The following is a 110,119-nucleotide window of genomic DNA, read 5'->3' as shown; positions in this document are numbered from 1 at the left end:
TCGGCACCGTGGTGTTCGCGATGTTCGCGGGCTTCTACTTCTGGTGGCCCAAGTTCACCGGCACGATGCTCAACGAGCCGCTCGGCAAGGTGCAGTTCTGGCTGCTGTTCCTCGGCTTCCACGGCACGTTCCTGGTCCACCACTGGTTGGGGGCGGCGGGCTTCCCGCGCCGCTACGCCGACTACCTGCCGGGTGACGGCTTCACCGAACTGAACCGGATCTCCTCCGTCTTCACCCTCGTGCTGACGGTGTCCATCCTCATCTTCTTCTGGAACGTCTTCTACACGGCGAGGAGGGCGCCCAAGGTCGAGGGCGACGACCCGTGGGGCTACGGCTGCTCGTTGGAGTGGGCGACCTCCTGCCCGCCGCCGCGGCACAACTTCACGTCGCTGCCGCGGATCCGGTCCGAGCGTCCGGCGTTCGACCTCAACCACCCGCACGCCACGATGGGCGGCGCGGCCCGGCGGGACGGTGAGGAGGAGTCGTGAGCGATGGTCCCGAAGAACCGCGCACGCCGCTCGTGGAGGGGCGGCTCATCACGGTGTGCTCGGTCCTGGCGACCCTGGTCACCCTGCTGATGTTGTGGACGTGGACGGACGCGGTCCCGTTCGCCGTGATGGCGGTCTGTCTTCTGGCCGGTACGGGCGCCCTGGGATTCCTGCACCGACGATCGGGTTCGGCCGAGTTGGTCGGCGGTCCCTTCGACGGCGCCCGGGTCGGCCCGGCCCGGGTGGCGGAGTGCCGCCGTCGGGGGGAGCTCATCCTGCCCGCCCGGGAGGGGACCGTCCGCTACAGCCCGGACGGGTCGGGGCGTCTGGTGCACGATCCCGAACCCGGCGCCTGACCCCGGGGCGTGGGGGGACGAGGCCACCCTCCTCCCACGCCCCGGTCCGCACACGGCCGGGAACGCGCCGACCGGGGCCCGTGCCCTCCGGTCGACCCGCCGCCACCGGCGGCGCGGCCGTCCCCACGCACGACATCCGAGGCCGGTCCGAAGTGCCCGGTCGGTTCGTCCGCCGACCGGGCGAGCGCCCGGACCGTGAACACCCGGTCGCGGCCGGGCGAGCGTGTGCCCCGCACGGCGGGCGGGGCCCTCAGGGGACCAGCCCGTGCAGGGGCAGGGCGGTGTCCCGGACGTAGGACACGACCGAGCCCGGCCCGGCCAGGACCCGGTGGTCCTCCCTGTCCGTGTCGGAGTACCGCCCCAGGTCGATCCACCGCACGTCGTCCCCGGCGGGTGTTCCGCCCCAGGGCAGCAGGGCGACCGCCCGCGCGTCCTCGGGGAGGTCGTCGTGGAACAGCACCGGTGCCACCACGGTCTCCGCCAACGGGAGCGGCGACATGAGCTGATGGCGCAACAGCGTCCGGTCGCCCTCGAAGGTCCGGACGACCTCCCCCGTCGCGTCCGTGCGCAGCACCGGCGACGGTTCCTCCTCCCCCGGATCGCGCAGGACCACCGCCCCGGCGGTGTCGACCGCCCACAGCCGGTCGCCGCTCTCCAAGGGCTCTCCCGGGAGGTCGGGCAACAGGGGCAGAGGCTCCCCCGTCTCCAGGTCGAACACCGCCCCCAGGTCCGTGACCACCGGATCGGCGGCCTCGCGCGCCGGCTCCCCTCCGATCACGGGCGGGTGCCCGTCGTACCTACCTCGGAGTACCCCCTCGTGCCGCCACACCTGTTCACCGGTGGCGGCGTCCAACGCGGTGACGCTGCGGACCGCGCCCTCCGGCACCTCCTGAGGCGGGTACGGGCTCCCGTCCTCCTCGACGAGGTCCTCCTCGTCCATACAGTGCCGGGCGATGAGCACCCGGTCCCCGTACACGCGCATGCCGTCGTCCGGTTCCCGGTGGCACCACCGTCCCGGGACCACGTCCTCCACGGTGTGCTCCCACAGCGGTTCGGTGGAGTCCACCGGGTGGGCGACCACCGTGGACGCACCGTCCTCGTGAACGAGCCGGACCCTGACGTCCACCCCCAGGTGGGCCCGCCGGGTCTCCTCCTCGTCGGGTTCGGGCATGGGGGCGTCGTGCACGACCTCCCCGGTGGCGGTGTCCAGCACGACGAGGGTGCGGGTCTCGGCCGTCGGATCCTCCCGGTGCAGGAGGTGGGCGCGTTCGGGCGTACCGGGGAACACCCCGGTCTCCACCTTCCTCCCGTAGTGCAGCCGGTAGGTCCACAGCTCCTCGCCGCTCGAGCCGTCCAGCGCCGTGAACCCGTCGGCGTGGCGGACGATCGGTCCGCGCGGACCGGCGTCCACGCCCACCACCGGGAGTTCCGGTTCCCACGTCCACCCGATACGGGTGACCTCCGCGGGGATCGGCGCGCCCTCCCCCGCCGGGGCGACGGTGTGCTCCGAGGTCAGGGCGTGCCGGGCGGACGGCGTCCCCGCCCAGACCAGCGTCGCCCCCACGGCGCCCGCCAACACCCCGGCCGCGGCGACCGGCCACGGTCGCGTCCGCAACCGCCACTCGCCGAACACCGACAGGAACAGGCCGAGGGCGATGACGCACACCCCACCCCACAGCCCGAACAACGGCTCGGGGTACATGCGGTAGCCGTCGTTGAACACGGTGAGCGCCATGTGCCGGGTGGGCAGCGTCCACCACACCAGCAGCGCGCCGAGCCCGAAGGCGGCCGCCCGCGCCGCGAAGACCGCCCGCACCCCCCACGGCTCCGCCCCGTCCCCGTCCTCCTCAGGGATGAACGCCCGCACGATCACGGTGCCCGCGGCCGCGATCCCCAGGACGAGCGCCCCCATCAGGAGCGGCCGCAGATCCTCGGAGACACCCCGCGTGGCCTCGACGAACCGGTCATAGGACGGAAACAGGAGCACCACACCGGCCACCAGGACGGTGAGCCCCGCCCACCCGAACGCCGACCGCGTCTTCACGCCCACCGACGGCACGCCCCCTGCCCTGTTCCGATTCCTCCGGCAGGAAGGCAGGCTAGACCGCCCGTGGACGCGCGTTCACACCGGGTCGCGGTTCAGCGCAGGACGACCTCGCCCTTCGGGCCGTGCAGGACCGCCTCCAGCAACGGTTCCGGCCCCTCGACCAGGTCCAGCTCCACGCCCAGCGCCGACAGGGCCCGCCCGGCCTCCTCCGGGTCGGGGTGTTCGGCGCGCACCGACACGAGTTCCAGCGTGGGCAGGTCGCCCAGCCCCGGCTGCGGGGTGGCTCCCCAGTCGATGAGGAACGGCACCGGATCCGGGTACCGCCCGCTCTCCTTCTTCGCCAGTGACCAGCGCAGTCTTCCCCCGTCCGGGGTGGCCCGCGACCACGGCTCGGCGTCCCCCGGGTCGTGGCCCGCCGCGCGGGCCCGTTTCACCGCCCCCGGCAGGTCCGTCACGCCCACGGCGAAGGTGGCCAGGTGCGGTCGGTCCAGCGACGACAGCCCGAACACCCGTACCGGCCCGGGGTCGGCGCGCTCCGGGTCGGGCCCGATGACCTCCAGGTAGTGCGGCGCCCGCGCCCCGTCACGGGTGAGCGCCACCAGGGTGTTGGCGCTGCCCACCGGGTGCCGCCCGCCCGGGACCGGTCGCACCCCCGTCAACTCCTCGAACCCGGTCGTGCCCTCGGCCAGGTCGGGTACCGCGTACACCAGATGGTCGAGCGCCGCTGGGAATCCCATTCACTCCTCCTCGTCGGATCGCACGAAACTCCCCCCAAGGAGAGCATGATCCGGTCATCCGGTCTAAGGAACACGCACCGTCGATCATGTCGGCGCGCACCTTGCCGGAGATTTTGTCGAGGCGCGGCGCACCCTTCGCCACGCACCCCTCCCCAAAGGTCCGACCACCCGATGGGTCTTGCCACCCGCCGTCCCCCGGCCCTACGTTGTTCGACGATCGACGTACGGGCCGGGTGGGAGCGACATGAGAATCCTTGTGGTGGGGGCCGGAGCGGTCGGCGGGTACTTCGGGGCCCGCCTGGTCCGGGCCGGGCGGGAGGTCGACTTCCTCGTCCGGCCCGCCCGCGCCGAACTGCTGCGCCGGAACGGCCTGCGGGTGCGCGACGTGGACGGCGCCGTCGAGACGGTCCCCGTCACCGCCGTCACCGCCGACGCCCTGTCCCCCGGTTACGACCTGGTCGTCCTGGCCGTGAAGTCCTACGGGTTCGACTCCGCCCTCAAGGACATCACCCCGGCCGTGGGCGCGAACACCGTCGTCCTGCCCTTCCTCAACGGCATGCGGCACGTCGACGCCCTCACCGGCCGGTTCGGCGCCGACCGCGTCTACGGCGGCGTCGCCATGGTGATGACCCGGCTGGGCGAGGACGGCGAGATCGTCGAGGTCGGCACGATGGCCCGGCTCATCTACGGCCCCCTCACCGAGACCCCCGTCATCCCCCCGGCCGACGTGCACGCCGCCCTGGACACCGGGACCTTCTCGGCGACCGCCGTCGAGGACGCGATGCGGGAGCTGTGGGACAAGTGGGTGTTCCTGGCGACCATGGGCGCGTGCAACTGCCTGATGCGCGCTCCCATCGGCCGCGTCAACTCCGCCGAGGGCGGACGGGACTTCACCCGGGCGGTGTTCGAGGAGGCCGCCGCCGTCGCCGCGGCCTCGGGTCACCCGCTCCGCCCCGAGACGCGCGAGCGCGCCGACGCCATGGTCGGTGACACCACCGCGAGCACCACCACCTCCCTGTACTGGGACCTCACCCGGGGCAACCCGGTGGAGGCCGACCACATCGTGGGCGACCTGGTGGCACGCGGCCGCTCCCTCGGCGTCCCCACGCCCCTGTTCGCCCTGGCCGATCTGCACCTGCGGGTGTACGAGGCCGGACGCGCCTGAACCGATCCGGTCGGCTGCGCGGGGTCCGAGGACCGGGCCGGGTCCGTCCGACCTCCCGGACGGGGAGGACCCGGGGAGCGCGTCGCGCACACCCGTTCCCGGCAACACCGGGGCCGGTCCCCGGCCCGGGGGCCGGCGCTGGTTATGGTGCCCGTACCGACGTGCGGGGCGTACACGCGCGAAGGGGGCGCCCGCCGTCAACGGGGACGGCGCCGGGCCCCTCGGCGCGACCTCCGCCGTTCCCACCGACCAGAAGGACACCATGTTCCGCACCGTGCTCGTGGCCAACCGTGGCGAGATCGCCATCCGGGCCCTGCGCGCCGCCTACGAACTGGGCGCCCGCACCATCGCGGTCTTCCCGCACGAGGACCGCAACTCGCTGCACCGTCTCAAGGCGGACGAGGCCTATCAGATCGGTGAACCCGGACATCCCGTCCGTGCCTACCTGTCCGTCGACGAGATCGTCCGGGCCGCCCGGGAGTCCGGCGCCGACGCCGTCTACCCCGGCTACGGGTTCCTGTCGGAGAACCCCGAACTGGCCCGCGCCTGTGAGCGGGCCGGGATCACGTTCGTCGGCCCGCCCGCCGACGTCCTGGAACTGACCGGCAACAAGGCCACCGCCGTGGCCGCCGCACGCGAGGCGGGCGTGCCGGTGCTGTCCTCCTCCGCGCCCTCCTCCGACGTCGACGTCCTTCTCGCGTCCGCGGACGACATCGGCTTCCCCCTGTTCGTCAAGGCCGTCGCCGGGGGCGGTGGCCGCGGCATGCGCCGCGTCGACCACCCGGACCGGCTGCCCGAGTCGCTGGCCGCCGCCATGCGCGAGGCCGAGTCGGCCTTCGGCGACTCCACCGTCTTCCTGGAGAAGGCGGTCATCGACCCCCGCCACATCGAGGTGCAGATCCTCGCCGACGGCGAGGGGAACGTGGTGCACCTGTACGAACGCGACTGTTCGTTGCAGCGCCGCCACCAGAAGGTCATCGAGCTGGCCCCCGCGCCCAACCTGGACCCGGAGCTGCGCGCGCGGATCTGCGACGACGCGGTCCGCTTCGCCCGCCTCATCGGCTACCGCAACGCCGGGACCGTGGAGTTCCTGGTGGGCGCCGACGGCTCCCACGTGTTCATCGAGATGAACCCGCGCATCCAGGTCGAGCACACCGTGACCGAAGAGGTCACCGACATCGACCTGGTCCAGTCCCAGATGCGCATCGCCTCCGGTGAGACCCTCGCCGACCTGGGCATCGCCCAGGAGACCATCACCGTGCACGGCGCCGCCCTGCAATGCCGCATCACCACCGAGGATCCCGCCAACGGGTTCCGCCCCGACACCGGCATCATCAGCGCCTACCGGTCCCCGGGCGGTTCGGGCATCCGCCTGGACGGCGGCACGGCGGCGGCCGGCACCGAGATCAGCCCTCACTTCGACTCGCTGCTGGTCAAGCTGACCTGCCGGGGCCGGGACCTGACCACCGCCGTCAACCGGGCCCGTCGCGCGGTGGCGGAGTTCCGCATCCGCAGCGTCGCCACCAACATCCCGTTCCTCCAGGCGGTGCTGGAGGACCCCGACTTCCAGGCGGGTCGGGTCACGACCTCGTTCATCGAGCAGCGCCCCCACCTGTTGACGGCGCGCCCCTCCGCCGACCGGGGCACCCGCCTGCTCACCTACCTGGCCGACGTCACCGTCAACAAGCCGCACGGCGAACGCCCCCACCTGATCGAACCGGCCGTCAAACTGCCCGAGCCCCCGGCCGGGTCGCCCCCGCCGGGATCGCGTCAGCGGCTGGCCGACCTGGGCCCGGAGGGGTTCGCGCGGTGGCTGCGCGAATCCCCGAACCTGGGGGTCACCGACACCACCTTCCGTGACGCCCACCAGTCGCTGTTGGCCACCCGGGTGCGCACCAAGGACCTGTTGGCCGTCGCGCCCACGGTCGCGCGCACCCTGCCCGGCCTGCTGTCCCTGGAGGCCTGGGGCGGGGCCACCTACGACGTGGCGCTGAGGTTCCTGGCCGAGGACCCGTGGGAGCGGCTGGCCGCCCTGCGCGAGGCGGTCCCCAACATCTGCCTCCAGATGCTGCTGCGCGGTCGCAACACCGTCGGTTACACGCCCTATCCCACGGAGGTCACCTCGGCGTTCGTGGAGGAGGCCGCCGCGACGGGGATCGACATCTTCCGGATCTTCGACGCCCTCAACGACGTCGAGCAGATGCGCCCGGCCATCGAGGCGGTACGCGCCACCGGTACCTCCATCGCCGAGGTCGCCCTGTGCTACACCGGCGACCTGTCCGACCCGGCCGAGGATCTCTACACCCTCGACTACTACATGCGCCTGGCCCAGAAGATCGTGGAGGCCGGCGCGCACGTCATCGCCGTCAAGGACATGGCCGGTCTGCTGCGCGCCCCGGCCGCCGCCACCCTGGTGTCGGCGCTGCGCCGCGAGTTCGACCTGCCGGTGCACATCCACACCCACGACACCGCCGGTGGCCAGTTGGCCACCTACCTGGCGGCGGTCGGGGCCGGGGCCGACGCCGTGGACGGTGCGGTGGCGTCCATGGCCGGGACCACCTCCCAGCCGTCGCTGTCGGCGATCATCGCCGCCTTCGACCACACCGAGCGCACCACCGGCCTGGACCTGGGGGCCGCCAACGACCTGGAGCCGTACTGGGAGGCCGTGCGGCGCGTCTACGCCCCGTTCGAGGCGGGTCTGTCCTCGCCCACGGGACGGGTGTACCGGCACGAGATCCCCGGTGGTCAGCTGTCCAACCTGCGCACCCAGGCGATCGCGCTCGGGTTGGGCGACCACTTCGAGGACATCGAGGCGATGTACGCCGCCGCGGACCGGATGCTGGGCCGGCTGGTGAAGGTGACCCCCTCCTCCAAGGTCGTGGGCGACCTGGCGTTGCACCTGGTCGGCGCGGGGGTCTCCCCGGCCGACTTCGAGGCCGACCCCGACCGGTTCGACATCCCCGACTCGGTGGTGGGCTTCCTGCACGGTGAGCTGGGGGTCCCGCCGGGCGGGTGGCCCGAGCCGTTCCGCACCCGCGCCCTGCGGGGGCGCCCGGCCGCCCGGCCGGTGGTGGAGCTGACCGAGGAGCAGCGCGAGGGGTTGGCCAAGGAGCGGCGGACCACGTTGAACCGTCTGCTGTTCCCCGGGCCCACGGAGGAGTTCCAGAAGCACCGGTCGGCCTACGGGGACACCAGCGTGGTCTCCAGCGCCGACTTCTTCTACGGTCTGCGCGCCGGCAGGGAGTGCACTGTGGACCTGGACCCGGGTGTGCGGCTGCTCATCGAGCTGGAGGCGGTGGGCGAGCCCGACGAGCGCGGCGTGCGCACCGTGCTGGCCCGGCTCAACGACCAGTTGCGGCCGTTGCAGATCCAGGACCGGTCGTCGGCGTCGACGGTGCGCGAGGCCGAGAAGGCCGACAAGAACGCGTCCGGGCACGTGGCGGCGCCGTTCGCCGGTGTGGTGACGCTGGTGGTGGGGGCCGGGGAGGCGGTCGAGGCCGGTGCCACGGTCGCCACGATCGAGGCGATGAAGATGGAGGCGGCGATCACCGCCCCCGTCGCGGGCACGGTGTCACGGGTGGCGGTCGACCGCGTCCAGCGCGTGGACGGCGGCGACCTGCTGGTCGTCTTGGAGTGACGTCCCGTTCGTGATGACGCCCCCGCCGTTGCCCGGCGGGGGCGTTCGCGTTCCAGCGGCCCGTGGGAGGTGTCGGCGCGCGGGTGTGATCAGGATGCGGAGGTACCGCCCGGCCCCGCCCGGGGAGGGTGCGCGAGCATCGATCCCCAACCCGACGGAACCCCCTCATCAGACAACTGAATCCGTTGTCTTTATGCAAGAGTACAACCGTCTCGGCGGATGGCGGCAAAATCTCATCAGATTTCAGTTGCCCAAACCTTGACTCGCAACGGTATCAGCGCCTTCAATTGGGCACCATGCGTGAGACACATCACCCCCATCCCTCCGGCTCCGGCGTCGGCGCCAAAGGGCTGGCCCGCGACCGTGTGGGCGTTCTTTCCGGTGCCCTGATCGGCGTCTCGACCGTGGCGCCCGCCTATACGCTCACCGCCACCATCGGCCTCATCGCGGCCTCCGTCGGCCTGAAGATGCCCGCCATCTTCATCGCCGGGTGCGTACCGATGTTCCTCACCGCCTACGCCTACCGGGAACTCAACAACGCCGTGCCCGACTGCGGGGCGTCGTTCACCTGGTCGGCCCGCGCCTTCGGCCCCTACGTCGGCTGGATGTGCGGCTGGGGCATGGTGGCGGCCACCATCATCGTGCTCTCCAGTCTGGCGTCGGTGGCCGTGGAGTTCGGCTACCTGTTCCTGGGACGACTGTTCGGGGACCCGGCCATCACGGCCCTGGCCGACGACAGGTTCGTCAACGTCCTCTCCACCGTCGCGCTCATCGCCCTGGCCACCGCCGTCGGATACCGGGGCGTCACCGTCACCCAGCGCCTCCAGGCGGTGCTGGTGATCTTCCAGCTCACCGTGCTCGCCCTGTTCGTCGTGGCCGCGTTCGTCCAGATCTCCACCGGCCGCGCCGCCGACGCGGTCCCCTTCGACCCCGACTGGTTCAACCCGTTCACCGGGCTCACCACGGTGGCGTTCGTCGCCGGTGTCACCGGATCGATCTTCGCGTTCTGGGGCTGGGACACCTGCCTGACCCTCAACGAGGAGAGCCGCGACCCCGAACGCACCCCGGGCCGGGCCGGCCTGCTGTGCGTGGCCGCGATCCTGCTCACCTACCTGCTGGTCACCGTCGCCGCGATGATGTACGCCGGGGTCGGCGAGAGCGGGCTGGGCCTGAGCAACCCCGACACCGCGGACAACGTGTTCGCGGCCCTGGCCGGACCGGTCCTGGGCGGTCCGGGCGGCATGCTGCTGTTCCTGGCGGTGGTGGCCTCCAGCGTCGCCAGCCTCCAGACCACGCTCCTGCCGGCGGCGCGCACCATGTTGTCGATGGGCTCCCACGGGGCGTTCCCCCGCTCCCTGGCCGACACCCACCCGCGCTACCACGTGCCGTCCCGGGCGGTGGTCGTCGCGGGGGCGACCACCGCCGCCTTCTACACGGTGACGATGTACCTGAGCGAGCGGGTGCTCTACGACATGGTGGCCTCGCTGGGCATCCTGATCTGCTTCTACTACGGGATCACCGCGTTCGCCTGCGCGTGGTTCTTCCGCCGCTCGTGGCGCGGCGCCCGCGACGTCGTGTTCCGGCTGCTCTTCCCCGTCCTCGGCGGCCTGATGCTGCTGGGCGTGTTCGGGGTGTCGGTGTACGACAGCATGGACCCGGCCTACGGCAGCGGCAGCTCCGTGGGCGGGGTGGGCCTGGTGTTCGTCATGGCCTGCGGCATCCTCGCGCTGGGCGCGGTGCTGATGGTCGTCATGCGGGTGCGGAACCCGGCGTTCTTCCGTGACGGCGTCACGCCCACCGACCCGGCCCCGGAGCCGGAGCGCACCTCCGAGCCCGTCTGACCCCGTCCCGCCCCGGCGGGCGCCCGGAGACGGCGCCCGTCGGGACGGGCCTCGGATCACGCGCCCCCGCCGTCGTCGACGGCGGGGGCGCACGACCGTTCCGGCCCCCGCCCGTGGCACCGGGCGGGGGCGGGGTGCCTCAGGTGGTGGTGGCGGTCCTGCGCCGGGCGCGGGCGGCGAGCAGCAGGTCCACCAGGACGAACGCCGCCAGCGACACCGCGAAGACCGGAAGCAGCCGACCGACGGCGACCGCGATGGCGACCACCAGGACCTTGCCCCACCACGGCAGCGCCGACCAGGCGCCCCGGGCGACGGGTCGGCCCACCGCCCACGCCCCGGCCCGGGTGGGCCTGCGCAGCCACCACATCCGGTAGCCCCACGCCACCAGGGCGAGCACCCCGAGCGCGACCACGGTCAGCAGCACCTGGTTGGCGACCCCGAACAGCAGCCCCATGTGGAAGGCGATCCCCCACGTGGTCAGCTTGGCCGGGAACGGGTGATCGGCGAACCGCAACTCCTCCACCACCTCGCCGGTGGCGGAGTCCACCGCCACCGCGTCCTTGCGGGTGGGCCACCGGTCGCCGGTCTCGCGCACCGTGTACGCGGCGCCCTCCTCCACCGGAAGGGTCACCTCCACCGACCCGGACAGCCCGGCGTCCCGGGCGGAGGCCAGCACCGCGTCCACGTCCACCGCCGAAGCGCCGTGATCACCGTGCCCCGTGTGCTCCCCGTGACCGGTGTGGCCCCCGTGGTCGGAGGGCGCGGGCGCCGACAGGGACGGGGTGCTCCAGCCCCAGGCCTGCCGCAGTTCCCCGATGTTCTCCCCCGCGAAGCGGGACCAGGTCAGCCCGGTCGCCGCCAGCACCAGTACGCCGACCAGAGCCCACACGCCGACGGCGCCGTGCCAGGACAGGGTGCGGGCCCGGCCGGTGGCCGAGGTGTCGGGCAGCAGGACCCGCCGTACCGCGCGACGGCGTCGCCCGATCCACAGGGCGGTCCCGCCCAGTGCGATGACCCAGATCCAGGTGGCGGCCAGTTCGCTGTAGATCCGGCCGGTCTCCCCCAGGTGCAGGTTCCGGTGGAACGTGGCGACCCAGGACCGCACCGGCAGGGAACCGCTGCTCCCGTAGCCGGTGGTCTCGCCCAGCACCTCGCCGGTGTGCGGATCGACGAACACCGCCAGCCGGTGGCTCTCGGGCAGGCCGTCGGCGTCGGCCAGCACCCGTGTGGCGTCACCGGGGTCGGCGGCGGGGCGCACGGCGAGCACGGTGGCGTCGGGCCGGGTCTCGGCGGCGGCCGTCACCTGGTCGGCCAGCGGCACCGTCCCCGCTCCGGCTTCGACGGTGAGGAGGTCGGCGTACACGACCTGTTCCAGTTGCGGGGTCCACACGTAGACGAGGCCGGTCAGGGCGGCCACCGCGATGAACGGGGCGACGAGCACCCCGGCGTAGAAGTGCAGGCGCAACAGCAACGGCCGGGTCGACGCCCACGCGCCGCGACGGGCGCCGTCGTCGGCCCCCGTCGGGGCGGGGTCCGGCGCGGGAACGGCGGGCGGGGGTGCGGGCACGGGTGTGGAGGCGTCGTCCTTGGACACGGTGGTGTTCCTTCTGATTTCGCGCGGCGAGGCCGCGAGCACGTCGAGGGTCCGGTGCGAGGGTCACCGGTTCGAGGCCGGGCGCACGGGCGCACGGCCATCGGAGTGGCGTGGGATCAGAGGGAACGCGGAGGGCCGCGCCGCACGTGGACGTGGCGCAGCGGGGAGGGCCGGGGAGGACGTTCGTCGACGGCCGCGAAGCGCGTCCCGTCCGTGGGGAGGGCGGGCGCCGGCAGGGGCCGCACCACCACCAGCACCCCGGACAGCAGGACGCCGACGAACCCGAGCAGGTCGAAGAACCCGCGTTCGCCCTGGCGCAGCCACCAGGCGCTCGCGCATCCGGCGGCGATGTGCGCCGCGATCATCGACGCGCTCAGCCCGCCGTCACCGAGGTCGGCGGCGCCGCCGTGCGTCGTGGCGTGTCCCGACTCCCGGGCGGTGAGGGTGAACAGCAGGTGCAGGGCGCCCTGCCCCCACAGCATCCACCCGGTCAACGGGCCCAACCGGCGTTCGGACCCGGCCCATGCCCGGGACGCGGCGAACAGCAGCAGGAACCCCGCCGCCAGCGCGACCGGTGGGATCGCGTGGCCGGAGCTCAGCGCGTGGCCGCACGCCGAGACCCCGGTGCACACGCCGGCGAACACGGCGGCGCGCGCCGAGCGGGGCGGTGACGGGGTCCGTGGCACGGGGTCGACCTTAACGCCACCTCACGCGGCGTCGCCATCCCCCCACCGACGAACGGGACCCGCACCCGATGGGGCGCGGGTCCCGTGCCGCCCGGTCCGCTCCCCGGATCAGTCCTCGACGTGGACGGCTCGGGCCGGGGCGGGGGCCCGCCCCCACTCCATGCGCGACCACGGGGGCACCAGGTCGCCGGGGTCGTCGATCGCCGACGGCGCCAACGCGCCCATGTCCGGCGCCTCGTCGTGCCGGGCGAACACCGACTCCACGTACCGGTGTCCGGTGTCGGCCGCCACGAACACCACCCGCCGTTCCGGTGCCCGCCGCGCCTCCCACCGGGCCACCAGGTGGGCGGCCCCGCCGGACAGCCCGGCGAAGACCGCGTGCCGTCGCAGCAGTTCCACGCTTCCGGCCAGGGCCGCGTCGAACCCGACCCAGTGGACGGCGTCGTACAGGGTGTGGTCCACGTTGCCGAACGGGATGGAGCTGCCGATCCCGGCGATGATGATCTCCTTGTCGCGCACCGCCTCCCCGCCGAAGGTGACGCTGCCGAACGGCTGCACCCCCACCAGCGCGGTGTCCGGCGCCCGCTCGCGCAGGAACGTCGCGAGCGCCCCCGTGGAGGCCCCCGACCCGACCCCGCCGACCACGGTCAGCGGGGCGGGGTCGCATTCCTTGGCGATCTGGTCGGCGACCGCCCGGTACCCCAGGTAGTGCACCGAGTCGTGGTACTGGCGCATCCAGTGGTAGTCGGGGTGTTCGGCGAGCAGCTCGCGCACCCGGGCGACCCGGCGGCTCTGGTCGAACCGCAGGTCGTCGGAGGGCGGCACCTGCTCCAACGTGGCGCCCAGGATCTCCAGCTGTACCCGGGTGGTCCGGTCGATGGTGGTGGATCCCACGATGTGGCAGCGCAGTCCGTACCGGTGGCAGGCCAGCGCCAACCCGTAGGCGTAGATGCCGCTGGAGCTGTCCATCAGGGTGTCGCCGGGACGCACGGTCCCGGTGTCGAGCAGGTGGCGCACCGCCGCGACGGCGGAGGCCACCTTCATGGACTCGAACCGCAGGCACGCCAGCCCGCCGCCGAGGTCGATCAGGTCCGGTCTGCCAAGGGTCTCGCACACGTGGTCGTCCACGTCGTCTCTCCATGGGTCGGATGGGGGGTGGAAAAGACCCGGGTGGGGGTGAGCCCTTCCCCGCGCAACCGCTCCAGGGCGGTATCGATCCGGGCCCCCAGATCGTCGACACGGGCGTCGAAGAGCACACCGGCGACGTTGCCGCTGTGCGCGACCTGGACGCCGACCGCCCCGCACAGGCGGGCGACGTCCTTGATCGTCCCCAGTTCGGGCTTGGGCAGAACCCGTTGGTTGAGGATCGCGCTCTCGGTACCGATCCGCCCCACCTCCGCGGCGTCCCCGACGGCGAGCGCGACGCGCAGGGCGGCGCGCAGGCGTTCGTGGACCGCGGCCTCGCGCCGGTCCACGCGGATCCGGAGCGCCAGTGTGTTCACCGGGGCCCCGCCGCCGGTGAGGCAGCCCACCACGACCATGGGCGGCAGCGGCGCCCCCAGGTCCTCCAGGACGCGCCCCTCGCGCTGGGCGAACAGCAGCGCCCGCCCGCCCTCCCACATGATGGGGTCGCTGGCCCCCTCGGCGGCCACGGCGATCCGGGCGACGGTCGCGGGTGAGGGGTCAACCCCGAAACCGGCGCACACGGCGCGGATGGCGGCGGTGACGTCGCTGGTGGAGGAGCCCAGGCCGAGCCCGGTGGGGACACCTCCGCGCAGCCGCAGCGTCCCCCCGCAGACCGCCGCCCGGCGGGTCGCGCATTCGGCGACGGCCAGCGCGGCGGCCCGGGCCGCCTTGGCCCGGCCCACCGGGTGGACGTCCACCCGGTGGGCCGGGGTGCCGGGAAGGGGGGTGAACACCGCCTCCGTGACGGGGGCGGCCATGGGCAGGGTGACCAGGCCCCGGCGGGGACGGCCCCGCCGGTCCAGGAACACGCCTTGGACGATCTCGCCGTGGTGACAGGCGGCGCGTCCGGTGCCGGTGATCACGAACCGGCCCCCACCCCGTCGGACCGGTACCGGTACAGGGCGGTGGGAACCGCGCTGAACTGGGAGAACGGGAAGGGTTCGGCCGACAGGGCGGTCACCCCCTCCCCCAGGAAAGCTCGGGCGACGGCCGCGCCGCTCTGGGCGTAGACCACCAGCGGGACGTCGCGTTCGCGGCACCGTTCCAGGATCGTGTCGAAGGTGCCGTTGCCCAGGGTCATGCCGGTGGCGACGATGGCGTCGGCCTCGTCCAGCACCTCCTCCATGGAGGAGCCCACCTCGTCGCCCCACTGGGTGCGGCGCAGGTTGAGGTCGCAGGGCAGGCACTCGCCGCCGCGTTCGCGGATGGCGGCGACCAGCGGGTTGACCACACCGATCAGCCCCACCCGGCGTCCGCGCGGGTCGGGCAGCAGGCCGGCGATGGCCGCGTCGCGGGCGACGGCGCGCCGTTCGGGCGTGCCCTCGGGCAGGGACACGGCCTCGGCGCGCGGGTCGCGGTGGTGAGGGAGCTCCGCGGCCAGGAGCGCGTCCAGGGCCGCCAGCCGCAGCGGCAGCGGCCGGTCCTCGGCGAGCAGCTCTCCCAGGGGCAGCCCGGAGGCCTCGGCGCACACCGACGGGTCGAGTTCGCCCTCTTCGAACGCGCAGGCGCCGAAGGCGGGGCCGACCCGCACCAGCACGTAGCGGTTGAGGTAGGTGACGTCGCCGCCGGCCAGGCGGGTGCCGTGGTGGGCCCAGAACACGCTGGTGGCCACGGGCAGCGGGGTCGGGGAGGCCTGGGCCGCCTCGAACAGTGCGTTCAGGCCCTTCACGCGGCGTCCTCTCGGGTCAGGCGGAACAGGTAGGTGAGCACGCCGTCCTCCCAGTCGTGGAGGTGGGCGATCTCGGCGTCGAAGCCGAGGTCGACGGCGCGACCGATGATGGTGCGCAGGTCGGCGGTGTTGGAGGCGATGAGGTGCGCCTCTCCGCCGGGGGCGAGCAGGCCGCGTTCGGCGATCTGGGTGAAGAAGAGGTCGGTGATGGGAGCGCCCTCGCACACGTTGCGCACGATGTCGGGGTCCGCGCTCACCCGTTGGCTGACGGCGGGCGGGTTGAAGGTGATGACGTCGAACCGGGTGCCGTCGGGCACGGCGGAGAACATGTCCGAGACCTTCGCGGTGAGGACGGTCTCGGTCGCGCCCTCGCCGACGATGGTCCGGTGGACGGCCTCGGTGGCCGCGACGCTGGCGGGGTGGACGTCCAGGGCGTGGACGGTGCGGGCGCCGCGCAGGGCGGCGACGGCGGCCTCCACGCCCAGGCCGCAGCCCATGGCGGCGTAGTGGCGGCCCCGCACGTCGATGACGTCGTCGAGGATGCGCTGGTGGATCATGCGGCTGGTCGCACCGGGTAGGAAGACACCGGGCGGGACGTCCAGGACCCAGCCGTTCCATGCGTAGCGGCGGTGGGTGGCCAGATCGACACGGGGACGGTTGAGGTCGATGATCTGTTCGGCCGGAAGCGGGGGCGGCAGGGTGGCGATGAGCGAACGGTCCACTCGGTTCCTTTCGGGAAGGGGGGCGTCCTGAGCGGCACTATAGGTGAAATGAAAATCGTTGTCATCGGATTCGGCGAACACGGAACGTGATCCATCCCGCACCCGAGGACACGGCGGATCGCGCCCCCGAACGGACATTCCCACTTCCACCGACGTGAATGCGGGCCCGCCATCACCATCGTCCCCGTCGAGGGGGGGCCGGGGTTCGCGGAAAAGTTCGCCACTGATAATCGTTTTCACTACAGTGGACGGGCAGCCATCACCACCTTCCGGAGAGTGAGAACCACCGCGTGTCCTCGACAACGGCGCCGAACACCGAACCCACCGCCCGCCGGGGCGGCCTGCTGCGCGATCCCGACTTCCTGCGGTTGTGGTGCGCCACCACCGCATCGGGCCTGGCCACCTGGGCTCTACCCTTCATCCTGGGCCTGGCCGTCCTGGACGGCACCCTCACCGCCATCGAGCTCGGTCTGGTCCTGGCCCTGCGCACCGCCGGCTTCCTCGTCGCCGTCCCCGCCGGCGGACTGCTCGCCGATCGCCACTCACGCCGGGCGGTCGTGCTGTGGTCGGGCCTGGCCGCCGCCCTGGCCACCCCACTCCTCGTCGTCGGCCTGGGAAGCTCCACCGTGCTGATGGCCGTGGCCGCGACGATCGTCGGCGCGGGCCAGGGCGCCTGCCGGCCCGCCTTCCAGGCGTTGACCGCCGAGGTCGTCGCCGAGCCGGACCGGCAGAAGGCGAACGCCGCCCTGACCTTCTCCACCCGCGTCAGCACCCTGCTCGCCCCCGGCCTGACCGCGCTGCTGGCCCTGGTCACCGGCACCTGGGTGCTGATCCTGGGCACCGCCGCCCTGTGGCTGATCGCCGCCCTGGCCCCCGCCCCCGGTTCGGCCGCCGTGGCGCCGCGCACCCGCGCGCCCTTCCACACCGAGTTCCTCGACGGTCTGGCCGAGGCGCGCCGCCACCCGTGGTTCCTGGCCGGCCTGGGCGCCCTCACCGTCGTCATCGCCACCGGTTACTCCGCCACCGGCGTACTGCTGCCGCTGGCGAGCCGCGACCACTACGGCACCGAGGCGGTCCTGGCCGGGGCGCTGACCGCCTACACCGCCGGCGCCCTGCTCGGCGCGGTCATCGTGTCCCGGTGGCGGCCGCGCGCCCAGGGGTGGGCGGCCCTGGCGGGGCTGGGACTGTACGCGCTGGCCCCGCTGAGCCTGATCGCCCCGGTGGGCCCGATCGTGGTCCTGGTCGCCTACGCGCTGGTGGGGGTGGGCATCGAACTGTTCAACGTGCCCTGGTTCACCTCCGTGCAGCGCGAGGTCGCCCCCGACAAGCTGGCCCGGGTGTCCTCCCTCGACTTCCTGCTCTCCTACGGTCTGGCGCCGGTGGGGCTGGCGCTCATCGCACCGGCCGCCGCCGCGTGGGGCACCGGACCGGTGCTCGTCGGCTGCGCCCTGGCCTGTGTCATCGCCCCGGCCCTGGCCGCCCTGGCCCCGGGCGGACGCACCTTCACCAGCGCCCGCGCCACCGTCGGGTGAACCCGTCAGCCCGTCGACGCCCACTGTCGGTCCAGTGCCCGCCCCAGGAACAGGGCCGACAGGGCGTACCCGGCGGCGCGGCCCGCGATCGCCCCGAACGCCGACCCCCACACGAACACCGCGCACCACGCCAGGGGCACCGTCACCGCGTAGGTGAGCAGCGAGGTCGCCGCCAGCACCCCGCCACGACGGTGCACGCTCAGGAACCGGGCCCGGAGCTGGTCGAAGAAGTACGCGGGCAGGCTCGCCATGTAGGCGAGGAACAGCCACCGGGCCGGCTCCGGGTCCACGCCCCCGCCGGAGAACGCGGCCACGAGCCAGGGCGCCGCCGCCACGGCCGCCACGCCGCTCACCGCGGTGACCGCGCCCGCGTACCGGGTGAGGGTCCGCACGGTCCGCCGGGCGTCCGGACCGCCCTGGGCGTAGCCGTAGAACACGAACGCCGCCTCGAAGCACGACTGCGGCAGGCGGCAGTACAGGGTGTACACGCGGGTGGCCACGGCGGTGGCGGCCACCGCCTCCGCGCCCAGGGTGCCGATGAACAGCACCGGCAGCACGGCGCCCATGTAGTCGTTGACGTGGCGGCCGCCGATGCCGCACGCGGTGGGGACCAGGGTGCGCAGTTCCCGCCCCACCTCGCGCGCACGCGGCCGCACGGGGCGCTGCCCGCGTCGGGCCAGGAGTCGGTACAGCGGAAGCGCGCCCACGGGGAGCATCACCGCCTGCGCGCCGACGGTCGCCCAGGCCACCGCCGCCTCGGGCGATGAGAACCACACCGCCAGGCCGGTGTACAGGAAGGCGTGGTCGAGAGCGAGGTTGGCGGCGAAGCCGACCGCGAGCACAGCCGTGGCCGTGCCCTTGGCCCCGCACACCCGCAACGCCACCCCCGTCACGGAGGCGGTCAGCGCGAGGGCGAGTCCGCCCAGCCGCACGCCCAGGTGGTCGGCCACGGCGGGCACGAGGACCGGGTCCTGGCCCGCGGCGGTGAGCGCCGGCGCCACGAGCGGGGCCGCGACCAGGCCCACGACCTGGAACACGGCCAGCAGCGCCGCCCCGGCCACGGCCAGGACCGGCAGGCGGCGGACCGTCTCACCGGCGCCCTCGGCGACGGCCAACCGACCGGACAGGGCGTGCACCAGGCCGGCGAAGAACGAGAACAGGGCCACGGCGATGAGATCGCCCAGGCCCAGCGCGGCGATGTGGACCATCCCCAGGGGGGCGATCATCAGCAGGTCCACCGCGCCCATGCCGACGACCATGAACTCGACCAGGAGCATCGTGGCGGCGAATCCGGCGAAGGAGCGCCCGGTGAGGCGCGTGTGGTCGGTGACCGGACGCACGTGGCGGACCTCTTTCGGCGGGGGCGAGGGCCCCCGTTCTCTCACGGAGCGCAGCGGTCCCGCCACCGGTTTTCCGGAGCGACCGAGACGTGGTCCACACCCCCCGGGGACCGGCCCGGGATCGATCTCGTGTATCTTTTGAGAACGGTTTTCATTTTCATCAGAGAGGAGGCGACCATGCGCGTGGCCGTGATCACCGGCCTGCACCGCGACGCACGCGAGCGCACCGTCCGGGCCGCCCTGACCGTTCCCCGCACCCTCGTCGTCCACCACGACCTGTCCGAGATCGACCGGGGCACCGTGTACCGGGTCGTCCGGGACCCCGGGGGCACCGTCGACCGCGCACGCGTCGACCTCGTCCACGCCTGCGCCTCGTGCACCCTGCGCGAGGACCTCGTCCCCTTCCTGCTCGACCTCGCCGCGCGCGGCGACCACGACCTGTGCGTCGTCGACGCCTGGGACGGCGTCGAGCCCCGTTCGGTGGCCGAGGCGATCGCCGCCCGCGACGAACTCGTCCTCACCGCCGTCGTCACGGCCGTGGACGCCGACCGGCTCCTGCCCGACCTGGCCGGCCACGACGAACTCGCCGACCGGGGCCTGGACATCGCCCAGGACGACGACCGCGCCGTCTCCGAGGTGCTCAGCCGCCAGATCGAGTACCCGACCGCGATCGCCCTGCACGGCCGGCGCCACCTCGCCGAGGCCCGCGCCCTGGTCGAACACCTCAACCCGGCCGCCGCCGTCATGGACCCCACCGACACCTCGGCGCTCACCGCGGGCCGGTTCGACACCGCCGCCGCCCACAACCGCACCGACCCGCTCTCCGCCCACCACGGCGAGCACTCCCACGGCCGGGTGCGCACCGTGGTGTGGTCGCGCCGCCGCCCCGTGCACCCCACCCGGCTGCACGACGCCATGGACGGGCTCGTGTCGATGAGTCTGCGCGGCCGGGGACGGCTGTGGCTGGGCAGCCGCCCGGACACCGTCCTGGTGTGGGACTCCCACCGCGACATGGCCACCGTGGCCGCCGCCGGCCCCTGGCTCGCGGCCCTGCCCGAGGCCGCGCTGGACCTGGTGCCCGAGGCCCGCCGCACCGCCGCCCTCCTGGACTGGGACCCGGCCGTGGGCGACCGGGGGCAGCACCTGGCGTTCACCGGCGTGGACCTGGACACGGACCGGCTCATCGCGCTGCTCGACTCCTGCCTGCTCACCGACGACGAGACGGCCTCGACCTTCGCCGACGACCCCTTCGCGGCCGTCGAGGGCTGAGCGGACCGCCGCGCCCGGACCCACCCGGGGGTCGGCGCCGCCACCGCACACGGGGCCCACGCCGCACCTCGGAGGGGCCCGCCGCCTCCCGTCACCGCCGGACCATCGGGGAAGCCGCCTCCGACGACCCGACGACCCCGCACCGGTGGCACACCCGTCGCCGCTCCGGGCCCCCGGACCGACTCACGCGAGACGCCGGACGTTTCCGCCCGGTGCGACCGGGTCCGTCCGACGCCCCCTCGACCGGGCGTCCCCGCCGTTCCCTCCCTTCCTCCTCCGGCGGGGGCGCCCCCATCCACACCTCGACACCCCGGATCCGGTTTTCCACCCCCACGGGGACCGAATCACCCCTACCATGACAACCGTTGTCATTTTCACGATGAGGGTCGACCCCGCCCTCACACTCGGACAAGGAGCACGAGTGCCCCCGACCTCCGCACCGTCGGTGACGGCGCCACCGCCCACACCCCCGCGCACGGCCCATCCCAGGTGGCTCACCACCCCCACCGGCACCGCCGTCGCCGCCCTCGCCCTGGCCCTGCTCCTGGCCGCCTCCACCCTGCCCGCCATCGGCCTGGGCACCGCCCTCATCCCGCCCGCCGAGACCGCCCGCTACCTCTGGGCCGCCCTCACCGGCGGCGCCATCGCCCCCGACGAGGTCACCCGCTACCAGATCATCTGGAACATCCGCACCCCCCGCGTCGTCCTGGCCGCCCTCGTCGGCGCCGGTCTGGGCGCGGTCGGCGTCGCCGTCCAGGCCCTGGTCCGCAACCCCCTCGCCGATCCCTACATCCTCGGTGTCTCCTCCGGGGCCTCCGTCGGCGCCGTCACGGTCGGCGTCCTGGGCGCGCTGGCCGCCCTGGGCCCGTACGCCGTCTCGGCCGGGGCCTTCCTCGGCGCGTTGACCGCGACCCTGCTCGTCCACCTCATCGCCCGTTCCCCGGCCGGCATCACCCCGCTGCGGCTGGTCCTCACCGGTGTCGCCCTCTCCTTCGGGTTCCAGGCGATCATGAGCGTCATCATCTACCTGGCCCCCGGCAACGAGGCCACCGCCACCGTCCTGTTCTGGACCATGGGCGGCTTCGGCGCCGCCACCTGGGGATCCCTGCCCGTCGTCGCCGTCATCGTCCTGGCCGGTCTCGTCGCGCTGCACACCATGTCCCGCCGCCTGGACGCCACCGCCCTGGGCGACGAGACCGCCACCAGCCTGGGCGTCGACGTCGACCGGACGCGCCGCGTCCTGTTCCTCATCACGGCGCTGATGACCGGCGCCATGGTCGCCGTCAGCGGCGCCATCGGGTTCGTGGGCCTGGTCGTCCCGCACGTCGTGCGCATCCTCGTCGGCGCCGCCCACCGCCGGGTCCTGACCATCGCGCCCCTGGCCGGGGCGGTCCTGATGATCTGGGTCGACCTGGTCTCGCGCACCATCGCCGCGCCCCGCGAACTCCCCCTGGGCGTGCTCACCGCCCTCATCGGCGTCCCGGTGTTCCTCACCCTCATGCGCCGTCGCGGCTACCTGTTCGGAGGACGCTGATGCACCTGAGCCTGGACGGCCTCACCGTCGCCCTCGACGGCACCACCCTCGTTCACTCCCTGGACCTGGACGTCGCGGACGGTTCCGTGGTCGGCCTCATCGGTCCCAACGGGTCGGGCAAGTCCACCGCGCTGCGCTGTGTCTACCGGGCCCTGCGCCCCAGCGGCGGCACCGTCCGCGTCGGGGGCGACGACCTCGCCGACCTGCGTCCCCGGGAGGGGGCCCGCCGCGTCGCCGCGCTCACCCAGGAGAACGGCAGCGACCTCGACTTCACCGTCGCCGAGATCGTCGCCCTGGGCCGGGTCCCCCACCAGCGCGGCAACGGGCCCCTCACCGCCCGCGAACGGGAACTGTGCGAGCGGGCCATGGACTCCATGGACGTCGCCCACCTCGCCCACCGCGGCGTGCTGACCCTGTCCGGCGGCGAACGCCAACGCGTCCTCATGGCCCGCGCCCTGGTCCAGGAACCCCGCGTGCTGGTCCTGGACGAGCCCACCAACCACCTCGACGTCCGGCACCAGATCCACCTGCTGTCGCTGCTGCGCGAGCTCGGCGTCACCACCCTGGTCGTCCTGCACGACCTCAACCTCGCCGCCGCCGCGTGCGACCGCATCGGCGTCCTGGAGGAGGGCCGCCTCGTCGCCACCGGACCGCCGGCCGAGGTCCTCACCCCCGAACTGATCCGCGACGTCTTCGGCGTCGAGGCCACCGTCGTCGCCCACCCCCTCACGGGCGACCCCCAGCTGCTCTACCGACTCACCCACGAGAAAGGCACTCCGTGAACCACCGTCCCCTCACCGCCGCCGCACTGGCCCTGACCGCCCTGGCCGCCACCGGCTGCGGCGCCCGGGTCGAAGAGGAACCGAACCGGGCGGGCGCCCCGGCCACCGTCACCGTTCCCCGCTGCGGCGAGGAGATCGAGTACACCACCCCCGAGCGCGCGGTCGTCTACGAGGGCGGCAGCGCCGACAAGATGTTCTCCCTGGGCCTGACCGACCACGTCCACGGCTACGTCATGCCACCGGCCAACCCGCCCGTCACCGAGTCCCCGTGGGCCGACGAGTACGCCCGGGTGGAGTTCCTCAGCGACGACCTCCTCAACCGCGAACTCGTCGTCGACGCCGAGGCCGACTTCGTCGTCGCGGGCTGGAACTCGGGCTTCAGCGACCAGCGCGGCATCACCCCGGAGATCCTCGACGGGCTCGGCATCCAGAGCTTCATGCACACCGAGTCGTGCTTCAACTACCCGGGCCATCCCGAGGAGGTGACCCCGTTCGAGGGGCTGTTCACCGACCTGGAGCGGCTGGGCGCCATCTTCGGGGTGGAGGACCGCGCCACCGAGCTCGTCGCCGACTACCGCGCCCGCGTCGAAACCGTCGAGGAGCAGGCCCCGGAGGGCGACCCCGTCCCCGTGTTCCTCTACGACTCGGGCACCGACCAGCCCTTCACCGCCGGATCCCAGGTACCGCCCAACGACATCATCCGGTTCGCCGGCGGCCGCAACATCTTCGCCGACCTCGACGAACGCTGGACCCAGGTCGGCTGGGAGGCCGTCGTGGAGGCCGAGCCCGAGGTCGTCATCATCCTCGACTACGGCGACCAGCCCGCCGAGGACAAGATCGAGTTCCTCACCGGCCTGCCCGCCCTGGCCGACGTCCCGGCCGTCGCCGAGGAGAACTTCTTCATCCTCGACTACAACGAGGGCATCTCCGGTCCCCGCAACATCGACGGCCTGGAGAAGTTCGCCGAGTACCTGGGCGAACACACCTCCTGACCCCCTCCGGCGCCCTCCCCGCACCCCCGCCGGGGAGGGCGCCGGCCCGGCGATAATGAACGACGTGGAACTACGCCAGGTCGAATACTTCGTCGCCGTCGCCGAGGAGCGCAGCTTCACCCGTGCGGCCGAACGCACCCATGTCTCCCAGTCGGGGCTGTCCGCGGCGATCCGCACCCTGGAGCGCGAACTCGGCTCCCCCCTGTTCCACCGCACCACCCGCAGCGTCGAACTCTCCCCCGCCGGGTTCGCGCTGCTGCCCAAGGCCCGCGGCATGCTCGACCTGGCCGCGGCGGGGCGCGACGCGGTCGCCGCGACCACCGCCCACCTCCAGGGGTCCCTGCGGCTGGGCAGCGAACAGTGTCTGGGCGTCATCGACATCACCGAGCTGCTCGCCCGTTTCCACCGCCGCCACCCGCACGTCGACATCGTGTTCGACCAGGCGGGCAGCACCACCCTCCTGGAGCGCATGCGCCAGGGCACCCTGGACGTCGCCTTCGTCGCCACCGGTGGCAACGGACGGCCCACCGACGGGCTGCGGTGGCTCCCCCTGGCCGCCGAACCCCTCGTCCTGCTCTGCGCCCCCGATCACCCCCTCGCCGACCGGGACACCGTGCACTGGTCCGACCTGGAGGGCCGGGGGTTCGTGGACCTGGAGCACAGCTGGGCGGCCCGTGAGATCAACGAGGGCGCCTTCGCCGCCCGGGGCGTCCACCGTCGTGTCCACTACACGGTCAACGACATCCACACCCTCCTCGACCTGGTCCGGCGCGACCTGGGCATCGCCCTGGTCCCGGCCCCCGTGGCCCGCAAGACCCACGCCCGGGGACTGCCCGTGCTGGCCCTCGCCGACACCGCCGACCGGCCCTGGCGGGTCTCGGCCGTGGCGGGCGGCATCGACCCGGTCACCTCCGCCTTCCTCCAGGACCTGCCCGCCGGTTGACACCGGTGTTTCCCCTGGGAGCGCACGGGTAGTGGCCCGCCCACGACGGACCGAGGACGCTTTCCGACACCGGGAGGGAACATGAGGGCGGTCGTGTGGAACGGCACGCGCGACGTGCGCACCGAGGAGGTCCCCGATCCCCGCGTCGAGGATCCCGGGGACGTGATCCTCAAGGTCGAGAGTTCGGGCCTGTGCGGATCGGACCTGCACCTGTACGAGGTCCTGGGCCCCTTCATGCGCCAGGGCGACATCCTGGGGCACGAACCCCTGGGCGTCATCGAGGAGGTCGGCCCCGACGTGACCTCCCTGGTCCCCGGCCAACGCGTCGTGGTCCCCTTCCAGATCTCCTGCGGCCACTGCGTCACGTGCCGGAGCGGCCTCCAGACCCAGTGCGAGAACACCCGCGACGACGAGCAGGGCACCGGCGCCCCCATCTACGGGTACAGCTCCCTGTACGGTTCCGTGCCCGGGGCCCAGGCCGAGTACCTGCGCGTGCCCCGTGCCGAGGCCAACGTCATCCCCGTCCCGTCCCACGGCCCCGCCGACCGGTACGTGTTCCTGTCCGACGTGCTGCCCACCGCCTGGCAGGCCGTCCGCTACGCCGACGTGCCCGAGGGCGGCTCGGTCGCCGTCCTGGGTCTGGGGCCCATCGGCGACATGTGCTGCCGGGTGGCCCACCACCTGGGCGCGGGTCGGGTCTTCGGGGTGGACCCCGTGCCGGAGCGCCGGCTCCGGGCCTCCGCCCGCGGCGTGGAGGTGTTCGATTCCTCCGACGGCATCGACGACCTCATCGAGCGGATCCGCGAACGGACCCGAGGCCAGGGGCCCGACGCCGTCATCGACGCGGTCGGGCTGGAGGCCGACGGTCACGGGCCGGCCCGGTTCGCCCAGCGGCTCACCTCGTTCCTGCCCAAGGGCGCGGCGGCCACGCTCATGGAGAACGTCGGCGTGGACCGGCTCTCGGCCCTGCGGACCGCCATCGAACTGGTCCGCCGGGGCGGCACCATCTCGATCATCGGCGTCTACGGCGGCACCGCCGACCCGCTGCCCATGCTCACCCTGTTCGACAAGCAGATCCAGCTCCGGATGGGCCAGGCCAACGTGCGCCGCTGGGCGCCCGACATCCTGCCGCTGCTCGACGACACCGACGTGCTGGGGGTGGACGACTTCGCCACCCACCACATGTCCCTGGACGAGGCGCCCGACGCCTACGCCATGTTCCAGAAGAAGCGGAACGGCGCCGTCAAGGTGCTCTTCCGCCCGTGAACCGGCCCGAGCCGGATCCGACACCCGACACCCGACACCCGACACCGAAGGAGGTGGGTCCCGTGCCCGGGACTCGGGAACTGCCCGACACCCTGCGCAGGTCGCCGAAGAAGGCACAGCGCACCTGGATCAAGGCCCACGACTCGGCCGTCGAGCGGTACGGCGAGGGCGAGCGCGCCCACCGGGTCGCCATGGCCGCCGTCAAGCACACCTTCGAGAAGGTCGGCGACCACTGGGAGCCCAAGGAGGACAAGGGTCCCTCGGACGCCCGGGCCGCCGACCCGAACGCGAGGAAGCGCGGGAGGAAGGACTCCGACACCGCCGGAGGCGTGAACGCCAACGCCACCAAGGAGCACCTCTACGAACAGGCCCGCCGCCTCGGTGTGAGGGGCCGCTCGAAGATGACCAAGTCCCAGCTCGTGGACGCCCTGCGCAAGGAGAGCGACGACCGTACCTCGCGGGCCCGGAGCTGACATCCGGGGACCACCGACGCCCGCCGGGGCCGCGCTCGCGCACGACCCCGGCGAGGGGGAGAGATGAGGCGGAGCGTCGCCGATGGGCCGCCCGGGGTGGAACGCGATCGGCTCGTGGACACCGTCAGGGCCCCGCCGTCGGGCGCCCCGACCGGCCCGGCGCCGTCGCCCCGATCCGGCCGCCCGGGCGCGGGGGTTCGTCTCCGGGACCGGTCGAGGCGGGGACGCACGGGGCGGGGCGGACACCGTCCGCCCCGCCCCCGCCCGCGGTCAGCCGGCCTGGATCTCGCCCCCGGTCGGCGCCAGGGTCTCCCCCGAGTAGTACGACGACAGCCGTCCACTGGCGAAGAACACGTACGAGGGCGCGATCTCGTCGGGATGGGCCGCCCTCTCCATGGGCGCCTGCTCCCCGAAACCCTCGGCCCCCTTCTCTCCGAGGGTGGCGGGGATGAGCGGTGTCCACACCGGTCCGGGCGCCACACAGTTCACCCGGATGCCGCGGTCCATGAGCGACTGGGACAACGACAACGACAGGTTCATGACGGCGGACTTGCTCGCCGCGTAGTCGATCAGCGTGTCGTTGCCGCGCAGACCGTTGATCGACCCGGTGATGATGATCGACCCGCCGTCGGGGATGTGCGGCACCGCTTCGCGCACGGTCCAGAACACCCCCATGACGTTGACGTCGAAGGTGCGGCGCAACTGTTCGGTGGTCAGCTCGGTGATGTCGTCCACCGGGGCCTGGGTGGCGGCGTGCTCGACCAGGATGTCGATCCCGCCGAGTTCGTCCACCGCCCTGCGCACCAGGTGCGCGCAGTGGGACTCGTCGGCGAGGTCGCCGCGCACCGCCACCGCCCGTCTCCCCTGTTCCTGGACGAGTCCGACGGTGTGCCGTGCCTCGGCGTCCTCGCTCAGGTAGCCGAACACCACGTCGGCGCCCTCCTTGGCGAAGGCCACCGCCGTGGCCCGGCCGATCCCCGAGTCTCCCCCGGTGATCAGCGCGCGTTTCCCCTCCAGCAGGCCGCTGCCCCGATAGTCGCGCATCTCGTCGCGCGGGCGGGGCTCCATGGGCTCGGTCAGCCCCGGATGGGGCTGGCTCTGTGCCGGTGGTCGTCGTTCGGTCATCACCGATCCCCTTTCTCTTCTCTCTCCCGCGTGCCACTGCCCCGCCGCCCCGGATCCACACCTGCGTGTTTCACTCCTCGCCGACCGGTCAGTGGCACCTCCGAACAGGGAGCATCGAGGAACCGCCTGGGGGAGTGACCCGATGAACGACGACACCCGTGACGCCAAGGACCGTCGGCTCGACGCCGACCGGACCGACTCCGAAGGCCCGCTGACCACCGATACCGGGGTGCGGGTGGAGGACACCGACAACTCGCTCACCGCCGGTGGGCGCGGACCCACGCTGTTGGAGGACTTCCACGCCCGTGAGAAGATCACCCACTTCGACCACGAGCGCATCCCGGAGCGCGTCGTGCACGCCCGGGGCGCCGGAGCCTACGGGCGCTTCCGCCCCTACGAGGGCCTGTCGGACCTGACCGCCGCCCACTTCCTGAGCGGGCCGGACGTGGTCACCCCGGTGTTCGTGCGCTTCTCCACCGTGGCGGGCTCGCGAGGGTCGGCCGACACGGTGCGCGACGTGCGCGGGTTCGCGGTGAAGTTCTACACCGAGCAGGGCAACTACGACCTGGTCGGCAACAACATGCCGGTGTTCTTCATCCAGGACGGCATCAAGTTCCCGGACTTCGTGCACGCGGTCAAGCCCGAACCGCACAACGAGATCCCGCAGGCGCAGTCGGCGCACGACACCCTGTGGGACTTCGTGGGACTGCAACCCGAGACCACGCACATGATGATGTGGCTGATGTCGGACCGGGCCATCCCGCGCAGCTACCGGACCATGCAGGGGTTCGGGGTGCACACCTTCCGGTTCGTCGACGCCGAGGGCCGGGGCACGTTCGTGAAGTTCCACTGGAAGCCGATGCTGGGCACCCACTCCCTGGTGTGGGACGAGGCCCAGCGCATCCAGGGCAAGGACCCCGACTTCAACCGGCGCGACCTGTGGGAGGCCATCGAGCGCGGGCAGTACCCCGAGTGGGAACTGGGCGTGCAGCTGGTCTCGGAGGAGGACGAGCACGCCTTCGACTTCGACCTGCTGGACGCCACGAAGATCATCCCCGAGGAGCAGGTCCCGGTCCGGCCGATCGGTCGGCTGACCCTGGACCGCAACCCGGACGACTTCTTCGCCGAGACCGAGCAGGTGGCGTTCCACACCGCGAACGTGGTGCCGGGGATCGACTTCACCAACGACCCCCTGCTCCAGGCCCGCAACTTCTCCTACCTGGACACGCAGCTGCTCCGGTTGGGCGGCTCCAACTTCCAGCAGATCCCGGTGAACCGGCCGGTGGCGCCGGTGAACAACAACCAGCGGGACGGGTTCGCCCAGCACCGGGTGCACCGGGGCAGGACCTCCTACTTCCCCAACTCCCTGGGCGGGGGCTGCCCGGCGATGGCCGACGAGGGGGTCTACCGCCACTACACGGAGAAGGTGGAGGGTCACAAGATCCGCGAGCGGGCGGAGAGCTTCAAGGACCACTACTCCCAGGCCACCCTGTTCTACAACAGCCTGGCCTCCTGGGAGCGCGAGCACCTCATCGCCGCGTTCCGCTTCGAACTGGGCAAGTGCGAGGAGCTCGCGGTGCGCCAACGGGTGGTGACCAACCTCGACAACGTCGATCACGGGCTGGCCTCGGCCGTGGCCGAAGGGGTCGGGGTGGAGGCGCCCGAGGAGGAGACGACGCCCAACCACGGCCGCTCCTCCCCCGCGCTCAGCCAGGCCGAGACGACCTTCGGTTCCGTGGTCGGCCGTCAGGTCGCCATCCTGGTCGCCGACGGCGTGGACGCGGCGAGCGTGGAGGGGCTGCGCGAACCGCTGATCGCGGAGGGCGCGATCGTGGAACTGCTCGCCGCCACCGACGGTGCCGTGCGCACCACCGACGGCGGCGCCCTGACCGTGGACCGGGCCCTGCCCACGATGTCCTCGGTGCTCTACGACGCGGTGGCCGTCCCCGACGGCGCCGACGCCGTCGCGGTCCTGTCCGGCGACGGCCTGGCCCGCCACTTCGTGTTGGAGGCCTACAAGCACCACAAGCCGCTGGTGCTGGTGGGGGCCGGCGCGGGGCTGGCGATCGCGCCGCCGCTGCCCGAGCACGTCGTCACCCCGGCTCAGCGGACCAGGGAGGAGCTGGGTGTGATCGTCGCACCGGAGTCCGACGACACCTGCGTCGCCGAGTTCACGCGCCTCATCGGCCTGCACCGGAACTGGGACCGCCCCACCGGCGCGATCCCGGCCTGACGCCGCCCGCACGTGATGGTGCCGTGCCGCCGGTCGGCGGCACGGCACCATCACGTGCGGATCACCGCCGGGCGCACACGAGGCCGGGGGCGCGGGAGGTGCCGGGGCCGGGGAGGCGCCGCCGAGGCGGAGCCGACCGCCGTCTCGCGGGGAGCCCCTCTCCTCGGGTGCCTCCGGGCGCGGCGTCCCGCCGGGCTCTCCACGCCCGCTCACGGGCACCGGCGGCGGGTATCCGCCGTCGGCCGTCACGACGTCCCACCCCGACGGCGGACGAGGAACGGGCCGATGGCCAGCACGTCCACGGGGGCGGAGCCGAGGTACTCCAGCGCGTCCCGGGGGGAGTCCACCATCGGGCGGCCGTCCGTGTTGAGGCCGGTGTTGACCAGGACCGGTAGACCCGTGAGGTGTTCGAACTCGGACAACAGGCGAGAGGTGAGCGGATCGTCCGCCGGTGAGACCGTCTGCACGCGGGCCGTGCCGTCCACGTGGACGACGGCGGGGATGCGCTCACGCCACTCCCGCGCCACCTCGTGCGAGAAGAGCATGTACGGGCTGGGCAACGGGCCGCCGGAGAAGATCTCCGAGGCCCGTTCCTCCACCACCATCGGGGCCACCGGGAGGAAGCGCTCCCTGCCCTTGACCCGGTTGAGGCGTTCGAGGTTGGCCGGGTAGGCCGGGTTGGCCAGCAGGGAGCGGTGCCCCAGCGCGCGGGGCCCGTACTCCGAGCGGCCCTGGAACCACGCCACCAGGGCGTTGTCGGACAGCGCCGAGGCGACCGCGGCGGGCAGGTCGGCGGGGCGTTCGACGGAGACCTCGGCGTCGCGCAGCAGGTCCGCGAGTTCGTCCTCGTCCCAGGATCGCCCCAGGTCGGCGCCGGGCATCGGCCACGGCTCGTCCCCGCTGTGCGCCGCCACGTACAGGGCGCCGCCCAGCGCGGTCCCGGAGTCCCCGGCCGCGGGCTGCACCCACACGTCCTCGAAGGGGCCCTCCCGGAAGACGCGGCTGTTGGCCCTGTGGTTGAGCGCGATCCCGCCCGCCATCGTCACCCGCCGCAGGCCGGTGTTCTCGTACGTCCACCCCAGCACCCCCAGGAGCGACTCCTCCATCGCCTCCTGGACGCTGGCGGCCAGGTCGGCGTGCTCCCGCCCCGGGTCGGCGCCGGGCGGAAGACGCCCCACCAGGGATTCCCACGGCATGTCACGGGCATGGACCCGCCCCTCGGACTCGTAGCACAGGTGCTCGCGCACCCGGTCGAGCATCGTGGGCTCCCCGTGGGAGGCCAGGGCCATCACCTTGTACTCGTCGCCGAAGCGACGGAACCCCAGATGTTCGGTCAGCTGCTGGTAGATCAGCCCCAGCGAGTCGGGCAGCGGTTGCCGGGTCAGTACCTCGAACTTTCCGCCGATGTAGGTGCCGACCAGGTGCGACGTGGCCTCACCCCGTGCGTCCGCGACGAACACCGCGGAGTCGCGGCTCCCCTGGAACGGGGGCGCGGCGAACACCGCGGAGGCGGCGTGGGCCACGTGATGGGCCACGTAGACGACCCGGGACGGATCCAGTCCCGGCAGCGTGGTGGCCAGGAAGTGGGGTACCCGTTCGACGTAGAACAGGCGCAACTGCTCCCAGTCGGTGTCCTGGCCCGGACCCTCGGGGTCGGCCAGGGCGGGGTGGTAGGAGTAGCTGACGGCGTCCAGGTCCCGCGGCGCGAGTCCGCCCTTCTCCAGGCACCAGCGCATCGCCTCCACCGGCAACTCCCAGGTGGAGAAGGGGAGCGGGTCCTTTCCGTGCTTGCGGCGGGAGAACCGTTCCTCCTCGGCCGCCGCCACCGTGTGGCCGTCGACGACCAGTGCCGCGGCCGGATCGTGGAAGACCGCGTTGACACCGAGGACACGCATGTGTTCAGCCTTCTTCCTGGGGGTGTGCGGAGCCGCCGGATGCCCGGCGCAACCATTCGACTACCTGCAGAAAGGCCAGGTAAACATGGCGGTCCCGCGCGACCGGGTCCACCGGGGCCGGTGTTTACGCCCCGCCCTACGGGCTAGTGGCCGAAGACGGGCTCCGAGAGTTCCGAACCGAGAAGAGGAAAGGTGCCGAAGATGGCGACGAACAGCATCTCCGACGTGATGACCGCCCCGGCGCGCACCGTCGCGCCCGACACGTCCCTGCGGGAGGTCGCCGAGATCATGCGCGACTCCGACCTGGGCGACGTCCTCGTCGCCGAGGAGGACCGGCTGGTGGGCATCGTCACCGACCGGGACGTGGTCGTGCGGTGCGTGGCCCAGGGAGGCGATCCCGCCGACCACACCGCCGGCGAGATCTGTAGCTCCGAGATGGTCACCGTGACCCCGCGGAGCGACATCCGCGAGGCCGTGAACACGATGCGCCAGGGCGCCGTACGCCGCCTGCCCGTCGTGGACGGCGGTCGGGTCGTGGGCGTCGTGACCATGGGGGACCTGGCGAGGGTCGTCGACGGGGGCTCCGCGCTGGCCGACGTGAGTTCCGCGAGCCCCAACCGCTGAGGAGGTGGGCCTCCACGGGGTCCGTCCATCCGGTCACGGGGGATCGGATGGACGGACCCCGAGCGGTGCGCGCCCCCTTCGTGAGTCGGTCCCCGGGTCCGGGGGCTTCGTCGCGTGGCGGGTCGCGGAACGTCGTCTCCCCGCCCGGTGTCGAGCACCGGAGGCGCCCACCCGGTACCGTCACCCGCCCCGAGCGGCCGGATCCCACCGAGGGTCCCCTCCCACGGCCGCCCCGATCAGCGTCCACGGACGCGCTCCGGACCCGCCGTCGACCTCCGGGGCATCGCCGCGCCGGTGCCCGTGGACCTGCGCGCCCCTCCGCCCCCGAGCGGCGCCGCCGTGGCCGGACGGTGTCCACGACGCCCACCCGTGGGACCGCCCGCTCCCCCGGCACCGTCCTCCCACCGCTCCGGACGGCCCGCGCCGTCCCGTGCCGGAACCGCCCGACGGGTCCGAGCCGCCGGGTGTGAACGCCTGGGCCTCGCCCGCCCGAGGGTGGACGACGTCTCCTTCGAGCACAGGACATCCCACCTTCCGGTCAAACTTCGCGAAAAGCGTGTATCACCGCTTTAATCGTCGATTCCACCGGGAAAGTAGAGGCCCGAGGTCACTCTCCGGAGCCGTTCCGACTCTCGACGGTGACCACGGCCATCGCGGCCCACCCGCCGGGCACACGGCGGGTGAGCGGCCGCCGAGCAGCACTTCGACAGGGACGCGGAGACCGCGTCGCGAACGCACTCCCGCTCAGGTGGAGGACGTCATGCCCGTGAACACGACCGGTGTACGCACCGGTTCCGGCACCGCCGTCGATGACGAGGACATCGACGAGCGGTCGGCCGAAGAACTCCTGGCGGGTCTCAAGGCCCTGCCCGAGGGCAATCCGAAGGCCGCTCTCCTCCAGGAACGGGTCCTGGAGCTGTACCGACCGCTCCTGTACCGGATCGCCCGGCACTACAGCGGGCGCGGCGAACCCTACGAGGACCTGCGCCAGACCGCGCACCTGGGCCTGGTCAAGGCCATCCACGGATACGACCCCCACCGGGGGAAGAAGTTCATCTCCTACCTGCTGCCCACCGTCACCGGTGAGATCAAGCGGCACTTCCGCGACCACACCTGGGCCGTGCGCGTACCGCGCCGACACCAGGAACAGCGCGGCCGTCTCCACCGCGCCGTCGTCGAGTTCCAGCAGCGCCACGCCCGCGAGCCCGGCACCGACGAACTCGCCGCCGAGATGGGTCTGCCCGAAGAGGAGATCCGAGAACTGCTCCAGGCGTCCCAGGCCTACAGCACCCTGTCCCTGGACCTGCCCGACCACAAGGGCGAGGAAGGGGAGGGTCCCACCCTGGAGGAGCGGATCGGCCGGGAGGACGACTCCTACGAGCTGGTGGTGGAGCGCGAATCCCTGCGCCCGGCGATGTCCTGTCTGAACTCGCGCGAGCGCACCATCCTCCACCTGCGTTTCTTCGCGGAGCGCACCCAGGCGCAGATCGCCGATGAGATCGGCTGTTCCCAGATGCACGTGTCCCGGCTCCTGGCCGCCACCCTGGACAAGCTCAGGAGGCGGGTCGACCGGGACGACACCGAGGATTGAGGAGCGCGTTGGACCGTGACACCGAGGATTCCGTGTCGCCCACGGCCGGGGTGCGCCGTCTGCTTCGCCGGGTCCCGGCCTTCGGCGGCCGGAGGCGGGAGACCGCCGTCCTGCTCCTGAAGGCGACCCTGGCCACGACCCTGGCCTGGATCCTGGCCCATCACGTGATCGGGGCGGCCTCACCGGCGTTCGCGCCGTTCGCGGCCCTGATGATGGTGGAGATCACCGTCTACCGCTCACTGCTGCGGTCGTTGCGGATGGTCGGGGCGGTGGTCCTGGGCATCGCCCTGACCACCGTCCTGGTGGCCTTCGTGGGCCTGGGACCGGTGGACTTCGCGCTCGCGGCGCTCCTGGCCCTGGCCATCGGCCGCTGGCGCCGTCTGGGCGACCAGGGAACCCAGGTCGGCACGGCGGCGTTCTTCGCCTTCGCCGTCTTCAGCGGCCTGAACGACGCCGGGGAACTGCTCGGCCAGGCGGTGGAGATCTTCGTGGTCGTCCTCGTGGGTTCGGCCACGGGGGTGACCGTCAACCTCCTCCTGCTGCCGCCGCTGCGGTTGCGCGGTGTGGCGCGGGCGGTCACCTCCCTGGCGGGAGGGCTGCGGCGGCTGTGCGAGGACATCGGGGAGACGCTGCGCGAGGGACACCCCGACCGGGACACCGCCGAGGAGTGGCGTTCGCGCACGGAGGAGCTGGCGCGGATCGCGCGTCAGGCCCGGGAGACGAGCGGAGTCGCCTGGGAGAGCACCTTTTACAATCCCCGGCGGCTGTTCCACCGCGACCGCCTGCACGTGCACGACCACGATCGGCTCATCGACTCGCTGGAACGGGCGATCCACCAGATCGCCTCGGTGGCACGGAGCCTGGCCCGAGGGCGCGAGGAGGCCCCCTCCCCCACCCCCGCCATGACGGCCAGGTGCGGGGACCTGATCCTGGCCGTGGCCGGGGCATGGCGGGTCCTGGAGGACTGGCGGGGCTCGGAGGGTCCGACCTGGGATCCCCCGGTGGAGCGGTTCCACGAGGCGGTCGAACGGGTCGACCGGTGCGAGCGCGAGCTGGAGGAGGCCTGCCGCGCCCCCGACGGCCCCCCGGTGGACGACCCCGGTCTCCCCTACGGCGCGCTCCTGTTGGAGGCGAGCCGGCTGAACGACGAACTGGACCACGTCGACGAGGTCCTGCGAGCGTCCGTCGAGCATTCCCGTTAGGCGCACCCGCGCGCCCGGAGAAGGGGGACCTTCGGCCCCGCGCTCACGTCCTCGGGCCTCGGACGTTCGCTCCGGGCCTCCCGAACCCCGTGGGCGCGGGAGAGCACGCGAGGAACAGACTCCAGGAGCACCGCGCGCCTCGTCACGGCGGGAGGCGCACGGCCTCGGGTCCCCCCGTCCCCGGACACCGTCGACCGGTGGATCCGCGCCGACGTGTCCGACCGACACGGGCACGCCCCGCCCGACATCGACGAGGCCCTCCTCCGGAAGCGGAACCCGACCGCGCGTGAGAACGTGTCCTCCGAGGGCCGCGCCCCTCGGAGGACAGCGATCACCGTTCGGAGAGGCGACCATGCCCACCCTGTTCACCCGCATCATCGACCGCGAACTGCCGGGACGCTTCGTCTGGGAGGACCCGGTCGCCGTGGCGTTCCTGTCCATCGCGCCCCTGAAACCCGGGCACACCCTGGTCGTGCCGCGCGCCGAGGTGGACGACTGGACCACCGCCGACCCGGAGCTGCTCGACCACTGCTTCCGGGTGGCGGGCGCCGTCGGCCGGGGGGTGAAGCACGCCTTCGACGCGCCACGCGCCGGACTCCTCATCGCCGGGCTCGAAGTCCCCCACCTGCACATCCACGTATCGCCGCTGTGGGAGACCGAGGACCTGGACGTCACCTCCGCCTCCGTCGAAGAGGACCAGGACGCCCTGGAGGACGCGGCCCAACGGTTGCGCCGCGCCCTCACCGGGCTGGGGTTCGCCGAAGCGGTCGCGCCGAACTGAGAAGCGGGACTTCTCAATCCGATCGCGAACACCTGTTGGACAACGCGACGCAGGTGGGAGCAGAGTGAAAGCCCCCCACCTCGACAACAGCCACACGAGAAAGCCGCACCAGATGACCTACGTCGCCGCACCCGAACGCTACGACGGAAGCATGATCTACCGTCGCACCGGACGCTCCGGCCTGGACCTGCCGGTGCTGTCCCTGGGGTACTGGCACAACTTCGGCGACGACCGTCCCTTCGAGGCCCAGCGGGCCATCGCCCGCCGGGCGTTCGACCTGGGCATCACCCACCACGACCTCGCCAACAACTACGGGCCGCCCTACGGGGCCGCCGAGATCAACTTCGGCCGACTCATGCGCGAGGACTTCGCGCCGTACCGCGACGAGATGATCGTCTCGACCAAGGCCGGCTGGGACATGTGGCCGGGCCCGTACGGGCAGGGCGGCGGGTCGCGCAAGTACGTGCTGGCCTCCCTGGACCAATCGTTGCGGCGCATGGGACTCGACTACGTCGACATCTTCTACTCGCACCGGTTGGACGCCACCACTCCCCTGGAGGAGACCATGGGGGCGCTGGACACGGCGGTGCGGCAGGGGAAGGCGCTGTACGTGGGGATCTCCTCGTACGACGCCGAGCGCACGCGGCGGGCGTACGAGATCCTCCGGGACCTGGGGACGCCGCTGCTGATCCACCAGCCCTCGTACTCGATGCTCAACCGGTGGATCGAGACCGAGGGCCTGCTCGACACCGTCGGTGAACTGGGCGTGGGGGTCATCGGTTTCACCGCGTTGGCGCAGGGGCTGCTCACCGACCGCTACCTCGACGGGGTGCCGGAGGGGTCGCGGGCGACGCAGGGCAAGTCGTTCGACACCTCGTGGCTGTCGGAGGAGACGCGGGGGCACCTGCGCGCGCTCGACGCCATCGCGACGTCGCGCGGGCAGTCCCTGGCCCAGTTGGCCCTGGCCTGGGCGCTGCGGGACCCGCGGGTGACGTCGCTGGTCACCGGGGCCTCCTCGGTCTCCCAGTTGGAGCAGAACGTCGCGGCGCTGGGGAACCTGGAGTTCACGGAGGAGGAACTGGCGGCCATCGACGAGCACGCGGTCGACGGCGGGCTGGACCTGTGGAAGGACGCCCGCACCGGCGCCATGTAGGCCACGGCCGCGCTGGTCACCATGACCCGGCCAGCGCGGCCGCGCCCAGCAGGGCGCCCACCCCGGCCGCCACGCTCACCAGCACGTTGACCACGGCGGCCCGGCGCTCACCGGCCTCCGCGAGCGTCAACGTCTCGTACGAGAAGGTCGAATACGTGGTCAGCGCCCCGCACAGACCGACACCGAGGGTCAGCCGCACCGCCTCGGGTACCCCGCCGTGGGCGGAGAGCCCGGTCAGGACGCCCAGGATCGCGCAGCCGAGGACGTTCACCGTCAGCGTTCCCCAGGGGAAGGGCGTGTCGGCGCGGGCCTTGACCGCGTGGTCGACGAGGTAGCGGGCGGCGGCCCCGGCCATGCCGCCGACGAAGACCCACAGCCAGCTCACGGGGCGGCCTGCCCGGGGAACGACCGCCGCGCGGCCGCGGCGCCGGCCCACACGGCGGTCATCGCGGCCACGACCGTGCCCGCCAGGTAGAGGGCGGCGATGATCGTGCGCCCCTGCTCCAGTAGATGATGGACGTCGAACGCGTAGGCCGAGAAGCTGGTGAAACCGCCGAGCACACCGATTCCCAGGAACGGGCGCACCAGGGGATGGGCGTCCCACCGTTCGGTGACGGCCACCATCAGCACGCCGATCCCGGCGCAGCCCACGGTGTTCACGGCCAGGATCACCCAGGGCAGGGCGTCGGGGTCGGGGGTGGAGAGGCCGACGGCGTACCGGGCGAGGGCGCCGAGGCCGCCCCCGAGGGCCACGACGGCGACGACGGAACCCCGTCGGGGGGTCGGGTGTGCGGACGGCAAGGGTCTCCTCCTCGGGTCGTGCCCGTTCTCGGAGACGATCCTCTCCGAGAGGAGACCGGCGGCGCACACCCCTGACGGGCACGGCGGGTCCCGCCGCCGTTCGGGACGAGGTCAGCGGGCCACGGCCACGGAGTTCAGGAGGGCCGCCCACTCCACACCGGAGAAGACCAGACGCCCGGCCTCACGATTCTTCGTGTCGCGCATCTGCGCCTCGCCGGTCCACCTGCACTCGACACAGTTGGGGGAGTCTCCCGAGTAGGACGATTTGAACCAGGAATCGCTCACTGTAGCCCCTTGAGTACTTCGACGGATTCTTTCGCGGGAAGAGCGGCGGCGAAAGCCGAGGAGACCATACCGAGCAAGGTCCCATGGTCCCCGCGTTCAGCCAACACCGTACCGCGCGCCCAGTCTCCCGAGATCGCCACTTCATCACCCGCGAACCGATACACCGTGGTCGCGCTACCGGGCGTGAGAAGTATGGAACCGCGTGGCACCAAGTGCACGGCGACCCTGCCGGTTTCGATCCACTTCAGCAGCACGGTCACCTGCTCGGCCCGGATCTCTTCCGGGAGCGCGTCCAACACGAACATGGGGAAGGCGGCCTTCACCCGCAGGTGCGGCAACTGATGGAGCCTGCCGCATCGAAGGGCGGTGAGCTCGGCTGTCTCTTCCTCCGACATCCAAGGGCGTGCGGTCGTGAACAGCAGCGAGGCCAGGGAAGGTGATTGCAGGTATCCGGGGACCATGTTCGGGATGACGGCTTCGGCCGCTCGCGCCTCGGCCTCGATGTGGGAGAGCGAGCGCGCCCAAGGCGGCAGGGTGAACCCGTCCTTCGCCTCTTGGTGCCGTGCCAGCAGGGATCCGCCGCATCCCAGGATGCGATCCAGCGTCTCGGCGTTCTCCCGCCGGGGAAGCGAACCGGGATTTTCCCACCGATTGAGCGACGAAAGAGACAAAGAGGCGGATTTCGCAAGCTGCGTCTGGCTCAATCCCGCGGCTTCCCGTGCGCAGGTCAGCGCTTCTGCGAATATCCCGGGGGTCATGCGATAAAGCTATCGACAACGCTACCGGTAGCGCCTGGGATTCCAGGAGATTCCTATGGGAAGAAAAAGGGATCCCCGACGCTGGAGGCATGAACGGAATCCACGGGACCGAAGACGCGGTCCTCGCACTGCGCTCCGCCTTGCGCCGCCGGGGGATCGCCGCCATGGACGGTGACCTGTCCGGAAGCGTGCGCGCCGAACACGCCGGGATCCGGGTGACCGTCCGCTACGCCGACCATCGGTGGTGGCGGCCGATGTCCGGTGCCGCCGAGGTCACCGTCCCCGTCGCCCGTGAGGGGGACGAGGACGCCCTCGCCCGGCGGCTCACCGACGAACTCCTGGGACGGCTATGAGCGGGCTCACCTGGGGCGATTTCGCACGGCTCACCCGTCCCCGTTCCCGCGCCCACCCCGCGGAGACCCCGCCCGGTCCATCGGGCCCGCTGCCCCGACGAACACGCGACGTGCGCACCCCACCCGACCCACGAGCGGACGGAGAAGCCGCCATGCCCCGGACCGAACCCGACGCCTCCCGCCGCGAACGACGTCCGAGCACCGCTCAGCGGCAACGGGCCGAAACTGTTCGACACCGTCTCCTCGGCGCTGCGCGACGTCGAGGAGCCCGGCTCGGATCCGGCGATCGCCCTGCGCCGCGCCGACCGGGCCTTCGAGACCCTCCACCGGCACCTCGAACGAGGCGGCGTCCTGCCCGGCCCGTGGAGCAGGGCGCGACACCCCTGAGCGGAGGGCGACCGGTCCGGCCGCGCACACACCCCGGGGTCCCGGCATCGAAGCGTCGTTCACGCCCGACCCGGATCCGTCGGCGGGGAAGGGGGAGGTCACCGATCGCCGGGTCTCCCGAACGGGCTCCGACGACCCCGCCCTCCACGACCCGGTCCCGGTTCACCCCTGATCGTCGAGAACGCGACGCAGCGTGCGGCGTCCGATGCGGCTCATGGGCGGGTTGGTGTCGCGGTAATACCGAACGAGGCCCAGCGCCTGCTCGAACGCCCAGGCCCGGCCGCGCTCCCACTCGGGGTCGTCCACGCCGAGGGCGTCCCGGAACACGCGCCGGGGTCGCTCCTCCAGGACGTCCCAGGCACAGAGGAGGTCCAGTGCGGGGTCGGCCGGGCCCAGGCCGCCCACGTCCACGACCCCGACGAGGCGACCGTCCCGGACGAGCAGGTTGCCGGGCATCAGGTCTCCGTGGTTCATGACGTCGGGGGCGTCGCCCCGGGGCAGGTCTCGGAATCGCTCCTCCCAGAGTCGCCGCAGGCGGGGAACGTCCAGCATCCCCTCCGAGCGTTCCAGGCAGGTGCGGACCCAGGCGTCGTGGTCGGCGACGCGACCGCCACGGCCCGTCCCGGCGAACACCCGGCCCCGGGTGTCGATCGAGCGCACGCCGCGCACGAACTCGGCCAGGTCCAGGGCGAAGTCGACGCCGTCCCCGGGGTCGATCCGGTCGGCGGATGTTCCGTGAAGCCGGGTCTGCACGCTCCACGGCATGGGGTACCCCTCCCCCGGTTCACCGAGGGCCACCGGTTCGGGCGTGGGGAAACGGGTCCGTCCGAGGAGTTCGCGTGCCGCCTCGTCCTCCTCCTTGAGTGCGGACAGCGCGGTCTCGGGGTCCGTCGGCAGCAGGGGGAACCGGGCGATGAGGTGATCGCCCAGGTGGAACACCGCGTTGACCGTGCCGCCGGGGAGGACGGGGGTGAGGGGCAGGTCGGCCCAGTGCGGGAACCGGTCGGCGATGAGTCGTGCGGCCGTCTTCGTGTCGACCGTGAGCTGGTCCGTGTGCATCCGCATCGGCCCAGTGTGCCGACCCGGTCGCCCCGGCGCATCCGATTTCCCGCCCAGGGCGACCCTCTCCACGATCGCGGCCCTCCCGGCCGGGGCCGATGTCGGACGTGCCCCTCCCGGCCCGCCCGGAAGCCCGCGCGCCGATCACGAACGTCGTGGGACCGCACCCACCGCCGACGCGGCCACGCCGCCGGAACGGGACGCTTCACCGGCCGCGCCGTGAGCGCGGACCGCCGGCCCCGAACGCGCGACGCCCCTCCCCCAGGGCCGCTCCGGCTACTCCAACCGCCGCGAGTCGTCACGCCGCAGCACGAAGAAGTACGGCCCGCGCGACCCGCGCATGTCCATCGCCCCGATCACCGTGTCGTCGGAGAGCCGACGGAACACGTCGTGGATCGGGAGCCGGTCGTAGACCATCGTCGCCGTGTCCACGCCCCGGTACCGCGTGGTGCGCAGCCGCGCCGAGGCGGAACGCGTCCTCAGGATCGGCCGCAGGACGGCGATCGGACCGACGAGGGGAAGGCCCTGCGGCATCGGCAGTGCGCGCACCGCCCCGAGGGCCCCGAAGGCCTTGACCGGGTCGAACGCCCACAGCGACGTCGGGCCCGGACCGGGGAACAGGAGCGGATGCACGGTCTCGGCGTCCTCGAAGCGCTTTCCCCACCAGCCGCTCGCCGCCAGGAGGCCGTCCATCGGGTGACCGGTGGGCAGTTCGGCGCCGCGCCACGTGCCGAGCATGGAGTCCGGGTCGACCGCCTCCGAGGCGTCGAACAGCTCCAGGGCCTCCTCGGTGGTCGTCGGCACCGTCGTGAGCAGGTTCTTCGACCACGTCGGCCGCGCACGGGTCGGGGTCATGGGCGTGCCCTCCTCGCTTCTCGTTCCGTGAACGTTCCTTCGCGGCGTCCGGTCTCGGTGCGACCGGTCGCACCGGCGGCACCGCGCCCGGACACCGTCGGCCCCCCGGGGGGCCTCATTCCTCGGCGAGGTCCTCCTCCCCTCTCAACCTGCCACATCCGCGGGCCGGCGGGGGGTCGGCGCGGCGGCCACGTCGTGGGGACTGCGCGGGTGCGCACGGCCCGCTCCCCCGCTCGCGACGTGGCTCCTGCCCACCGGCGCGAGGCGGATCGATCAGGATCGGAGAAGCATCGGCCGAGGGCCCGCGATTAACGTGATCACCACGGGCATCGGCCCTCACACGGGCCCGCCACCGCGATCCCTCCGACGACACACGGACCACGAACACGCCGAGGCGGTCACCCGCACCGCACCGACCGAAAGAATCGGACGCGCCGCCCGCGTCCGACCCGGACGGGCCGGGTACCGCCGACCACCTCCCGAGGACCGCGCACGCGGCCCCACTCGACGACGCACGGAGAACAACGATGAGCAAGGTCATCACGACGGATCAGCGGTCGTCCGCGGCGCACGTCGCCGACGGCCACGACATGATCCGGGTACGGGGCGCGCGCGAGAACAATCTCAAGGGCCTCGACATCGAGATCCCCAAGCGCCGGCTGACGGTGTTCACCGGTGTCTCCGGGTCGGGCAAGAGCTCGCTCGTGTTCGGTACGATCGCCGCCGAGTCCCAACGCCTGATCAACGAGACCTACAGCACCTTCGTGCAGGGCTTCATGCCGTCCCTCGCCCGCCCCGAGGTGGACGTGCTCGACGGTCTGACGACCGCGATCATCGTGGACCAGGAGCGGCTGGGCTCGGACCCCCGTTCCACGGTCGGCACCGTCACCGACGCCCACGCGATGCTGCGCATCCTCTTCAGCCGGTTGGGGGACCCCCATGTCGGTCCGCCCGGCGCGTTCTCCTTCAACGTCCCCTCGGTCCGGGCGAGCGGCGCGATCACGGTCGAACGCGGGAACAAGAAGGCGGTGAAGGCGACCTTCAACCGCGTCGGCGGTATGTGTCCGCGCTGTGAGGGCCGGGGCTCGGTCTCCGACATCGACCTCTCCCGGCTCTACGACGACTCCAAGTCGATCTCCGGGGGCGCGTTCACCATCCCGGGCTGGAAGTCGGACGGTTGGTGGACCGTGCGGCTCTACGCCGAGTCGGGGTTCCTCGACCCGAACAAGCCGATCCGCGAGTTCACCGAGGGGGAGATGCGGGACTTCCTCCACAAGGAGCCGACCAAGGTGAAGGTGGAGGGTGTGAACCTCACCTACGAGGGGCTGATCCCCAAGATCCGGAAGTCATTCCTGTCCAAGGACAGGGAGGCGATGCAGCCGCACATCCGGGCGTTCGTGGACGAGGCTGTCACCTTCACCACCTGCCCCGAGTGCCACGGCACGCGGCTCGGCCCCGAGGCCCGTTCCTCGAAGATCAGGGGGATCTCCATCGCCGAGGCGTCCGCGATGGAGATCAGGGACCTGGCCGAGTGGGTCCGCGGCCTCGACGAGCCCTCGATGGCCCCGCTCCTGGACGTGTTGCGGCAGACCTTCGACTCGTTCACCGAGATCGGCCTCGGTTACCTCTCGCTCGACCGGCCCTCGGGGACGCTCTCGGGGGGCGAGGCGCAGCGCGTCAAGATGATCCGTCACCTCGGCTCCTCCCTCACCGACGTCACCTACGTCTTCGACGAGCCGACCATCGGTCTGCACCCCCACGACATCCGGCGGATGAACGATCTGCTGCTGAAGTTGCGGGACAAGGGCAACACGGTGCTCGTCGTGGAGCACAAGCCGGAGACGATCGCGATCGCCGACCACGTCGTGGACCTCGGCCCGGGCGCGGGCTCGGCGGGCGGCTCCGTCTGCTTCGAGGGCACCGTCGAGGGGTTGCGGGCCGGCGACACCCTCACCGGACGTCACTTCGACGACCGGGCGACCCTCAAGGAGAAGGTGCGCGAGTCGACCGGGGTGGTGGAGATCCGCGGCGCCGACGCCCACAACCTCCGGGACGTCGATGTCGACGTCCCGCTCGGCGTGCTCTGCGTGGTGACGGGGGTCGCCGGTTCCGGCAAGAGTTCCCTGATCCACGGGTCGATCCCGGCGGGCGCGGGGGTGGTGTCGATCGACCAGACGGCGATCCGCGGCTCGCGGCGCAGCAACCCGGCGACGTACACCGGGCTGCTCGACCCGATCCGCAAGGCGTTCGCGAAGGCCAACGGGGTGAAGCCCGCGCTGTTCAGCGCCAACTCCGAGGGGGCCTGCCCCGACTGCAACGGCGCCGGTGTCATCTACACCGATCTGCCCATGGCGGCGGGGGTCACCACCCTCTGTGAGGGATGCGAGGGGAGGCGGTTCCAGGCCGCGGTGCTGGAGTACCGCCTCGGCGGCCGCGACATCGGCGAGGTGCTCGCGATGTCGGTGTCCGAGGCCGAGGGGTTCTTCGACACGGGTGAGGCGCGCACACCGGCGGCGCACAGGATCCTCCGGCGGCTGGACGACGTCGGGCTCGGCTACCTCACCCTGGGGCAGCCGCTGACGACGCTGTCCGGCGGCGAGCGACAGCGGCTCAAGCTGGCCACCCGCATGGGCGAGAAGGGCGGCTGCTACATCCTCGACGAGCCGACCACCGGCCTGCACCTCGCCGACGTCGAGCAGTTGCTCGGTCTGCTCGACCGGCTCGTCGACTCCGGTACGTCGGTGATCGTGATCGAGCACCACCAGGCGGTCATGGCGCACGCCGACTGGATCATCGACCTCGGTCCGGGCGCGGGTCACGACGGTGGTCGGGTCGTCTTCGAGGGCACGCCCGCCGACCTCGTCGCCGCGCGCTCCACCCTCACCGGCGAGCACCTCGCGGAGTACGTCGGCGCCTGACCGGACGCCCCGGGGCGGGGGCCACCCCCGGACGCGAACGGAGGAGCGCGGCGGGGTTCGTCCGTGGCGGTCCGACCTCGCGGAGCCTCCACCGGTCGTTCCCGGCCCCTTCGGTGTCGGCAGGGGACGACCGGTCGGGGACGGAACTCCGCTCCGCCCGGCGCCGCGCCGGTCCGCGCCTCGTCAGTCCTGCGTGACTCTCGCCGCCGCGCGGCGCAGGTGCCGTTGGGAGCCGGGGGTGGTCGGGCCCGGCACCGTTCCGGCCGGGAAGGGGAGCGGATCCGGCGGCCGGCGGACGTGCGGGAGGACCCCGATGCCGGGCACCCCTTCGCGTCGGCGATCCGCACCGCGGTGGGCCCGCGCGGGAGGCGAGGGGGAACCCGGCCAGGGACTCAGGCGGGACCGAAGCCCTCTTCCAGGGCCACCAGCGCCGAACGCAGCAGCGCCCCCATGGGAGGGCCGTCCGCGCCCCGCAGGGCCTGCTCCTCGGCGGCCGCGCGCAGGGCCGCGTTGAGCGCCGCCGCCCGGACCCGCACGGCGAAGTCGTCCGGTCCGACCCCCCGCCGGTCGGCGAGGATCTCCGCGAAGACCCCTTCCGCCGCCCGGTGCACGTCCAGCCACACCGCCATGAGCGCGGGCTCCTCACCGGTCATCCGGATCAGTGACGCCACCGGTTCCACCACCTGCCCGCCGTCCTGACCGAACAGGCCGCTGCGGTCGAGGTGGTCGACGAGCGACTCCCCCCTCGGCCAGCCGCGCAGCTCGGCCGCCATCTCCTCCAGTCCGCTGGTGAGCAGCGGGCGCACGCAGCCCTCCTTGTTCGGGAAGTAGCGCCACAGGGTCCGGGTGGAGATGCCGATGGCGTGGGCGATGTCGTCCCCCGTCGTCCCCGCGACGCCCTTCTCCGCGAACAACTCCACGGCCGCGCGGGCGATCTGGAGCCGAACGATCCGTTTGCGCCTCTCGGTCATGGGCGGGCGTCCCTTGGCGCCGGTGCCCGTGGTCCGCTCGGCCGTCGTCATCGCCCCCACCGTTCCCTCAGCCCTCGGAGACCTCCAGCCTAGGCCCACCAAGCCTCCATGGACAAAATGTCACTTAGCGACAAAAAGACATACGATGACAGGGTCGGCCGAGGACGGCCGTCAGCGAGCACACGAGAGGACGACGATGGAAACGGGTCTCAAGGGGAAGAAGGTCATCGTCACCGGGGGCGGCTCCGGGATCGGCCGCGCCGCCGTCCTGGCCTTCGCCGCCGAGGGCGCCTCGGTCCTGGTGGCCGACATCAACGGGACCAAGGCGCTCGCCGCGGCCGAGGAGGCCCGCGCGGCCGGGGTGACGGCCGGGGCGGTCGTCGGCGACCTGGGATCGCCCGAGGTCGTCGACGAGGTGATCCGCACCGCCCTGGACGTTCTGGGCGGTGTCGACGTCCTGGTCAACAACGCCGGGATCATGGACGACATGTCGGCGACGGCCGACGTCACCGACGAGACGTGGGAGCGGCTGATCCGGATCAACCTCACCGCGCCGTTCCTGCTCACCCGCGCCGCGCTCCCGCACATGAGGGCGCAGGGACACGGATCGATCGTGTTCACCGCGTCGGAGGCCTCCCTGCGCGGCGGCGCCTCGGGGACCGCCTACACCGTCTCCAAGCACGGCGTCATGGGCCTGGTGAAGTCGACCGCGGTCATGTACCGCGACCACGGCATCCGCGTGAACGCGATCGCGCCCGGCGGCACCGCCACCGACATCTCCATCGGCACGCCCACGAGCGTGGACGGCCCCACGGCGCTGGGGCGGTACGCGCAGAACATCGGACGCGTGGCCGACGCGAAGGAGCAGGCCGCCGCCATCGTGTTCCTGGCCTCGGACGCCGCGAGCAACGTCAACGGCGCGATCCTGCCCGTCGACAACGGCTGGGCCGCCGTCTGAGACCGCTCTCGGGTCCCGGCCCTCGGAGAGGGCCGGGACCTTCGCGCGCCCTCCGGAAGGCGGATCCCGCCGAGGCGGACACGTGCCTCGACGACCGGTCCCGCGCCCCCGATCGGCTCCTCCGGGTCTTCGCGCGCGGAACGCAAGCCGTGAGCCCCGTCCCTCCATGTTCGGAGAGAGGCCGCGCCTCGTGGGCCGGCGCATTCGCGCCGCCCCTTTCCACCCACCGGCGATCACCGTGAGCGACCGGGCCGGAAGGACCCCCAAGGTAAAACAAGATCACACTGTTTTTTTCTTTGATTTTACGATGCGAGACCGACAAAGGCTCGCAGAGGCTTGCGCTCGTCACCATATTTTTTCCCCATGAGACTAAAGTCCTGAACAATCACATACGCCGCAAAAAACCCAGGACCTCCACCTTGTAGCACCTCGAACCTCGTTGCTACATTCACCCTCATGACACAGCAGCTGGAAACCCCCGTCACAGAACTTCCGAAGCTTCTGGTGAGCGTGCGGAAAGCCGCAGAAATACTGGACATCTCAGAACGGGTCGTCTACGAACTCTGCTACACACACGAGCTCGAATCGGTGAAGGTCGGCCCCAAGAAGTGGATTCGTCGGATCACCTGCGAATCGTTGAACCGTTACGTGGAGAAAGCCCGACTGGAATCTTACGAAGTCGGCGAATCACCAAGGTGAACGGAATCCACGAAAGGAGAATCCGTATGAGCGCCCTTCGAATCGACACCCCCCGGTTCAGGAACCGGCCCCTCGCGCCACCCTCGGGTGAGCCCCCTCTCGTGAGCGGACCCCGCAAGATCATGGCCACGGCCCGGCACATCGCGGCGGTCCTCGAACGCGAACCGGGACTGTGGCCGGGGCTGACCACCTGCGTCACCGACACCGACGGCCGGATCATCGTCCATTACACGATCGTGACCGGACGCGACTCGGCCGGCGGCGAAGACGCGGCGGCCGCCCTCTCCGGCCCCGACGGTGTCGTGGCGCGATGGCGGTCCCTCCTGGCCCGGGAACGGGAGTCACGACGCGAACGCGGCAACGGGCGCGAGCGCATCACCACCGTCCGGGGGTTCTCCTCCGGTTTCCCCGTCACGGTGCTGTTCACCGTCCTGCACACCGGCCGAGGCGTGTACCCCCGCACGGGGCCCGACCACGAGAGGAGGACACCATGACCACGGCTCGGAGCGGCGGCGGGCTGGTCTATCCCGATGCCAACACCACCCCCTGGCCCCTCAATCACCACGCCTACGTACGGGCGTGCGCGGACCGGCTGCGCAAGGACCTCAGCGACGCGCCCCTTCTCCACTTCCCCGAGTGCCACATGCAGCGGCACGAGGTCCGCAGCGCCCGCGTCAGCGTGGGCCCGACCGGGGGGACCCGTCCCCTGACGCTCTTCTGGAACGAACTGCGGGGGTGGAGCCACCGGAGGGAGGATGCCCGCGTCCCCCTCGTCCTGGGCGCGGAGACGCTCCTGTCCCCGGAGACGTTCGCGGTGGCCGTGACGGCGTTGCTGTCACCCGATCCCCGCATGTTGTTGACGGTGGAGGATCGCTCCCGGTACGCCGCCCACCCGGTGGACCCGTTCTTCGAACGGCGGCTGGCCTCCTACCGCAGGGGCTGACGGGGGGACGGGGACACGCGGGGGCGGTCCCCGTCCCCCTCAGGAGCGCGGTTCGGGGAGGATCCCGAACCTGCGGACGACGAGCTTCTCGACCTCCGACAGGGGCGACACCGGAGCGCCCGGTGCCACCACCAGCGCACCGATCCCGCTGCGGGGCAGGGTGCCGGTCCTGTCGGAGCGGATCACCGAGGTGGCACCGAGGGTCTCCACGGCGGGCGGGCTCCGGATGAGGGCCCGGCGCGCCGCCATCCCGCGCACACCGATGGCCGGGGTGATGGTGATGACGGCGGGCAGCCCCTCGGAGATGATGGAGACCGCGAGCGCCACCACGGCGACGAGGGCCTCCACCAGGGCGACGTCGCGCACCGGGACGGCGAAGGCGAACAGGAGCGCGCCGCCGACGGCCGCGGCCGGGGTGACCGCCCTGCCGAACCCGTTGATCTGACGCGGTAGGGGGTGACGAGGGCGCGCACCCCGCCGACCAGACCACTGATCCCGCCGATGCGCGTGTCGGCGCCGGTGGCCCGGCCGGCGACCACCGGTGTCCCGGAGCGGGCCATGGAGGCGCGCTCGGTCAGGACCGTGGCGCAGAGCGGGAAGAAGACGAGGACGTTGTGGAACCGTGCCGGGAAACGGACGAAAGGACCGCGCCCCCGGGAGGGGGCGACCGGTTCGGGCCGCGACGGGCGGCGGCCTCGGCCGGAGAGGGGCCATCGGGACCGGAGTCCGGGTCCGCCCCGGCACTCCCCCGGGGTGAGGGAGTGCCGGGTGACGTCCGCGCCGCGTGCGCGGGTCCCGGGGTCGCGCGCGGAGCCCCCGTGGTGGGTCGTTCCGGCCATAAGGGCGTCACCGTCCGGGAGCGCGGACCCGCCGTCCGCAGGCCCCGCCCCCACCCTCGGTGATCGACCATCCCGGCCCCCGGGGTCGGAGGGCCGAATCCGGGCGGGTCGAAAGTCCCCGGTCCGACATCACCGAGCACCCGCTCCGACCTGCCGGGACATCACGGATCCCGGAACGGCCCGGAGTCGGAGGACCCTTGACACCGGGCTCTCCCCGGCATGGTCTGGGAGGCCGGGAACGCCGCGCGCCGAGGAGGCGATCGCCCGTGTCCGAGACCGACCCGGTGCTCTGGCCCGACCGTGTCGAAGCGGTGCCGTCCGACGTGGACGGGGTGGTCACCGACACCGCCCGGATGCACACCGCCCGACCGGGCCTGGCCGGCGAACCTGATCCCGCCCCGTTCCTGGAGTCGGCGCGCCGACCGGGGGTCGCCCCCCGGTCGGGCCGCCGTGGTGGAGGCCGTCTTCGCCGGTGTGGAGGCCGGAACGCGCGGGGGGTTCGGGTTCGTGGTCGGGGTCGATCCCGGGACCGGGTCGCGGAACACGCCGTGAGCCCCTTGCCGAAGACCGGGACGGGGACGAACACTGGAGGGTCCGGGGGAGGTTCGTACCGGCCGTGCGCACGGTCGGGGTTCGGAGGGGACATGGAGAGCGCACACGGTTCCGGGGCGCCCGGCGGGGATTTCTGCCGACGGGTGGTGCACCGGAGGACGGAACTGGGATTGAGCCAGGAGGACGTGGCCATGCGCGCCGGGATGGATCCGGGGTACGTGGCCTATCTGGAGGAGCATCCACCGGTGTTGACCCGCTCGGCGCTCTATCGGTTGGCGCTGGCCCTGCGCACCTCGCCGGACGATCTGCTGGGCTCGGCCTCGGGGCTTCCGCCGGGCGCGGTGGTCACCGCCTTTCCGCACCACGACCTGCGCGTGCTGTCGCGGAGTGAGTGCGAGGAGCTCATCTCCCCGGGCGGGATCGGTCGGATCGCCTTCGGCACCGGTGGGGTCACCGCGCCGACCGTGCTTCCGGTGACCTACGTCTGGGACGGCGACGGGGTCCTGTTCCGCACCGCGCGAGAGGGGGTCATCTCCTCCCACGTGGAGGGCCCGGTGTCCTTCCAGGTGGATCGGATCGACGAGACCCTGAGCGAGGGGTGGAGCGTGCTGATCGCCGGCAGGGGGCGGGTGGTGCGCGACCCCGACGAGGAGGCCGTGCTGCGCGCGGGGTTGCCGCTGGCGACGTGGGTGGACCGGGAGGACGGCGTCCACGTGCGGGTGACCGCCATCGAGATCACCGGGCGGCGGCTGTCCGGCCGCTCGCTGTGATCACCGCGGGGGGAACGTGTTCCCCGGGGACGGGGAGGGGGAATCCGCGCCGGTCCCGGTCCCGCGTCCGGTGCGTGTTCCCGGGGGGCCGGGGCGGGAGGGACGCGGGTCCTCGGATGCGGTAGAGATGGGGGTGCTCCCCCGCCGCCACCGGGAAGGACTCCGCCCGTGCTCCCGTTCGTCACCGATCCCGTCGATCGGCCCGCCCTGGTCTTCGGTGACCGCTCCCTGTCCTACCGGGGGCTGGCGTCGGCCGCCTCCCGACTGGCCGCCGACCTGCCTGCGGGCGGCCGGGTCGCCGTGTGGGCCGTACCGACCCCGGAGACCTGTGTGGCGGTCACCGCGGCGGTCCTGGCCGGGGCGGCGGCGGTGCCGCTGAACCCGCGTTCGGGTGAGCGCGAGTCGGCGCACGTCATCGGCGACAGCGCCCCCGATCTGCTGCTGGCCCCGCCCGGCGCGGAACCACCGGAGGTGGTGCGCGACCTGCCCAGGATCGACGTGGACGCCTCCCCCGCCCCGGCCGTGGCGCCCTTCGTCCGGGAGGTCGACGACGAGGCCACCGCGCTGATCGTCTACACCTCCGGGACGACCGGCGCCCCCAAGGGCGTGCCGCTGTCGCGTCGGGCGATCGTCTCGACCCTGGACGCGCTCGCCGAGGTCTGGTCGTGGACGGCCGACGACGTGCTGGTGCACGCCCTCCCCCTGTTCCACGTGCACGGTCTGGTGCTGGGGGTGCTCGGCCCGCTGCGCCGAGGCGGGACGCTGCGCCACCCGGGCCGGTTCGAGGTCGCGGCGATCACCGAGGCCCTGTCCGGGGGAGGGACGCTGCTGTTCGGTGTGCCCACCATGTACCACCGGTTGGCGCTGGCCGTCGACGAGGATCCGGCCCTGGTCGAGGCGTTGGCGGGGGCGCGGCTGCTGGTCTCGGGTTCGGCGGCGCTGCCGCGGCCCGACCACGATCGGTTGACGGCGGCCACCGGGCACCGGGTGATCGAGCGGTACGGGATGTCGGAGACGTTGATGAACACCTCCGTCCGGCCGGGCGACGGCTCCCGGCCGGGCGGGGTGGGCACCCCGCTGCCGGGGGTGGGGCTGCGGCTGGTCGAGGAGGACGGGACGCCGATGCCGCCGGGCGACCCCGAGGCGGTGGGCGAGATCCAGGTGCGCGGACCGAACCTGTTCGACGGTTACCTGAACCGGCCGGAGGCCACCGCCGAGGCGATGACCTCCGACGGCTGGTTCCGGACCGGGGACATGGCCGTCCGGGAGGCCGACGGGTCGGTGCGCATCGTGGGCCGCAGGAGCACGGACCTGATCAAGAGCGCCGGGTACAAGATCGGCGCCGGGGAGATCGAGAACGTGCTGTTGGCCCACCCCGCGGTGGCGGAGGCGGCGGTGACCGGGGAACCGGACCCGGATCTGGGCGAACGGGTCGTGGCCTGGGTGGTGCCGCGCGGTCAGGCCCCGTCGTTGGCGGAGCTGTCGGACCTGGTGGCCGCCGAGCTGGCGCCCCACAAGCGGCCCCGCCGGTTGCGCGTGGTCGACTCCCTGCCCCGCAACGACATGGGCAAGGTCCTCAAGCGGGCGCTGGGCTCCTGATCCCGGGGGACCATGACCGCCGCGGCCAGCGTCACCAGGGCCAGGAGGAACCACACGAGCGGGCCGCCGAGGTCCAGGAGCGCGCCGACGGGTACGCCGCCCAGCAGGACCACCAGGCCGGACACCGAGGACAGGACTCCGGTGAACAGGCCCAGCCGACGGTCCTCGACCAGGTCGGGGACCCAGGCCCGGACCGTGGGCACGATGAGGGCCTGGCCCAGGGTGAGCGCGGTGACGAACACCGCCGCGGGCAGCAGCCCCGGTGAGGCGTCGACCGCGATCGGCACGGCGACGGCGACGAACCCCAGCGCGATCAGCACCAGCCCGGACACCAGGGTCACCCGGCGGCTCAGGCGGACGGTGGCCCAGCGCAGCAGGGGGAACTGCGCGGCGACGTAGAGCGCCGACGACCAGGCGAGCAGCCAGCCCAGGGCCGTCTGGGAGCCGGTGACCCGCTCCACCTCTCCGGGCAGTGCCAGGTAGAGCTGGTTGTAGGCCAGGAGGTAGCCGCCGTAGACCAGGCACAGGCCCACGAAGCGGCGGTCGACCGCCGTCGGCGGGCGCGTGTCCCCGGGCTCGGTGGCGCGCGGCTCGGGCGCTCCAGGGGGCATCAGGAACAGGTGCCCGACCAGCACCAGGACGAAGACGGCCGCCCCGACCAGGCAGGCCGTCCGGAACCCGCCGGAGAGAAGGAGGATCCCCAGCAGCGGGCCGACGAGGGTTCCGGCCTGCCCCGCGACGGAGAACCATCCGAGCATCCGGGTCCGGGGGATGCCGGTGCGGCGTTCGTGCTCGACGGCCTGGCGGGCGATCTCCGTCTCGACCGCCGGGGAGAACAGCGCGGCGGCGAAACCGATGAGCAGCACCGAGGCGATGACCGCGCCCGTCGCCTCGGCGAAGCCGAGCAGGCAGAACCCGACCACGCGCAGCGCGCAGCCGACCAGCACGACCGGACGCGGCCCGAACCGGTCGGTGAGCGCGCCCCCGACGACGAACAGCCCCTGTTGGCTGAAGGTCCGCAGACCCAGGACCAGGCCGACCAGCCACCCCGCGAGGCCGAGCGCGCCGCCGAGGTGATCGGCCAGGTACGGGAGCACCGCGAAGAAGCCGATGTTGAACGCGCACTGGGACCCGATCAACAGCAGGGGCAGCGGGCCCGGAGCGCGCCGGGACGCCGGAGCGGGGGTCACGGCGTGGCCGGGAGCGACGACTCGGAGGCCGCTCCGTGGATCGACGGGACCGCCCGCACGAGTTCACGCGTGTACGGGTGTTCGGGGTCGGTCAGGACACGGCGCGCGGGTCCGGTCTCCACGATCCTCCCCTGGCGCATGACGGCGACGCGGTGGGCGATGTGCCGCGCGAGGGGGAGGTCGTGGCAGATGAACAGGTAGCCCAGGCCCAGCTCGTCCTGGAGTCCGGTGAGCAGGTTGAGGACGCCGGCGCGCACCGAGGGGTCCAGGGCGGAGACGGGTTCGTCCAGTACCAGCAGTCTCGGTTCGCAGGCCAGCGCGCGGGCGATGCCGACGCGCTGGCACTGTCCGCCGGACAGCTCGTGCGGGAACCGGTCGCCGTGGGCGGGGTCGAGTCCCACCTTCCCCAGGAGCGCGTCCACCCGGTCGGGGCCGGTCGCGCGCTCCCAGCGGCCGTGGATCCGCAGGGGTTCGGCGACGGCGTCGCGCACCCGCAGGCGCGGGCTGAGCGAACCGTAGGGGTCCTGGAGGACGGGCTGGAAGGCGGGCCGCAGGGCGCGCAGTCCGGCCTCGCCCAGGGTGGTGAGCTCGGCGCCCTCGAAGCGCACGGACCCGGCGTCGGGGCGGCGCAGGCCCAGGACGGCGGTGGCCGCGCTGGTCTTGCCGCATCCGGATTCGCCGACCAGGGCGAGCGTCTCTCCGGCGTGCACGTCGAAGGAGACGCCGTCGACGGCGGTCAGCGGCGCGGAACGCCGGGTGGGGCCGGGGTGGCGCACCACGAGGTCGCGCACCCGGAGCAGCGGCACCGGGGCGGGGTCGTTCGGGTCGTCCATGGTGGTCCTCATCGCGGGGTCGGCGCGAACGGGTGGGTCAGTGGGTCGGGCAGGTCCGCCAGACGGTGGCAGGAGACCAGCCGTCCGGGTTCGCCGACGGGGAGCGGTACGGGTTCCTCCGTCCGGCAGACCTCTCGGACGTGGGGGCAGCGGGGGGCGAAGGCGCAGCCGCCCGGCGGCGACTCCGGGGCGGGCGGTGTGCCCTCGATGGTGGGGAGCCGGCGGTCGGTCGCCTCCAGCGGCGGCAGGGACGCGACCAGGCCCGCGGTGTAGGGGGCGCGGGGAGCGGTGAGGACCGGCACCGCCGGGCCCGACTCGACGTGACGTCCGGCGTACACGACCACCGTCCGGTCGGCGTATCCGCCGACCACGCCCAGGTCGTGGGTGATGAGGACGATCGCGGTGCCGGTCCGCTCGCGCAGTTCGCGGAGCCGGTCGAGCACGTGGGCCTGCATGACGGGGTCGAGCGCGGTGGTGGGCTCGTCGGCGAACACGAGGTCGGGCTCGTTGACGGTGGCCATCGCGATGACCGCCCGCTGGCGCATGCCGCCGGAGAACTCGTGGGGGTGGGCCCGGGCGCGCCGGGCGGCGTCGGGGATCCCGGCCCGGTCCAGGGCCTCCACCGCCAGCCGCCACGCCCTGGCCCGGCCCATCCTCCGGTTCGAGCGCAGCGCGCGGACGAGCTGTCCGCCCACGGTGTGGACGGGGCTGAGCGCGCTGAGCGCGTTCTGGGGGATCAGGGCCATGCGGCCGCCGCGCAGGGACCGGAGGACGGCCGGTGAGGCGCCGACCAGTTCCCGGCCGTCCAGGTCGACGCTGCCGCCGACGGTCGCGCCGTGGGGCGCCATGCCCAGGACCGTGTGCGCGGTGATGGACTTCCCGGCACCGGACTCGCCCACCAGGCCGAGGACCTCGCCGGGCCGGACGTCGAAGGACAGGCCGCGCACGGCGTGGACCGGTGTCCCGCCCCGTCCGCGCAGGGTGACCCGCAGGTCGCGGACCGACAGCAGGGGTCGATCGGTCATCGGGCCGTCCCTTCCGGTGTCGTCGCCCCGGCCGGTGCGGGGGTCCGCCGCCCCGGGCCGGTCCGGGTGCGCGGCGGGAGCGTGGAGGCGGAGACCGCGAACGCGGCCAGGAGCAGGAGCATGGCGGTGGGGGCCAGGGCCGCCAGGGGGGCCCGTTCCACGTAGGGCAGGGACTCCGACAGGCTCGCCCCCCATTCGGCGGAGGGCGGCTGTGCGCCCAGTCCGAGGAAGCCCAGGGAGGCCAGGGCCAGGGCGGTGCCCGGCAGGCGCAGCACCGCGTTCCTGGCGACCGGTCCCAGCACCGAGGGCAGGACGTGCCGCAGCAGGATCCAGCGGGCGTCGGCGCCCAGGGCGCGCTGGGCGGTCAGGTGGGTCGCCGCGCGCGTCTCCTGGACCAGGGCGGCGGTGTGGGCGGCCAACGGGGGCCAGGTGACCAGGGCCACGGCCAGGGCGGCGCCCGACTGCCCGGGGCCGAGCACGGCGGCCACCAGGATGCCCGCGATCACCGGGGGCAGGGCGTTGGCCGTTTCGGCGAGGCCCGCCGACAGTCCCGGGAGGAATCCGATCGGCACCGCGATGAGCAGACCCGCCAGGCACACCAGGGCGGCGACGCCGACGGTGGTGAGGGCGCCGTGGCCCAGGCGGGCCAGGACGTCGCGGCCGACCCCGTCGGTGCCCAGCGGATGCGCCCAGGAGGGGGCCGCGAGCCGCTCGGCCACCTGGACGGTCATCGCGTCGCGGGTCAGGCCCCAGAGGATCACCGTCAGGAGCAGGGTCGCGCACGCCCAGGGGATCGCCCGGCGGACCGCGCCCGCCGCGTCGGTGCTCGGCGGCGGCGGGGCCAGGGCCGCCGCGCGCAGGCCCGGTCCCAGCATGCGCAGGCGGGCGCTCTGCGCGAGCAGACCGGCCGCCATGCCCAGGAGCACCAGGGCGAGCACCGACCCCTGGACCATCGGCAGGTCCTGGGCCCGCACGGCGCCCAGTGCGGTGCGGCCGATGCCGGGGACGGTGAAGATGGTCTCCACCGCCACCGCGCCCCCGAGCAGGCCGATGGCGACCATGCCGAGCTGGGGGACGAGCGCGGGGGTGGCCCGGCGCAGCACCGCCAGGGCGATCAGCCCCGGCGCGCACCCCGAGGCCCGCCACAGGGGCACCCAGCGTTCGGCGTACACGGCGGGCAGCGCGTCGTCGACGAGCCGGCCCAGCAGTCCGCCGGCGGGGACGCCCAGCGCCAGGGCCGGGAGCACCAGGTGCACCGGTTCCCGCCAGCCGTAGGGCGGGAGCAGCCCCGCCCACACCGACAGCACGAGCATGAGCAGGATGGCGATGAGGAACTCGGGCAGGGCCGTGAACATCGCCGCGGCGGCCCCGCCGCCCGAGGCCCCCGGGCGCAGGGTGCCGCGCGCCCCCCGGACCAGGGTGGGCGCGCACAGCGCCGTCGCGGTGAGGAGCGCGACGGCGAGCGCGGCCGCCATGACCGTGAGCGAGACGCCCATCGCCGAGACGACGGCGGGCAGGACGGGCGCGCCGGAGACCCAGGAGTGGCCGAGGTCGCCGAGCGCGGCCCCGTGGAGCCAGTGGGCGAGCATCACCCAGGGTCCGGCGTCCAGGCCCAGGTCCGCCCGGATCGCCGCCAGCGCCTCCTCGGTGGGTTCGCGTTCGGCGAAGCGGGCGCGCAGCACCGCCAGGGCGGGGTCGCGACCGGACAGCCAGGGCAGCAGTCCGATGACGACGGTGATGAGCGTCAGCGCGGCGAGGCGGGAGACGACGGGCGTCGCCCACCGGGCGGCTCGGGCGCCGGTGTGTGCGGCGGTCACGGGGTCAGGTGGGTGAGCGGGGTGACGAGCAGGCGTTCGCGGGGGTCCTTGGCGGAGTCCGCGACGTGGGTCGCGTCCCCCTGGATGACGCGTTCGTGCAGCATCGGGATGGCGGCGTCGGTGTCCAGGATCGCGGCCTCGGCGGCCAGGATCGCGGCGCGGCGCTCGTCGCCCACGGGCGCCTTCTCGGCCTCCGACAGGGCGGCGTCCACGTCCTCGTCGCACAGTCGGGCGATGTTGAAGGACCCCTCGCAGGAGAAGTCGCTGGTCATGTAGGCGGCGGGGTCCCCGGAGTCGAGCACGGTCGCCCGGGAGAGGACGAACGCGTCGAACTCTCCGGCGAGGGCGTCCTCCTCGATGTCGGCGTACTCGCGCACGACCTGTCGCACCTCGAAGCCGGCGTCCTCCAGCTGCTGTTCCAGCACGGTGGCGACCTCGGGCAGTTCGGCGCGGTCGGTGAAGGTGGCCAGGGTGATGGCCGTCCCGTCGGGGTCGCCGGTGGGGGTGGGCTCATCGCGTTCGGGGCGCTCGGCGGACCAGGGCAGGGCGGGGCCGAGGAGGCCTTCGGCGACGTCGGCGCGTCCCTCGTAGACGCCGTCCACCAGGGCCCGGGGGTCGATGGCCGCGCGGACGGCGGCGCGCAGCGCGGGGTCGGTGAAGGGACCCTCCTCGGTGTTGAGGTAGAGGGTGTTGGTGCGCGGCATCGGCACCTCGGTGAGGGTGTCCGGGTCCAGGAGCGAGGCCTGGGAGGTGGGCACGGACTCGACGATGTCGGCCTCGCCGGTGCGCAGGGCGGCGGCGCGGGCGGTGCCGTCGGGCACGAAGGTCACGTCGATGCCGGCGGCCAGGGCGGGTTCTCCCCAGTAACCGTCGTAGCGGTCCAGGCGGGCGGAGGTGGTGCCGTCGACCTCGACCAGCTCGAAGGGACCCGATCCGGTGCCGACGGGGCTGACCGTGTCGCCGGAGTAGGCGCTCTCGGCGAGGATCGACAGTTGCGGCGAGGAGAGCCGCTGGGGCAGCAGGGGGTCCTCCCGCTCGGCGGTGACGGTGAGCGTGTCGCCCTCCGCGTCGATCTCCAGTGCCAGGCCGTCGAGGATGCGCGGCGCGGGCGTGGCCCGGGCGGCGTACTCCAGGGAGTGGGCGGCCACGGCGGCGGTGAGCTCCGTGCCGTCGTGGAAGGTCACCCCGTCCCGGACGGTGAACGTCCAGGTCGTGTCGTCGGCCGAGGACCATTCGGTGGCCAGGCCCGGAAGCGGGTCGCCGTCCTCGTCGAGGGTGACGAGGGTCTCGGCGGTGCTCCAGCGGGAGAGCTTGAAGGCGTCGTCGCTCAGCGGGGAGAGGGACGACCGGGGAGGCTGCATCATCGCGATCGAGATGCGCCCGTCGTCGGCGGCGTCGGCGCCGCCGTCGGGCAGGCAGCCGGCCACCGCCAGGGCCGAGGCCACGGCGAGGCAGGCGGAGAGGGCGGATCTGTGAGGGTGCACGGAGGTTCTTCCGGTCGGGGCGTACGGGGGTCGGGGCATGGGGGATCACGGCGTGGACACGTCGTGCCTGATCAGGACATATTACGATAATCGTTTTCATTATCGCGACACGGAGCCCCGTGGGCCCGGTCACGTCCGCGCGCACGTCGGTCACATCCCGCCGGCCCCGCCCGGCCCGGACGGGTGGGGCCGGACGGGTGGGGCCGGACGGGTGGGGCCGGTGCGCGCGGTTCGCGGGCATGACGCGGCACACCGGTGTGCCCGGCCGTCGAGACCGCCCCGACGTGATCACACCCGCCGCCCGTGGGCGGGCCCCCTTCGTACGCGTTACGGGTGTCCCCTAACCCGGGTAACCGGTCCCTCGCTTCGGCGGGCCTTTGTCCCGTGTCCTCCGCACGTGGGCACCCGGCGTGCGGCGATCCGCGGAGGGAACCGCGCGGCGCCGGCGCGATCCCGCCCGCCGCGGAGACCATGGCGGTGTCGGCGTCGCGTACGCGGTTCTGCCCCCTGTCGGCACACAACGCCCTGGCAGACGGGGCACGGCGCCCGGCCTTGCACGCCGATCGGCCCGGCCGGGCGCCGCGCCCCCGGCACCACAGGAAGAGGCCCATGCCCTACTCCAAGGAATGCGTGTTCGGGGAGATCACCGCGATCTTCTCCACCGGTGAGACCGCCCGTCCCAACGAGAACTACTACGCACTGACCGGAAGCATCGACACCAAGGGGATCACCACCTGGATCAGGTCCACCGACCCCTCCAGCGGGGCGGTCCGACCGGCCCAGGACTGGCACAAGCTCGACTGGGGCCACCGGGTCGTCCCGCCCGCCGGCTACCACGCCTTCTCCGACGCGCCGGACCACCAGTTCTCCTGGCTCAAGCGCGTGCCCAAGGAACACCTGGCCTGCGTCAAGGAGACCATCGACGGCGTCGACTACGCGGTGCCCGGCGACAAGTACAGCGTCGCGGTGGACCACGGAATGATCTTCGAGCTGCTGCGCACCAAGCGGCCCCGGCAGACCCTGGAGAAGGACAGCGTCCTGATCGCCCCCGATCCGGGGTTCTGGTTCTGCGGACTGAACATGATGGGGCTCCCCATCGGGAAGGACCCGGGTCAGGTCTACGTGCTCAACCTGCCCCTCCCCGTCACCCGGGGTGGGAACCTGGCCCGCCCCAGGATCACGGACCCCGACGACATCCCCCAGGAGCAGAACGCGATCATCGACCGCGAGGTCCTCGTACCCTGCGTGGCGGTCGACGACCGCACCAAGTCCCGGGCCTGGATCGTCGAGAACTCGCCCACCTACACCCTGCGCCGCCGCCGCTCCTACACGCTGGTGGCCGCGCTGGACCTGCGCGGCAGCAGCAAGGACGGCCACATGGGGCAGACCGTCTCCTGGGGCGTCACCGACACCCAGACCCGTACCTACAGCAAGAGCGTCGGCATCACGGTGGGCTTCGAGGCCGGTGTGTCGGTGGAGGGCGTCGGCGTCAAGGTGAGCGGGTCGGTGACGACGACCCTGGGCTACTCGCGCTCCTTCGCGAACACCGAGATGCAGCAGCAGTCGGTGCAGGTGGACGGGAACGCCGCCGCCGGCCGCGTCACGGCCATGTACGCCGAGAAGCACGTGATCTACGTGGTGCGCGACGACCCCGACCACACCTTCTGCTCGGACGACGAGAAGAACGTGGTGACGTTCAAGGCGGGGCTGCGCTACGCCATCGTGGACGACAGCGGCACGTTCTCCGGGTCCCCCGCACTCGCGGACGGGTTCGACGCGTCCGCTCCGTCCCCGGACGGGCGGCGCGGCGTCGAGGGAGCCGACGGAGGGATCCGCGCGGTCGGCTACGGCATGGACGCCAACGAGGTGCCCGCGCCCGAACAGCTGACCGGCCCGAACGCGCCCGAAGGCGTACCGGCCCCCCGAAGCCCCGAACGGGTCGGACGGGAGACGGTCACGGGCACACCCGCCTCCTGATGATCGGGGCCGGGGGCCTCGGTGATCGTGGGCGGTCGGGGACCGCTCCACGGGTGCGCCGGTCTCCCGGTCGCGCCTGATCGCCGCGGCCCCGGCGAGAGGGCCTCGCCCGGTGCGGACGCGCACCTGTCGGTGCGCGTCCGCCGTGCCGCCCTTCCAGCGTGTCGACGGCGGCCTCGGACCGCTGACGGAACCGCGCCGGTCCGCCGTGGCGGACGGCTCGCGCGGGGCGATGCGGGGTCGGTTCGCGGCCATGGGCGTGCGTTCGGCGGACAGGTCCGCTCGCCGGAGGGCTCCGGGTCGTGCCGGCGGCAGCCGGTCCTGGGACGGGGTGCCGCCCGCCCGGACGCTGATCGCCGGGCGGCCCCCGCACCAGGACGCGCCGACGACCACTGCTCGTCCACCCCGCCGGCGGAGACGGAACGCACCGCGTCCACCCGGGGCGGCGCAGAGCGAGGGCTACGCGCGCGCCGTCATCGCCGCCTGCCCGGTGGAGCCGGTCGTGTCCCCTTCCCGAGTACGCCTCGTCCTTTCGGCCCACACGCGGTCCGCTCCCCCCGACGGAAGGCCGAAACGGTGCGCGGGGGTCGAACCCTCACCACGGCGCGATCGGGTGCGTGGACCGCGGGAACGTCCTCACGACCCCTCCTCGGCCTGGGCGTCGGCCGTACCGGGCCCGTGGCCGGGCATGGCCGAGCGGGCCTGCGCGTCCCGGTGCAGGCGCAGGAACTCCAGGTGCCGCTCGTACTCGTCGAGGATGTTCCCGATGAGCTGCTCCTTGGTGTAGCCCATCACGTCGTAGCCCTGGCTGCCCTCGGTGAGGTAGACCTCGAAGCGCACGTAGGTGTCGTGCTCGGCGAGCGAGCGCATGGCGAACGCCGGGGTGGGGACCACGATCGGCCACACCCGGTAGGTGAACTCCTCCTCGGAGCCCACCGGCACCCTCAGTTCCAGGTGCGGGATCCCGACCTCCTCGTCGGCCACCTCGGTCACCGACGCCTCCGCGCCCTGGTCGCGCAGCCCTTCGGCGACGTCCTCGAACGCGGGGCGGCACACCTCCCGGACGAACCTGGTGGCCGCACGCTTGCCGGGGAAGCTCACCGCCCTCGCGATCCGCTGGCGCCAGTTGCGCTCCGTGCCCCGGCGGTCGATCGCGGTCCGGTCCGACAGCGAGGACGACAGGGTCGTCCGGAACGCGTCCTGCCGGAACCTCTCGATCCGCAGCGCCTTGTACAGCCCCCAGATGATCAGGAGCATCACGAACGAGAACGGTAGCCCCATGATGATGGTCGCGCTGGTCAGCGTGTCCAACCCGCCGACCAGGAGCATGGCGAGGGTGAGCAGGCCGGTCGCCGACGCCCAGAAGACGCGCAGCCACGCCGGCGCGTCGGTGATCGGCGTCGGCAGGTGGGAGCTGAGGTTGCCCATCACCAGCGCGCCGGAGTCGGCCGAGGTGACGTAGAGGAGCAGGCCGACGACCGTCGCGAGTCCGGCGCTGAACAGCACGCCCGGGTACTGCGTGAGCAGTGTGTAGAACCCCCGTTCGGGTTCGTTCATGGCGAGCTCCCCGAACGCCAGGTCGCCCTGGCGCACGATGCTCAGGGCGCTGTTGCCGAAGACCGACAGGAACGTCAGCGTGTACAGCAGCGGGACCACCAGGGTCGCCGCCACGAACTGCCGGATGGTGCGGCCCCGCGAGATCCTGGCCAGGAAGAGCCCGACGAAGGGCGCCCACGCGACCCACCAGGCCCAGAAGAACAGCGTCCAGTCGTTGAGCCAGGCGATCGGCGGGTCGTAGGCGAAGGTGTTCAGCGTCATCGAGGGGAACCGGCTGACGTAGTCGCCGATGTTCAGCACGAGGGCGTTGAGCAGTTGGACGGGATTCTCGAAGACCAGCACGTAGAGCATCAGGACGATGGCGAGCACGACGTTGAGCTGGGACAGCCGCCGGATGCCCCGGTCGACGCCCGCAACGGCCGACACCGTGGCCACGAGCACGGCGATGAGGATCAGGCCGATCTGCGCCGCCGTCCCCTCGGGGATGCCGAAGAGGAAGTTCAGCCCGTAGTTGAGCTGGACGACGCCGATGCCCAGCGACACGGAGATGCCGAAGATCGTGCCGATGATGGCCGCCAGGTCGACCGCGTCACCGATGCGGCCGTGGATGCGCTTGCCGATCAGCGGATACAGGGCCGAGCGGATGGCCAGGGGGAGGTGGTAGCGGAACGAGAAGTAGCCGAGGGCCATGCCCATCAGCGCGTACATCGCCCACCCGGTGATGCCGTAGTGGAAGAGCGTCCACACCACGCCCTGCCGCGCCGCCTCGACGGTCTGCGCGTCGCCCTCGGGAGGGGCCAGGTAGTGGGTGACCGGACCGGCCACGGAGAAGAACATCAGATCGATGCCGATCCCCGCCGCGAACAGCATCGCGGACCACGCGAACACCCCGTAGTCCGGCCGGGAGTGCTGGGGGCCGAGCTTGATGGTGCCGTACCGGGAGACCGCGACGAACACCACGAACCCCAGGTACAGGGTGGCGGCGAGGAAGTAGTACCAGCCGAACACCTGGCTGATCCACCCCACGACGGTGCCGATGACGTACTCGGCGCCCGTCGGAGTGATGATCGCCCAGATCGAGAGTGCGAGGATCAGGATCGACGAGCCGAAGAACACGGTCGGTTTGAGCCGGCTCCGTCCGGGCTCGGTCCTCTCCGGGTCCGCCGGCGTCCGCGGGTTCGCCGCGCCCTCCTGACGATCCCGTCCTCCGTCATCGGTGGCCACCGATCTCACCTCTCGTTCCTGCGGTTGCCGGTGGTGGCTCCCCGCGGGCGGCGGTGACGGGGGCGTCGAGGAGGGGGTCGGGGACCTTCCGCGACCGCGGCCGGGCACCGCGCTCGGGAGCGCGCGGCGTCGGCGCGGACCGCGCGGCCCTGTCCGGCGCCCACCCAGGTGCCGTCTCGACGCCGCGAGGCCGGCGGGAAGCGAACCATGGGACTCGGGTAGTCCACGGCGCCATCTTCACCGATCGTCCGTCGAGGTGCCCGTAACCCGCGCGCGGCGGCGTGGCGCGTCACCCGCGCGGAGCCCTTACACGGCGGCCGGGTCCCCGTGCCCGTCATCGCGGAACCGGGTCCGGGCATCGGGAACTCAGGGGAACACCACTAGTCGACGGTGAGTTCGCCCATCCGGTCCCAGCCCTCGCCCTCGACCGCGCGGCTGACGATCAGCGGGGTCTCGGTGAGCAGCGGCCTCATCGCGGCCAGGCCGGCGCGGAAGTGGTCGCTGTTCACGTGCGCCTCGGCCGCACCGTCCTTGAACGCCTCGACCAGCACGAACTCGTTCTCGCGCTCGACGCTGCGGGACCACTCGAACCACAGGTTGCCGGGTTCGGCGCGGGTGGCCGCGGTGAAGTCGGCGACAGCGTCGAGGAACCCGTCCCCGACCTCGGGCTCGACCCGGAACTTGACGACGATGAGGATCATCGTGTGCCTTCCTCTCGTTCTCGTTGTGCGTCGGGCACCCGTGCCGTGCCCGCGGGTCACCACTCTCGCAGGGCAGGGGCCGGGTCGGGCCGCCGACGTGCCGCCGCCGGGCCACGGCCCGGTGTGGAGGGGGACCCCGCGCGCGGCGGTCGACCGGGCGCGCGTCAGCGCCGACCGGGTGTGGTGAGGGCCATGGGTCAGAAGGTGAGCAGGACGGAGACGACGGCCAGGGCGGGGGCCGTCCCCTGGATCATGGCGGCGCGCGTCTTGGTGGCGTCCCGGGTGACCAGGACGAGGGCGGCGGCGAGCATGGAGCCGGTGCCGGCCAGGATCAGGGCGGTGCCGGCGGCCGGGATCGGACCCCACAGGGCCAGGCCGACCACGGTGACGATCGCCAGGAACAGGTTGTAGAAGCCCTGGTTGTAGGCGAGTTCGCGCGTGGTCTCGGCGGACTCCGCCGAGGTCCCGAAGATCCGGCGGGTGGTCGGCGCGGTCCAGCGCAGCGACTCCAGGACGAAGATGTAGACGTGGAGGAGCGCGGCGATCGCGGCGAGGACGACGGTGACGATCTGCACGGGACCACCTCGGGTACGTCGGACGGAGCGGGACGGAACGGTACCAGCCTGGCCCGCGAGCGCCCGAAGGACCCCCCGACACTCCGAGGGATTCGGCCGCGCGCACGCGACGGCGCGGCGGTCCAGGACGGTGACCGCCGCGCCGTGCGCGCACCCGACCTCTCGGGTCGCTACCTTCAGGGCAGGTGGAAGACCTCGGTCAGCGGCACCATGCTCGCGTCCGGGGCCGCTTCGAGCCCTTCGAAGAAGGGCGCCATCTCGGCCTGCCAGCGGGCGTTGACCTCGGTGCGGGCCATGAGCTCACGGGCCCGTTCGAAGTCCTCGGTCTCCAGGTAGCCGATGATCGTGCCGTCCCCCGCGGAGAACAGGGAGTAGTTGCCCCATCCGGCCTCGGTGAGCGCCTCGCGCATCTCGGGCCAGACGGCGGCGTGCCGCTCCTCGTACTCCTTCAGCCGGTCCTCGCGGACCTTCAGGACGAAGCAGACGCGCTGCACGGTCGTCCCCCCTTCCTCGGTCGGGATCCGTCAGAAGTCGAAGTCGTCGACGTTGTCGGCGTCGAAGACCTGCGGCGGGCCCAGGACGATCTCACCGTCGGTCTCGAAGGTGTACTCGCCCAGACGCCCGGCCGTGAAGGTCTCCCCCGCCGCACCGGTGATCTGCCCGGCCTTGAGGGCGGCGCCGGTGTAGCCGGCGAGGTAGCCCAGGTCGAGCGGGTTCCACAGGGCGAAGCGGTCGACGGTGCCGTCGTGGACGAACTCGCTCATCTGGTTGGGGGTGCCCAGACCGGTGACGGCGAAGTCGCCCTTGTACTCGGAGTCGCTGATGTAGCGGGCGGCGGCGGCCACTCCGACGGTGGTCGGGGAGACCACGCCGTCCAGGTCGGGGTGGGCCTGGATGAGGCCCTGCATCTCCTGGAAGGACTGGAGGTCGTCGTCGTTGCCGTAGACCACGTCGACCAGTTCCAGGTCGGCGTACTCGTCCTCGGTCAGGACCTCCTCCATCGCCGCGATCCAGGCGTTCTGGTTGGTGGCGTTGGGGGTGGCGGACAGGACGGCGAACGTGCCCTCGCCGCCCAGGTCCTCGGAGATCATCTCCACCAGGGTGCGGCCGACCAGTTCGGTGGTCGACTGGTTGACGAACACGTCGGTGCAGTTGGCGTTGGAGTCGTAGCCGACGATGGCGGCGCCGTTGTCGCGGGCCTCGTTGAGGGCCGGGCAGACCGCGTCGGGGTCGTTGGCGGCGATGACGATGACGTCGCTGCCGGCCTGGCTGGCGGCGTTGATGTACTCGACCTGGGAGTCGGCCGTGGCCTCGGTGCCGCCGCGCTCGGTGGCCTCGCCGCCGAGCTCGTCGACGGCCTCGGTGCCGCCCGTGTTGACGATGTCGAAGAAGGGGTTGTTGAGCTGCTTGGGCAGGAAGTCGATCTTCAGGCCCTCGGGGATCTCCGCGTTGGGGTCGGCGGTGCCGGTGGGGCCGGTGCCGCCCGAGTCCTGGGCGTCGTCGATGGTGGTCCCACCGCAGGCGGCCGTCATCAGGACGGCGGCGAACGCGGAGGCCGCCAGGAAGAGGTGACGGGGACGGTGTGTCATGACTTTTCTCCGTTGAGTGGACGGTCACCGGGGACGGTTCCGGTGGGGACCTCGGACGTGCGGCGGGAACGCACCCGGGCCACGATGTTGGGGGTGACGACGGAGGCGATGAGGATGGAGCCGGTGACGATCTGCAACACGTCGCTGCCGATGCCGAACAGTTGGAGGGCGTTGCGGATGACGCCCAGGAGCAGCACGCCGGACATGACCCCGAGCACCGATCCGACGCCGCCGAAGATGGACACGCCACCGAGCAGGACCGCCGCGACGACCTGGAGCTCCAGGCCCATGGCGGTGTCGGCCCGGGACGTGCCGTACTGGAGGGTCCAGAAGACGCCGGCACCGGAGGCGACCACGCCGCTGAGGGTGAAGAGCCAGAACTTGGTCCACTTCACCGAGACGCCGGTGAACCGGGCGGCCTCGGCGTTGTGGCCGATGTCGTACAGGGACCGGCCGAACGCGGTGACGTGCAGCAGGACGGCGAAGAGCAGCGCCATCACCAGGACGGCCACGGCGATCCAGGGCAGCCCCTGGACACCGAGGAACGGCTGGCGCACCCCGCTCACCCAGTCCTGCGGGTAGCTGGCCACGGCGCGGTCGCCCAGGAGCACGTACGCCAGGCCCCGGTACAGGGCCATGGTCCCGATGGTGACGGCCAACGACGGCAGCCCGCACACGGTGACGAGGAACCCGTTGAAGGCGCCCAGGACCAGCCCCAGGAGCAGGGCGATGGGGATCGCGGTCTCCAGCGGCGTCCCCGACTCCCAGAGGAGGCCGAGGGTGGCGCTGGTCAGGGCCAGGGTGCTGGCCACCGACAGGTCGATCTCGCCGGTGATGACGATGAGCGTCATCGGCAGGGCGATCATAGCGATCGCGGCGATGCTGAGCACCAGGAAGTTGACGTTGCGCGGGGTGCCGAACATGTCCACGAACAGGACGGCGATCGCGGCGACCACGATGAGCGCGCCCAGCACCGGGACGCCCTGGGTGGACAGTACCGACCGGATCGGGGACTCCGGCGCGGTGGCGCGGATCCGCTCCCGGTCGGGAGCGGGGACGGTCTTGTCAGGCGCCACGGGCACCTCCTCCTCGAAGCCTGCGCGCCGTGCGGAGCGCGAGCAGCCGGTCCAGGCCGATGGCGGCGAGGATGAGCACGCCCACGACGGCCTGCTGCCAGAACGGGTTGATCTGCCAGATGGGCAGGGCGGCGGTGATGGTGGTCATCAGGACGCCGCCCAGGACGGCGCCGAAGATGGTGCCGACACCACCGGTGAGGGCGACGCCGCCGACCACGGCGGCGGCCACGACCTGGAGTTCCATGCCGGTGCCGACGGTGGAGTCGACGGTCCCGTAGCGGGCGGTGAACAGGACGCCGGCCAGTCCGGCCAGGGCCCCGTTGAGGGCGAAGGCGAGCACGACCCGTCGGCCGGCGGGGATGCCGGACAGGCGGGCGGCCTCGGCGTTGGAGCCGATGGCGTAGAGTTCACGGCCGCTGCGGTAGTGGGACAGGTACACGCCGACGGCGATGGCCACGATGACGGCGACCAGCGCGGGCAGCGGGACGCCCAGGAAGCCCACCCGGCCGAGCCGGAGGAACGCGGCGGGCATGTCGGCGGCGTTGATCTGCGATCCGCCGGCCCACCAGTGGTCCAGGCCCCGGAAGATGTACAGGGTGCCCAGGGTGACGACCAGGGCGGGCACCTTGACGGTGGTGACCAGCAGACCGTTGAACAGGCCGCACAGCAGGCCGATGGCCACACCGGCGATCATGCCGACGGGGACGGGCAGTCCGGGGAAGGCCGCGAAGAGCGCCGCCGTACCGAAGGCCGACAGGCCCAGGACCGATCCGACCGACAGGTCGACGTTCTTGGTGATGAGCACCAGGGACTGGCCGATGGCCAGGATGACCAGGACGGTGGCGCCCAGGAACAGGTCGCGCACGCCCTGGGTGGACAGGAAGCCCGGGTTGTGCAGCCAGGTGGCCGTGATGAGGATGACGACGGCCAGGAGCACGCCGATCTCACGGAACTGGCGCCGGGTCCGGACGGGGCGGCCGGTGTTCTCCGGCGGCTCCCCGGCCGTGGACTCGGGGACGGCGGTGGACGTGTGCGTCATGCGGCCTCACTCGGTCGCTGTCCGGTGGCCGCGTACATGACCGACTCCTCGTCGGCCTGGGCGCGGTCGAGTTCGGCGGTGATGCGGCCCTCGTGCATGACCAGGACCCGGTCGGCCATGCCCAGGACCTCGGGGAGTTCGCTGGAGACCATGACGATGGCCAGGCCCTGACCGGCCAGGCCGGACAGCAGGCGGTGGACCTCGGCCTTGGTGCCGACGTCGATGCCGCGGGTGGGCTCGTCGATGAACAGCACGCGGGGTTCGGTCGACAGCCACTTGGCCAGGACGACCTTCTGCTGGTTGCCGCCCGAGAGGGTGGCGACGGCGTCGTCGATGTGGCCGTACTTGAGGTTGAGGCGCTCGCCCCAGGCGCGGGCGGTGTCGCGTTCGTCGCGGGAGCGCAGCAGCCCGAAGCGGCTGAGCACGCGGCGTCGGGTCGAGGTGGCGTTGCGGCCGATGGAGGACTCCATGATCAGCCCCTGGTGGCGCCGGTCCTCGGGGACCAGGGCCATGCCCGCCTCGATGGCGGCCTTGGGCCGGCCGGCGGGCAGTGCCGCGCCCTCGACGCGGACACCGCCGGCGTCGTAGTGGTCGACGCCGAAGACGGCGCGGACGACCTCGCTGCGTCCGGCGCCGACCAGCCCGGCCAGGGCGACGATCTCACCGGTGCGCACGGAGAACGACACGTCGGCGAACACGCCGGCGCGGGTCAGGCCCTCCACTTCGAGGACGACGTCGCCGTGTTCGGCCGCCTCCTTGGGGTAGAGGCTGGTGACCTCGCGGCCGACCATGCGGCGCACCACGGTGTCGACGTCCAGTTCGGCGGTGGGGTCGCAGGAGACGAACGCGCCGTCGCGGACGACGGTGATGCGGTCGCACAGCGAGAACACCTCGTCGAAGCGGTGCGAGATGAACAGCAGCGCCGCCCCGGAGTCGCGCAGGGTGCGGGCGACGGTGAAGAGGCGCCGCGCCTCCACCCCGGACAGCGCGGCGGTGGGCTCGTCCATGATGAGCACGCGCGCCCGCCGGGTGATGGCCTTGGCGATCTCGACGAGCTGCTGGTCGGCGATGGACAGGCCGTTGGCCGGGCGGTCGGGGTCGATGTCGACGCCCAGCCGGGTGAACGCCTCGGCGGTCTCGCGTCGCATGCGCGCCTTGTCGATGGTGCCCAGGCGGGTGCGCGGCTGGCGGCCGATGAAGATGTTCTCGGCGACGCTCAGGTCGGGGAAGAGCGTGGGCTCCTGGTAGATGACGGCGACGCCGGCGCGCTGGGCGTCGGCGGGCGCGGTGAAGACCGTGGGGTCTCCGTCGACCAGGATCCGGCCCGTGTCGGGTCGGTGCACTCCCGCGATGGTCTTGACCAGGGTGGACTTACCCGCCCCGTTCTCCCCGACGAGCGCGTGGATCTCTCCCGCGCGCAGTTCCAGGGACAGCCCGCGCAGGGCGCGGACGCTGCCGAAGGACTTGGTGACGTCGACCAGCGCGAGGGGTGGGGGGACCTCCGATGGGTCCACGTGGCCCTCCTTCTCCGGTGCGGGGGTTCCGTTCGGGGGCACTCCCCTGAACCAGAACCTCAAAAACGTTTTAATATGCACTGGATGTTAAGTGGCACACATCCCCCCGTCAAGGGGAGACCTTGGAAAACACCAGACCGGGAGCGGGGAAGCACTCTTTGAGGGCATCTGGGAGGCCCTCACACTTCGACACACGAGGGGTCATCGAGGGCGTTTTCGTTGACACGTTTCAACCCAGGTGTGACCATGGGGGCGCAAGCGTGCGATCCGTGCGGTCCCGCCGGGGGACACGCCGATACCATGCGAGGGCCCTCGCCCCCGAAGACCGCCCGGGAGAACCCCTTGTCCAGCAGCGCCCGCCCCTCCCACCCCAAGGTGGGGATCACCGAGGTCGCCAGACACGCGGGCGTCTCCCCCGGCACCGTCTCCAACGTGCTCAACCGCCCCGAGCGGGTGGCCTCGGCCACCCGGCGCCGGGTCGAGGCGGCCATCGCCGAACTCGACTACGTGCGCAACTCCTCGGGCAGCAGCCTGCGCTCGGGCCGCAGCAGCTCGGTGGGCCTGCTGGTCCTGGACGTGACCAACCCCTTCTTCACCGAGGTCTCCCGCGGCGTGGAGGACGAGGCCGTCACCCAGGGGCTGGCCGTGGTCCTGCTCAACTCCGCCGAGGCCCGCGACCGCCAGCGCCGCAACATCCGCCTGCTGGCCGAACAGCGCGCCGCGGGCGCGGTGGTGATGCCCGTCGACGACGATCTGTCCGACCTGCTCTGGCTGCGCCGGCAGGGCACCGCCTGGGTGGCCCTGGACCGGGGCGACGTGGGCGAGGACGTGGGGTGCAGCGTCAGCGTCGACAACCTGGCCGGCGGCCTGATCGCCGGTCGGCACCTCATCGGGCTGGGCCACGAGCAGGTGACGTTCCTGGCCGGGCCCTTCTCCATCGAACAGGTACGGCAGCGCCACGAGGGACTGCGGACGGCCTTCGCGGAGGCGGGTATGGACCCCGGGGGGGCGGTGCGGGTCGTCGAACGCCCCCTGCTCAACCCCGAGCAGGGCGAACAGGCCGTGGACGCGGTGCTGGCGGGCGGCCCCCGCCAGCGGCCGAGCGCGGTGCTGTGCGCCAACGACCAGCTGGCCCTGGGCCTGATGAAGGGGCTGGGCAGACGCGGCCTGCGGGTCCCCGACGACCTCTCGGTGATGGGGTACGACGACGTCGACTTCGCCGATCTGATCCACCCCGGCCTGACCACGGTCGCCCAGCCCAAGTACAGGCTGGGCCGGGCGGCGATGCGCCTGCTCAACTCCGAACTCGACCATCCCGAGCACCACGTCCACGAGCGGATACTGTTCACCCCCGAACTGGTCGTGCGCGGCTCCACCGCCGTCCACCGCACCGGCTGACCCGGGGCGGAGCACCGCCGGGCGCTCCGCCGGGACGCACCGGGCGTTCGTGTCGGCCGCCCGGCCCTGGTCGCGGTGGTGTGCGCACCGTTCGTCCGCCGCCTCCCCCGGCCGCCGCTCACGTGCCGCCGGGCACCTTCACAGAAAATTGCCGTGCGTAGGCGGATGAACACGTTCCGTTGGGTATCCATCCCGCATGGATTCCTTGAACGCGTTGGCCCTCGTGTGCAGCCTCAAGCCCTCGCCGGCTCCTTCGAGCAGCGAACTGATGGCACGACAGGTCCTCGACGCCCTGGCCGAGCAGGGCGCCACCGGTGACTCGGTCCGCGTCGTCGACTTCGACGTCCGTCCCGGCGTGGAGACCGACATGGGCGGCGGTGACGCGTGGCCGGACATCCGCCGACGCATCCTCGACGCGGACATCCTGGTGGTGTCGACGCCCACCTGGGTCGGCCACATGTCCAGTGTCGCCCAGCGCGTCCTGGAGCGTCTGGACGCCGAACTGTCCGAGACCGACGGGCAGGGCAGGCCGAGCATGTTCGGCAAGGTCGCCGTGACGGCGGTGGTCGGCAACGAGGACGGTGCGCACAAGATCACCGCGGACCTGTTCCAGGCGCTCGGCGACATCGGTTTCACCATTCCGGCCCAGGGCGGCACCTACTGGAACAACGAGGCGATGAACCCGAAGGACTACATCGACCTGGAGCGGACACCGGAGGCGGTCGCCGCCGCGACGGCCACCCTGGCCCGCAACGCGGCCCATCTCGCCCGGCGGTTGCGCGAGCACCCCTACCCGGCGCCCTGACCCGGGGGCACGGCGGTCACCGGGCGCGGTGCGTCTCGGCGCGTCGGGTGGCGCCGTTCGCCCGGTCACCGCGGCGGCGGAAGAGAAAGAGCCCGTACCGCGCGTCGTCGTCCCGCCACCGGGCCCGCAGGTCGAACCCGTGCGCCTCGACCTCGCCGACCAGCCGCCGGTCGTCGAACTTGACCGAGTAACCGACGTTGAGGAACCGCCCGCGCGGTACGCGCAGCGTGATCCCGAGCCCCGGCACGGGCACCTCCTGGTCGGACCGGGCACGAAGAACGCCCTCCACCGTGGAGGTGGCCGCGTTGTAGTGGGCCTCCGGGACGAAGTCGTCGAGCACGAAGTCGGCGCCGTAGAGGTCGTTGAGCCGGGTGAGGTGGTTGAGCCGGAAGTCGGCGAACGCCGAGTGCCCGGCCGGGTCGTTGTAGCAGGTCTCCAGTTCCTCGCGGCTCTTGTCCAGGTCGGCGGAGACCAGGAAGCTCCCGCCCGGGCCCAGGGTGCGGGCGATCTCGCCGAGCAGCCCCTCGCGTTCCCCGCGCGTGGCGTTGCCGAAGCCGCTGCCGAGGAAGACGACCGCGAGCGGTCCCGGGGCGTGGGTGCGCAGCCAGTCGAGACCTGCCTCGTAGCGTCCCCACAGGCCCGTGACCTCCAGACCGTCCAGCTCCGCGCACAGGGCGGCGCCGCTGGACCGCAGCATGTCCCGGTCGACGTCGATCGGCAGGTAGCCGGTCCCCCGCAGGCGCAGGTGGCTTTCCAGCAGCAGCCGCGTCTTCTTCGCGCTCCCGCTGCCCAGTTCCGCGATCCGCTCGCAGTCGAGCAGCCCGGCGATCTCGGGGGCATGGCGCTCCAGCAGGGCGCGTTCCACACGGGTCAGGTGGTAGGTGGGCAGCTCGGTGATCTGCTCGAACAGCCGGGAGCCGACCGCGTCGTAGCCGAGCCAGGGCGGCAGCCGGGGCGGTGTGTCCTGGAGGTGGTCGCGCACGACCACGTCCCGGGGCACGGTGTCGCCCCGGTCGGCGACCGGGATGACACGGAGCCGGTCCTCCGGTCCATGGGACGTCATGGTCTCCCCGCTTCCACGCCGTCGCGCAGGCTCGACTCGCCGCGGTTCCAGTGGCGCAGCAGCCGTTCCTCCGACCGGGCGGCCAGGAACACGCTGCTGCGGATGCCGAACACGATGTCGGGCGCCAGCGCGGGTTCGGCGGTCAGCAACGGCGCGATGACCTCGCGCCGAAGGAGCTGCTCGTGCACCGCGTCGGCCTCGACGTGTTCGGCGTAGAACCGGATCGCGGCCGGACCGCAGCCCAGCCTGCGCATGGCCTTGACCATCCGGTCCGAGCCGGGCGAGGACGTGAGCTCGACGGTGGCGAACTGTCCGATCAGCATCGCGCGCAACCCGCGGTGCAGCCCGCACAGCGACATGAAGTTGACCTCGGCCAGTGTCTCGGCGGGGGCGGAGTCGAGATAGGCGCCGTAGGCCTCGGAGAGGCCGAGTTCGGTCATCATGTCGGCGAAGAGCCTGGCGTGCGCCCGCTCGGGGTCGCCCGCGCCGTACTCGTCGTGCTGCACCGTCACGAGGGCGGCTTTGCACGGCCCGTCCAGGCGCGGGATGACGAAGGTCTGCGGGTCGGCCTCCTTCAGGTGGTAGAGCGAGCGGTGCGCGACGTACTCGCGCAGCTGCCACGGTTCCCCGTCGCGGCTCAGGTACCGGGAGACGCCGGGCGCGTCGACGTGCTCGACGAGGAGTGCGTCGAGTTCGCCCTCGACGTCCGAGCCGGGCGGCACGTCCTCTCTGAGCGCGCCGAGGAAGACCCGTTCCAGCCCGGCCCGGATCGTCAGCAGCGCGGGATCCCATTCACGCTCGGTGTCGACCTCCCCGAACCCGCGGTAGTGCAGCTCGTAACAGCAGTAGAGGGCCAGTTGGAGGTCCTCGCCGTAGGGCGGGGACCCGCCCACGTCGGGAGGTCCGGTACGGTTCCCGCGCAACACGGACAGGACCGCCTCGGAGATCGGGCCGCGAGGAGAGGGCAGCGCCGGCGCTCTCCGCATCGTCGTGGTCATGGGTCGCGCCCTACCTTTCCTTGTCGCGTACGCGTCGGCGGTGGCTGGTGTCGCAGAACGGGCGGCGTCGGCTGCGGCCGCACGCGCACAGCGCGGTCACCGCCCGGTCGCTGCGCACGCGCGTTCCATCGGGCATCTCCACGTCGACCGGTCCGTAGACGAGGATCGGGCCCTCCCCGGTGACGATGACCCGGCGGCGGGCCTCAGCCATGACGTGCCTCGATGACCATGAGCTCCTCCTCCGTCTGGTCGGGGGCGAGCAGCCCGCGGGCGCGCAGTGCCGGGGCCCGCGCGCGCAGCACCGGTCCGAACGGGACGCGGCCCCTGGCGAGGACGGCGGGCACCAGGCCGGCCTTCTCCAGCCGTTCCAGGGTGGCCTGCTCGTCGGCGAGTTCGGACTGCACGAGCAGGAGCGCGCCGTCCTCGCTGAGCACCGAGGACGCCCCCGCGCAGATGCGGTCCAGCAGGAACCGCCCGTCCGGTCCCGCGTCCCAGCACCTCGCCATCCGGTGGCGGGGCGGCCGTGGTGCGGGGGCGGGCACGTAGGGCGGGTTGGCGAGCACGAGGTCGAAGCGCCGCGGGGCCACGGGGGCGAACAGGTCACCGCGCCGGACCGTCGCCGGGATGCCGTGCAGTCGGCTGTTGACCCAGCTCGTCAGGACCGAACGCCGTGACAGGTCGACCGAGGTGACGCTGGCCGCGCCGGCGCGGAAGGCCTCGATGCCCAGGGCACCGGTCCCCGATCCCACGTCCAGCACCGAGCGGCCGGCGACCCGGCCGTGGCGGCGCAGCACCGCACGGAGCAACGAGGTGTCGTGCTGTGTCCGGTAGACGCCCGGCAGCCTCATGAGCAGCATGGGACGACCACTACCCGGTCTCCACTCCGCCAATCGCCCCTGCGCGTCTTCTGGGTGATGGCCGGTGACCGTGGGTGATTCCCGGCGTTCTCCGGTCCACGCGAGCGATCCGCGCCGAACCCGATGCGGCACGATCGACTTTCCCGGGCGCGGGCCGAATCCTTTCGGCGCGCCCGCACCTCCCGTACATGTTCCGGGAGGTGAACCGGACGGCCAGATCGCCCCTCCGTGTGCGGCCACTGCGGTTTCGAGCGTCTGAGGAGTCACCTCCCGGTGCCCCCTTCGTCCCGTCCCGGACATCTCGGAGAGGAACTCCGCCGTCCTTATACGGCCATGGCCTTGACACACGGAGTGATCACACGGGATGGTCGTGCAACCGGATGCAACCAACGTGAGAGGAATGCATCCATGACGACATTGAAGTTCATCGGCAAGGACCCCGGGTCGGACACCAAGGGATCACCGACGGTCTTCGTGGAGCCGTCCACGGCCGATCCGGTCATCCAGGGATGGAAGGCCGATGAGGACACCCTGTCGGTCTGCCGGGAACCGGGCTACCTCCCCGACCACGAGGCGGTCGTGCGCCTCCCCGCCCGCATGATCGAGATTCCGAGGAAGGCCTGCGATGACGCGGAACGCGCCCACCTTTGACGAGCTGTTCGCCTCCCGCCGAGACTCCGCCGTCCACCTGGAGATGCGCGACGTCTACAACATCGACGGGGAGATCGAGGGCTTCGAGAAGTGGAGGCGTTCCGGGCACCGCGACGACTGGGACGACCGGGACGCCTGGTGGCCGCCCTTTCACCAGTCGGTCGCCGACTCCACCGCACGAGGGGTCCTGGTGCGCCGTGCGCGCATCGTCTCCATGCCGGTGACCGAGTACATCCGCTACGAACACGCGGGGACCCCGGGGAACATCCTCGCCGGGGAACACGTACGCTGGCTCCCACGCCGCCGGGCCACCGACCTCGCCCTGCCCGGCAACGACTTCTGGCTCTTCGACGGCCGGGTCACCCATGTCAACCACTTCACGGGCGACGGACGGTGGCTCGAAGAAGAGATCACCGAAGACCCGAAGCTGGCCGAGTCGTGCTCCTCCGCCTTCGAAGCCGTGTGGGAACGAGCCGTCCCCCACGAAGAATTCGCCCTCTGACCCCTTCGACCACCGGATTGCCCGCTCGTGCCCTCCTCGTCCAGATCCAGCGCCCAGGCGGCCCGTGAGGCCGTCGCATCCCGACTGAAGGAAATCCGCCTGGACGCCGGGCTGACAGGTGTCGAACTCGCCGCCCGGTGCGACTGGAACAAGTCGAAGTCCTCCCGTATCGAGAACGCGAAGACACCCCCTTCCGACGCCGACATCCGGGCGTGGTGCCGGGCCTGTGGTGCGGACGGGCAGGCGGAGGACCTCGTCGCGGCCTCCAGGAACGCCGAGTCGCTGTACGTGGAGTGGCGGCGCAAGCAGCGGGCCGGGCTGCGCCGCCTCCAGGAGTCCTACGTTCCGCTGTACGAACAGACCGGGCTCTTCCGGATCTACAGCCCGAACGTGGTTCCCGGGTTCCTTCGGACATCCGGTTACATCACCGCGCTCTTCAGCGCCATCACCGATCTCGACGGCGACGATGACCAGGACGTCGAGGCGGCGGTGGAGGCCCGTATGGACCGCTCGCGCATCCTCAGGCGCGGGGGGCACCGCTTCTCGATGGTGCTCGAAGAGTCCGTCCTGCGCTATCGCATGGGCGAAACGGAAGTGATGGCGGGGCAGCTCGGACACCTGCTGTCCGCCATGTCCCTGCCGAACGTCTCCGTCGGGATCATCCCCTTCGCGGCACGGCGTCTCGTGTGGCCGCTGGAGGCCTTCACCGTCTATGACGACCACCTCGTGCGCGTCGAACTCACCACCGCGGAACCGGCCATCCAGGCCCCCACCGAGGTGGAGACCTACATCAAGGCGTTCGGACGCCTCCAGAAGCACGCCGTGTACGGACCCGAGGCGCGGGCGCTGATCACCTCGGCCATCGAAGCGCTCGATTAGTTTATGCAACTTCATGCAACAAGCTCGACTCTCCTGAACCACACTCCGTAGTGTCCTGAACAGAGCCCCGGACACAGATCGGACGCCCCCGTGAAGGACACCCCCGAGCCCGATGCCGCACAGACCGACCCCACCCGAACGGCGCTCGCCGCCGTGCGCCGACACTACGGCGACCGGTACACCATCCACCACAACGGTGACCTGTGGGTGGCCTGCGACCGATCCCCGTGCGGCCTGACCGCGCCCACGATCATCGAGCCCACCCTGGAGTCGTTCGTGGCCGCACTGGAGGCGCCCGGACCGCGCTTCGGTCGCCCGTTCCCCCCGGATCCCGGGTACCCGGGCCCGTTCCTCTCCCGACTGTGAGGTCTCGATGGCCGAGAAATGCTCGATGTGCAGGGGTGACGGCACCGTCATCGCCGAACGCGACGGAAAGAAGAAGGATGACTGGGACAGCCAGGAGGTTCTCATGACCTGCCCCGGCTGCAACGGAACCGGGGAAGTGGAGTAGTGGAACTCGACGACATGCACGAACGGCTCGTCACCGCTCTGGAGGCCTCCGACACGATCCGCGCCGCTTTCGCGGACCGTCCCCGGCACCGGTTCATCCCTGACATGGTGTGGCCGAGCGCGACCGACCTGCCGCTGTTCCGTAACGCCGATCCGGAGCGGTGGGCCCGGATCGTCTACGCGCAGGACGCGGTGACCATCCAGGCCAACGACGGGGGTGCGGGGCCGCGCAACGAACCCGGTTCGTCGTCGTCCGCACCGCAGCTCATGGCGGACATGATCGCCGCCGCCCGTGTCGAGCCGGGCATGTCCGTCCTGGAGATCGGTACGGGAAGCGGCTGGAACGCCGCGATCCTGTCCTCCCTGGTGGGACCCACCGGCCGAGTCACGACCGTGGAGATCGACCCCGACGTGGCGGCACACGCGCGGACGCGGCTGGAGGGGACCGGGGTCCGAGTCGTCAACGACGTTCTGCCGCCGGAAGCCGACGCCCACGACGCGGTCATCGCCACCTGCGCCGTCAGCCGTGTTCCCCCGGAATGGCTCGCACGCATCGGGCCGGGCGCGGTGGTCGTCACCCCGTGGGCGGCCTCGTCGGACTGGCAGCGCACACCCGTGGCAGCGCTGGTCAAAACCGAGGAGGGACACGCCTCGGGGCCGTTCGTGTGCGACGCCATGTTCATGCATGACCGTACCCAGCGCGTCCCCGACGGGGACTTCCCCGGGGTGGGCCATCGGCCGGAGACGACCACGGTCGTGCCCTTCACCTCCGGTGAAGTGGTCGAACGCGATCTGCTGACCCGGCTCATGCTGATGCTCCCGGGTGTGCGCGTCGGTCTGGGGCTGCGTCCGTTCAACGGCGGTCACGGCCGGATCGTGTACCTGGGCGCGCCGGACGGGTCGTGGGCGTACCTGTGGCCGGACGGATCGGTCACCGGCGGTGGGAGCCTGCCGCTGGCGGAGCGGCTGGACGACGCTCACCAACGGCTGTCCCAGGCGAACGCGCCCGACCTGGAGGAGTTCTCACTGGAGGTCGGCCCGCCGGATGGGACATGCCGCGTGCGGGCCGGCTCACTCGGGGCGTGGAAGCACGCACCGGGCTCGTATTGAAGCGGGGGCCGGGCCGGTGCTCATCGCGAGCACCGGCCCCACCACGCGCTAGATGTACTGCCCTGAGAGGTCAGGTACGCGGGAGGCGGGAGGGCCGCTGATCGCGGTGTGGAACCGGTGGTGATCGTCCTCGTGCAACCATCCGGTGAACGCCTCCCGCTTCTCGGCCTCTGAGGTGTAGGGGCGGGCGTAGGCCCATTCATCGACCAGGGTGCGGTTGAACCGTTCGACCTTGCCGTTGGTCTGGGGCCGGTAGGGGCGGCATGGGCGTCAACTCGATGACGTCCCGGGCGACGGTCTTCTCGGTTACCGAGCGGGCCGGGCGAACTCGCCCCTGTACGCCCCGTCGAGGAAGCACTCCCACGCGTGCGGGGTGAAGAACAGCACGCCCACCTGCGGGTCCTTGGAAGCCCGCACCACAGTGCCCTCCTCCAGATGCGCCACCTCCACGCAGCCCTTGGAGCCTTCGCTCGCCTGGGCCTTGAACCAGCGCGCACTGGAAAGGTCGGGGGTAGGTCTTCTCATCTTTCGTGCTTCTCCGCGGCCTTCTCGATGAGAGCCGAGGACTCCTGCGGCGACAGCGGTTCCATCTGCGACCGGTCGAAGCGCTCACGGAATTCTGCCACCGTCCGCCGCTTCTGAATGAGGATGTTCCCGGCCGGGGACTCGACGTAGACGTGCTGCCGCACCTCGGAATCATCGAACTCCAGCAGGGTGAGGTGACCGTCCACCCCGGCATGAGCGCCGAGCGAGAAGAGCACGACCTGCACCGGGACATCCGGGGCCCCGGCCGCCTCCGCGAGGTGCCTCAGCCGGGCCGCCATCGTGGCCCCGCCGATCGGCCTGCGGATGGCCGACTCGTCGATGATCGAGCGCAAAAGTGGAGGGCGCCGCTCGCGCAGAACCTCCTGCCGCTGCATGCGCGATCGAACCCGGCTCTCCACCGATTCCTCGCCGGCACGGTGATCGCCGGCACGGATGACGGCCCGACAGCGGTCGGCCATCTGCAAGAGCCCGTGGATGAGCCGATCGGAGTAGGACCGCAGCGCCACGGCCTCGGCTTCCAAGCCGGCGTCACTGCCCAGGCCTGAGGGCAGAACGTCGTCGTAACGGTCCCACCAGGCATCCTCGGCGGCGACCTTGGCCATGTCCTGGAGCCGCTGTTGTTGAACGGGATCCCTCACCCCGTACAGATCCAGCAGTCCCCGCAGCTCCACCTGCTTGAGAACTCGCTGACCGTTCTCGACGCGGCCGAGCGTCGGCTCGGAAAGCCCGGAGTCCTCCGCGACACGCCGCATCGTGAGCTCGTTCTGCTCACGCGGCTTGCCCAACTCCATCCCGAGCAGCCTGCGGCCGATCGTTGGACTCGCCATCCGGACCTCCTCGGCGTACACGCCGTGCCGCCGGCATCGTCGACAGCGCACCCGACAACCGTGAGACTTCTGAGAGTCACCGTCCACATACGGGGAGAAGGTGTTGCGCGGTGCCGTGGTCCACGACTCGACACGTTGCGTTGGCGGCGCTGGCTCCGGTCGCGCTGGCCCCGCTCACCGGCTGCTCGCCCCCCGACGTCCCCACCGTCCCGACCGCCGCGCCGCCGTCGGCCGTCGAGCCCGCCCTGCCGTCCGATCCGCCCCCTCCCCTCCGGGCGGACGCCGAGTTCACCCGCCTGGAGGAGGAGTTCGACGCCCGGCTCGGCGTCTACGCGCTCGACACCGGCACGGAGCAGGCGCTGGAGTTCCGGGCCGACGAGCGGTTCGCCTACTGCTCCACCTTCAAGGTCCTGGCCTTCGGCGCGGTACTCGACCGGACGCCCATCGACGAACTCGACCGGGTCGTCACCTTCTCCGAGGCCGACCTGGTCTTCCACTCCCCCGTCACCCGGGAGCACGTGTCCACCGGCATGACGCTTCGCGAGATCGGCGACGCCGCGCTGCGCCACAGCGACAACACCGCCTCCAACCTGCTCTTCGAGGAACTGGGCGGACCGGAAGGGCTGGGCGAGGCCCTGCGCGGGATCGGCGACGACGTCACCAGCGTGGACCGGATCGCACCGGAGATGGCGGAGGCGGTCCCGGGCGACCCACGCGACACCAGCACCCCGCGCGCGATGGCCACCGGCCTGCGCGCGTTCACCCTGGGCGACGTCCTACCGGAGGACAAACGCGACATCCTCGTCACCATGATGCGCGCCAACACCACCGGCGACGACCTGATCCGAGCCGGGGCCCCCGAGGGGTGGGAGGTCGGGGACAAGTCCGGGGCGTGCGGCTACGGGACCCGACACGACATCGGTGTGCTGTGGCCGCCGGAGGGCGACCCCGTCGTCCTGGCGGTCATGTCCGGACGCGACGAGGCGGGCGCGGTCCACGACGACGCCCTCATCGCGAGGGCCGCCGAACTGGCGGTCGAAGCCCTGGGCTGACGGCCGGTCCGGTGCCCGTGAAGGGCACCGGACCGGTCGGCCTGTGTGCCGGGCCTCGGGCTTCGCCTACGCGGCCCACCGGGTGGATCCGCTCCCCGGTCTCCCGGCGGGGCGCTCACCCCGACCAGAGGTACCGCCGTTCGGGACGGCCGGCCGTCCCGTAGCGCAGCCGCACCCCCACGCGCCCGGAGTCGGCGAAGAACTCCAGGTAGCGGCGGGCGCTGACCCGGGAGATCCCGGTGAGGGCGGCGCACTCGGTCGCCGACAGGTCCTCGGCGCCCCCATCCCCGGATCCCGCGTCTCCGGACCGGGCCGCGCGCTCGCGCAGCGCCCGCTCCACCAGGTCGGCGGTCTGCCTGGTCAGCCCCTTGGGCATGGCCTCGGCCGTCCGGCCGGGTGCCCGGCCCGCCGGCCGGGCCGCGCCGAACGCCCGGTCGACGGCCTCCTGGTCGGCCGCGCCGCTGTTCTCCAGGTCGCGGCGCAGCCGGGCGTAGTCACGCAGCCGCTCGATCAGGACCGCGGGCTCGAACGGCTTGATGAGGTACTGCACCGCCCCGCCGCGCAGCGCGCGGCGGACGGTGGCGCTGTCCCTGGCCGCGGTGATGACCAGGACGTCCACCTCCGGCAGATCCACGCCGCCGGATCCGCGCAGGCCGCGCAGCACTTCGATGCCGTTCATGTCGGGCAGGTAGATGTCCAGCAGGACCAGGTCCGGGCGCAGCCGGGAGACCATCTCCAGCGCCTCGGCCCCCGTCATGGCCTCACCGACGACGGTGAAGCCGGGGACGCGCTCCACCAGACCGCGGTGGACCCGCGCGACCATGAAGTCGTCGTCGACGATGAGCGTTCTGACCTGCGGATCCGTGGTCCGGTCTGCCGTCGCCTCTGGCGCGTTCAACGTGTACCTCCGGTGTGGTGCCGTCCCGGGCGGTGGGGGATGGTCGGCATCAGGTCGTTCCTTCGGGCTCGGACGGGCTGTCGGTCGGGCTCTCGTTCAGGACGGCGACGAACTCCGAACCGGAGACGGTCGCCGACCCGCCCCGGCGCGCGCAGACCAGTCCGACGATGGCCAGTCCCAGGCCGCGTTTTCGCCCTGATCCGCCCTTGGTCGTGAATCCGTGCTGGAACACCTCACCGGCGAGTTCGCTGGGCACGCCCGGCCCGGAGTCGCGGACCGCGACGCGGACCGGATCTCCGCCACCGCCGACGACCTCGACCTCGACCCAGGGACGCTCGGCGCCCCTGCTGGTCGGGGCGACGGCGTCCAGGGCGTTGTCGATCAGGTTGGCCACGACGGTGACCAGGTCGTCGGACAGCTCCTCCGACACCGGGTCCAGGCCGGTCCGCGGGGAGACGCGCAGCCGTGTGCGCTGTTCGTCGGCCAGGCTGGTCTTGGCGATGAGCAGCGCGGCCAGCGAGGGATCGTTGACACGGCCGGTGACGTCGGCGCTGAGCTGGGCTCGGGCCCCGCCGACCTGGCTGACGTACTTGGCGGCCTCACCGTACTCGCGCAGCTCCAGCAGCCCGGAGATGACGTGCAGCCGGTTGCTGAACTCGTGCGCCTGGGCACGCAGGGTCTCGGTGGTGGTCTGGCTGGTGTCCAGTTCGTGCTGGAGTTCGACCAGGTCGGTGCGGTCGCGCATCGTCGTCACGGATCCGTCGGCGCGCCCCGCGGTCATCAGCGGCATGCGGTTGAGGGCGACCAGCCGGTCGCCCAGCGCCACGACGGTGTCGCGCCCCTGGACCCGGCCCAGGAGCACGTCCTCCAGCTCACCGCCCACGTCCAGGTCGGCCAGGGTGGCGCCGACGCAGTCGGGCGGCAGGCCGAGCAGACGGACCGCGGCGTCGTTGGCCAGCGTGACCCGGTGACCCGCGTCCAGCCCCAGGACACCCTCCTTGATGCCGTGCAGCATGGCCTCGCGGTGTTCGACCAGCCGTGCGATCTGGTCGGGCTCCAGGCCCAGGGTCTGACGTTTGACCCGGCGGGACAGCAGCAGGGACCCGGCCACCCCGGTCACGCTGGCGATGCCCAGGTAGACCAGGAGATTGGGGGTGGCCAGGGCCAGGAGCTCCCACGTTCCGGGGTAGTCCACGCCCGCGACCACGACGCCGAGGATGGTGCCGCCCTCGCCGATGACCGGGACCGCCGCGACCACGGCGCGGTCACCCTCGATCTCGGTCACGCCGGTCCAGGCGCGGCCGCGCAGGGCCGAGGCGAGGCCCGGGTCGTCCTGGGACTCCTCGCCCTCGGGGCCGGGGGCCAGGGTCAGGGCCCGGCCGTCCCTGTCGTGGACGACGAGGTGGTCGGCGCTGGAGAGCGCGCGGACGCTCTCGACATGGGGCGCCAGCACCTCCGGGTGGCCGGAGGTCTCCAGCCCCGCGCGGATGATGTCGCGTGCGGCGGTGCTCTCGGCGACCGAGAGCATGCGGCGGCTCTCGGTCTGGCGCAGGCGGGCGTCGGACTGGGCCATGGACACGGCGGCGACCATGACCAGCACGGTGACCACGATGACCAGCTGGAGTGCGAGGAACTGCCCGGCCAGCGTCGTGCGCGGCGCCCCGAACCTCATCAGTGCGCCGCCCTCTGCGCCCGCGTGAACACAACGACCACAACGTTCCTTAGGACCAATGCCCGCACAAAAGACACAACGCTTTTCACCCGTGTTTCCCTCTGCTTGCCTGTGTGTTGCATCACACACAACCGGAACATACCCGGCCACATCCCCTACGGAGAAATCATGTCTCGCCTGACGAAGACGCATGTCAGTCCCGGTGCCCCTGGTTCGGGCACGTTCCGCCGCACCCTCGGGCTCCGCGCGGTCGCGGTCACCGCGGCCCTGCCCCTGATGCTCACCGCCTGCGGCGGTACCGACGACGGCGTCGCCGAGGACGGGAGCTGGGCCCCGACCCAGGCGATCGAGATCACCGCGCCGGCCGCCACCGGCGGCGGCTGGGACACCCTCGCCCGCACCAGCGCCCGCCTGCTGGAGGAGGAGGGGCTGGTCGACCACTCACCCCAGGTGGTCAACAAGCCGGGTGCCGGCGGCGCCATCGGCTGGGGTTACATCGCCAACAACGCCGGCGACCCGCACAAGCTGTTCGTGACCAGCCCGCCCATCCTGCTGGTGCCGATGGCCGGCGACTCCGACCACGACCACAACGACTTCACACCGATCGCCCGCCTTGCGACCGACTACATGGTCTACCTCGTGGCGGCCGACTCCGACATCGAGACCTTCGCCGGCCTGGCCGAGCAGGTGGAGTCGGGCGACCTGAGCGTCGGCGGCGGCTCCGGCCCCGGCAGCATGGACCACGTCGCCCTGGCCGGCGCCCTCCAGGCCGCCGGAGCCGACGCCACCCAGGCCAACTACATCCCCTTCGACGGCGGGGGCGAGGCCCTGACCTCCCTGCTGGGCGGTCACGTGGACGCGGCCGTGGTGGGTGTCGGAGAGGCCCTGGGCATGCTGGAGTCGGGCGACCTGCGCGCGGTGGGCGTCTCCTCGGCCGAGCGCGTGGACGCCGTGGCGGAGGTGCCGACCCTGGTGGAGCAGGACGTCGACTTCACCTTCGACATCTGGCGCGGCGTGATGGGCCCGGCGGACCTGACCGAGGAGCAGGTCGCCTACCACGAGACCCTCTTCGCGGACCTCATGGAGACCGAGGCGTGGAAGGAGGAGTCCGCCCGTCTGGGCTGGACGGACGCCTACCAGGGCAGTGAGGAGTTCGGGGTGTTCCTGGACGACACCCGTGGCGAGTTCGCCGAGATCCTGACCGAGGTCGGCCTCCAGTGAGCGAGAAGAGCACGGAGCGCGGGAGCGCGCCGGCGGTGGGGGCGGCTTCGGGCCGCCCCCGGAAGCCCTGGGGACCGCGGGTCCCCGTCCTGCCGGAGCGGGCGTTCCGGTTCTCGCCGCGCACGCTGGGCGTCGCGATCGCGCTGTTCGCGATCGGTTACCTGGTACTGGCGTTCCAGATGCCCGACTACACGGCGGTGGACGTCCCGGTCCAGCCCTCGACCCTGCCGCGCTGGCTGGGCGTGGTGCTGCTGGTGCTGGCGGTACTGCTGTTCTTCCAGCGTCCCCAGGTGGACGGGGAGCCCGAGGCCGCCCCGACGGAGGGGGCCGCCGAGGGGGCGGCCGGGGGGACGGCGGACGCCGAGACCGTGGACACGGCCGCCGACGTGGCCGCGGACACGTCGAAGGGCGAGGCCCGGCTGGGCCGCTTCGAGGACACCCGGCTGGAGATCGGTCTGTTCGTCGCCGCTCTGGTGGCCTACGTCGCCCTGTTCGAATTCCTGGGGTTCATCCTGGCCACCGCCCTCTACCTGGGATCGATGACCTGGTATCTCGGCTACCGCCGCCACCTGGTCAACGCCGTGGTCGCCATCGCCCTGCCGTTCGCGCTCTACGCGGGCATGACGTGGGGCCTGAACGTGGCGCTGCCGAACGGCCTGCTCCCCTTCTGACCCGAAACCAAGGAATTCCCACTCATGGGCATGCTCGACCAACTCCTGTACGGGTTCAGTATCGCGCTGACCCCGGAGAACCTGCTCTACGTCTTCATCGGCGTCCTGGCCGGAACGATCATCGGCATCCTGCCGGGGCTGGGGCCGATGAGCGCGATCGCGCTGATGATCCCCATCGCCTACGGCATGGATCCCACCTCGGCGATCATCATGCTGGCCGGGGTGTACTACGGGGCGATCTTCGGCGGATCGACCTCGTCCATCCTGCTCAACGCACCGGGTGTGGCCGGAACGGTCGCCACCTCCTTCGACGGCTATCCGATGGCCCTCAAGGGCCAGGCGGGCAAGGCACTGGCGATCGCGGCGGTCTCGTCGTTCGTCGGCGGAACCATCGGCGTCGTGGGCCTGATGGCCATCGCCCCGAGCCTGGCGTCGTTCGCCGTCAGCTTCGGTCCCACCGAGTACTTCGCGCTGATGGTGCTGGGGTTGACCGCGGTGGTGTCCCTGGGCGGGCGCAACCTGACCAAGGGTCTGATCTCGGCGGTGGTCGGTGTGATCGTCGCCCTGGTGGGCATCGACTCCCAGACCGCCATCACCCGGTTCACCTTCGACCGACCGGAGCTGTACGAGGGCGTGGAGTTCCTCATCGTGGCGCTGGGCGTGTTCGCGCTGGCCGAGGTGCTGGTGATGCTCAACCGGCGCGGGAAGGGCGGCGTGCGCAAGGCCGTGACCTCGCTGCGGCTGTCCCGCGGTGAGCTGGCCAGGATCACCCCACCCACGCTGCGCTCCTCGGTGCTGGGGTTCTTCACCGGTGTCCTGCCCGGGGCCGGGGCCACGGTGGCCTCCTTCCTGGCGTACTCCATGGAGAAGAAGATCGCCCGTGACGGGAAGTCCTTCGGACAGGGCAACCTGAAGGGCGTGGCCGCGCCCGAGGCGGCCAACAACGCCGCGGCGGTGGGGTCGTTCGTGCCGCTGATGACCCTGGGTGTGCCGGGATCGGGCACGACGGCCATCCTGCTGGGCGCGCTGATGGTGCTCGGTGTGCAGCCGGGACCGACGATGCTGACCGACAACCCCGGCATGTTCTGGGGCGTGGTGGCGTCGATGTACCTGGGCACCGTGGTGCTGCTGGTCCTGAACCTGCCGCTGATCCCGGTGTTCGCCAAGGTCCTCAACACGCCCAGGACGATGCTCCTCCCGCTGGTCGTCGTATTCTGCGTGGTGGGCGTGTACGGGCTCAGCTTCAGCGTGTTCGACCTGGGGCTGCTGGCCGCGTTCGGCGCGATCGGCTTCCTGATGCGGCGCAACGACTTCCCGGCAGCCCCGCTGATCCTGGGTCTGATCCTGGGTGGTCTGATGGAGACGAACATGCGGCGGGCACTACAGATCTCCGGCGGTGAGTGGTCGGTGTTCGTCACCGAGCCGATCTCGGCCGGTCTGCTGGTCCTGGCCGTGCTGTCGCTGCTGCCGTCCCTGGTGCGCGTGGTGCGGCGGCGCCCGGCCGCGGGCACGCCCGCCGAGGTGTCGGCGCCCGTGGACGGGTCGGAGGAGCGGACCCCGACGCCACGGGGTTGACGGACGGTCGAGGAGCACGAGGAAGAAGCGGGCGGAGTGGACGAGTACGACCGGATGGCCGGGACGCACGCGATGAGTCGCCGTGCCGTCCTGGCCGCCGGCCTCGCCCTGGCCCTGGCGGGCTGCCGGGAGCCCGGACGGCAGGACACGATGCGGATCATGGTGCCGACCCCGCCGGGCGGCGGGTTCGACCACACCGCCCGGACCCTGGCGGCCGTGATCGAGGAGATCGGGGCGGTCTCCGACATGGCGGTCTTCAATCTGGCGGGGAGCACGGGAACCGCCGCGCTGGCCCGCCTGGTGTACGAGCGCGGCACGGCGGACCTGCTGTTGCAGATGGGGCTGGGCCTTGTGGCCAACACCCACGTCGACTCCGCCGCCGACTCGGTCACCGAGGCCACCGCGCTGGCCCGCCTGATCGAGGTGCCCGAGGTACTGCTGGTCCCGGCCGACTCGGAGTACGCGACCATCGACGACGTGGTGCGGGCCTGGCGGGCGTCCCCGGGCACGATGCGGGTCGGCGGCGGATCGACCCCGGCGGGGCCCGACCACCTGGTGATCATGCTGTTGGCGGAGGAACTGGGCATCGCCCCCGCCGACGTGGTGTACCGCTCCTACGACGGCGGCGGCCCGATGCAGGCCGCGCTGATGGGCCACGCGGTCGACTTCGCCGCCGCGGGGCCGAGCGAGCAGCGCGCCGCGATCGACTCCGGCCAGCTGCGGGTCCTGGCGCTGACGGGGCCGGAGCCGGACCCGGGAATCGACGCGCCGACGCTGACGCAGGCCGGGATCGACCTGGAGTTCATGAACTGGCGCGGGCTGTTGGCCCCGCCCGGCCTGGCCGACGACGACCTCGCGTGGCTGCTGGCGCTGGTGGAGCGGGTACACGCCTCACCGGAGTGGGAGGAGCGCCTGACGCGCAACCGGTGGACCGACGCCTACCTGGCGGGTGAGGAGTTCGCCGCGTTCCTCGCCGCGGAGGACGAGCGCACCGGGCGGACCCTGGAGCGCATCGGCCTGGCCTGAGCCCGGCTCCGCCGGGGCATCCTGCCCGGCTCGCGTCGAAGCGGGGCCGGGGCCCGTCGCGGACGCCGGCCCCGGCCGCCGGTCAGAGCCAGACGAGTTCGGCGCGCAGCCGCCGGGCGGCGCTCTCCGGACAGGCTCCCCTTGATGATCGAGCGGTCCAGGATGTTGTAGATGACGGTGCAGCCGTCGGGGAGCGCCATTTCCTGCGCTCCAGCACGTGGCGACGCTGAACTTTCAGCTCGACCAACCGGTCGATGTGCTGCTGCGAACCACCGGAGGCGGGGAGGGTCGCCCGCGTCACCGCCCGGGCGTAGTCCTCGGTGGCGAGCAGCGCGTGGATGACGCTCGGGTGGTGGCTCCGCAACCGGTCGGCCTCCGCCTCCAGCCCGACGTAGCTTCCCGGACCGGAGGGCAGGACGTCATCGTAGTCGTCCCGCCAGTTCTCCTCGGCGGTGTGCCTCGACATCGCGGCGAACCGTTCGCGCTGCTGGGCATCGGTCACCTCGGACAGGTCCATGAGGACGCGAAGCTCGCTCGGCTTGACGACCCGCTTGCCGTTCTCGATCCGGCTGAGCGTGGCTTCGGACAACCCGGACTCCCGGGCCACCTGCGCGTTGGTCATCTCTCGCTGTTCACGCAGCCTGCGGAGATCCATCCCCAGGCGTCGCCGCCCAACGGTCGCGTCACCCATGCGCCCCTCCTTCACGTAAGGGCATAGGCACGCAGCGTAGTTGTTTCAATAGTTTTCATGAAAGTTCTGAAAGCTAGACCCGATCAACCCTGACGACATCGTTTGCAGCCATGCAGACGCGCTCTTCCAGGAAGACCTGCGACCCCTCGAAGTCCTGGCGGCAGGCGGCGATGAAGGTGGCGACGGAGCAGGTTCGGACGAGAAGGTCGCTGGCCGCGGGGACCAGCGGGCCTCTCTGCCGCTTGCCGTCATTCACTCCCGAGGAATGTCGGCCGCCCGCCAGATGCGGACCGGGGCGACGGGAAGCCGTGGCCCCTACCAAAAGGTCCCATCCCCGTGTGCGCGGGGCTCACCCGCGCGGCAGCAGCACCAGGACCGGGAGCTGCGTCCCATCCCCGTGTGCGCGGGGCTCACGTGGTCCCGCCCCTTCCGGGCCCTGGTCACCACGTCCCATCCCCGTGTGCGCGGGGCTCACAGTTCACGACCTGAGCAAACGCGGGACGTTATCTCCACGTTATGTTCACTGCGGCGCGACTCAAGCCGATGCCTCCGGACACTGTGGCATGAGAACCGGCACTGGCTCAAGACAAGCCGTCAGGACCCAGCGGCCGGAGTCAGCACGCACGTGCACGCTCACGCTCCAAGGCGGGGCGAGGCAGATGTGTGCGGCCTTTATCCACATTGGCCTGGAACAGAGGGGATTCCTCCCCCAGCCCCCTGGGGCGAGAGAAAGCGATTCCTGCTTCGGGCGGATGGGCGACCTCATACGGCTGACGGGGTGGTGTCGGCGCGGGATGGAAGAATCCCAGGATGCACCTGAGAATCGACCCGGACCGCCAGGTCACCCCCTCCGCATGTGACCACTGCGGTTCCGAGCACCTGCGGATCTGCGGATTCCTCAACAATGAGCACGGCGCGTTCGCCATCTACTACGCCTCGCTCTACGACCACGGCGGGGTGCACGAGACCTACGTCGACGTGGTCATGGACGACGTATGGAACGGCAGCCCCCTGGAGCCCAGCCCCAAGCGGACGACCTTCGGCTGCCGTGTCGGGCCGGTGGAGGGCGCCCCCGTTCCCGCGTGCTCGCTCGTACAGGCGGCGCGATTCCATGAGGGCGACCCCTTCCACGGGGACCGCCTCGACCGGGACAGGGCCCTCCCCCACCCGTGGCCGCCCCTGTTCTGGGAGACCATGGACCACCTCCTCGAACACGAACCCGACGTTCACGCACACGTGTACTGCGTCAACGCCGCCCCTCAGGAGAACTGAAAAGCCCGTGGCACCCGGCCGAGCGGAAGCCACGGGCGATGGGAGGGTCAGATGCGGCGGGCGGCCTCTTCCCAGAGGGTCTGCGGGCCTTCGGGGCGGTAGGTGACGGTCTCGGCGGAGGCGGCGACGACGCGACGCAGGGCGGCCAGGTCTCCGTCGATGGCACCGACGGCGCGGGCCTGGACCAGCAGGTTGCCGATGGCGGTCCCCTCGGCGGGACCCGCGATGACGGGGAGGCCCACGGCGTCGGCGGTGAGCCGGCAGAGCAGCGCGTTGTTCGCTCCGCCGCCGACGATGTGGACCACCTCCACGTCCTTGCCGCTGAGTTCGGCGGCCTGGTGGACCGCCTTCCGATAGGCCAGCGCGAGGGAGTCCAGGATGCAGCGGGCGACCTCGGCATCGCCCTCCGGCGGACGCTGGCCGGTCTCGGCGGCGAACGCGGCGATGCGCGCGGGCATGTCGCCCGGCGGCAGGAACCGCGCGTCCTCCACGTCCACCACGCACCCCAGCGCCGGGACCCGGGCGGCCCGCTCCAGCAGGTCGGCCAGGTCCACGCCCCTCCCCCGCTCACGCCAGGTGCGCAGGGACTCCTGGAGGAGCCACAGGCCGCTGACGTTGCGCAGGTAGCGGACGGTGCCGTCCACTCCGAGTTCGTTGGTGAAGTTCGCGGCCCGGGAGGCCTCCGTGCGGACGGGGGCGTCCAGTTCCACCCCGACCAGCGACCACGTCCCCGAGGAGACGTAGGCGAAGTTCGGCGTGGTCGCGGGTACCGCCACCACCGCCGAGGCGGTGTCGTGGGAGCCCACCGCCACCAGCGGGGCGCCGACCGCGCCGCCCAGGTCGCCGCGCAGGGGCGCGATCACCGTTCCGGGTTCGACCAGGTCCGGCAGCAGGCTTCGGGCGTCGACACCGAAGGAACCGGCGAGCACGTCCAGTCCCTCCTGCGCCCAGCGGCGTTCGCGCACGTCCACCAGGCCGGTGGTCGAGGCGTTGGTCAGCTCCGCGACCTTCACCCCCGTCAGCCGGTACCCCAGCAGGTCGGGGATGAGGAGGAGATCCCGAGCAGCCGACATGCGGGCGCTCCCCGCCTCGGCGGCGAGCTGGAACACCGTGTTGAACGGCTGCACCTGGAGCCCGTTGACCGCGTACATCCGATCGGCGGGCCAGTGTCGGAAGACCTGTTCGGGAACCCCTTCGGTGCGTGAGTCGCGGTAGTGGACCGGGTTGCCGATCAGCACACCGTCGGCGTCCAACAGGCCGTAGTCCACCGCCCAGGTGTCGATGCCCACCGAGGCCGGGGCGACCCGCCGCAGCCCCTCCACCACCCCCGCGTACAGGGACGGCAGGTCCCAGTGCAGGGTGGTGCGGTCCCCGGCGGGCACGGCGACCGGGCCGTTGGCGAACCGGACGATCTCCTCGGTGCGCAACCGCCCGTCCTCGACGCGGCCGGCGATGACCCGGCCGCTGGAGGCGCCCAGGTCGACCGCGACGTGAACGCTCATCGCAGGAAGGCCGCGGCCACACCGCCGTCGACGGGCACGTGCAGGCCCGTGGTGTGCGACAGGTCCCCGGCGGTGAGCGCGAACACGGCGTTGGCCACGTGCTCGGGCAGCACCTCCCGGCCCAGGATGGTGCGCTGGGCGTAGAACCTGCCCAGGTCCTTCTCCTCGACCCCGTACACCTTGGCGCGTTGGGCACCCCAGCCGGCGGCGAAGATGCCCGAGCCGCGCACGACGCCGTCGGGGTTGACGCCGTTGACGCGGACGCCGTGGCCGCCCAGCTCGGCGGCGAGCAGGCGCACCTGGTGGGCCTGGTCGGCCTTCACCGCGGAGTAGGCGATGTTGTTGGGGCCGGCGAACACGGCGTTCTTGGAGGCGATGTAGACGATGTCGCCGCCCATGTCCTGGGCGATCATGATCCGGGCGGCCTCGCGGGAGACGAGGAAGGAGCCCTTGGCCATGACGTCGTGCTGGAGGTCCCAGTCGCGTTCGGTGGTCTCCAGCAGCGGCTTGGAGATGGACAGACCCGCGTTGTTGACGACCAGGTCCACGCCACCGAAGGCCAGGCAGGCCTCGCCCAGGGCGCGGGCGACGGCGTCGGCGTCGCTGACGTCGCAGGCCACACCGACCGCCACGTCGGAGTTCCCGATCTCGGCGGCGGCCGCGGCGGCCTTGTCGGCGTCCAGGTCGGCGATGACCACGCAGGCGCCCTCGGCGGCCAGGCGGGTGGCGATGGCCTTGCCGATGCCGCTCGCGGCACCGGTCACCAGGGCGACCCGGGTGGCCAGCGGCTTGGGCTTCGGCAGCCGGGCCAGCTTGGCCTCCTCCAGCGCCCAGTACTCGATGCGGAACTTCTCCGACTCCTCGATGGGCCGGTAGGAGGACACGGCCTCGGCGCCCCGCATGACGTTGACGGCGTTGACGTAGAACTCGCCCGCCACCCGTGCGGTCTTGGCGTCCTTGCCGAAGGAGAACATGCCCACGCCCGGGACCAGCACGATCGCCGGGTCGGCGCCGCGGATGGCCGGGCTGTCGGGGGTGGCGTAGCGCTCGTAGTAGGCGCGGTACTGCGCCCGGTACTCCTCGTGGAGTTCCTTCAGACGCTCGGTCACCCGCTCCAGGGGGGCGTCGGCGGGCAGGTCCAGGACCATGGGCCGGACCTTGGTGCGCAGGAAGTGGTCGGGGCAGGAGGTGCCCAGGGCGGCCAGGCGCGGGTGTTCGGCGCGGGCCAAAAAGTCCAGGACCACGTCGGTGTCGGTGAAGCGACCGACCTGGGGGTGATCGGTGGAGGCCAGGCCGCGGATGACCGGGGCCAGCGCGGCGGCGCGCTCGCGGCGTTCGGTCTCGGGCAGGGCCTCGTGGCCGGGCAGGACCGGGCCGAAGGGTTCGGGGCGGCCCCGCTCGGCGATGAAGCGCTCGGCGGCGCGGATGATCTCCAGCGAGTTGGCCTCGGACTCCTCGCTGGTGGAGCCCCAGGCGGTGATGCCGTGGCCGCCGAGGATCGCGCCGATGGCGTTCGGGTTGGCCTTGGCGATGGCGGAGATGTCCAGGCCGAGCTGGAAGCCGGGGCGGCGCCAGGGCACCCATACGACGCGGTCGCCGAAGCACTCGCGGGTGAGGGCCTCGCCGTCGGCGGCGGTGGCCAGGGCGATGCCGGAGTCGGGGTGGAGGTGGTCCACGTGGGGGGCGTCGACGAGGCCGTGCATGGCGGTGTCGATGGAGGGCGCGGCGCCGCCCTTGCCGAAGAGGCAGTGGTCGAACGCGGCGACCATCTCGTCCTCGCGCTCCTCGCCGGGGTAGACGTCGACGAGGGAGCGCAGCCGGTCCAGGCGCAGGACGGCCAGGCCGTCCTCGGTGAGGGTGCCCAGGTCGCCGCCGGAGCCCTTGACCCACAGGACCTCGACGGGCCTGCCGGTGACGGGGTCGGGGCGCTCGCCCTTGGCGGAGGTGTTGCCGCCGGCGAAGTTGGTGTTGCGCGGATCGGAGCCCAGGGCGTTGCTGCGGGCGATCAGTCGATCGACGGCGTTGTCGGACACGGGTTCCCCCTGCTGGTCGGTGCGGTGCGGACGGGACTGCGGGTCGGTGGTGCTCACGCGCCCCACCCGGCCTGGGTGCCGCCCTTGCGCTCGGCGGTCACGCGGTCCATGTAGCCGGAGCGGGCGTGCGCGGCCATGGGGTCGGGGTCCAGGCCCTGCTCGGCGCGCAGGTCGGCCAGCAGGGGGCGCACGTCGGTGTTGTAGGCGTCCATGAGGACGGCGTTGGCGGCCAGGACGTCGCCCTCGCGCTGGGCGACGGCCAGGGCGTCGGCGTCCACGAGCAGGGCCTTGGCGGTGGCCTCCTGCACGTTCATGACCGAGCGGATCTGGCCGGCGATCTTGGGTTCGATGTTGTGGCACTGGTCGAGCATGAACGCGACCTGCGTGTCGGCGTCCAGGCCGCCGCCGCGCACGACCTCGTACATGACGCGGAAGAGCTGGAAGGGGTCGGCGGAGCCGACCATGAGGTCGTCGTCGGCGTAGAAGCGCGAGTTGAAGTCGAAGGCGCCGAGTCTCCCCGCCCGCAGCAGGAACGCGACGATGAACTCGATGTTGGTGTGCGCGGCGTGGTGGCCGGTGTCGACGCACACGACGGCCTTCTCGCCCAGTTCGAGGCAGTGGGCGTAGGCGGTGCCCCAGTCGGGGACGTCGGTGGCGTAGAAGGCGGGCTCGAAGAGCTTGTACTCCAGCAGCATGCGCTGGTCGGGGCCGAGCCGGTCGTAGACCTCGGAAAGGGCCTCGGCGAGGCGGTCCTGGCGGGCACGCAGGTCGTCCTGGCCGGGGTAGTTGGTGCCGTCGGAGAACCACAGCTTGAGGTCGCGCGACCCGGTGGCGTCCATGATGTCGACGCACTCCAGGAGGTGGTCGACGGCCTTGCGGCGCACGGCGGGGTCGGGGTTGGTGACGCTGCCGAGCATGTAGTCGTCGTCCTGGAAGACGTTCGAATTGATGGCGCCTACGGAGATGCCGAGGTCGGTGGCGTGGGCGGCCAGGGCGGCGTGGTCGTCGACCCGGTCCCAGGGGATGTGGAGGGCGACCGTGGGGGCGACACCGGTGAGGCGGTGGACCTGGGCGGCGTCGGCGAGCTTCTCCCAGGGGTCGCGGGGGACGCCGGCCTGGGCGAACACCTTGAAGCGGGTTCCGGAGTTGCCGAACGCCCAGGAGGGGAGCTCGATGTGCTGGCGCCGCAGGACCTCCAGGGCGCCGGCGCGACGGTCGGAGGACGATGTGGCCACGGCGGGTCTCCGTTCGCAAGGGGTGTTCGCATCGACCAGGGCGACCCTGGAGCGAGTGACTTGAATCGTTTTACACGATTCAGTGCGAAGGTTATCCCTGGGATCACAGAGACGTCAAGATGCGCACCTGAAGGGAGATGGCACGGCGAACGAAGCGAGCTTGAATCGTTTTTACCCCAGGCCGCCCGGGACCGGGGGGAACACGCCACGGAGCGCGGGTGACCGGATCCGGCCGGGGAACCCCACGAGACCGCGGGCGGCCCGGTGGGATGTCCCCCACCGGGCCGCCCGCGGTCGCCGACCGGTCAGTGGCCGCCCCCGGCCCAGGGCGTGTCCTCAGGGTCCTCGGCGTGGTGCGGGAGCACCACCACCGGGACGGTCGACCGGTGCAGCACACCCTGGCTGACCGACCCCAGGAAGAGCCCGCGGATGCCACCGCGCCCGCGCGACCCCACGACCACCATGTCCGACTTCTCCCCCTCCGCCGCCAGGGCCTCCACCGGGGAGACCCGGGTGCGCAGCACCGAGACGTCGACCCCCTCGGTCTCCTCACCGAGTTCGGCGAACATCGTGGAGATCATCTCGGCCGAACGCTCCTCCAGCATCTCCTCGGGCGGGGTCCATCCGGAGGCGATCATCGCCTCGGGCGCGAAGGGCGTGACCATCTCCCAGCTGTGCACCACCACGAGCGGGACCCCGTCCTCACGGGCCCGCCCGAAGGCGAACCGCAGGGCCGGCCGGGAGACCTCCGAGCCGTCCACACCGACCACGATCCGACCGGGGCGGTCGGTGCGGGACCACTCCGCCGGGACGACCACGACCGGGCAGTGCGCCCGGGCGGCCAGACGCACCGCCGTGGAACCCGTCACCGCGACCCGCAGCGCGCCCAGTCCGCGCGAACCCACCACCAGCAGGTCCTCGTGACCGGACCGCTCCAGCAGCGCCGAGGCCGGGTCGTCCATCTCCAGGAAGGTGCGCACCCGCGCGTCGGGGGCAAGGTCCCGTACCCGGGCGGCGGCCTGGGCCAAGACCTCCTCGCCGTGCGAGCGCAGCTGCTCGGTGGCCGACGGACGGGTCGGCCCCTCCGACATCACCAGCAAGGGCATCGGCAGGGCGAACACGATGTCCAGCGGGCGTTGCGTCCGTCGGACCTCGGCGGCCGCCCATTCCAGGGCCGGGCGGGCCGGTTCGGATCCGTCCACGCCCAGCACGATCTTCGGGGATCGGGGGTCATCGGGGATCATCTACGGACTCCTCGCGTCTCGGTGTTCACAAGGGATGACTGCCCGCGCACCAGGAGGGAAAACACCGCGAAGGTCCCCTCCGGGTGGGGCCGAGGGCCCCTCGCCCGGGGCCCTCGACACGTCGGTCTCACAGGTCGATGACCACCTTCACCTCCTCGACGGCGGGAGCGGTGAACACCCCGGCGGCGTCCGCCAACGGCACCCGGCGGGTGATCACGCGTTCCAGCCAGGACGGATCCGTCCCGCTCAGGGCCAGGGCCGCCTGCTCGTAGTGGCGACGGTTGGCGTTGACCGAACCGAACAGCACGTCGTTCTCCAGGACCAGGCGTCGGCCCATGACGTCGGCGTCCAGCTCCACCCGGCCGTTGCCGCCGCCCAGGCCGACGAAGCAGACGATGCCGACGGCGGCGTTGTGGACCATCGCGTCGAGGATGACGTCGCTCGCGCCGGTGGTCTCGACGATGATGTCCAGGGGCACCTCACGGGCGAGGTCCGCGACCGAACCGGTGTGGTAGGTGGCGCCCAGCGCGGTCACGAGGCCGGGTTTGGGCCCCGTGTCGACCCGGTCCAGGACGTACACGTCCAGTCCGCGCCGGACCCCCAGGAGGGCGGCGAGCAGACCGATCGGGCCGGCCCCGGTGACCAGGACGGTACGCGGTTCGAACCAGGCGCGCCGGCCGATGCGCTCGATCTGCTCCCAGGCCTTGGCGACGATGGTGGTCGGTTCCATGAGGACGCCCACGCGCTCCAGCGCGGGGTCCAGCCGCACCGCGTAGCCGGGCTCCACCGTCCACTGCTCCGCGCCGTAGCCGTGCAGTTCCTTGATACCGCGTTCGGTGAACCCCCCGTTGCGGCACATGTCGAACTCTCCGTGGCCGCACGGCCCGCAGGGCGAGGGATCGGGGCGACGCACGATGCCCACCACCAGGTCGCCGGGTGAGAAACCGCTGCCGGGCGGGGCCTGTCGGACCCGACCCAGGGATTCGTGACCCAGGACGAGACGATCGTGTCCGGGCGGGGCCGCGCCGTACTCGCCGTCGACGATCTCGCGGTCGGTGCCGCAGACGCCCAGCGCCACCCCGTCGACGAGGAGTTCGTTCTCACCGGGGACGGGCGGGTCGATCTCCTCCACCCGCACCGAGCCGATCCGCATCGGTGCCACCGTCAATGCCTTCATCCGTCCCCCGCCGTGTCAGGTGCCTCCGGGCGCGACCGCACGGCCGCACCCGGAGTGGTTCCCACGGTGAGGGCGGGCATGGTCGGGACTACGGTGTCTTGCCCCGATCCGTGACCTCCCTTGGTCACCCCGCGGCCATGTGCCGGGCGCCGCGCACACCGAACACGGCGGCCGGGCCGATGGTGGAACCCGGGCCCGGGTAGGTGCGGCCCATGACGGACGCGGAGGTGTTGCCGGCGGCGTACAGGCCCTCGATCACCGAACCGTCCTCGCGCAGGGCGCGGGCGTCGGCGTCGGTGAGGACCCCGCCCTTGGTGCCCAGGTCGCCGACGACGACGCGGAAGGCGGTGAAGGGTCCCTTCTCCAACGGACCCAGGCACGGGTTGGGGCGCACCGTCGGGTCCCCGTAGTAGCGGTCGTAGGCGGAGTCGCCGCGGTGGAAGTCGGCGTCGATCCCGGCGCGGGCGAACCCGTTGAACCGGTCGACGGTGGCGCGCAATCGGTCGGGGTCCACGTCGATGCGGTGGGCCAGGCCGGCGAGGTCGGACGCCTTGACGAGGATGCCGGCGTCGGCCATGGCCTTGTTCTTGCGCGGGTCCAGGGCGAAGGTGCGCAGGTAGCGGCGGGCGTGGCGAGCGTCCCCGATGAGCCAGAAGGCGCCGCCGCGGTCGTGTTCGAGCATGTGGTGGCCGAGGTCGACGTAGGACTCGGCCTCGTTCGCGAAGCGCTCGCCCCGGGCGTCGACCATGATCGAGTAGGGCAGGGCGCGTTCGCCCACGATGAAGGCGGGTTCGTGGCCGGGTGCGGCGGCGATGGACGCGCCCCACCAGGCGTCGTCCATGAGGTCCAGGGCGGCGCCGGCCTCGTGGGCGAGTTCGATGGGTCCGCCCAGGTCGCCGGGGTTGCCGGAGGGGTCGCCGTCGATGCCGTGGTACTTCCGGCGCCAGGCGGTGTTGTGGTCGAAGCCGCCGGCGGCGAGCATGACGCCCCGCCGGGCGCGCACCTCCACGGGGCGACCCTCGCGGACGGTGCGCACGCCCACGACGCGGCCGTTCTCGACGACGAGGGACTCCAGCGGGGACTCCAGCCACAGGGGGACCTTGAGGCGGCCGACGACGGCGCGCAGGAGGGAGACCGCCAGGCCGGCGCCGATACCGGCGAGGCGGCGGCCGCGCAGGGTGGAGAGGGCGACGCGTCGGACGACCTCCGCGCCCCGGACGAACCCGGCCGGGGTGGACCAGGCGCGTTGCAGCAGCCAGACGTCATCGGTCTTGACGGGCATGGCGGCGGGGGTGCGCAGGGTGGGCCACCAGGGGCCGGCCGCCCGGGTGTCGACGGGGTCGACCTCCACCGCGCGGCCGATCTTGCCGCCGGTGCGCTCGGGGTAGTAGTCGGGGTAGTCGGGGGCACGGGTGAAGACCACTCCGTGCCGCCGGGCGGTGTCGACCAGGTCGGCGACCCCGTCGACGAAGGCCTCCTTGCGGGCGCGGGAGGTGGCGGGCCCCTGGTCGCCGACGGTGGCCTCCAGGTAGGCCAGGGCCTCCTCCCGGGAGTCGGCGACCCCGTCGCGGCGCATGAGCGGGTTGTCGGGCAGCCACAGCCCACCGCCGGACATGGCGGTGCTGCCGCCCCACCGGTCGGTGCCCTCCAGCAGCAGGACATCCAGTCCGGCGTCGGCTGCGCCCAACGCCGTGGCGAATCCGGCTCCGCCGCTGCCGACCACGATGACGTCGTAGATGTGCTCGGACTCGGACATGGCCCACCACCTCACCTATCCGGACACGATTGTCCGGTTCTATGCTGTCAGCATGCCCTCTTCTCGCACCAGGCACAACAGGGGCCCGGCCGCGGCCTCCGACAATCGGGCCGCCGTCCTGGCCGCGGCCCGTTCGCTGTTCGCCGATCAGGGCTACCACGTGCCGCTGAACGCGATCGCGCGGGCGGCCGGGGTCGGCCAAGGGGTGCTCTACCGTCACTTCCCCACCCGACTGGACCTGGCGTTCGCGGTGTTCGAGGAGAACTTCGCCGAACTGGAGGCGCTCGCCGCCGACTCCGGACCGGAGGGCTTCGGTCGGCTGTGGCACCGGCTGGTGGAGATGACGGTGGCCGAGGCGGCGTTCGTGGAGATGGTGGTGGACGCCCGACGCGCCCTGCCCGACTACGACGGCCCCCGCCGTTTGGCCGCACTGCTGGAGGAGCCGCTGCGGCGCGCCCGGGAGACGGGGTCGGCGCCGGCCACCGCCGACCCGCGTGACGTGCTGACCGCCGTGCGGATGGTGTACGGGGTGGCGGTGACCGAGCCCGACCGGGACCACGCCCGCGCGGCGGTGGAGCGGGCGCTGGGGCTGCTGCCCCGTTGGCTTCCCCCCACCCCCGAAGGGGGGTGAACCCGACCCGGGCGGCCCTCGCCCGCTCACCCCCGGGAACGGTGCGGACCTTCCGCGACCGTGTCCCTGCGGGTCATTCCGCCGGGCGTCCGGCGCCCAGCAGGCGGGCGGTGGCGGCGTCGGCGGGGAAGAAGGATTCGATGGCCAGCTCGGAGACGGTCACGTCCAGGGGGGTCCCGAAGGTCGCCACGGTGGACAGGAACGACAGCTCCGTCCCGTCCCGGTGCAGGCGCAGGGGCACCGCGATGGGCGGGGTCCCGGACGGTTCCCCGGGGTCACCGCCCGGGTAGCCGACCAGTTCCCGGTACAGGGCGGCCAGGTCGGCGTCGCCGGTCCAGTCGACCTGGAGGCGCAGCCGGTGCAGCAGGTGGGCCCGCCACTGCCCCAGGTTGGCGATGGCGGGCGCCATACCGCGCGGGTGCAGGCCCACCCGCAGCACGTTCACGGGAGGGGCCAACAGGTCGGGGGCGACGCCTTCGAGCAGGAGGGCGGCACCGGCGTTGGCGTCGACGAGGGTCCAGTCACGGTCGATGACCACCGCCGGGTAAGGGTCGTGTCCGGCGAGCAGACGACGCACCACCTCGCGCACCGGGCCCATGTCGGCGTCGTCGAGGGTGCGTTCGGCGTAGGCGGGGGCGTATCCGGCCGCGAGCAGCAGCCGATTGCGTTCGCGCAGGGGAACGTCCAGGCACTCCCCCAGCCGCAGGATCATCTCGCGTCCGGGTCGGGAACGACCGGTCTCGACGAAACTGAGGTGACGGGCGGACACCTCGGCCCGCAGGGACAGTTCCAGCTGACTCAGTCGGCGCCGGTTGCGCCACTCCCTCAGGAGCGCGCCGACCGGCGCGGTCTCGGCCACCTCGATCACGCCATGTCCTTTCGTGTCGTCGCCCCCGGATCGTCGCGGGGAGGTCGTGCGACGGCCGCTGGTCGTGGGCGGGGCCGCTCGGGCGATCGGCACCGCCCCGCGCCGGTGGGGTCGGGGAGCCACTGGTCACCCGCGCCGACGGCCCCGGCACCCTGTCCCCCTGTTCGACCCGCGCGCGGCCGCCCCCGCGCCGGCCGTCTCCTCGCGGTGCCGGGTCAAGGCAAGGGAGTTCCATGATGATCCTCGCAGCGGGGGACACCCCGGCCTACCTCGGCCCGGTCATGGCCCTGCTCGTGGCCGCCGGCCTGATCGGTGCGCTGTTCGTCCGGCTGAGGGTGGTCCCGATCGTGGGCTTCCTCCTCGCCGGTGTGGTGATCGGCCCCACCGGCTCGGATTCGTCGCCGACGAGGAGGTCGCCCGCAACGCCGCCGACATCGGGGTGATGCTGCTGCTCTTCACCATCGGTGTGGAGTTCTCCGTCGATCGCCTCGCCCGGATCGAACGCTTCGTCCTGGGCGGGGGGACCGCCCGGGTGGCCCCGACCGTCCCGGTCGTGACCGGGATCCCGCCGGGCTCCCGGATCGTCACGGGGGCTCAGGACAGGTCGGCCCGGCGCAGGGCCACGGCCTCCAGGGCGGTCAGCACGGCGACGGCGACCGCCTGGACGACGAGGAAGGCCACGCCGAGTCCGGTGGGGTCGATGAGGAGACCCGCCGCCAGGGCCAGGCTCGCCACGACCCACACGGCGTTGACCGCGATGACGGTCCGCACGCCCGGTCGGGTCGGGCCCCGACCGCCGGCCATCAGGGCGAGCCGGGCGCCGAAGACCAGCAGGAAGATCCCGGCCGGGACCGACAGGGCGAGGGGGAGGCCCAGGAGGCCGGTCAGCCACGGGGAGGCGGCGGTGAGCAGTACCCCGGAGGCGAGGCAGGCGGCGGCGTCGACGCCCAGCACGAGACGGAGCGGGCGGACGGCGTCGATGCCGGCGGAGGCGGTACGGGAGGTCATGATGGTTCCCTTCCGGGTGGTGTCGTTGACATCACCGAGCATCCCGGGCGGAGGGAAGGACGTCGATTACCCCGCAGGTAAGGGGGACGGTGATCGCTGCCCGGATCCCGGCCGTCACCTGCGGGAACGCCGAGCGGATCTTCCCGAACGGAGCGGCACGACGGAGCGAGGCGGTGCGGGACCGGCGGGGAACGACCCCGCATACCCCTACCCCGTTGAGGAACATAGACTGGCGTCGTGACCGTGACGACGCAGCGACGACACATCCCGGGGATCCCCCCGTGGGTGCGGGCGCTCCTGCTCACGGTGCTGCTGCTGGGTTTCGGGACGATGCACACGCTCGGCCACGCCGCCCACGGCGAAGACGCCTCGGCCGCGCACGCGGGCGGCGGACACGCGGTCTCCGGCGCGACCGTGGAACCGGTCGCCCCTACCGCAGAGACCACCTCGGGAGCCCTCCCGGAACTGGACCCCTCGTCGGTGTGTCCGGCGATGAAGGGTCCCGGCCTGCCGCTGTCCGGGCTCTACGTCACGGCGTTCGCGTCCTGGCCCGAACCCGCTCCGGCCATCGCGGTGCCCGTCCTGCGTCGCGGCGACCCGCCCTCGGTGAGGGCCGGGAACCGGCCCTGCCTCTCCGAGCTCCAAGTGCTCCGTATATAGGATCCGCGCGGACACCGGGGATCGTTCGAGCCCGTGGTGTCCGCCTCTCACCACCCACGGAAAGCACCCGTATCGAGAGGATTCGAGGTCGACATGACCTTCTTCGAGCGTGCCCTGACCGGCACCGCGGCCACCCTGATCACCGCCTTCGCCCTGACCGCCTGCGGTGCCCCGGAGGCACCGGAGACGTCCGAGACGCCCACCGCCGAGCAGAGCACGGCGGAGTTCAACGACGCCGACGTGCGCTTCGCGCGGATGATGATCCCGCACCACGAGCAGGCGGTCGTCATGGCCGACCTGGCCGAGACCCGCGCCGGCGACGAGGTGGCGGATCTGGCCGAACGGATCCGCGACGCCCAGGGGCCCGAGATCGAGCGGATGAACGGGATGTTGGAGTCCTGGGGCGTCGAGTCCGGGCCGCACATGGACGAGTCCGGGCCGCACATGGACATGGACCACGGGAACATGATGGAGGGCATGCTCTCCGAGGAGCAGATGGACGAACTGGAGTCGGCCGAGGGCGAGGAGTTCGACCGGCTGTTCCTGGAGTACATGATCGAGCACCACGAGGGCGCGGTGGCGATGGCCGAGGCCGAGATCGCCGACGGGGTCGACGCCGAGGCCCGCGAGCTGGCCCAGGAGATCGTGGACGCCCAGGAGGCGGAGATCGAGGAGATGCGCGGGATGCTCGACCCCGAAGCGGGCCCGACCTCCTAGCGACGGGGGCCGACGCCCCACGGCCCGGCCGCCCGTGTCGGCGGCCGGGCCGGCGGTCAACGGCGAGCGCCCCGCCAGGAGCGGCGTCCGCCGGTGGCGGAGCCGTAGCCGGCCAGGTGCAGGGCGAGGAAGATCAGCCCGGCGAGGGCCAGCGTGGTGGGGGTCAGGAGCCCGGCGATACCGAAGCCGATCAGCTCGAACAGCAGGGCCAGACCGAAAAGGACGGCCGCGATGGTGGCCGACATGAGAACCTCCCGAGGTCGTCGGTGTCGATGGTGACCTCCGCCTACCCCCGGTCCCGACGTCCAATCCCGGTCGTGGCGACGGAATCGGCCTCAGCCCAGGTCGGAGCCGCTGAGATTCGTCGGGGAAGGCGACGGTCCCGCGTGGCGGACCGACGTCTCAGGCCCCGGTGACCAGGACGGCGGCGCCCGCGGAACGGCCCGCCTTGAGATCCTCCAGTGCCCGCGGCGCCTCCTCCCACGGGTACACGGCGGTGGTCACCGACAACGGGACCGTCTCGGCGATCGCCGGGGAGGCGCGGGCGTCGGTGCGGGTGTCGGGGTGACGCCGCGCGGTTCGCGCTCCTGGAACAGGTGATCGCGGTGGTTCAGCGGCGGGACGTCGCCGAGGTGGATGCCCGCCGGCGACAGCACCCCGCCCCGGTCCAGGGCGGCCGACGCCACCGGGACCGGGTCCCCCGACGGGCGCGGAGAGGATCGCGGCGTCCAGAGGTTCGGGAGGGGGTTCGCGCGCTCCGCGGGCGGAGGCCGCTCCCGGTTCCGGTGCCGGCCGCCGGGCCCGTTCGCCCCGCGTGAGCACGTGGACGCGGGCGCCCCGGGCCGGCGCGCGACCTGCGCGGCCGGGTGGGCGCTGCCGCCGAACCCGTACACGCCGAGCCTGCCGCCCTCCGGCGGGAACGCCCGCCGCAGAGCGCGGTATCCGATGATGCCCGCGCACGGCAGCGGGGCGAGGTCGCGGTGCTCGTGGCCGGCGGGCAGGGAATGGTCGTGGGCGGCGGGGACCACGGTGTACTCGGCGTGACCGCTGTCGGCTCCCGGTCGGTGTGGCGGGATCCGGGACACGGGTTCTCGTCGCCGCGCACGCGGAGCCGGCAGCGGCCGCAGGTGTGCCGCGACCAGGCCACCCCGACCGTCGCCCCCACGGCGGGCCCGGTGACGCCCTCCCCCACCGCGACGACCCCGTGTCCGGGCACCACCCGCGGCCGGTGGACGGGGAGACCGCCCTCGACGACGTGCGGGTCGGTCCGGCACACCCCGCAGGCGAGCACTCTCACCAGGGGTTCGCCGGGGCCGGGCGAGGGCACGGCGCGGCGCACCCGCCGCCGGGGCCCGCCCTCGATCGGTCCCGGCACGTCGACCTCCCAGGCCGTCATCCCCCTGTGCTCCGCGTCGGCGTGGCCCACCTCCTCCGTGCCCCTGCCCGTTCCCGCCGTGAGGCCCGGGAACGCCCGTCGGATCGGCGAAATATGTCCATGAATGCGTGGAACGCGCGAACCCTTCTCCAACGATGGGAGTCATAAAAGCCAGAGGAACAAGGCGTTCCGGACGAAATGAGGAACCCGACGTGATGGGCACGATCCCCCGATCGGTACCGCGCCGATACGGCATCGGACTGGTGGTACTGGCACTCGCGGTGACCGCCTGCACCTCCGAGGGAGGCGACGGACCGGCCGGTGAGCCGGTGCCCGACGCCGATTCCGCGGTGCTCACCATCACCCCGGAGAACGGGACCGAGGCCGTCGCGCCCAACACACCGATCACGGTGAGCACGGAGGACGGCGCGATCTCCGAGGTCGTGGTCGACCAGGTGGTGCCCGACCAGGCCGAGGAGGACGTCTCCCCCTTCGAGATGACCGGGACCCTCAACGAGGAGGGCACCGAGTGGACCAGTGACTGGAACCTGGCGCCGGGTGCGCAGGTCACGGTGACGGCCACCGCCGAGGACGGAGCGGGTGGCACCAGCGAGCTGGTCCACGAGTTCACCACCGAGGCGGCGGTGCCGGGGCAGCGCCTGGAGGTGGCCTACAACCACCCCACCTCCGGCGACACCGTGGGCGTGGGCATGCCGATCGTCGTCGGGTTCGACCTGCCGGTCACGAACAAGGCCGCCGTGGAGAACTCCATGAAGGTCGTCTCCGAGCAGGGCGTGGCCGGCTCGTGGCGGTGGCTCGACGACAAGACGGCCGCCTTCCGCACGGAGGAGCGCTGGGAGCCCTACCAGGAGGTGGCCGTCGAACTGCGGCTGGCCGGGGTGGAGGCCTCCGACGGCGTCTACGGCGTGCAGGATCGCCACCTGCGGTTCGAGGTCGGCCGCGAGCTGTTGGTCGACATGAACGTGCCCGACCACGAGGCCGTGGTGACGATCGACGGGGAGGAGGTGCGCACCATCCCGGTGAGCAACGGCGACGGGACCTCGAACTTCTCCACCACCAGCAGCGGCCTCCACGTGCTCATGGAGCGGTACGAGACGCTGCTCATGGACTCCGACACCGTGGACCTGCCCGCGGGACGCGACGGGTACAGCACCACGGTGCGGTACGCGATCCGCACCTCCAACAGCGGCGAGTTCTTCCACGAGGCGTCCTACAACACCAACATCGGCAGCGCCAACACCTCCAACGGGTGCACCAACATGCGGTTGGACGACGCCGAGTGGTTCTTCGAGAACACGCTGGCCGGCGACATCGTGGAGACCACCGGTACCGACCGTGTCAAGGAGTGGTACAACGGCTGGGGTTACTGGCAGCTGAGCTGGGACGAGTGGCTCTCCGAGAGCGCCACCGGCGAGCCCCAGGTCACCGACGGCGCCAACCCGCCGCGCTCCCCCCACGGCGGGGAGTAGGTGACTCCCCCGGGACACGGCCCTCCCGGGGCCGTGTCCCGGGGAGGGCCGTCCCCCCACCGGATCGCGCCGCGGACTCCTCGGCGTCACCAGCGGGGGTCCTGCCGGGGGCCCGCCGGCCGACGAGGACCTCGCGCGACTCCCGCACCACGGCGTTCCGGGCCCCCGCGCGTCCCGTTGATGGACTCGTTCCGGACGCGCGGCCCCTGACCGGGGCGAGCGGTCACTCGGCGAGGTCCTGGACCTCGCCGTAGGGGATCGCCGGTGGGAACGGGCGCCCGTCGCGAACGGCCAGGGCGGTGTCGAGGGTACGTTCGAGGGCGGACCGGTACAGCAGGGAGCCCGTGCTGATGCGGGCGACCCCCAGGTTCCCGAGCCGACGGCGGGTGAGGGCCGGGGTGGCGAGGACGTTGAGGGGCCGGGCGATCCCGAGGGCGACGGCCTCGATGACCCCCGGGTCGGCGGTGCCGGGCAGGAACACGCCGTCCGCGCCGGCGTCGGCGTAGGCCGAGAGGCGGTCGAGCGCGGCGTGGAGGTCGCTGCCGCCGAGCCAGTGGACGTCGGTGCGGGCGTTGACGAACACGGTCGGGGCGGCGGTCTTGATCGCGACGATCTTCCGGGCGGCCAGATCCGGGGCGATGAGTTCGCCGCGCGTGCTGTCCTCGATGTTCACCCCGTCGACGCCCAGGCCGACGACGAACTCGGCGACGGCGGTCGGATCGTCGGAGAACCCGTCCTCGATGTCCACGGTCACGTAGCGGCCCAGCCGCGCGGCGGTGATGTCGTGGGCGAGGCGGGTCGTGGCCTCCCGCGCGGCGCGGGAGCCGTCGACCAGGCCGTGCGCGGCCGCGACCCCCAGACTCGTGGTGCCGATCGCGGGGAAGTCCTGTCGGGCGAGCAGCCCGGCCGAGGCGAGGTCCCACGCGTTGGGCAGCACGAACGGGTGGCCGGGGCGGTGGAGGTCGGCGAACGTCATCGGTGGACCCTCCTTCGAGTGGATACCGCCCATCGTAGAGGTGCCCGACGACGGGAGCCCGTGATCGTCGACGTCCCCGCGCGCCCCCGCGGCCGAGGACATTCGCGGCCCACGGCGGTCGCCGCCCCGAGGCCGACGCGGGAGGACGCCGAGGCGCCGTCCGGGCCCGACCCCCACGGGAGCGAACGGCGGCCGGGCCACGGCACCGACTCCGACTCCGACTCCGACAACGGGATAGTATGGACGGTATAGTTATTGGTTGCATGAGGAAGGCGTCGCATGATCGAGATCCTGAACCCCGCCAAACTGGCCCGAGCGAAGGAGGCGGGCGCACTGGTCGCCGACATCCTCCAGACGCTGAGGAGACGTGGCACGGTCGGCACGAACCTCCTGGACATCGACCGGTGGGCCAAGGCCATGATCATCGAGGCCGGCGCACGGTCCTGCTACGTCGACTACGCGCCCTCCTTCGGACGCGGGCCGTTCGGCCACTACATCTGCACGGCCGTCAACGACGCCGTGCTCCACGGGCGGCCGTACGACTACACGCTCGCCGACGGCGATCTGCTGACGCTCGACCTCGCCGTCTCCCAAGGCGGGATCGCCGCGGACTCCGCCATCAGCTTCATCGTGGGCGACTCCAAGCCCTCGGAGAGCGTCGCGATGATCAGCGCGACCGAGCGCGCGCTGGCCGCGGGGATCGCCGCCGCCGAACCCGGGGCCCGCGTCGGCGATATCTCCCACGCCATCGGCACGGTCCTCACCGAGGCGGGGTACCCGATCAACACCGAGTTCGGAGGCCACGGCATCGGATCGACGATGCACCAGGACCCGCACGTCGCCAACACCGGACGGCCCGGCCGTGGGTACAGACTGCGCCCCGGGCTGCTGCTGGCACTGGAGCCGTGGGTCATGGCGGACACCGCCGAACTCGTCACCGACGCCGACGGGTGGACGCTCCGGAGCGCGACGGGCTGCCGTACGGCGCACAGCGAGCACACGATCGCCATCACCGACGACGGAGCGGAGATCCTCACCCTGCCGGAGCAGGCGCGACCCTGAGGTCGAAGCCGCCCCGCCCGGGGCACCGCGTCCACCCGCAGCGGTGTCCCGGAACGCGACGGCGACGAGCGCCGGCGGCCGTGATCGACGCACCGGCCGGGGCGGGCACGACCCGGCCCGGCGAACGCGACGCCTCGCAACCGCTCGGCCGGGTCACCGTCAACGCGCGTCCCACTCGTACGGGGGTGCCTCGGAGCGCGCCCAGGCGTGCAGGCCGTCCAGGAAGACCCGGCAGCGGTGGACCGTCTCGGCCACCGCCTCCCGTCCACCCTCCACGGGCGCGCCGCCGGTGTCGTCGAGGCCGGCCGCGAGCATGCGCTCCACCTCCTCCACCGCCCGGCGGTCGTGGTCGTCCGGCCGGGGATCCCGCAGTCGGCGGACGACCTCACCGGTCAGGTAGGTGTCGGCGATCGTCCGTTGCAGGCGGGTCAGCGCCAGGTCCAGCGTCTGGGCCGACGTGCGCAGCGAGGGCTCGTGACCGCTCGCCACGAGCGCGGCCACCGTCGCCTCGGCCATGTGGCGCAGCGCGGGCTCGGGGTCGTACTCGTCCCGACGGGACCGGTAGGTGAACGCCACCAGCGGGTACCGGTGCACCAGCTCGTCCACCTCGCGTAGGACCGCCGCCCAGTCCCGGCACTGCGTGCGGGTGTCGGAGGCGCCGCCGTCGGACAGGTGCTCCGCGAACATGGTGACGCCGCCCCGGTCGCGTGTGTCGTCGTGGACCGAGAGCGCGAACCGGTTGCGCGTGGACACACCACCGATGACCTCGATGGCGTAGGTCGCCATCCCGGTGAACAGGGTGAAGCCGACCGCCGCGCCCACCAGTGAGACCGCCTGACCGGAGACCGTGAGCGGGGTGAGGTCGCCGTAGCCCAGGACGGTGATCGTGCCGCCCGCGAAGTAGAGGGCGTCGGCGAAGCCGGCGGGACCCATGTCCGTCTGGATCTCGAAGCCCTCCTCCAGCATCGGCCACACGGCCAAGGCCAGGCCGAGGATGAGCAGGGTGATCCAGACCAGGAAGGTCGAGGCCACGATCAGCGGTCCGGCCAGGGCGAGCACCCGCCTCTCCACCCGGGGCAGGCGCGCGCCCGCCACGGCCACGGAGCGCCACACCACCTTGCGGACCCGACCGGCCACCAGCCCTTCGGCGTCCGGATGGAGCACGGTGGCGGCGGCGTCACAGACGGCCGACACCACGATCAACAGACCCAGAAGTGAAACGAAGACCATGCCCGACGCCTACCCGCCCACGCCTCCGATAGCCGGCGCGTCGGGTGCCGCGCGTCACGCCCGCCCGGAGGCCATCACGACCGGCCCGGCGCGGAGGCCCTCGAAGCCTCTCCCGGCAGAGGCCGCTCCCCGTGCGACCCGCGATCCGGGACGTGCCACGACATCGACTCCCCGGAGCGGGCACCGCCTCGGTGGGCGCGTCCCACCGGCGGTGCGGTGGCCCGGACGGGCGAGCGGGGCGCCGGAGCGCGGTCGGCCCGCACGCGGTCACCGCCGGCGGAAGCGGGGCACCGCCGGGCCGTCACAGGCAGCCGCCGAGCTCGCAGATGTCGGCGCGCGAGGTGGACACCTTCAGGTCGTCGTACCAGATGTAGCCGTCGTTGGCCGGGGCGAACCCCTCGGTGGAACCGCCGAAGAAGGTGGAGAGGGGTGCGCCGTCCACCAGATCGTCGTTGGTCACCAGACGCAGGCCGGTGACCAGCGCGGCGGACTCTCCGTTGTAGAAGGCCTCGATCTCCCCGTCGGGAACGGCGCGACCGTCGGCCACCGTGTTGACCCGGAGCCGCTGTGCGATGTGCACCCACTCGCCCCGGGGGTGGTGGATGTCGTCGCCGTCGGCGCGCAGGGGCAGTCGGTCGCCGTATTCTCCCTTCTTGTCCATGTGGTAGTAGTACAGCGCCGCCTGGCCGTCGCGGCCCCAGACCACGCGTGAGCTGTAACCGTTCTCGCCGTCGCAGACCTGCCCGCCCGAGCAGCCCCTGCCCCCGGTCAGTCCGAACCCCAGTTTTCCGCCGAACGAGGTGGTCCCCCAGCTGAAGTCCTCGCTGAAGCGGGCCCAGAAGGACAGGTGGTACTCACGCCCGGGGGCGAGCCGGAACCGCGCCAAAGCGCCGGATTCCCGAGGGCCGATCTTCCCCGCGGGGTAGAACACGCGCAGCGACTTCTCGCCTCCACGGGCGGGTACCGAGTCGTCGATGACGGTGTGCTCGTCCAGGCCCACGCCACGGGCGGCGGACCACCCGTCCTTCTCCCATTCCTCCAGGGAGTAGACGCTGCCCGCGGGCAGGCGTTCGAAGGTGTTGTGCCGGTACGTGGGCGAGGGCGCGTCCTCCGCCGCCGCGGGAGCGGCGCCCCACGCGGTGGAGACGAGCGCGGAGGCGAGGGCGAAGGCGAGCGTGGAGGCGAGCAGGGCCCTGGCGGCCGTCATGGGCTCTCCGTTTCACAGCGACGGATCGGGTGGTGCCGCCGCATCGGCCGTCCAGGAGAGCCGACGCCTCGGCGATACGGCCATCCTCTTCTGCGGACCGTGCTCGGGCGGTGCACGACACGGGCGATCCCCCGCCCCGTCCTCGTGACCGGCGCCCGGACGCCGAGGTCCGGCCTTCCGGCCCGGTCACGGGCCCTGGTCCACCGGTGAACGACGACCACCACCACGCACGGCGCACCGGCGCCGCCGATCCGTGCCGAGGGGCCGATGGGGGCCGTCCCGCCGCCGGACTCCCCCGGAAGACCCGGCCGCCCTCACGCACAGGCGGGTCTGCGCGCGGGGCTCCCGCCCGGACCGCCGGGCACACGGGACGGTCGGCTCACCGGCACATCCGGTCGATCACGTCCTCGAAGTCCGGGAACTCCTCCCGTGCGAGGCGAAGGATCTCCTGTGTCAATGGCCAGTGTGTTTGGCTCTGATCCAATCTCTGTGAAGCCGCCACACGGAGTGAGCA

General features: G+C 72.3%; 100 protein-coding genes and 3 pseudogenes. 47 read left to right on the top strand and 56 right to left on the bottom strand.

Annotated elements, in window-relative coordinates; all coding sequences use genetic code 11:
* The coding region (locus PWG71_RS24940; protein ID WP_274812432.1) for a cbb3-type cytochrome c oxidase subunit I at positions 1-488 on the top strand (488 nt) is incomplete at its 5' end.
* Positions 485-844: a hypothetical protein gene (locus PWG71_RS24935; protein ID WP_274812431.1), complete on the top strand. Its 360-nt coding sequence runs from the start codon at positions 485-487 to the stop codon at positions 842-844. The genes PWG71_RS24940 and PWG71_RS24935, both read left to right, overlap by 4 nt.
* A gap of 250 nt (positions 845-1,094) precedes the next feature.
* Here PWG71_RS24935 and PWG71_RS24930 read toward each other — a convergent pair whose 3' ends face one another.
* Positions 1,095-2,894 (bottom strand): hypothetical protein, encoded by a 1,800-nt coding sequence (locus tag PWG71_RS24930; RefSeq protein WP_274812430.1) that lies wholly within the window; start codon positions 2,892-2,894, stop codon positions 1,095-1,097.
* Positions 2,895-2,983: 89 nt separating this feature from the next.
* A complete protein-coding gene (locus tag PWG71_RS24925) occupies positions 2,984-3,628 on the bottom strand; it encodes a VOC family protein (protein ID WP_274812429.1) in 645 nt (214 codons plus the stop codon).
* A 244-nt stretch (positions 3,629-3,872) separates the two neighbouring features.
* Here PWG71_RS24925 and PWG71_RS24920 point away from each other — a divergent pair, with 244 nt between their 5' ends.
* From PWG71_RS24920 to PWG71_RS24910, 3 genes are all read left to right on the top strand, one after another.
* Positions 3,873-4,793 (top strand): ketopantoate reductase family protein, encoded by a 921-nt coding sequence (locus PWG71_RS24920; RefSeq protein WP_274812428.1) that lies wholly within the window; start codon positions 3,873-3,875, stop codon positions 4,791-4,793.
* Between the two features lie 262 nt (positions 4,794-5,055).
* Positions 5,056-8,430, top strand: coding sequence for a pyruvate carboxylase (locus tag PWG71_RS24915; RefSeq protein ID WP_274812427.1), 3,375 nt, complete (start codon positions 5,056-5,058; stop codon positions 8,428-8,430).
* A gap of 296 nt (positions 8,431-8,726) precedes the next feature.
* Positions 8,727-10,271 carry an APC family permease gene (locus PWG71_RS24910; RefSeq protein WP_274812426.1) on the top strand — a complete coding sequence of 515 codons (1,545 nt, stop codon included), beginning with the start codon at positions 8,727-8,729 and terminating at the stop codon, positions 10,269-10,271.
* 139 nt (positions 10,272-10,410) lie between these two features.
* On the opposite strand, the gene PWG71_RS24905 is transcribed toward PWG71_RS24910, so the two are convergent.
* The 6 genes from PWG71_RS24905 to PWG71_RS24880 form a co-directional block, all read right to left on the bottom strand.
* Positions 10,411-11,865 carry a PepSY-associated TM helix domain-containing protein gene (locus PWG71_RS24905; RefSeq protein ID WP_274812425.1) on the bottom strand — a complete coding sequence of 485 codons (1,455 nt, stop codon included), beginning with the start codon at positions 11,863-11,865 and terminating at the stop codon, positions 10,411-10,413.
* Positions 11,866-11,981: 116 nt separating this feature from the next.
* Complete coding sequence (locus PWG71_RS24900; RefSeq protein ID WP_274812424.1) at positions 11,982-12,551, bottom strand: hypothetical protein; 570 nt, start codon at positions 12,549-12,551, stop codon at positions 11,982-11,984.
* 108 nt (positions 12,552-12,659) lie between these two features.
* Positions 12,660-13,679, bottom strand: coding sequence for a pyridoxal-phosphate dependent enzyme (locus PWG71_RS24895; protein WP_274812423.1), 1,020 nt, complete (start codon positions 13,677-13,679; stop codon positions 12,660-12,662).
* Complete coding sequence (locus tag PWG71_RS24890; RefSeq protein ID WP_274812422.1) at positions 13,637-14,599, bottom strand: GHMP family kinase ATP-binding protein; 963 nt, start codon at positions 14,597-14,599, stop codon at positions 13,637-13,639. The genes PWG71_RS24895 and PWG71_RS24890 overlap by 43 nt, the downstream gene beginning before the upstream one ends.
* Positions 14,596-15,405 carry a Rossmann-like domain-containing protein gene (locus PWG71_RS24885; RefSeq protein ID WP_274812421.1) on the bottom strand — a complete coding sequence of 270 codons (810 nt, stop codon included), beginning with the start codon at positions 15,403-15,405 and terminating at the stop codon, positions 14,596-14,598. Before PWG71_RS24885 ends, PWG71_RS24890 begins: the two co-directional genes overlap by 4 nt.
* The gene (locus tag PWG71_RS24880; RefSeq protein ID WP_274812420.1) at positions 15,402-16,127 is read right to left on the bottom strand and encodes a methyltransferase; all 726 of its coding nucleotides are present in this window, start codon (positions 16,125-16,127) and stop codon (positions 15,402-15,404) included. The genes PWG71_RS24885 and PWG71_RS24880 overlap by 4 nt, the downstream gene beginning before the upstream one ends.
* A 290-nt stretch (positions 16,128-16,417) precedes the next feature.
* On the opposite strand from PWG71_RS24880, the gene PWG71_RS24875 reads away from it, so the two are divergent.
* Positions 16,418-17,659, top strand: a complete 1,242-nt coding sequence (locus PWG71_RS24875) for an MFS transporter (RefSeq protein WP_274812419.1) — start codon at positions 16,418-16,420, stop codon at positions 17,657-17,659.
* Between the two features lie 5 nt (positions 17,660-17,664).
* Here PWG71_RS24875 and PWG71_RS24870 read toward each other — a convergent pair whose 3' ends face one another.
* Entirely contained in the window at positions 17,665-18,999 is a 1,335-nt protein-coding gene (locus tag PWG71_RS24870; RefSeq protein ID WP_274812418.1) for an MATE family efflux transporter, read from the bottom strand.
* A 177-nt stretch (positions 19,000-19,176) separates the two neighbouring features.
* Between PWG71_RS24870 and PWG71_RS24865 the strand changes: the two genes are divergently transcribed.
* From PWG71_RS24865 to PWG71_RS24835, 7 genes are all read left to right on the top strand, one after another.
* Positions 19,177-20,268, top strand: coding sequence for a CobW family GTP-binding protein (locus PWG71_RS24865; protein ID WP_274812417.1), 1,092 nt, complete (start codon positions 19,177-19,179; stop codon positions 20,266-20,268).
* Between the two features lie 379 nt (positions 20,269-20,647).
* Positions 20,648-21,802: a FecCD family ABC transporter permease gene (locus PWG71_RS24860; RefSeq protein ID WP_446725098.1), complete on the top strand. Its 1,155-nt coding sequence runs from the start codon at positions 20,648-20,650 to the stop codon at positions 21,800-21,802.
* Positions 21,802-22,584 carry an ABC transporter ATP-binding protein gene (locus PWG71_RS24855; protein ID WP_274812416.1) on the top strand — a complete coding sequence of 261 codons (783 nt, stop codon included), beginning with the start codon at positions 21,802-21,804 and terminating at the stop codon, positions 22,582-22,584. The genes PWG71_RS24860 and PWG71_RS24855 overlap by 1 nt, the downstream gene beginning before the upstream one ends.
* Positions 22,581-23,576 carry an ABC transporter substrate-binding protein gene (locus PWG71_RS24850; protein ID WP_274812415.1) on the top strand — a complete coding sequence of 332 codons (996 nt, stop codon included), beginning with the start codon at positions 22,581-22,583 and terminating at the stop codon, positions 23,574-23,576. The genes PWG71_RS24855 and PWG71_RS24850 overlap by 4 nt, the downstream gene beginning before the upstream one ends.
* 64 nt (positions 23,577-23,640) lie before the next feature.
* The gene (locus PWG71_RS24845) at positions 23,641-24,519 is read left to right on the top strand and encodes a LysR family transcriptional regulator (protein WP_274812414.1); all 879 of its coding nucleotides are present in this window, start codon (positions 23,641-23,643) and stop codon (positions 24,517-24,519) included.
* 81 nt (positions 24,520-24,600) lie between these two features.
* Complete coding sequence (locus tag PWG71_RS24840; RefSeq protein WP_274812413.1) at positions 24,601-25,785, top strand: alcohol dehydrogenase catalytic domain-containing protein; 1,185 nt, start codon at positions 24,601-24,603, stop codon at positions 25,783-25,785.
* A 62-nt stretch (positions 25,786-25,847) separates the two neighbouring features.
* The gene (locus PWG71_RS24835; RefSeq protein WP_274812412.1) at positions 25,848-26,258 is read left to right on the top strand and encodes a ChaB family protein; all 411 of its coding nucleotides are present in this window, start codon (positions 25,848-25,850) and stop codon (positions 26,256-26,258) included.
* 270 nt (positions 26,259-26,528) lie between these two features.
* On the opposite strand, the gene PWG71_RS24830 is transcribed toward PWG71_RS24835, so the two are convergent.
* Positions 26,529-27,383: an SDR family oxidoreductase gene (locus PWG71_RS24830; protein WP_274812411.1), complete on the bottom strand. Its 855-nt coding sequence runs from the start codon at positions 27,381-27,383 to the stop codon at positions 26,529-26,531.
* A 142-nt stretch (positions 27,384-27,525) separates the two neighbouring features.
* On the opposite strand from PWG71_RS24830, the gene PWG71_RS24825 reads away from it, so the two are divergent.
* A complete protein-coding gene (locus tag PWG71_RS24825; protein ID WP_274812410.1) occupies positions 27,526-29,616 on the top strand; it encodes a catalase in 2,091 nt (696 codons plus the stop codon).
* A gap of 245 nt (positions 29,617-29,861) precedes the next feature.
* Here the strand turns inward: PWG71_RS24825 and PWG71_RS24820 are convergent, their stop codons facing one another.
* Entirely contained in the window at positions 29,862-31,511 is a 1,650-nt protein-coding gene (locus PWG71_RS24820) for a carbamoyltransferase family protein (RefSeq protein ID WP_274812409.1), read from the bottom strand.
* Between the two features lie 201 nt (positions 31,512-31,712).
* Here PWG71_RS24820 and PWG71_RS24815 point away from each other — a divergent pair, with 201 nt between their 5' ends.
* The 5 genes from PWG71_RS24815 to mgrA all read left to right on the top strand — a co-directional run bounded on the left by PWG71_RS24815 (position 31,713) and on the right by mgrA (position 36,862).
* On the top strand, positions 31,713-32,135 hold the full coding sequence (locus tag PWG71_RS24815; RefSeq protein ID WP_274812408.1) for a CBS domain-containing protein: 423 nt from the start codon (positions 31,713-31,715) through the stop codon (positions 32,133-32,135).
* Between the two features lie 760 nt (positions 32,136-32,895).
* Entirely contained in the window at positions 32,896-33,726 is an 831-nt protein-coding gene (locus PWG71_RS24810; protein ID WP_274812407.1) for a SigB/SigF/SigG family RNA polymerase sigma factor, read from the top strand.
* 8 nt (positions 33,727-33,734) lie between these two features.
* Positions 33,735-34,928 carry an aromatic acid exporter family protein gene (locus tag PWG71_RS24805; protein ID WP_274812406.1) on the top strand — a complete coding sequence of 398 codons (1,194 nt, stop codon included), beginning with the start codon at positions 33,735-33,737 and terminating at the stop codon, positions 34,926-34,928.
* A 352-nt stretch (positions 34,929-35,280) separates the two neighbouring features.
* The gene (locus tag PWG71_RS24800; RefSeq protein WP_274812405.1) at positions 35,281-35,709 is read left to right on the top strand and encodes an HIT family protein; all 429 of its coding nucleotides are present in this window, start codon (positions 35,281-35,283) and stop codon (positions 35,707-35,709) included.
* Between the two features lie 112 nt (positions 35,710-35,821).
* Positions 35,822-36,862 (top strand): L-glyceraldehyde 3-phosphate reductase, encoded by a 1,041-nt coding sequence (gene mgrA, locus PWG71_RS24795; protein WP_274812404.1) that lies wholly within the window; start codon positions 35,822-35,824, stop codon positions 36,860-36,862.
* A 16-nt stretch (positions 36,863-36,878) separates the two neighbouring features.
* Here mgrA and crcB (PWG71_RS24790) read toward each other — a convergent pair whose 3' ends face one another.
* The 4 genes from crcB (PWG71_RS24790) to PWG71_RS24775 all read right to left on the bottom strand — a co-directional run bounded on the left by crcB (PWG71_RS24790) (position 36,879) and on the right by PWG71_RS24775 (position 38,706).
* Entirely contained in the window at positions 36,879-37,247 is a 369-nt protein-coding gene (gene crcB / locus PWG71_RS24790) for a fluoride efflux transporter CrcB (protein ID WP_274812403.1), read from the bottom strand.
* Positions 37,244-37,663, bottom strand: a complete 420-nt coding sequence (crcB, locus tag PWG71_RS24785; RefSeq protein ID WP_274812402.1) for a fluoride efflux transporter CrcB — start codon at positions 37,661-37,663, stop codon at positions 37,244-37,246. The genes crcB (PWG71_RS24790) and crcB (PWG71_RS24785) overlap by 4 nt, the downstream gene beginning before the upstream one ends.
* A 111-nt stretch (positions 37,664-37,774) precedes the next feature.
* A complete protein-coding gene (locus PWG71_RS24780) occupies positions 37,775-37,948 on the bottom strand; it encodes a DUF397 domain-containing protein (protein WP_274812401.1) in 174 nt (57 codons plus the stop codon).
* The gene (locus tag PWG71_RS24775; protein WP_274812400.1) at positions 37,945-38,706 is read right to left on the bottom strand and encodes a Scr1 family TA system antitoxin-like transcriptional regulator; all 762 of its coding nucleotides are present in this window, start codon (positions 38,704-38,706) and stop codon (positions 37,945-37,947) included. The genes PWG71_RS24780 and PWG71_RS24775 overlap by 4 nt, the downstream gene beginning before the upstream one ends.
* 89 nt (positions 38,707-38,795) lie before the next feature.
* On the opposite strand from PWG71_RS24775, the gene PWG71_RS24770 reads away from it, so the two are divergent.
* Complete coding sequence (locus PWG71_RS24770) at positions 38,796-39,059, top strand: hypothetical protein (RefSeq protein ID WP_274812399.1); 264 nt, start codon at positions 38,796-38,798, stop codon at positions 39,057-39,059.
* A 549-nt stretch (positions 39,060-39,608) separates the two neighbouring features.
* Here PWG71_RS24770 and PWG71_RS24765 read toward each other — a convergent pair.
* Both PWG71_RS24765 and PWG71_RS24760 read right to left on the bottom strand, forming a co-directional pair.
* Positions 39,609-40,511 (bottom strand): aminoglycoside phosphotransferase family protein, encoded by a 903-nt coding sequence (locus PWG71_RS24765; RefSeq protein WP_274812398.1) that lies wholly within the window; start codon positions 40,509-40,511, stop codon positions 39,609-39,611.
* A gap of 270 nt (positions 40,512-40,781) precedes the next feature.
* Positions 40,782-41,360 carry a DUF4334 domain-containing protein gene (locus PWG71_RS24760; RefSeq protein WP_274812397.1) on the bottom strand — a complete coding sequence of 193 codons (579 nt, stop codon included), beginning with the start codon at positions 41,358-41,360 and terminating at the stop codon, positions 40,782-40,784.
* Positions 41,361-41,887: 527 nt separating this feature from the next.
* On the opposite strand from PWG71_RS24760, the gene PWG71_RS24755 reads away from it, so the two are divergent.
* Positions 41,888-44,278 carry an excinuclease ABC subunit UvrA gene (locus PWG71_RS24755; RefSeq protein WP_274812396.1) on the top strand — a complete coding sequence of 797 codons (2,391 nt, stop codon included), beginning with the start codon at positions 41,888-41,890 and terminating at the stop codon, positions 44,276-44,278.
* Between the two features lie 392 nt (positions 44,279-44,670).
* Here PWG71_RS24755 and PWG71_RS24750 read toward each other — a convergent pair whose 3' ends face one another.
* Complete coding sequence (locus tag PWG71_RS24750) at positions 44,671-45,249, bottom strand: TetR/AcrR family transcriptional regulator (protein WP_274812435.1); 579 nt, start codon at positions 45,247-45,249, stop codon at positions 44,671-44,673.
* Positions 45,250-45,445: 196 nt separating this feature from the next.
* On the opposite strand from PWG71_RS24750, the gene PWG71_RS24745 reads away from it, so the two are divergent.
* The 4 genes from PWG71_RS24745 (at position 45,446) to PWG71_RS24730 (ending at position 47,849) form a co-directional block, all read left to right on the top strand.
* Entirely contained in the window at positions 45,446-46,207 is a 762-nt protein-coding gene (locus PWG71_RS24745) for an SDR family NAD(P)-dependent oxidoreductase (RefSeq protein ID WP_274812395.1), read from the top strand.
* 456 nt (positions 46,208-46,663) lie between these two features.
* Positions 46,664-46,906: a helix-turn-helix domain-containing protein gene (locus PWG71_RS24740; RefSeq protein WP_274812394.1), complete on the top strand. Its 243-nt coding sequence runs from the start codon at positions 46,664-46,666 to the stop codon at positions 46,904-46,906.
* A 26-nt stretch (positions 46,907-46,932) separates the two neighbouring features.
* Positions 46,933-47,400, top strand: coding sequence for a hypothetical protein (locus PWG71_RS24735; protein ID WP_274812393.1), 468 nt, complete (start codon positions 46,933-46,935; stop codon positions 47,398-47,400).
* The gene (locus tag PWG71_RS24730) at positions 47,397-47,849 is read left to right on the top strand and encodes a hypothetical protein (RefSeq protein WP_274812392.1); all 453 of its coding nucleotides are present in this window, start codon (positions 47,397-47,399) and stop codon (positions 47,847-47,849) included. Before PWG71_RS24735 ends, PWG71_RS24730 begins: the two co-directional genes overlap by 4 nt.
* Positions 47,850-47,888: 39 nt before the next feature.
* Here the strand turns inward: PWG71_RS24730 and PWG71_RS24725 are convergent, their stop codons facing one another.
* The gene (locus PWG71_RS24725) at positions 47,889-48,563 is read right to left on the bottom strand and encodes a P-type ATPase (protein ID WP_274812391.1); all 675 of its coding nucleotides are present in this window, start codon (positions 48,561-48,563) and stop codon (positions 47,889-47,891) included.
* Positions 48,564-49,332: 769 nt separating this feature from the next.
* Here PWG71_RS24725 and PWG71_RS24715 point away from each other — a divergent pair.
* Together PWG71_RS24715 and PWG71_RS24710 are read left to right on the top strand one after the other, a co-directional pair.
* Positions 49,333-50,010 (top strand): helix-turn-helix domain-containing protein, encoded by a 678-nt coding sequence (locus tag PWG71_RS24715; protein ID WP_274812390.1) that lies wholly within the window; start codon positions 49,333-49,335, stop codon positions 50,008-50,010.
* Positions 50,011-50,178: 168 nt separating this feature from the next.
* Positions 50,179-51,609, top strand: a complete 1,431-nt coding sequence (locus tag PWG71_RS24710; RefSeq protein ID WP_274812389.1) for an acyl-CoA synthetase — start codon at positions 50,179-50,181, stop codon at positions 51,607-51,609.
* A 29-nt stretch (positions 51,610-51,638) separates the two neighbouring features.
* Here the strand turns inward: PWG71_RS24710 and PWG71_RS24705 are convergent.
* The 5 genes and pseudogenes from PWG71_RS24705 to PWG71_RS24685 all read right to left on the bottom strand — a co-directional run.
* A pseudogene (locus tag PWG71_RS24705) lies at positions 51,639-52,706 on the bottom strand (MFS transporter); the annotation flags it as partial.
* An 89-nt stretch (positions 52,707-52,795) separates the two neighbouring features.
* On the bottom strand, positions 52,796-53,632 hold the full coding sequence (locus PWG71_RS24700) for an ABC transporter ATP-binding protein (protein WP_274812387.1): 837 nt from the start codon (positions 53,630-53,632) through the stop codon (positions 52,796-52,798).
* 8 nt (positions 53,633-53,640) lie between these two features.
* The gene (locus PWG71_RS24695) at positions 53,641-54,657 is read right to left on the bottom strand and encodes an ABC transporter ATP-binding protein (protein ID WP_274812386.1); all 1,017 of its coding nucleotides are present in this window, start codon (positions 54,655-54,657) and stop codon (positions 53,641-53,643) included.
* Positions 54,654-56,474: an ABC transporter permease subunit gene (locus PWG71_RS24690; protein ID WP_274812385.1), complete on the bottom strand. Its 1,821-nt coding sequence runs from the start codon at positions 56,472-56,474 to the stop codon at positions 54,654-54,656. Before PWG71_RS24690 ends, PWG71_RS24695 begins: the two co-directional genes overlap by 4 nt.
* On the bottom strand, positions 56,471-57,997 hold the full coding sequence (locus tag PWG71_RS24685; protein ID WP_446725097.1) for an ABC transporter substrate-binding protein: 1,527 nt from the start codon (positions 57,995-57,997) through the stop codon (positions 56,471-56,473). Before PWG71_RS24685 ends, PWG71_RS24690 begins: the two co-directional genes overlap by 4 nt.
* 570 nt (positions 57,998-58,567) lie before the next feature.
* Between PWG71_RS24685 and PWG71_RS24680 the strand changes: the two genes are divergently transcribed.
* The gene (locus PWG71_RS24680) at positions 58,568-59,935 is read left to right on the top strand and encodes a hypothetical protein (RefSeq protein ID WP_274812383.1); all 1,368 of its coding nucleotides are present in this window, start codon (positions 58,568-58,570) and stop codon (positions 59,933-59,935) included.
* Positions 59,936-60,571: 636 nt separating this feature from the next.
* Here PWG71_RS24680 and betT read toward each other — a convergent pair.
* From betT to PWG71_RS24640, 8 genes are all read right to left on the bottom strand, one after another.
* Positions 60,572-62,716 carry a choline BCCT transporter BetT gene (gene betT, locus PWG71_RS24675; RefSeq protein ID WP_274812382.1) on the bottom strand — a complete coding sequence of 715 codons (2,145 nt, stop codon included), beginning with the start codon at positions 62,714-62,716 and terminating at the stop codon, positions 60,572-60,574.
* A gap of 380 nt (positions 62,717-63,096) precedes the next feature.
* On the bottom strand, positions 63,097-63,417 hold the full coding sequence (locus PWG71_RS24670; RefSeq protein ID WP_274812380.1) for a putative quinol monooxygenase: 321 nt from the start codon (positions 63,415-63,417) through the stop codon (positions 63,097-63,099).
* Positions 63,418-63,614: 197 nt separating this feature from the next.
* Positions 63,615-63,992: a DUF1304 domain-containing protein gene (locus PWG71_RS24665; RefSeq protein WP_274812379.1), complete on the bottom strand. Its 378-nt coding sequence runs from the start codon at positions 63,990-63,992 to the stop codon at positions 63,615-63,617.
* 176 nt (positions 63,993-64,168) lie between these two features.
* A complete protein-coding gene (locus PWG71_RS24660) occupies positions 64,169-64,486 on the bottom strand; it encodes an L-rhamnose mutarotase (RefSeq protein ID WP_274812378.1) in 318 nt (105 codons plus the stop codon).
* A gap of 30 nt (positions 64,487-64,516) precedes the next feature.
* The gene (gene rhaS, locus PWG71_RS24655) at positions 64,517-65,581 is read right to left on the bottom strand and encodes a rhamnose ABC transporter substrate-binding protein (protein WP_274812376.1); all 1,065 of its coding nucleotides are present in this window, start codon (positions 65,579-65,581) and stop codon (positions 64,517-64,519) included.
* Positions 65,578-66,663 carry an ABC transporter permease gene (locus PWG71_RS24650; RefSeq protein ID WP_274812375.1) on the bottom strand — a complete coding sequence of 362 codons (1,086 nt, stop codon included), beginning with the start codon at positions 66,661-66,663 and terminating at the stop codon, positions 65,578-65,580. The genes rhaS and PWG71_RS24650 overlap by 4 nt, the downstream gene beginning before the upstream one ends.
* Positions 66,647-67,696 carry an ABC transporter permease gene (locus tag PWG71_RS24645; protein WP_274812374.1) on the bottom strand — a complete coding sequence of 350 codons (1,050 nt, stop codon included), beginning with the start codon at positions 67,694-67,696 and terminating at the stop codon, positions 66,647-66,649. Before PWG71_RS24645 ends, PWG71_RS24650 begins: the two co-directional genes overlap by 17 nt.
* Complete coding sequence (locus tag PWG71_RS24640) at positions 67,693-69,210, bottom strand: sugar ABC transporter ATP-binding protein (RefSeq protein ID WP_274812372.1); 1,518 nt, start codon at positions 69,208-69,210, stop codon at positions 67,693-67,695. Before PWG71_RS24640 ends, PWG71_RS24645 begins: the two co-directional genes overlap by 4 nt.
* 342 nt (positions 69,211-69,552) lie before the next feature.
* Between PWG71_RS24640 and PWG71_RS24635 the strand changes: the two genes are divergently transcribed.
* Both PWG71_RS24635 and PWG71_RS24630 read left to right on the top strand, forming a co-directional pair.
* Positions 69,553-70,608: a LacI family DNA-binding transcriptional regulator gene (locus PWG71_RS24635; protein WP_274812371.1), complete on the top strand. Its 1,056-nt coding sequence runs from the start codon at positions 69,553-69,555 to the stop codon at positions 70,606-70,608.
* Positions 70,609-70,804: 196 nt separating this feature from the next.
* A complete protein-coding gene (locus PWG71_RS24630; protein WP_274812370.1) occupies positions 70,805-71,413 on the top strand; it encodes a flavodoxin family protein in 609 nt (202 codons plus the stop codon).
* 16 nt (positions 71,414-71,429) lie between these two features.
* Here PWG71_RS24630 and PWG71_RS24625 read toward each other — a convergent pair whose 3' ends face one another.
* The 4 genes from PWG71_RS24625 to PWG71_RS24610 are packed head-to-tail and all read right to left on the bottom strand — an operon-like array spanning position 71,430 to position 74,322.
* Positions 71,430-72,476 carry an L-histidine N(alpha)-methyltransferase gene (locus PWG71_RS24625; protein ID WP_274812369.1) on the bottom strand — a complete coding sequence of 349 codons (1,047 nt, stop codon included), beginning with the start codon at positions 72,474-72,476 and terminating at the stop codon, positions 71,430-71,432.
* A complete protein-coding gene (locus tag PWG71_RS24620; RefSeq protein ID WP_274812367.1) occupies positions 72,473-73,474 on the bottom strand; it encodes an iron-containing redox enzyme family protein in 1,002 nt (333 codons plus the stop codon). Before PWG71_RS24620 ends, PWG71_RS24625 begins: the two co-directional genes overlap by 4 nt.
* Before the next feature lie 10 nt (positions 73,475-73,484).
* Entirely contained in the window at positions 73,485-73,685 is a 201-nt protein-coding gene (locus PWG71_RS24615) for a CDGSH iron-sulfur domain-containing protein (protein ID WP_274812366.1), read from the bottom strand.
* Positions 73,678-74,322 (bottom strand): HemK2/MTQ2 family protein methyltransferase, encoded by a 645-nt coding sequence (locus tag PWG71_RS24610; RefSeq protein ID WP_274812434.1) that lies wholly within the window; start codon positions 74,320-74,322, stop codon positions 73,678-73,680. The genes PWG71_RS24615 and PWG71_RS24610 overlap by 8 nt, the downstream gene beginning before the upstream one ends.
* A gap of 417 nt (positions 74,323-74,739) precedes the next feature.
* Between PWG71_RS24610 and PWG71_RS24605 the strand changes: the two genes are divergently transcribed.
* The 5 genes from PWG71_RS24605 to PWG71_RS24585 all read left to right on the top strand — a co-directional run bounded on the left by PWG71_RS24605 (position 74,740) and on the right by PWG71_RS24585 (position 77,983).
* On the top strand, positions 74,740-74,982 hold the full coding sequence (locus PWG71_RS24605; protein WP_274812365.1) for a hypothetical protein: 243 nt from the start codon (positions 74,740-74,742) through the stop codon (positions 74,980-74,982).
* Complete coding sequence (locus tag PWG71_RS24600; RefSeq protein ID WP_274812364.1) at positions 74,957-75,484, top strand: DUF6879 family protein; 528 nt, start codon at positions 74,957-74,959, stop codon at positions 75,482-75,484. The genes PWG71_RS24605 and PWG71_RS24600 overlap by 26 nt, the downstream gene beginning before the upstream one ends.
* A gap of 27 nt (positions 75,485-75,511) precedes the next feature.
* Entirely contained in the window at positions 75,512-76,363 is an 852-nt protein-coding gene (locus tag PWG71_RS24595) for a helix-turn-helix domain-containing protein (protein WP_274812362.1), read from the top strand.
* Positions 76,364-76,453: 90 nt separating this feature from the next.
* Positions 76,454-76,729: a hypothetical protein gene (locus PWG71_RS24590; protein ID WP_274812361.1), complete on the top strand. Its 276-nt coding sequence runs from the start codon at positions 76,454-76,456 to the stop codon at positions 76,727-76,729.
* A gap of 144 nt (positions 76,730-76,873) precedes the next feature.
* Positions 76,874-77,983, top strand: a complete 1,110-nt coding sequence (locus PWG71_RS24585) for a protein-L-isoaspartate O-methyltransferase family protein (RefSeq protein WP_274812360.1) — start codon at positions 76,874-76,876, stop codon at positions 77,981-77,983.
* 48 nt (positions 77,984-78,031) lie between these two features.
* Here the strand turns inward: PWG71_RS24585 and PWG71_RS24580 are convergent.
* The 3 genes and pseudogenes from PWG71_RS24580 to PWG71_RS24570 form a co-directional block, all read right to left on the bottom strand.
* A pseudogene (locus PWG71_RS24580) lies at positions 78,032-78,253 on the bottom strand (integrase core domain-containing protein); the annotation flags it as partial.
* 36 nt (positions 78,254-78,289) lie between these two features.
* The gene (locus PWG71_RS24575) at positions 78,290-78,508 is read right to left on the bottom strand and encodes a DUF397 domain-containing protein (RefSeq protein ID WP_274812359.1); all 219 of its coding nucleotides are present in this window, start codon (positions 78,506-78,508) and stop codon (positions 78,290-78,292) included.
* Complete coding sequence (locus PWG71_RS24570; RefSeq protein WP_274812358.1) at positions 78,505-79,356, bottom strand: helix-turn-helix domain-containing protein; 852 nt, start codon at positions 79,354-79,356, stop codon at positions 78,505-78,507. The genes PWG71_RS24575 and PWG71_RS24570 overlap by 4 nt, the downstream gene beginning before the upstream one ends.
* A gap of 110 nt (positions 79,357-79,466) precedes the next feature.
* Between PWG71_RS24570 and bla the strand changes: the two genes are divergently transcribed.
* Complete coding sequence (gene bla / locus PWG71_RS24565; RefSeq protein WP_274812357.1) at positions 79,467-80,408, top strand: class A beta-lactamase; 942 nt, start codon at positions 79,467-79,469, stop codon at positions 80,406-80,408.
* 115 nt (positions 80,409-80,523) lie between these two features.
* Here bla and PWG71_RS24560 read toward each other — a convergent pair whose 3' ends face one another.
* Together PWG71_RS24560 and PWG71_RS24555 are read right to left on the bottom strand one after the other, a co-directional pair.
* Positions 80,524-81,306 (bottom strand): response regulator, encoded by a 783-nt coding sequence (locus PWG71_RS24560; protein WP_274812356.1) that lies wholly within the window; start codon positions 81,304-81,306, stop codon positions 80,524-80,526.
* Between the two features lie 49 nt (positions 81,307-81,355).
* Positions 81,356-82,978, bottom strand: coding sequence for a sensor histidine kinase (locus PWG71_RS24555; RefSeq protein ID WP_274812355.1), 1,623 nt, complete (start codon positions 82,976-82,978; stop codon positions 81,356-81,358).
* Positions 82,979-83,146: 168 nt separating this feature from the next.
* On the opposite strand from PWG71_RS24555, the gene PWG71_RS24550 reads away from it, so the two are divergent.
* The 4 genes from PWG71_RS24550 to PWG71_RS24535 are packed head-to-tail and all read left to right on the top strand — an operon-like array spanning position 83,147 to position 87,471.
* A complete protein-coding gene (locus PWG71_RS24550; protein ID WP_274812354.1) occupies positions 83,147-84,199 on the top strand; it encodes a tripartite tricarboxylate transporter substrate binding protein in 1,053 nt (350 codons plus the stop codon).
* Positions 84,196-84,870 carry a tripartite tricarboxylate transporter TctB family protein gene (locus PWG71_RS24545; RefSeq protein WP_274812353.1) on the top strand — a complete coding sequence of 225 codons (675 nt, stop codon included), beginning with the start codon at positions 84,196-84,198 and terminating at the stop codon, positions 84,868-84,870. The genes PWG71_RS24550 and PWG71_RS24545 overlap by 4 nt, the downstream gene beginning before the upstream one ends.
* 24 nt (positions 84,871-84,894) lie before the next feature.
* Complete coding sequence (locus PWG71_RS24540; protein WP_274812352.1) at positions 84,895-86,445, top strand: tripartite tricarboxylate transporter permease; 1,551 nt, start codon at positions 84,895-84,897, stop codon at positions 86,443-86,445.
* Between the two features lie 36 nt (positions 86,446-86,481).
* On the top strand, positions 86,482-87,471 hold the full coding sequence (locus PWG71_RS24535; RefSeq protein WP_274812351.1) for a Bug family tripartite tricarboxylate transporter substrate binding protein: 990 nt from the start codon (positions 86,482-86,484) through the stop codon (positions 87,469-87,471).
* A gap of 82 nt (positions 87,472-87,553) precedes the next feature.
* Here the strand turns inward: PWG71_RS24535 and PWG71_RS24530 are convergent, their stop codons facing one another.
* Entirely contained in the window at positions 87,554-88,162 is a 609-nt protein-coding gene (locus tag PWG71_RS24530) for a Scr1 family TA system antitoxin-like transcriptional regulator (RefSeq protein ID WP_274812350.1), read from the bottom strand.
* Positions 88,163-88,972: 810 nt separating this feature from the next.
* Here PWG71_RS24530 and PWG71_RS24525 point away from each other — a divergent pair.
* Positions 88,973-89,434, top strand: coding sequence for a hypothetical protein (locus PWG71_RS24525; protein WP_274812349.1), 462 nt, complete (start codon positions 88,973-88,975; stop codon positions 89,432-89,434).
* A 47-nt stretch (positions 89,435-89,481) separates the two neighbouring features.
* Here the strand turns inward: PWG71_RS24525 and PWG71_RS24520 are convergent, their stop codons facing one another.
* From PWG71_RS24520 to PWG71_RS24495, 6 genes are all read right to left on the bottom strand, one after another.
* Positions 89,482-90,936 (bottom strand): rhamnulokinase, encoded by a 1,455-nt coding sequence (locus PWG71_RS24520; RefSeq protein WP_274812348.1) that lies wholly within the window; start codon positions 90,934-90,936, stop codon positions 89,482-89,484.
* Entirely contained in the window at positions 90,933-93,035 is a 2,103-nt protein-coding gene (locus tag PWG71_RS24515; protein ID WP_274812347.1) for a bifunctional aldolase/short-chain dehydrogenase, read from the bottom strand. The genes PWG71_RS24520 and PWG71_RS24515 overlap by 4 nt, the downstream gene beginning before the upstream one ends.
* Positions 93,023-94,204, bottom strand: coding sequence for an L-rhamnose isomerase (rhaI, locus tag PWG71_RS24510; protein ID WP_274812346.1), 1,182 nt, complete (start codon positions 94,202-94,204; stop codon positions 93,023-93,025). Before rhaI ends, PWG71_RS24515 begins: the two co-directional genes overlap by 13 nt.
* A 305-nt stretch (positions 94,205-94,509) precedes the next feature.
* Positions 94,510-95,448, bottom strand: a complete 939-nt coding sequence (locus PWG71_RS24505) for a universal stress protein (RefSeq protein WP_274812345.1) — start codon at positions 95,446-95,448, stop codon at positions 94,510-94,512.
* A gap of 127 nt (positions 95,449-95,575) precedes the next feature.
* Positions 95,576-96,625, bottom strand: coding sequence for a glucose 1-dehydrogenase (locus PWG71_RS24500; protein WP_274812344.1), 1,050 nt, complete (start codon positions 96,623-96,625; stop codon positions 95,576-95,578).
* Positions 96,626-96,749: 124 nt separating this feature from the next.
* Positions 96,750-98,381, bottom strand: coding sequence for an FAD-dependent oxidoreductase (locus PWG71_RS24495; RefSeq protein WP_274812343.1), 1,632 nt, complete (start codon positions 98,379-98,381; stop codon positions 96,750-96,752).
* A gap of 52 nt (positions 98,382-98,433) precedes the next feature.
* On the opposite strand from PWG71_RS24495, the gene PWG71_RS24490 reads away from it, so the two are divergent.
* Positions 98,434-99,012, top strand: a complete 579-nt coding sequence (locus tag PWG71_RS24490; RefSeq protein ID WP_274812342.1) for a TetR/AcrR family transcriptional regulator — start codon at positions 98,434-98,436, stop codon at positions 99,010-99,012.
* A 73-nt stretch (positions 99,013-99,085) separates the two neighbouring features.
* Here PWG71_RS24490 and PWG71_RS24485 read toward each other — a convergent pair whose 3' ends face one another.
* On the bottom strand, positions 99,086-99,880 hold the full coding sequence (locus PWG71_RS24485; RefSeq protein ID WP_446725096.1) for a helix-turn-helix domain-containing protein: 795 nt from the start codon (positions 99,878-99,880) through the stop codon (positions 99,086-99,088).
* A 233-nt stretch (positions 99,881-100,113) separates the two neighbouring features.
* On the opposite strand from PWG71_RS24485, the gene PWG71_RS24480 reads away from it, so the two are divergent.
* Positions 100,114-100,323 (top strand): hypothetical protein, encoded by a 210-nt coding sequence (locus PWG71_RS24480; RefSeq protein ID WP_274812341.1) that lies wholly within the window; start codon positions 100,114-100,116, stop codon positions 100,321-100,323.
* A gap of 151 nt (positions 100,324-100,474) precedes the next feature.
* On the opposite strand, the gene PWG71_RS24475 is transcribed toward PWG71_RS24480, so the two are convergent.
* Positions 100,475-100,888, bottom strand: a complete 414-nt coding sequence (locus PWG71_RS24475; RefSeq protein ID WP_274812340.1) for a hypothetical protein — start codon at positions 100,886-100,888, stop codon at positions 100,475-100,477.
* A gap of 237 nt (positions 100,889-101,125) precedes the next feature.
* On the opposite strand from PWG71_RS24475, the gene PWG71_RS24470 reads away from it, so the two are divergent.
* Positions 101,126-101,548 (top strand): hypothetical protein, encoded by a 423-nt coding sequence (locus PWG71_RS24470; protein WP_274812339.1) that lies wholly within the window; start codon positions 101,126-101,128, stop codon positions 101,546-101,548.
* Between the two features lie 93 nt (positions 101,549-101,641).
* Positions 101,642-102,265: a DUF305 domain-containing protein gene (locus tag PWG71_RS24465; protein WP_274812338.1), complete on the top strand. Its 624-nt coding sequence runs from the start codon at positions 101,642-101,644 to the stop codon at positions 102,263-102,265.
* 56 nt (positions 102,266-102,321) lie between these two features.
* On the opposite strand, the gene PWG71_RS24460 is transcribed toward PWG71_RS24465, so the two are convergent.
* The 3 genes and pseudogenes from PWG71_RS24460 to PWG71_RS28715 form a co-directional block, all read right to left on the bottom strand.
* Entirely contained in the window at positions 102,322-102,510 is a 189-nt protein-coding gene (locus tag PWG71_RS24460; RefSeq protein WP_274812337.1) for a hypothetical protein, read from the bottom strand.
* Positions 102,511-102,765: 255 nt separating this feature from the next.
* Positions 102,766-103,350: a hypothetical protein gene (locus PWG71_RS28720; RefSeq protein WP_342456005.1), complete on the bottom strand. Its 585-nt coding sequence runs from the start codon at positions 103,348-103,350 to the stop codon at positions 102,766-102,768.
* Between the two features lie 56 nt (positions 103,351-103,406).
* Positions 103,407-103,661 (bottom strand): annotated as a pseudogene (locus tag PWG71_RS28715) (alcohol dehydrogenase catalytic domain-containing protein); the annotation flags it as partial.
* Positions 103,662-103,852: 191 nt separating this feature from the next.
* Between PWG71_RS28715 and PWG71_RS24450 the strand changes: the two are divergent.
* The gene (locus PWG71_RS24450) at positions 103,853-105,130 is read left to right on the top strand and encodes an Ig-like domain-containing protein (protein ID WP_446725095.1); all 1,278 of its coding nucleotides are present in this window, start codon (positions 103,853-103,855) and stop codon (positions 105,128-105,130) included.
* 223 nt (positions 105,131-105,353) lie between these two features.
* Here the strand turns inward: PWG71_RS24450 and PWG71_RS24445 are convergent, their stop codons facing one another.
* Entirely contained in the window at positions 105,354-106,106 is a 753-nt protein-coding gene (locus PWG71_RS24445) for an isocitrate lyase/PEP mutase family protein (protein WP_274812335.1), read from the bottom strand.
* A gap of 279 nt (positions 106,107-106,385) precedes the next feature.
* Here PWG71_RS24445 and map point away from each other — a divergent pair, with 279 nt between their 5' ends.
* Positions 106,386-107,168, top strand: coding sequence for a type I methionyl aminopeptidase (gene map, locus PWG71_RS24440; protein ID WP_274812334.1), 783 nt, complete (start codon positions 106,386-106,388; stop codon positions 107,166-107,168).
* Between the two features lie 159 nt (positions 107,169-107,327).
* Here the strand turns inward: map and PWG71_RS24435 are convergent, their stop codons facing one another.
* Both PWG71_RS24435 and PWG71_RS24430 read right to left on the bottom strand, forming a co-directional pair.
* On the bottom strand, positions 107,328-108,398 hold the full coding sequence (locus tag PWG71_RS24435; RefSeq protein ID WP_274812333.1) for a potassium channel family protein: 1,071 nt from the start codon (positions 108,396-108,398) through the stop codon (positions 107,328-107,330).
* Between the two features lie 301 nt (positions 108,399-108,699).
* Complete coding sequence (locus PWG71_RS24430) at positions 108,700-109,605, bottom strand: polysaccharide lyase (protein WP_274812332.1); 906 nt, start codon at positions 109,603-109,605, stop codon at positions 108,700-108,702.
* Positions 109,606-110,119: the final 514 nt, after the last annotated feature.

Source organism: Nocardiopsis sp. N85, from assembly GCF_028882275.1.
Lineage (GTDB): Bacteria > Actinomycetota > Actinomycetes > Streptosporangiales > Streptosporangiaceae > Nocardiopsis > Nocardiopsis lambiniae.
This window is presented reverse-complemented; position numbering and strand designations above follow the sequence as displayed.

Excerpts from the sequence above, each read along its gene's own strand:
- PWG71_RS24520 (WP_274812348.1), bottom strand. The coding sequence starts at position 90,936 with ATGAGCGTTCACGTCGCGGTCGACCTGGGCGCCTCCAGCGGCCGGGTC.
- PWG71_RS24820 (WP_274812409.1), bottom strand. The coding sequence starts at position 31,511 with ATGCGTGTCCTCGGTGTCAACGCGGTCTTCCACGATCCGGCCGCGGCA.
- PWG71_RS24490 (WP_274812342.1), top strand. The coding sequence starts at position 98,434 with ATGCCCTCTTCTCGCACCAGGCACAACAGGGGCCCGGCCGCGGCCTCC.
- PWG71_RS24495 (WP_274812343.1), bottom strand. The coding sequence starts at position 98,381 with ATGTCCGAGTCCGAGCACATCTACGACGTCATCGTGGTCGGCAGCGGC.
- PWG71_RS24615 (WP_274812366.1), bottom strand. The coding sequence starts at position 73,685 with ATGGCTGAGGCCCGCCGCCGGGTCATCGTCACCGGGGAGGGCCCGATC.
- PWG71_RS24605 (WP_274812365.1), top strand. The coding sequence starts at position 74,740 with ATGACGACATTGAAGTTCATCGGCAAGGACCCCGGGTCGGACACCAAG.
- mgrA (WP_274812404.1), top strand. The coding sequence starts at position 35,822 with ATGACCTACGTCGCCGCACCCGAACGCTACGACGGAAGCATGATCTAC.
- PWG71_RS24480 (WP_274812341.1), top strand. The coding sequence starts at position 100,114 with ATGATGATCCTCGCAGCGGGGGACACCCCGGCCTACCTCGGCCCGGTC.
- PWG71_RS24630 (WP_274812370.1), top strand. The coding sequence starts at position 70,805 with ATGGATTCCTTGAACGCGTTGGCCCTCGTGTGCAGCCTCAAGCCCTCG.
- PWG71_RS24815 (WP_274812408.1), top strand. The coding sequence starts at position 31,713 with ATGGCGACGAACAGCATCTCCGACGTGATGACCGCCCCGGCGCGCACC.
- PWG71_RS24920 (WP_274812428.1), top strand. The coding sequence starts at position 3,873 with ATGAGAATCCTTGTGGTGGGGGCCGGAGCGGTCGGCGGGTACTTCGGG.
- PWG71_RS24925 (WP_274812429.1), bottom strand. The coding sequence starts at position 3,628 with ATGGGATTCCCAGCGGCGCTCGACCATCTGGTGTACGCGGTACCCGAC.
- PWG71_RS24770 (WP_274812399.1), top strand. The coding sequence starts at position 38,796 with ATGAACGGAATCCACGGGACCGAAGACGCGGTCCTCGCACTGCGCTCC.
- PWG71_RS24745 (WP_274812395.1), top strand. The coding sequence starts at position 45,446 with ATGGAAACGGGTCTCAAGGGGAAGAAGGTCATCGTCACCGGGGGCGGC.
- PWG71_RS24620 (WP_274812367.1), bottom strand. The coding sequence starts at position 73,474 with ATGACCACGACGATGCGGAGAGCGCCGGCGCTGCCCTCTCCTCGCGGC.
- PWG71_RS24750 (WP_274812435.1), bottom strand. The coding sequence starts at position 45,249 with ATGACCGAGAGGCGCAAACGGATCGTTCGGCTCCAGATCGCCCGCGCG.
- PWG71_RS24800 (WP_274812405.1), top strand. The coding sequence starts at position 35,281 with ATGCCCACCCTGTTCACCCGCATCATCGACCGCGAACTGCCGGGACGC.
- PWG71_RS24715 (WP_274812390.1), top strand. The coding sequence starts at position 49,333 with ATGGAGAGCGCACACGGTTCCGGGGCGCCCGGCGGGGATTTCTGCCGA.
- PWG71_RS24810 (WP_274812407.1), top strand. The coding sequence starts at position 32,896 with ATGCCCGTGAACACGACCGGTGTACGCACCGGTTCCGGCACCGCCGTC.
- PWG71_RS24460 (WP_274812337.1), bottom strand. The coding sequence starts at position 102,510 with ATGTCGGCCACCATCGCGGCCGTCCTTTTCGGTCTGGCCCTGCTGTTC.
- PWG71_RS24680 (WP_274812383.1), top strand. The coding sequence starts at position 58,568 with ATGCCCTACTCCAAGGAATGCGTGTTCGGGGAGATCACCGCGATCTTC.
- PWG71_RS24540 (WP_274812352.1), top strand. The coding sequence starts at position 84,895 with ATGGGCATGCTCGACCAACTCCTGTACGGGTTCAGTATCGCGCTGACC.
- PWG71_RS24610 (WP_274812434.1), bottom strand. The coding sequence starts at position 74,322 with ATGAGGCTGCCGGGCGTCTACCGGACACAGCACGACACCTCGTTGCTC.
- PWG71_RS24825 (WP_274812410.1), top strand. The coding sequence starts at position 27,526 with ATGAACGACGACACCCGTGACGCCAAGGACCGTCGGCTCGACGCCGAC.
- PWG71_RS24555 (WP_274812355.1), bottom strand. The coding sequence starts at position 82,978 with ATGAGGTTCGGGGCGCCGCGCACGACGCTGGCCGGGCAGTTCCTCGCA.
- PWG71_RS24500 (WP_274812344.1), bottom strand. The coding sequence starts at position 96,625 with ATGAAGGCATTGACGGTGGCACCGATGCGGATCGGCTCGGTGCGGGTG.
- PWG71_RS24855 (WP_274812416.1), top strand. The coding sequence starts at position 21,802 with ATGCACCTGAGCCTGGACGGCCTCACCGTCGCCCTCGACGGCACCACC.
- PWG71_RS24475 (WP_274812340.1), bottom strand. The coding sequence starts at position 100,888 with ATGACCTCCCGTACCGCCTCCGCCGGCATCGACGCCGTCCGCCCGCTC.
- PWG71_RS24430 (WP_274812332.1), bottom strand. The coding sequence starts at position 109,605 with ATGACGGCCGCCAGGGCCCTGCTCGCCTCCACGCTCGCCTTCGCCCTC.
- PWG71_RS24915 (WP_274812427.1), top strand. The coding sequence starts at position 5,056 with ATGTTCCGCACCGTGCTCGTGGCCAACCGTGGCGAGATCGCCATCCGG.
- PWG71_RS24645 (WP_274812374.1), bottom strand. The coding sequence starts at position 67,696 with ATGACGCACACGTCCACCGCCGTCCCCGAGTCCACGGCCGGGGAGCCG.
- PWG71_RS24695 (WP_274812386.1), bottom strand. The coding sequence starts at position 54,657 with ATGACCGATCGACCCCTGCTGTCGGTCCGCGACCTGCGGGTCACCCTG.
- PWG71_RS24735 (WP_274812393.1), top strand. The coding sequence starts at position 46,933 with ATGAGCGCCCTTCGAATCGACACCCCCCGGTTCAGGAACCGGCCCCTC.
- PWG71_RS24765 (WP_274812398.1), bottom strand. The coding sequence starts at position 40,511 with ATGCGGATGCACACGGACCAGCTCACGGTCGACACGAAGACGGCCGCA.
- PWG71_RS24435 (WP_274812333.1), bottom strand. The coding sequence starts at position 108,398 with ATGGTCTTCGTTTCACTTCTGGGTCTGTTGATCGTGGTGTCGGCCGTC.
- PWG71_RS24760 (WP_274812397.1), bottom strand. The coding sequence starts at position 41,360 with ATGACCCCGACCCGTGCGCGGCCGACGTGGTCGAAGAACCTGCTCACG.
- PWG71_RS24830 (WP_274812411.1), bottom strand. The coding sequence starts at position 27,383 with ATGACCGAACGACGACCACCGGCACAGAGCCAGCCCCATCCGGGGCTG.
- PWG71_RS24775 (WP_274812400.1), bottom strand. The coding sequence starts at position 38,706 with ATGACCCCCGGGATATTCGCAGAAGCGCTGACCTGCGCACGGGAAGCC.
- PWG71_RS24530 (WP_274812350.1), bottom strand. The coding sequence starts at position 88,162 with ATGGGTGACGCGACCGTTGGGCGGCGACGCCTGGGGATGGATCTCCGC.
- PWG71_RS24700 (WP_274812387.1), bottom strand. The coding sequence starts at position 53,632 with ATGGACGACCCGAACGACCCCGCCCCGGTGCCGCTGCTCCGGGTGCGC.
- PWG71_RS24505 (WP_274812345.1), bottom strand. The coding sequence starts at position 95,448 with ATGATCCCCGATGACCCCCGATCCCCGAAGATCGTGCTGGGCGTGGAC.
- PWG71_RS24625 (WP_274812369.1), bottom strand. The coding sequence starts at position 72,476 with ATGACGTCCCATGGACCGGAGGACCGGCTCCGTGTCATCCCGGTCGCC.
- PWG71_RS24725 (WP_274812391.1), bottom strand. The coding sequence starts at position 48,563 with ATGGCCCCTCTCCGGCCGAGGCCGCCGCCCGTCGCGGCCCGAACCGGT.
- PWG71_RS24465 (WP_274812338.1), top strand. The coding sequence starts at position 101,642 with ATGACCTTCTTCGAGCGTGCCCTGACCGGCACCGCGGCCACCCTGATC.
- PWG71_RS24550 (WP_274812354.1), top strand. The coding sequence starts at position 83,147 with ATGTCTCGCCTGACGAAGACGCATGTCAGTCCCGGTGCCCCTGGTTCG.
- PWG71_RS24575 (WP_274812359.1), bottom strand. The coding sequence starts at position 78,508 with ATGAGAAGACCTACCCCCGACCTTTCCAGTGCGCGCTGGTTCAAGGCC.
- PWG71_RS24730 (WP_274812392.1), top strand. The coding sequence starts at position 47,397 with ATGACCACGGCTCGGAGCGGCGGCGGGCTGGTCTATCCCGATGCCAAC.
- PWG71_RS24525 (WP_274812349.1), top strand. The coding sequence starts at position 88,973 with ATGCACCTGAGAATCGACCCGGACCGCCAGGTCACCCCCTCCGCATGT.
- PWG71_RS24445 (WP_274812335.1), bottom strand. The coding sequence starts at position 106,106 with ATGACGTTCGCCGACCTCCACCGCCCCGGCCACCCGTTCGTGCTGCCC.
- PWG71_RS24865 (WP_274812417.1), top strand. The coding sequence starts at position 19,177 with ATGCGCGTGGCCGTGATCACCGGCCTGCACCGCGACGCACGCGAGCGC.
- map (WP_274812334.1), top strand. The coding sequence starts at position 106,386 with ATGATCGAGATCCTGAACCCCGCCAAACTGGCCCGAGCGAAGGAGGCG.
- PWG71_RS24570 (WP_274812358.1), bottom strand. The coding sequence starts at position 79,356 with ATGGCGAGTCCAACGATCGGCCGCAGGCTGCTCGGGATGGAGTTGGGC.
- PWG71_RS24685 (WP_446725097.1), bottom strand. The coding sequence starts at position 57,997 with ATGCCCCGACCCCCGTACGCCCCGACCGGAAGAACCTCCGTGCACCCT.
- PWG71_RS24600 (WP_274812364.1), top strand. The coding sequence starts at position 74,957 with ATGACGCGGAACGCGCCCACCTTTGACGAGCTGTTCGCCTCCCGCCGA.
- PWG71_RS24860 (WP_446725098.1), top strand. The coding sequence starts at position 20,648 with ATGAGGGTCGACCCCGCCCTCACACTCGGACAAGGAGCACGAGTGCCC.
- PWG71_RS24910 (WP_274812426.1), top strand. The coding sequence starts at position 8,727 with ATGCGTGAGACACATCACCCCCATCCCTCCGGCTCCGGCGTCGGCGCC.
- PWG71_RS24670 (WP_274812380.1), bottom strand. The coding sequence starts at position 63,417 with ATGATCCTCATCGTCGTCAAGTTCCGGGTCGAGCCCGAGGTCGGGGAC.
- PWG71_RS24740 (WP_274812394.1), top strand. The coding sequence starts at position 46,664 with ATGACACAGCAGCTGGAAACCCCCGTCACAGAACTTCCGAAGCTTCTG.
- PWG71_RS24840 (WP_274812413.1), top strand. The coding sequence starts at position 24,601 with ATGAGGGCGGTCGTGTGGAACGGCACGCGCGACGTGCGCACCGAGGAG.
- rhaS (WP_274812376.1), bottom strand. The coding sequence starts at position 65,581 with ATGACACACCGTCCCCGTCACCTCTTCCTGGCGGCCTCCGCGTTCGCC.
- PWG71_RS24755 (WP_274812396.1), top strand. The coding sequence starts at position 41,888 with ATGAGCAAGGTCATCACGACGGATCAGCGGTCGTCCGCGGCGCACGTC.